The 114,798-nt window shown below is 63.8% G+C and carries 96 protein-coding genes, 2 tRNA genes and 1 pseudogene; 55 read left to right on the top strand and 44 right to left on the bottom strand.

Annotation, left to right across the window (positions count from 1 at the left end; translation table 11 throughout):
* Positions 1 to 87: 87 nt before the first annotated feature.
* Both galU and AC1RKI_RS04475 read right to left on the bottom strand, forming a co-directional pair.
* Entirely contained in the window at positions 88 to 963 is an 876-nt protein-coding gene (galU, locus tag AC1RKI_RS04480) for a UTP--glucose-1-phosphate uridylyltransferase GalU (RefSeq protein WP_061956855.1), read from the bottom strand.
* Positions 964 to 1,067: 104 nt separating this feature from the next.
* Positions 1,068 to 3,935 (bottom strand): valine--tRNA ligase, encoded by a 2,868-nt coding sequence (locus AC1RKI_RS04475; protein WP_492794739.1) that lies wholly within the window; start codon positions 3,933 to 3,935, stop codon positions 1,068 to 1,070.
* Between the two features lie 221 nt (positions 3,936 to 4,156).
* On the opposite strand from AC1RKI_RS04475, the gene AC1RKI_RS04470 reads away from it, so the two are divergent.
* Positions 4,157 to 6,514: a UvrD-helicase domain-containing protein gene (locus tag AC1RKI_RS04470; protein ID WP_492794827.1), complete on the top strand. Its 2,358-nt coding sequence runs from the start codon at positions 4,157 to 4,159 to the stop codon at positions 6,512 to 6,514.
* Between the two features lie 57 nt (positions 6,515 to 6,571).
* On the opposite strand, the gene AC1RKI_RS04465 is transcribed toward AC1RKI_RS04470, so the two are convergent.
* From AC1RKI_RS04465 to AC1RKI_RS04450, 4 genes are all read right to left on the bottom strand, one after another.
* Positions 6,572 to 7,381: a BPSS1780 family membrane protein gene (locus AC1RKI_RS04465; protein ID WP_061956858.1), complete on the bottom strand. Its 810-nt coding sequence runs from the start codon at positions 7,379 to 7,381 to the stop codon at positions 6,572 to 6,574.
* Between the two features lie 6 nt (positions 7,382 to 7,387).
* The gene (locus tag AC1RKI_RS04460; RefSeq protein WP_061956859.1) at positions 7,388 to 8,371 is read right to left on the bottom strand and encodes a homoserine kinase; all 984 of its coding nucleotides are present in this window, start codon (positions 8,369 to 8,371) and stop codon (positions 7,388 to 7,390) included.
* A gap of 156 nt (positions 8,372 to 8,527) precedes the next feature.
* The gene (locus AC1RKI_RS04455) at positions 8,528 to 8,947 is read right to left on the bottom strand and encodes a hypothetical protein (RefSeq protein ID WP_061956860.1); all 420 of its coding nucleotides are present in this window, start codon (positions 8,945 to 8,947) and stop codon (positions 8,528 to 8,530) included.
* 189 nt (positions 8,948 to 9,136) lie between these two features.
* Positions 9,137 to 10,084: an LOG family protein gene (locus tag AC1RKI_RS04450; protein ID WP_200899022.1), complete on the bottom strand. Its 948-nt coding sequence runs from the start codon at positions 10,082 to 10,084 to the stop codon at positions 9,137 to 9,139.
* 4 nt (positions 10,085 to 10,088) lie between these two features.
* On the opposite strand from AC1RKI_RS04450, the gene polA reads away from it, so the two are divergent.
* The 4 genes from polA to AC1RKI_RS04430 all read left to right on the top strand — a co-directional run bounded on the left by polA (position 10,089) and on the right by AC1RKI_RS04430 (position 16,640).
* Entirely contained in the window at positions 10,089 to 12,905 is a 2,817-nt protein-coding gene (gene polA / locus AC1RKI_RS04445) for a DNA polymerase I (RefSeq protein ID WP_492794742.1), read from the top strand.
* A gap of 292 nt (positions 12,906 to 13,197) precedes the next feature.
* On the top strand, positions 13,198 to 14,607 hold the full coding sequence (locus tag AC1RKI_RS04440; RefSeq protein WP_084004224.1) for an NAD(P)/FAD-dependent oxidoreductase: 1,410 nt from the start codon (positions 13,198 to 13,200) through the stop codon (positions 14,605 to 14,607).
* 157 nt (positions 14,608 to 14,764) lie between these two features.
* Positions 14,765 to 15,640 carry a dienelactone hydrolase family protein gene (locus AC1RKI_RS04435; protein ID WP_244785770.1) on the top strand — a complete coding sequence of 292 codons (876 nt, stop codon included), beginning with the start codon at positions 14,765 to 14,767 and terminating at the stop codon, positions 15,638 to 15,640.
* 187 nt (positions 15,641 to 15,827) lie between these two features.
* Complete coding sequence (locus AC1RKI_RS04430) at positions 15,828 to 16,640, top strand: ZIP family metal transporter (RefSeq protein ID WP_492794745.1); 813 nt, start codon at positions 15,828 to 15,830, stop codon at positions 16,638 to 16,640.
* A 19-nt stretch (positions 16,641 to 16,659) separates the two neighbouring features.
* On the opposite strand, the gene AC1RKI_RS04425 is transcribed toward AC1RKI_RS04430, so the two are convergent.
* The 3 genes from AC1RKI_RS04425 to AC1RKI_RS04415 form a co-directional block, all read right to left on the bottom strand.
* On the bottom strand, positions 16,660 to 17,517 hold the full coding sequence (locus tag AC1RKI_RS04425) for a sulfurtransferase (protein WP_492794747.1): 858 nt from the start codon (positions 17,515 to 17,517) through the stop codon (positions 16,660 to 16,662).
* Positions 17,518 to 17,571: 54 nt separating this feature from the next.
* Entirely contained in the window at positions 17,572 to 18,492 is a 921-nt protein-coding gene (locus AC1RKI_RS04420) for a DMT family transporter (RefSeq protein ID WP_061959468.1), read from the bottom strand.
* Positions 18,493 to 18,701: 209 nt separating this feature from the next.
* Positions 18,702 to 19,808 carry an aromatic ring-hydroxylating oxygenase subunit alpha gene (locus AC1RKI_RS04415; protein ID WP_061959469.1) on the bottom strand — a complete coding sequence of 369 codons (1,107 nt, stop codon included), beginning with the start codon at positions 19,806 to 19,808 and terminating at the stop codon, positions 18,702 to 18,704.
* Positions 19,809 to 20,236: 428 nt separating this feature from the next.
* Here AC1RKI_RS04415 and AC1RKI_RS04410 point away from each other — a divergent pair, with 428 nt between their 5' ends.
* From AC1RKI_RS04410 to dxs, 3 genes are read left to right on the top strand one after another with little or no spacing between them, the layout of a single operon-like run.
* Positions 20,237 to 20,545, top strand: coding sequence for an exodeoxyribonuclease VII small subunit (locus tag AC1RKI_RS04410; protein ID WP_061959470.1), 309 nt, complete (start codon positions 20,237 to 20,239; stop codon positions 20,543 to 20,545).
* Positions 20,542 to 21,426: a polyprenyl synthetase family protein gene (locus AC1RKI_RS04405; protein ID WP_061959471.1), complete on the top strand. Its 885-nt coding sequence runs from the start codon at positions 20,542 to 20,544 to the stop codon at positions 21,424 to 21,426. Before AC1RKI_RS04410 ends, AC1RKI_RS04405 begins: the two co-directional genes overlap by 4 nt.
* 44 nt (positions 21,427 to 21,470) lie before the next feature.
* Positions 21,471 to 23,387: a 1-deoxy-D-xylulose-5-phosphate synthase gene (gene dxs / locus AC1RKI_RS04400; RefSeq protein ID WP_492794751.1), complete on the top strand. Its 1,917-nt coding sequence runs from the start codon at positions 21,471 to 21,473 to the stop codon at positions 23,385 to 23,387.
* Between the two features lie 13 nt (positions 23,388 to 23,400).
* On the opposite strand, the gene AC1RKI_RS04395 is transcribed toward dxs, so the two are convergent.
* On the bottom strand, positions 23,401 to 23,529 hold the full coding sequence (locus AC1RKI_RS04395) for a hypothetical protein (RefSeq protein WP_280519592.1): 129 nt from the start codon (positions 23,527 to 23,529) through the stop codon (positions 23,401 to 23,403).
* A 186-nt stretch (positions 23,530 to 23,715) separates the two neighbouring features.
* Between AC1RKI_RS04395 and folE2 the strand changes: the two genes are divergently transcribed.
* Entirely contained in the window at positions 23,716 to 24,519 is an 804-nt protein-coding gene (folE2, locus tag AC1RKI_RS04390; RefSeq protein WP_061959473.1) for a GTP cyclohydrolase FolE2, read from the top strand.
* A gap of 58 nt (positions 24,520 to 24,577) precedes the next feature.
* On the opposite strand, the gene tsaD is transcribed toward folE2, so the two are convergent.
* Positions 24,578 to 25,606 (bottom strand): tRNA (adenosine(37)-N6)-threonylcarbamoyltransferase complex transferase subunit TsaD, encoded by a 1,029-nt coding sequence (tsaD, locus tag AC1RKI_RS04385; RefSeq protein WP_492794754.1) that lies wholly within the window; start codon positions 25,604 to 25,606, stop codon positions 24,578 to 24,580.
* A 148-nt stretch (positions 25,607 to 25,754) separates the two neighbouring features.
* Between tsaD and AC1RKI_RS04380 the strand changes: the two genes are divergently transcribed.
* The 4 genes from AC1RKI_RS04380 to dnaG all read left to right on the top strand — a co-directional run bounded on the left by AC1RKI_RS04380 (position 25,755) and on the right by dnaG (position 29,950).
* Positions 25,755 to 26,999: a BaiN/RdsA family NAD(P)/FAD-dependent oxidoreductase gene (locus AC1RKI_RS04380; RefSeq protein WP_492794756.1), complete on the top strand. Its 1,245-nt coding sequence runs from the start codon at positions 25,755 to 25,757 to the stop codon at positions 26,997 to 26,999.
* 131 nt (positions 27,000 to 27,130) lie between these two features.
* On the top strand, positions 27,131 to 27,343 hold the full coding sequence (gene rpsU, locus AC1RKI_RS04375; protein ID WP_061959476.1) for a 30S ribosomal protein S21: 213 nt from the start codon (positions 27,131 to 27,133) through the stop codon (positions 27,341 to 27,343).
* A gap of 97 nt (positions 27,344 to 27,440) precedes the next feature.
* Positions 27,441 to 27,890, top strand: coding sequence for a GatB/YqeY domain-containing protein (locus tag AC1RKI_RS04370; protein ID WP_061959477.1), 450 nt, complete (start codon positions 27,441 to 27,443; stop codon positions 27,888 to 27,890).
* A gap of 218 nt (positions 27,891 to 28,108) precedes the next feature.
* Positions 28,109 to 29,950, top strand: coding sequence for a DNA primase (gene dnaG / locus AC1RKI_RS04365; protein ID WP_341247960.1), 1,842 nt, complete (start codon positions 28,109 to 28,111; stop codon positions 29,948 to 29,950).
* A 147-nt stretch (positions 29,951 to 30,097) separates the two neighbouring features.
* Here the strand turns inward: dnaG and AC1RKI_RS04360 are convergent, their stop codons facing one another.
* A complete protein-coding gene (locus AC1RKI_RS04360) occupies positions 30,098 to 30,478 on the bottom strand; it encodes a hypothetical protein (RefSeq protein WP_061959479.1) in 381 nt (126 codons plus the stop codon).
* 16 nt (positions 30,479 to 30,494) lie between these two features.
* Here AC1RKI_RS04360 and rpoD point away from each other — a divergent pair, with 16 nt between their 5' ends.
* The gene (rpoD, locus tag AC1RKI_RS04355) at positions 30,495 to 32,771 is read left to right on the top strand and encodes an RNA polymerase sigma factor RpoD (protein ID WP_211922801.1); all 2,277 of its coding nucleotides are present in this window, start codon (positions 30,495 to 30,497) and stop codon (positions 32,769 to 32,771) included.
* A gap of 17 nt (positions 32,772 to 32,788) precedes the next feature.
* A tRNA-Ile gene (locus tag AC1RKI_RS04350) sits at positions 32,789 to 32,867 on the top strand.
* A 106-nt stretch (positions 32,868 to 32,973) separates the two neighbouring features.
* Here the strand turns inward: AC1RKI_RS04350 and tssE are convergent.
* The 8 genes from tssE to tssB form a co-directional block, all read right to left on the bottom strand.
* Complete coding sequence (gene tssE, locus AC1RKI_RS04345; protein ID WP_200899089.1) at positions 32,974 to 33,405, bottom strand: type VI secretion system baseplate subunit TssE; 432 nt, start codon at positions 33,403 to 33,405, stop codon at positions 32,974 to 32,976.
* The gene (gene tssH, locus AC1RKI_RS04340) at positions 33,405 to 36,122 is read right to left on the bottom strand and encodes a type VI secretion system ATPase TssH (protein ID WP_492794759.1); all 2,718 of its coding nucleotides are present in this window, start codon (positions 36,120 to 36,122) and stop codon (positions 33,405 to 33,407) included. The genes tssE and tssH overlap by 1 nt, the downstream gene beginning before the upstream one ends.
* A 93-nt stretch (positions 36,123 to 36,215) precedes the next feature.
* The gene (locus AC1RKI_RS04335; protein ID WP_150982885.1) at positions 36,216 to 36,701 is read right to left on the bottom strand and encodes an Hcp family type VI secretion system effector; all 486 of its coding nucleotides are present in this window, start codon (positions 36,699 to 36,701) and stop codon (positions 36,216 to 36,218) included.
* Positions 36,702 to 36,716: 15 nt separating this feature from the next.
* A complete protein-coding gene (locus AC1RKI_RS04330; RefSeq protein WP_492794762.1) occupies positions 36,717 to 38,441 on the bottom strand; it encodes an OmpA family protein in 1,725 nt (574 codons plus the stop codon).
* Position 38,442: 1 nt separating this feature from the next.
* Positions 38,443 to 39,072: a DotU family type IV/VI secretion system protein gene (locus AC1RKI_RS04325; protein WP_425306682.1), complete on the bottom strand. Its 630-nt coding sequence runs from the start codon at positions 39,070 to 39,072 to the stop codon at positions 38,443 to 38,445.
* Positions 39,073 to 39,092: 20 nt separating this feature from the next.
* Complete coding sequence (tssK, locus tag AC1RKI_RS04320; RefSeq protein ID WP_492794829.1) at positions 39,093 to 40,439, bottom strand: type VI secretion system baseplate subunit TssK; 1,347 nt, start codon at positions 40,437 to 40,439, stop codon at positions 39,093 to 39,095.
* A 107-nt stretch (positions 40,440 to 40,546) separates the two neighbouring features.
* Positions 40,547 to 42,100 carry a type VI secretion system contractile sheath large subunit gene (tssC, locus tag AC1RKI_RS04315; protein WP_222156988.1) on the bottom strand — a complete coding sequence of 518 codons (1,554 nt, stop codon included), beginning with the start codon at positions 42,098 to 42,100 and terminating at the stop codon, positions 40,547 to 40,549.
* Positions 42,101 to 42,124: 24 nt separating this feature from the next.
* A complete protein-coding gene (gene tssB / locus AC1RKI_RS04310) occupies positions 42,125 to 42,640 on the bottom strand; it encodes a type VI secretion system contractile sheath small subunit (RefSeq protein ID WP_150982881.1) in 516 nt (171 codons plus the stop codon).
* Positions 42,641 to 42,914: 274 nt separating this feature from the next.
* On the opposite strand from tssB, the gene AC1RKI_RS04305 reads away from it, so the two are divergent.
* The 7 genes from AC1RKI_RS04305 (at position 42,915) to tssJ (ending at position 50,576) form a co-directional block, all read left to right on the top strand.
* Positions 42,915 to 43,325 carry a hypothetical protein gene (locus tag AC1RKI_RS04305; protein ID WP_061958920.1) on the top strand — a complete coding sequence of 137 codons (411 nt, stop codon included), beginning with the start codon at positions 42,915 to 42,917 and terminating at the stop codon, positions 43,323 to 43,325.
* A 52-nt stretch (positions 43,326 to 43,377) separates the two neighbouring features.
* Positions 43,378 to 43,890: a DUF3304 domain-containing protein gene (locus tag AC1RKI_RS04300; protein WP_061958921.1), complete on the top strand. Its 513-nt coding sequence runs from the start codon at positions 43,378 to 43,380 to the stop codon at positions 43,888 to 43,890.
* A gap of 2 nt (positions 43,891 to 43,892) precedes the next feature.
* A complete protein-coding gene (locus tag AC1RKI_RS04295) occupies positions 43,893 to 45,446 on the top strand; it encodes a T6SS phospholipase effector Tle1-like catalytic domain-containing protein (protein ID WP_492794766.1) in 1,554 nt (517 codons plus the stop codon).
* A 12-nt stretch (positions 45,447 to 45,458) separates the two neighbouring features.
* On the top strand, positions 45,459 to 47,045 hold the full coding sequence (tssA, locus tag AC1RKI_RS04290) for a type VI secretion system protein TssA (RefSeq protein ID WP_492794768.1): 1,587 nt from the start codon (positions 45,459 to 45,461) through the stop codon (positions 47,043 to 47,045).
* Between the two features lie 10 nt (positions 47,046 to 47,055).
* Positions 47,056 to 48,939 carry a type VI secretion system baseplate subunit TssF gene (gene tssF, locus AC1RKI_RS04285; RefSeq protein ID WP_492794770.1) on the top strand — a complete coding sequence of 628 codons (1,884 nt, stop codon included), beginning with the start codon at positions 47,056 to 47,058 and terminating at the stop codon, positions 48,937 to 48,939.
* Between the two features lie 74 nt (positions 48,940 to 49,013).
* Positions 49,014 to 50,015: a type VI secretion system baseplate subunit TssG gene (tssG, locus tag AC1RKI_RS04280; protein ID WP_492794831.1), complete on the top strand. Its 1,002-nt coding sequence runs from the start codon at positions 49,014 to 49,016 to the stop codon at positions 50,013 to 50,015.
* A gap of 87 nt (positions 50,016 to 50,102) precedes the next feature.
* Complete coding sequence (gene tssJ / locus AC1RKI_RS04275) at positions 50,103 to 50,576, top strand: type VI secretion system lipoprotein TssJ (RefSeq protein WP_423782063.1); 474 nt, start codon at positions 50,103 to 50,105, stop codon at positions 50,574 to 50,576.
* 117 nt (positions 50,577 to 50,693) lie between these two features.
* Here tssJ and AC1RKI_RS04270 read toward each other — a convergent pair whose 3' ends face one another.
* The 4 genes from AC1RKI_RS04270 to AC1RKI_RS04255 form a co-directional block, all read right to left on the bottom strand.
* Positions 50,694 to 51,470, bottom strand: a complete 777-nt coding sequence (locus AC1RKI_RS04270) for a DeoR/GlpR family DNA-binding transcription regulator (protein WP_061958926.1) — start codon at positions 51,468 to 51,470, stop codon at positions 50,694 to 50,696.
* Between the two features lie 90 nt (positions 51,471 to 51,560).
* Positions 51,561 to 52,562, bottom strand: a complete 1,002-nt coding sequence (gene pdxA / locus AC1RKI_RS04265; protein ID WP_492794773.1) for a 4-hydroxythreonine-4-phosphate dehydrogenase PdxA — start codon at positions 52,560 to 52,562, stop codon at positions 51,561 to 51,563.
* A gap of 9 nt (positions 52,563 to 52,571) precedes the next feature.
* On the bottom strand, positions 52,572 to 53,792 hold the full coding sequence (locus AC1RKI_RS04260) for a four-carbon acid sugar kinase family protein (protein WP_492794775.1): 1,221 nt from the start codon (positions 53,790 to 53,792) through the stop codon (positions 52,572 to 52,574).
* Positions 53,789 to 54,772, bottom strand: a complete 984-nt coding sequence (locus tag AC1RKI_RS04255; protein WP_341249012.1) for a 2-keto-3-deoxygluconate permease — start codon at positions 54,770 to 54,772, stop codon at positions 53,789 to 53,791. Before AC1RKI_RS04255 ends, AC1RKI_RS04260 begins: the two co-directional genes overlap by 4 nt.
* 319 nt (positions 54,773 to 55,091) lie before the next feature.
* Between AC1RKI_RS04255 and AC1RKI_RS04250 the strand changes: the two genes are divergently transcribed.
* Positions 55,092 to 55,700 carry a glutathione S-transferase family protein gene (locus AC1RKI_RS04250; RefSeq protein ID WP_492794778.1) on the top strand — a complete coding sequence of 203 codons (609 nt, stop codon included), beginning with the start codon at positions 55,092 to 55,094 and terminating at the stop codon, positions 55,698 to 55,700.
* Positions 55,701 to 55,965: 265 nt separating this feature from the next.
* Here the strand turns inward: AC1RKI_RS04250 and AC1RKI_RS04245 are convergent, their stop codons facing one another.
* Complete coding sequence (locus AC1RKI_RS04245; RefSeq protein WP_490715040.1) at positions 55,966 to 56,772, bottom strand: IclR family transcriptional regulator domain-containing protein; 807 nt, start codon at positions 56,770 to 56,772, stop codon at positions 55,966 to 55,968.
* A gap of 143 nt (positions 56,773 to 56,915) precedes the next feature.
* Here AC1RKI_RS04245 and AC1RKI_RS04240 point away from each other — a divergent pair, with 143 nt between their 5' ends.
* Positions 56,916 to 58,559, top strand: coding sequence for an acyl CoA:acetate/3-ketoacid CoA transferase (locus AC1RKI_RS04240; protein WP_492794781.1), 1,644 nt, complete (start codon positions 56,916 to 56,918; stop codon positions 58,557 to 58,559).
* Positions 58,560 to 58,664: 105 nt separating this feature from the next.
* A complete protein-coding gene (locus tag AC1RKI_RS04235) occupies positions 58,665 to 59,663 on the top strand; it encodes a Bug family tripartite tricarboxylate transporter substrate binding protein (RefSeq protein WP_061958932.1) in 999 nt (332 codons plus the stop codon).
* A gap of 48 nt (positions 59,664 to 59,711) precedes the next feature.
* Here AC1RKI_RS04235 and AC1RKI_RS04230 read toward each other — a convergent pair whose 3' ends face one another.
* Positions 59,712 to 61,310, bottom strand: a complete 1,599-nt coding sequence (locus AC1RKI_RS04230) for an alkaline phosphatase D family protein (RefSeq protein WP_492794783.1) — start codon at positions 61,308 to 61,310, stop codon at positions 59,712 to 59,714.
* A 286-nt stretch (positions 61,311 to 61,596) separates the two neighbouring features.
* On the opposite strand from AC1RKI_RS04230, the gene AC1RKI_RS04225 reads away from it, so the two are divergent.
* Positions 61,597 to 63,093 carry a DEAD/DEAH box helicase gene (locus AC1RKI_RS04225; RefSeq protein WP_061958933.1) on the top strand — a complete coding sequence of 499 codons (1,497 nt, stop codon included), beginning with the start codon at positions 61,597 to 61,599 and terminating at the stop codon, positions 63,091 to 63,093.
* Positions 63,094 to 63,243: 150 nt separating this feature from the next.
* On the opposite strand, the gene gluQRS is transcribed toward AC1RKI_RS04225, so the two are convergent.
* Positions 63,244 to 64,134: a tRNA glutamyl-Q(34) synthetase GluQRS gene (gluQRS, locus tag AC1RKI_RS04220; RefSeq protein ID WP_150981166.1), complete on the bottom strand. Its 891-nt coding sequence runs from the start codon at positions 64,132 to 64,134 to the stop codon at positions 63,244 to 63,246.
* Positions 64,135 to 64,155: 21 nt separating this feature from the next.
* Entirely contained in the window at positions 64,156 to 65,091 is a 936-nt protein-coding gene (locus tag AC1RKI_RS04215; protein WP_061958935.1) for a LysR family transcriptional regulator, read from the bottom strand.
* A gap of 146 nt (positions 65,092 to 65,237) precedes the next feature.
* Here AC1RKI_RS04215 and AC1RKI_RS04210 point away from each other — a divergent pair, with 146 nt between their 5' ends.
* Positions 65,238 to 65,939 carry a pirin family protein gene (locus tag AC1RKI_RS04210; protein ID WP_061958936.1) on the top strand — a complete coding sequence of 234 codons (702 nt, stop codon included), beginning with the start codon at positions 65,238 to 65,240 and terminating at the stop codon, positions 65,937 to 65,939.
* Between the two features lie 187 nt (positions 65,940 to 66,126).
* The gene (locus AC1RKI_RS04205; RefSeq protein WP_061958937.1) at positions 66,127 to 67,113 is read left to right on the top strand and encodes a CobD/CbiB family protein; all 987 of its coding nucleotides are present in this window, start codon (positions 66,127 to 66,129) and stop codon (positions 67,111 to 67,113) included.
* 37 nt (positions 67,114 to 67,150) lie between these two features.
* On the opposite strand, the gene AC1RKI_RS04200 is transcribed toward AC1RKI_RS04205, so the two are convergent.
* From AC1RKI_RS04200 to AC1RKI_RS04190, 3 genes are all read right to left on the bottom strand, one after another.
* Positions 67,151 to 67,456, bottom strand: coding sequence for a putative signal transducing protein (locus AC1RKI_RS04200; protein ID WP_061958938.1), 306 nt, complete (start codon positions 67,454 to 67,456; stop codon positions 67,151 to 67,153).
* A 67-nt stretch (positions 67,457 to 67,523) separates the two neighbouring features.
* A complete protein-coding gene (gene rsgA / locus AC1RKI_RS04195) occupies positions 67,524 to 68,501 on the bottom strand; it encodes a ribosome small subunit-dependent GTPase A (protein WP_061958939.1) in 978 nt (325 codons plus the stop codon).
* Positions 68,498 to 69,748 carry a M48 family metallopeptidase gene (locus tag AC1RKI_RS04190; RefSeq protein WP_227459126.1) on the bottom strand — a complete coding sequence of 417 codons (1,251 nt, stop codon included), beginning with the start codon at positions 69,746 to 69,748 and terminating at the stop codon, positions 68,498 to 68,500. The genes rsgA and AC1RKI_RS04190 overlap by 4 nt, the downstream gene beginning before the upstream one ends.
* A 146-nt stretch (positions 69,749 to 69,894) precedes the next feature.
* Between AC1RKI_RS04190 and orn the strand changes: the two genes are divergently transcribed.
* On the top strand, positions 69,895 to 70,542 hold the full coding sequence (orn, locus tag AC1RKI_RS04185; RefSeq protein ID WP_244787699.1) for an oligoribonuclease: 648 nt from the start codon (positions 69,895 to 69,897) through the stop codon (positions 70,540 to 70,542).
* Positions 70,543 to 70,642: 100 nt separating this feature from the next.
* Entirely contained in the window at positions 70,643 to 71,524 is an 882-nt protein-coding gene (locus AC1RKI_RS04180) for an AEC family transporter (protein ID WP_150981163.1), read from the top strand.
* A 9-nt stretch (positions 71,525 to 71,533) separates the two neighbouring features.
* Here AC1RKI_RS04180 and mog read toward each other — a convergent pair whose 3' ends face one another.
* Positions 71,534 to 72,181, bottom strand: a complete 648-nt coding sequence (gene mog / locus AC1RKI_RS04175; RefSeq protein ID WP_150981162.1) for a molybdopterin adenylyltransferase — start codon at positions 72,179 to 72,181, stop codon at positions 71,534 to 71,536.
* Positions 72,178 to 72,777 carry a ribosome biogenesis factor YjgA gene (gene yjgA, locus AC1RKI_RS04170; RefSeq protein WP_150981161.1) on the bottom strand — a complete coding sequence of 200 codons (600 nt, stop codon included), beginning with the start codon at positions 72,775 to 72,777 and terminating at the stop codon, positions 72,178 to 72,180. Before yjgA ends, mog begins: the two co-directional genes overlap by 4 nt.
* 57 nt (positions 72,778 to 72,834) lie before the next feature.
* Here yjgA and pmbA point away from each other — a divergent pair, with 57 nt between their 5' ends.
* Positions 72,835 to 74,202 (top strand): metalloprotease PmbA, encoded by a 1,368-nt coding sequence (pmbA, locus tag AC1RKI_RS04165; protein WP_061958949.1) that lies wholly within the window; start codon positions 72,835 to 72,837, stop codon positions 74,200 to 74,202.
* 116 nt (positions 74,203 to 74,318) lie between these two features.
* Here pmbA and AC1RKI_RS04160 read toward each other — a convergent pair whose 3' ends face one another.
* The 3 genes from AC1RKI_RS04160 to AC1RKI_RS04150 form a co-directional block, all read right to left on the bottom strand.
* The gene (locus AC1RKI_RS04160; RefSeq protein WP_227459128.1) at positions 74,319 to 74,819 is read right to left on the bottom strand and encodes a dihydrofolate reductase; all 501 of its coding nucleotides are present in this window, start codon (positions 74,817 to 74,819) and stop codon (positions 74,319 to 74,321) included.
* Positions 74,816 to 75,610, bottom strand: coding sequence for a thymidylate synthase (gene thyA / locus AC1RKI_RS04155; protein ID WP_150981160.1), 795 nt, complete (start codon positions 75,608 to 75,610; stop codon positions 74,816 to 74,818). The genes AC1RKI_RS04160 and thyA overlap by 4 nt, the downstream gene beginning before the upstream one ends.
* Before the next feature lie 110 nt (positions 75,611 to 75,720).
* Positions 75,721 to 76,437: a TerC family protein gene (locus AC1RKI_RS04150; protein WP_061958952.1), complete on the bottom strand. Its 717-nt coding sequence runs from the start codon at positions 76,435 to 76,437 to the stop codon at positions 75,721 to 75,723.
* A 570-nt stretch (positions 76,438 to 77,007) separates the two neighbouring features.
* On the opposite strand from AC1RKI_RS04150, the gene egtD reads away from it, so the two are divergent.
* Together egtD and AC1RKI_RS04140 are read left to right on the top strand one after the other, a co-directional pair.
* Entirely contained in the window at positions 77,008 to 78,138 is a 1,131-nt protein-coding gene (gene egtD, locus AC1RKI_RS04145; RefSeq protein ID WP_492794789.1) for an L-histidine N(alpha)-methyltransferase, read from the top strand.
* 134 nt (positions 78,139 to 78,272) lie between these two features.
* Positions 78,273 to 79,529, top strand: coding sequence for an SUMF1/EgtB/PvdO family nonheme iron enzyme (locus AC1RKI_RS04140; RefSeq protein ID WP_061958954.1), 1,257 nt, complete (start codon positions 78,273 to 78,275; stop codon positions 79,527 to 79,529).
* Between the two features lie 198 nt (positions 79,530 to 79,727).
* Here the strand turns inward: AC1RKI_RS04140 and AC1RKI_RS04135 are convergent, their stop codons facing one another.
* The 5 genes from AC1RKI_RS04135 to AC1RKI_RS04115 form a co-directional block, all read right to left on the bottom strand.
* Entirely contained in the window at positions 79,728 to 81,623 is a 1,896-nt protein-coding gene (locus AC1RKI_RS04135) for a DEAD/DEAH box helicase (RefSeq protein ID WP_492794791.1), read from the bottom strand.
* A gap of 850 nt (positions 81,624 to 82,473) precedes the next feature.
* The gene (locus tag AC1RKI_RS04130; protein WP_061958959.1) at positions 82,474 to 82,689 is read right to left on the bottom strand and encodes a hypothetical protein; all 216 of its coding nucleotides are present in this window, start codon (positions 82,687 to 82,689) and stop codon (positions 82,474 to 82,476) included.
* A gap of 151 nt (positions 82,690 to 82,840) precedes the next feature.
* The gene (locus AC1RKI_RS04125) at positions 82,841 to 83,113 is read right to left on the bottom strand and encodes a hypothetical protein (protein WP_061958956.1); all 273 of its coding nucleotides are present in this window, start codon (positions 83,111 to 83,113) and stop codon (positions 82,841 to 82,843) included.
* 89 nt (positions 83,114 to 83,202) lie between these two features.
* A complete protein-coding gene (locus AC1RKI_RS04120) occupies positions 83,203 to 83,472 on the bottom strand; it encodes a hypothetical protein (RefSeq protein WP_061958957.1) in 270 nt (89 codons plus the stop codon).
* A gap of 67 nt (positions 83,473 to 83,539) precedes the next feature.
* A complete protein-coding gene (locus tag AC1RKI_RS04115; protein WP_061958958.1) occupies positions 83,540 to 83,815 on the bottom strand; it encodes a hypothetical protein in 276 nt (91 codons plus the stop codon).
* Between the two features lie 379 nt (positions 83,816 to 84,194).
* Here AC1RKI_RS04115 and AC1RKI_RS04110 point away from each other — a divergent pair, with 379 nt between their 5' ends.
* Positions 84,195 to 86,348: a serine/threonine protein kinase gene (locus AC1RKI_RS04110; protein WP_492794794.1), complete on the top strand. Its 2,154-nt coding sequence runs from the start codon at positions 84,195 to 84,197 to the stop codon at positions 86,346 to 86,348.
* A 9-nt stretch (positions 86,349 to 86,357) separates the two neighbouring features.
* Here AC1RKI_RS04110 and AC1RKI_RS04105 read toward each other — a convergent pair whose 3' ends face one another.
* Positions 86,358 to 87,602 carry a formylglycine-generating enzyme family protein gene (locus AC1RKI_RS04105; protein WP_227459135.1) on the bottom strand — a complete coding sequence of 415 codons (1,245 nt, stop codon included), beginning with the start codon at positions 87,600 to 87,602 and terminating at the stop codon, positions 86,358 to 86,360.
* 223 nt (positions 87,603 to 87,825) lie between these two features.
* Between AC1RKI_RS04105 and AC1RKI_RS04100 the strand changes: the two genes are divergently transcribed.
* The 9 genes from AC1RKI_RS04100 (at position 87,826) to AC1RKI_RS04060 (ending at position 100,491) form a co-directional block, all read left to right on the top strand.
* On the top strand, positions 87,826 to 88,254 hold the full coding sequence (locus AC1RKI_RS04100; RefSeq protein WP_490715029.1) for a DUF4399 domain-containing protein: 429 nt from the start codon (positions 87,826 to 87,828) through the stop codon (positions 88,252 to 88,254).
* A gap of 75 nt (positions 88,255 to 88,329) precedes the next feature.
* Positions 88,330 to 88,755 (top strand): DUF4399 domain-containing protein, encoded by a 426-nt coding sequence (locus tag AC1RKI_RS04095; RefSeq protein WP_061960219.1) that lies wholly within the window; start codon positions 88,330 to 88,332, stop codon positions 88,753 to 88,755.
* A 351-nt stretch (positions 88,756 to 89,106) separates the two neighbouring features.
* Positions 89,107 to 89,376: a hypothetical protein gene (locus AC1RKI_RS04090; RefSeq protein ID WP_061960215.1), complete on the top strand. Its 270-nt coding sequence runs from the start codon at positions 89,107 to 89,109 to the stop codon at positions 89,374 to 89,376.
* Between the two features lie 256 nt (positions 89,377 to 89,632).
* Positions 89,633 to 91,105 (top strand): efflux transporter outer membrane subunit, encoded by a 1,473-nt coding sequence (locus AC1RKI_RS04085; RefSeq protein ID WP_227460116.1) that lies wholly within the window; start codon positions 89,633 to 89,635, stop codon positions 91,103 to 91,105.
* 220 nt (positions 91,106 to 91,325) lie between these two features.
* A complete protein-coding gene (locus AC1RKI_RS04080; protein WP_492794796.1) occupies positions 91,326 to 93,917 on the top strand; it encodes an FHA domain-containing protein in 2,592 nt (863 codons plus the stop codon).
* The gene (locus AC1RKI_RS04075; RefSeq protein WP_061955976.1) at positions 93,914 to 95,305 is read left to right on the top strand and encodes an HlyD family secretion protein; all 1,392 of its coding nucleotides are present in this window, start codon (positions 93,914 to 93,916) and stop codon (positions 95,303 to 95,305) included. The genes AC1RKI_RS04080 and AC1RKI_RS04075 overlap by 4 nt, the downstream gene beginning before the upstream one ends.
* Before the next feature lie 32 nt (positions 95,306 to 95,337).
* Positions 95,338 to 96,090, top strand: coding sequence for a peptidylprolyl isomerase (locus AC1RKI_RS04070; protein WP_150981150.1), 753 nt, complete (start codon positions 95,338 to 95,340; stop codon positions 96,088 to 96,090).
* Positions 96,071 to 99,178: a peptidase domain-containing ABC transporter gene (locus AC1RKI_RS04065; protein WP_223505795.1), complete on the top strand. Its 3,108-nt coding sequence runs from the start codon at positions 96,071 to 96,073 to the stop codon at positions 99,176 to 99,178. Before AC1RKI_RS04070 ends, AC1RKI_RS04065 begins: the two co-directional genes overlap by 20 nt.
* On the top strand, positions 99,175 to 100,491 hold the full coding sequence (locus tag AC1RKI_RS04060; protein WP_492794799.1) for a sigma-54 interaction domain-containing protein: 1,317 nt from the start codon (positions 99,175 to 99,177) through the stop codon (positions 100,489 to 100,491). The genes AC1RKI_RS04065 and AC1RKI_RS04060 overlap by 4 nt, the downstream gene beginning before the upstream one ends.
* Positions 100,492 to 100,548: 57 nt before the next feature.
* Here the strand turns inward: AC1RKI_RS04060 and AC1RKI_RS04055 are convergent, their stop codons facing one another.
* Together AC1RKI_RS04055 and AC1RKI_RS04050 are read right to left on the bottom strand one after the other, a co-directional pair.
* Positions 100,549 to 101,325 (bottom strand): PP2C family protein-serine/threonine phosphatase, encoded by a 777-nt coding sequence (locus AC1RKI_RS04055; RefSeq protein ID WP_227459140.1) that lies wholly within the window; start codon positions 101,323 to 101,325, stop codon positions 100,549 to 100,551.
* A gap of 123 nt (positions 101,326 to 101,448) precedes the next feature.
* Positions 101,449 to 101,739: a hypothetical protein gene (locus AC1RKI_RS04050; RefSeq protein WP_061955978.1), complete on the bottom strand. Its 291-nt coding sequence runs from the start codon at positions 101,737 to 101,739 to the stop codon at positions 101,449 to 101,451.
* Between the two features lie 518 nt (positions 101,740 to 102,257).
* Between AC1RKI_RS04050 and AC1RKI_RS04045 the strand changes: the two genes are divergently transcribed.
* From AC1RKI_RS04045 to AC1RKI_RS03990, 12 genes and pseudogenes are all read left to right on the top strand, one after another.
* Positions 102,258 to 102,728 (top strand): lecithin retinol acyltransferase family protein, encoded by a 471-nt coding sequence (locus AC1RKI_RS04045; RefSeq protein ID WP_490715064.1) that lies wholly within the window; start codon positions 102,258 to 102,260, stop codon positions 102,726 to 102,728.
* 243 nt (positions 102,729 to 102,971) lie between these two features.
* A tRNA-Arg gene (locus AC1RKI_RS04040) sits at positions 102,972 to 103,046 on the top strand.
* Positions 103,047 to 103,605: 559 nt separating this feature from the next.
* Positions 103,606 to 105,957 (top strand): type VI secretion system Vgr family protein, encoded by a 2,352-nt coding sequence (locus AC1RKI_RS04035; protein WP_492919051.1) that lies wholly within the window; start codon positions 103,606 to 103,608, stop codon positions 105,955 to 105,957.
* A gap of 23 nt (positions 105,958 to 105,980) precedes the next feature.
* A complete protein-coding gene (locus AC1RKI_RS04030; RefSeq protein ID WP_492794802.1) occupies positions 105,981 to 106,880 on the top strand; it encodes a DUF4123 domain-containing protein in 900 nt (299 codons plus the stop codon).
* The gene (locus AC1RKI_RS04025; RefSeq protein WP_492794804.1) at positions 106,877 to 109,438 is read left to right on the top strand and encodes a T6SS effector BTH_I2691 family protein; all 2,562 of its coding nucleotides are present in this window, start codon (positions 106,877 to 106,879) and stop codon (positions 109,436 to 109,438) included. Before AC1RKI_RS04030 ends, AC1RKI_RS04025 begins: the two co-directional genes overlap by 4 nt.
* A 116-nt stretch (positions 109,439 to 109,554) precedes the next feature.
* Positions 109,555 to 110,517 (top strand): DUF6708 domain-containing protein, encoded by a 963-nt coding sequence (locus AC1RKI_RS04020; RefSeq protein ID WP_492794806.1) that lies wholly within the window; start codon positions 109,555 to 109,557, stop codon positions 110,515 to 110,517.
* A 26-nt stretch (positions 110,518 to 110,543) separates the two neighbouring features.
* Positions 110,544 to 111,506 carry a DUF6708 domain-containing protein gene (locus tag AC1RKI_RS04015; RefSeq protein WP_492794808.1) on the top strand — a complete coding sequence of 321 codons (963 nt, stop codon included), beginning with the start codon at positions 110,544 to 110,546 and terminating at the stop codon, positions 111,504 to 111,506.
* Between the two features lie 49 nt (positions 111,507 to 111,555).
* A complete protein-coding gene (locus AC1RKI_RS04010; protein ID WP_492794809.1) occupies positions 111,556 to 112,242 on the top strand; it encodes a hypothetical protein in 687 nt (228 codons plus the stop codon).
* Positions 112,169 to 112,615 (top strand): hypothetical protein, encoded by a 447-nt coding sequence (locus AC1RKI_RS04005; RefSeq protein ID WP_492880791.1) that lies wholly within the window; start codon positions 112,169 to 112,171, stop codon positions 112,613 to 112,615. The genes AC1RKI_RS04010 and AC1RKI_RS04005 overlap by 74 nt, the downstream gene beginning before the upstream one ends.
* 83 nt (positions 112,616 to 112,698) lie before the next feature.
* On the top strand, positions 112,699 to 112,956 hold the full coding sequence (locus AC1RKI_RS04000) for a PAAR domain-containing protein (protein WP_227459146.1): 258 nt from the start codon (positions 112,699 to 112,701) through the stop codon (positions 112,954 to 112,956).
* A 63-nt stretch (positions 112,957 to 113,019) separates the two neighbouring features.
* Positions 113,020 to 114,165 (top strand): hypothetical protein, encoded by a 1,146-nt coding sequence (locus AC1RKI_RS03995; protein WP_492794811.1) that lies wholly within the window; start codon positions 113,020 to 113,022, stop codon positions 114,163 to 114,165.
* 10 nt (positions 114,166 to 114,175) lie between these two features.
* A pseudogene (locus AC1RKI_RS03990) lies at positions 114,176 to 114,798 on the top strand (hypothetical protein); the annotation flags it as partial.

The raw sequence follows: 114,798 nt of genomic DNA, 5'->3' as shown, positions 1-114,798 counted from the left end.
AACGGAAAACCGCCTCAGTGAGGCGGTTTTTCATTGGGGCCATCCCGATTCGCACTGGCGCTGGGCCAGCCGCACCGGAGAGGCCGATCAGCCGCGCTGTGCCAGATAGGCGCTGAATTCGTCGCGCACCTCCGGGTGCTTCAGTGCGAATTCCACGGTGGCCTTCAGATAGCCGAGCTTGCTGCCGCAGTCATAGCGCACGCCCTTGTAGCGATAGGCCAGCACCTGTTCCTGGTCGAGCATCGACTGGATCGCGTCGGTCAGCTGGAATTCGCCGCCAGCGCCCGGTTTCAGTTCGCGGATATGGTCGAAAATGCGCGGCGTGAGAATGTAGCGGCCCACCACGCCCAGATTGGACGGGGCATTTTCCGGCGCCGGCTTTTCAACGATGCCGGACATCTTGATCACGCGCTCGTCCCATTCGCGGCCGTCCACCACACCGTAGGACCGGCTTTGCTCGGGCGCGATTTCCTCCACGCCCAGCACAGAACAGTTGTAGTGGTTGTAGATGTCCACCATCTGCTTCATCACGGGGTCGTTCTCCTCCCCGTCGAGCAGGTCGTCGGCCAGCATGACCGCGAACGGTGCATCGCCCACCAGGCGCGCCGCGCACAGCACGGCGTGGCCGAGCCCCAGCGCCTCCGGCTGGCGCACGTAGAAACACTCCACGTTCTTGGGCTTGATGGAACGCACCACATCGAGCAGCGCTTGCTTGTTCTTGGCCTCAAGCTCCATTTCCAGTTCGTAGGCCTTGTCGAAGTGATCCTCGATGGCGCGCTTGGAGCGGCCCGTGACGAAAATCATCTCGTTGATGCCTGCGGCCATGGCTTCTTCCACGGCGTACTGGATCAGCGGCTTGTCTACCACCGGCAGCATTTCCTTCGGGCTCGCCTTGGTGGCGGGCAAGAAACGTGTGCCTAGCCCGGCGACGGGAAAGACGGCCTTGGTGACGCGGTTTTCCATTTCAGCTTCCTTTTCAATCCGGTGTAGTACCGTGCCGCAGGATGGGGGGTGCCGTCTGTCGGGCGATGTCCGACGCCTGCGCCGGAGCGGCACCCAAGCATCACTTACGCAGGCAGACGCTGTAGTTGATCCTTCAGCTTCTGCAGGGTCTGTTCGAAATCCGACAGACGTTGTGTTTCCTGCGCAACCACGGCGGGCGGCGCCTTGGCGACAAAGCTCTCGTTGGACAGCTTGCCGCGGCACTTGCCGATTTCCCCCGAAATGCGGTCGATTTCCTTGGCGAGACGCACGCGTTCGGCCGCCACGTCGATCTCGATCTTCAGGAGCAGATGGTTGCCGCCGACGATGGCCACCGGCGCCCCGGCCCCTTCGCGCTGCAGCTCGGCCTCGTCTTCGAATACCCTGACTTCGGAAAGTTTCGCAAGCGCCTGGATTTGCGCCGCCGCTTCCTTCAGGAAGGCGCTGTCGCCGCACGCATAGAGCGGGATGCGCTGCGCCGGCGAAATGTTCATCTCGCCGCGCAGGTTGCGGCAGGCGTCCACCACGGCCTTGAGTTGGGCCACCCAGGCTTCGGCGGCTTCGTCGATCTTGGCCGCGGCGGGCAGCGGGTACGCTTGCGTGGCGATGGTCTCGCTGCCGTCGCCCTTGGCGCGCCCGGCCAGCGGGGCCACCTTCTGCCACAGTTCCTCGGTAATGAACGGGATGATCGGATGCGCCAGGCGCAGCACCGTTTCCAGCACGCGCAGCAGGGTGCGGCGCGTGGCGCGCTGCTGCGCCTCGGTGCCGGTCTGGATCTGTACCTTGGCCATTTCCAGGTACCAGTCGCAGTACTCGTCCCAGACGAACTTGTAGATCGCGTTGGCGATGTTGTCGAAGCGGTACTCGTCGAAGCCCTTTTCCACTTCCGCTTCCACGCGCTGCAACAGCGACACGATCCAGCGGTCAGCCTGCGAGAAGTGCAGGTAGCCGTCCGGGCCGCAGTCGTTCGTGCACGGGCCCATGCCGCAGTCGTGGCCTTCGGTGTTCATCAGCACGAAACGCGTGGCGTTCCAGAGCTTGTTGCAGAAGTTGCGATAACCTTCGCAGCGACCGGTATCGAAATTGATGTTGCGACCCAGCGTGGCCAGCGATGCGAACGTGAAGCGCAGCGCATCGGCGCCAAAAGCGGGAATGCCGTTCGGGAATTCCTTCTTCGTCTTGTTTTCGATCTTCGGCGCATCCTTCGGCCGGCGCAGGCCCGTGGTGCGCTTCTTGAGCAGCGAATCGAGCTCGATGCCGTCGATCAGGTCGACAGGATCCAGCGTGTTGCCCTCCGACTTGCTCATCTTCTTGCCTTCGGAGTCGCGCACCAGGCCGTGCACGTACACGGTGTGGAACGGCACCTTGCCGGTGAAGTGCTTGGTCATCATGACCATGCGCGCCACCCAGAAGAAGATGATGTCATAGCCGGTCACCAGCACCGACGACGGCAGGAAGTGCTCCAGTTCCGGCGTCTGCTCCGGCCAGCCCAAAGACGAGAACGGCACCAGCGCGGACGAGAACCACGTGTCGAGCACGTCTTCGTCGCGGTGCAGCGGCCCCGTGCTGCCGGCGGCCTGCGCCTTGGCGCGCGCTTCTTCCTCGGTTCGTGCGACGAACACGTTGCCGGCATCGTCGTACCAGGCCGGGATCTGGTGGCCCCACCACAGCTGGCGGCTGATACACCAGTCCTGGATGTTGGACAGCCACTGGTTGTAGGTGCTGATCCAGTTTTCGGGCACGAGCTTGATCTCGCCGCTCTGCACGGCGTCGAGCGCCACCTCGGCGATCGAGCGGCCCGGATTGAACGTGCCTTCCGGCGCCGGCTTGCTCATCGCAACGAACCACTGGTCGGTGAGCATCGGCTCGATCACGCTACCGGTGCGTTCGCTGCGCGGCACCATCAGCTTGTGCTTCTTGACCTCTCCCAGCAGGCCGAGAGCCTGCAGATCGGCGACCATCTTCTTGCGTGCCTCGAAGCGATCCATGCCGGCGTATGCGGCGGGTGCGTCGGCCACGATCCGGGCGTCCAGCGTCAGGATCGACATCTGCGGCAGGTTGTGGCGCTGGCCCACGGCGTAGTCGTTGAAATCGTGGCCGGGCGTGACCTTGACCACGCCGGTGCCGAATTCGCGATCGACGTATTCGTCGGCGATTACCGGAATCTGGCGGTCGGTCAGCGGCAGGTGGACGAACTTGCCGATCAGGTGCGCATAGCGCTTGTCTTCCGGATGCACCATCACGGCCGTGTCGCCCAGCATCGTCTCGGGGCGGGTGGTGGCCACGGTCAGGTGGGTCAGGCCGCGCACGGTATCGGGCTCGGCCAGCGGGTAGGAGATATGCCACAGCGAGCCGTCTTCCTCGACGCTGTCGACTTCCAGGTCGGACACGGCAGTGCCCAGCACCGGATCCCAGTTCACCAGGCGCTTGCCGCGGTAGATCAGGCCCTGCTCGTGCAGACGGACGAACACCTCCGTGACGGCCTTCGACATTTCGGGCGACATCGTGAAGTATTCGCGCGTCCAGTCGATCGAGGCGCCCATGCGGCGCACCTGGCGCGTGATGGTCGAGCCCGATTCTTCCTTCCAGGCCCAGACTTTCTCGGTGAACTTCTCGCGGCCCAGGTCATGGCGCGAAATGCCCTGCGCTTCGAGCTGGCGCTCCACCACGATCTGCGTGGCGATGCCGGCGTGGTCCGTGCCGGGCACCCACAGCGTGTTGGCGCCGCGCATGCGCGCGTGCCGGGCCAGGCCGTCCATGATGGTCTGGTTGAACGCGTGTCCCATGTGCAGCGTGCCGGTCACATTGGGCGGCGGCAACTGGATGGCGAAATCGGGACGGTTGGCGTCGAAGGTGGGCTGGGCGATACCGCGGCGCTCCCACTCAGGGCCCCATTTGGCCTCGATGGCGGCGGGTTCGAAGCTCTTGGCAAGGGACTGGTCTTCTGCGGTCATGCTGGGATGTCGTGGGGTGCGGGTCAGGGCTCTGGCCGGCAGGCGGATCGGCGCGCCGCCGCATTGGGCCGGGAAAACATCAAATTATAGGGGAGGTGGGGTATCGGTGTGCATTTTCGGGCCATGGCTGGCCATGGCGGCGCTGCCCAAGCCCCGCCTGCTGAGGGGTCCGGGACGTGGCCGCCGGTATAATTGCCGCCTACCTTCCCGGCCCCGATCCGATGTCCAGCCTGCTTGCCAATCTCAACGCCGAACAATTAGCCGCCGTCACCCTGCCGGACGAGCCCGCCCTGATCCTGGCCGGCGCGGGCAGTGGCAAGACGCGCGTGCTGACCACGCGGATCGCCTGGCTGATCCAGAACGGTCGGGTCTCGCCGGCCGGCATCCTGGCTGTGACCTTTACCAACAAGGCCGCCAAGGAAATGCAGACGCGCTTGTCGTCGATGCTGCCGATCAACACGCGCGGCATGTGGATCGGCACTTTCCACGGCCTGTGCAACCGGATGCTGCGCGCGCACTTTCGCGACGCCGGCTTGCCGCAGACATTCGCGATCCTGGACACGCAGGATCAGCTGTCGGCGCTCAAGCGGCTGCTCAAGCAACTGAACGTCGACGACGAGAAGTACCCGGCCAAGAGCCTGCAGTACTTCATCAACAACGCCAAGGAACAGGGGCTGCGGCCGGCCGACGTCGAGGCCAACGACGACTTCAACCGGCGTTTCGTCGATCTCTACGCGGCCTATGACGAGCAGTGCCAGCGCGAAGGCGTGGTCGATTTTGCCGAGCTGCTGCTGCGCTGTTACGAATTGCTGCGCTATAACGACGCGATCCGCCAGCACTACCAGCATCGTTTTCGTCATGTGCTGGTGGACGAGTTCCAGGACACCAACGTGCTGCAATACCAGTGGCTCAAGCTGCTGGCCGGCTACGGGTCTGGCCATGCTGCGGCGGTGTTCGCGGTGGGCGACGACGATCAGAGCATCTATGCGTTCCGCGGCGCCAACGTCGGCAACATGCGCGATTTCGAGCAGGAATTCCGCGTACGCCACATGATCAAGCTGGAGCAGAACTACCGCTCGCATGGCCACATTCTCGACTCCGCCAACCACTTGATCTCGCATAACGCGCGGCGCCTGGGCAAGAATCTTCGTACCGATGCCGGACACGGCGAGCCGGTGCGCGTGTTCCAGGCGGGCTCGGACGGGCAGGAAGCGTCGTGGATCGTTGAGGAAATCCGCGATCAGATCGCGCAGGGCATGTCGCGCGCCGAAATCGCCATCCTGTACCGCAGCAACGCGCAGTCGCGGGTGATCGAGCACGCGCTGTTTTCGTCAGGCATTCCCTATCGTGTCTACGGCGGCCTGCGCTTTTTCGAGCGCGCCGAAGTCAAGCACGCGCTGGCCTATCTGCAGTTGATCGAAAATCCGCGTAACGACGCCGCGTTCGGGCGCGTGGTGAATTTCCCGACGCGCGGCATCGGCGCGAAATCGCTCGAAACGCTGCAGGACGCCGCGCGTCAGTACAACTGCTCGCTGGCCGAGGCGGTTGCCTACGTGCCGGGCAAGGCCGGCAGTTCGCTCGGCGCGTTCCTGCGCCTGATCGAGCAGATGCGCGCCGAGACCAGCCGGATGACGCTGGCGCAGACCGTTGAATATGTCACCAACACGTCTGGACTGATCGCGCATTACCAGACCGAAAAGGAAGGCCAGGACCGCATTGAAAACTTGCAGGAACTGGTGACCGCGGCGCAGGCATTCGTGGTGGAAGAGGGCTATGGGCTGGATGCGCTGGCGCGCATGCTGCCCGTGCATCGTGATGCGCCGCCGGCGCTGGCGCAGGGCGACCAGGACCAGCAGGTGCTGGACCCCGAGCAGTTGCCGGTGGTGATGACGCCGCTGGTAGCGTTTCTCACGCACGCATCGCTGGAAGCGGGCGACAACCAGGCGCAGGCCGGGCAGGACGCCGTGCAGATGATGACGGTGCACGCGGCCAAGGGGCTCGAGTTCAACGTGGTGTTTATCACCGGGCTCGAGGAAGGGCTGTTTCCGCATGAAAACAGCGCGATGGAGGCGGACGGCCTTGAGGAAGAGCGCCGGCTGATGTACGTGGCCATCACGCGCGCGCGCGAGCGGTTGTACCTGTCCTTCGCGCAAAGCCGCGTGCTGCATGGCCAGATGCGATATCACGTGCGCTCGCGCTTCTTCGAGGAGCTACCCGAGGCGTCGCTGAAGTGGATCACGCCGCAGGGTCAGGCGTATGGCACTTATGGCGCCGGGCGCCAGTCGTCCGAGCGGGAATCGGGCTGGGGCCGCGATTGGTTCAAGCGTGCCGAAGACGTGCCGTACACGGGGCGCAAGCCCACCGGCGGCATGGACACCGGCAAGAACTATGCGGAAGAAAAACGCGCCGCCGCCACGGGATTCCGCGTGGGGCAGAACGTGTTCCACAACAAGTTTGGGGAAGGCCGGATCAAGGCGCTCGAGGGCGAGGGCGCCGATGCGCGCGCCAACATCGATTTCAAGCGCCACGGCGCCAAGTGGCTGGCGCTCGGCGTGGCCAAGCTCGATCCGATCGATTGAAGCGCGCCGCCGGGCGGGTGAGGCCGCCTCGCTCGTGCAAGCGAGACGGCAGGCGCCTCAGGGCTGCGGCGGCTGCGGCGCGACGTCCGCGGCCTCGCCGGGCGGCACGATATTGAAGCAGCCGCGATAGGTCGCGTAGAACGAGCAGTACAGGATCGCCAGGATCAGCAGCGAATACGGCGTCACCAGAAACGACAGCACCGCTTCGCCGCCGAACGCCGCAAATACCGTTTCCAGCACCAGCGGCACCGCCACCATCAGCACCGCAAACAGCACGGCGTAGGTGAAGAACGCGCCGCGGTTGCGCCAGCATGCGGTCCAGCTGAAAAACAGCGCCTTGACCGGCGGCACCTGGTGCCAGGCCGACAACAGCGGCGCGAACCAGAACATCATCGCCACGGGCGTGTAGAGCAGCGCGCCGATCAGCAGCGCGAGATACAGTTGGCGCACGGTTTCCGCGGATGGCTCCTCGCCCTTGAATACCATCGGGGCGACCGCGCCGATATCGACCACCGTGGTGGCGATCAGGCTGAGCGTGAATACCAGCGTCGCATAGATGCCGCCCAGCACCAGCAGGTTGCGCGTCGCCTGTTTGCCGTTGGTGCGAAACCCCGCCAGCAGGATGGTGGGCAACACGCGCTTGTTCTGGATGACTTCGCGGCATGCGGTCATCACGCCGACATACAGCCCGGGCGTGACCACCAGCAGTGCAATGATGCCGAACAGCGGCACGAAGATCGCCAACTGCGCGGCAATCAGATAGATGAACAGCAGCATCAGGAACGCGAGCGGGTTCTTGCGAAACAGCCAGACGCCCTGGCGAAACCAGACGTAGCCTTCCTTGGCGGAAACTTCCAGTAGTTGCATGGCGAATCAGATCCAGGGGAGCGCGGCCGCGTCGTCGATGCGGCGGCGCAGAATGCGTTCGAAGTGGGTCGGATCGTGCGGCTGCAGCATATCGGCCTCGCGCGGGAGATAAAAATCCCACAGGCGCGAGATCCAGAAACGCAGCGCGCCGGCACGCAGCATGTCCTGCCAGTGCGCGGCCTCGACGTCCGTCAAGGGCCTGGCCGCATGATATGCCTGCAGCATGGCGCGCGCGCGATCGATGTCGAGCACGCCGGTCGGCAAATCGATGCACCAGTCGTTCACGGTCACCGCAAGGTCAAACAGCCACTTGTCGTTGCCCGCGAAATAGAAATCGAAGAAACCGCCGAGCTTGTGCCTGCCGTCGACCTCGTCGAAGAGCACGTTGTCGCGGAACAGGTCGCAGTGGCACGGGCCGCCTTGCAGCGCGGCGTAGTCGGCGCTGGCGAAGAACGCGCTCTGGTGGGCGATCTCGTCGGACAGCAACTCGCGTTGCGATGCGTCCAGGAACGGCGTGATCTCGGGCTGCGTCTGCCGCCACCACGCCAGGCTGCGCAGGTTGGGCTGCTGACGCGGATAATCCTGGCCGGCCAGATGCATGCGCGCGAGCATCGAGCCCACTTCCGCGCAGTGCTCGGCTTGCGGCGCCAGCTGCGAGGCGCCGGGCAGGCGCGTGACGATGGTGGCGGGCTTGCCCTTCAGGCTGCGCAGGATCTCGCCGTCGCGCGCGCGCATCGGCGCCGGCACGCTGATGCCGTGGCGCGCCAGATGGTCCATCAGGTGCAGGTAGTAGGGCAATTGGTCGAAGTGCAGCCGCTCGAAAATCGTCAGCACATATTCGCGCGTGACGCCGTCCTGCTCCATCGTCAGAAAAAAGTTGCTGTTCTCGATGCCCGACGCAATGCCGCGCAGCGCGCGTACTTCGCCGAGGTCGTAGTCAAGCAGCCAGCGGGCGATCTCGTCCTGCGAGACCGTGGTGAATACGGCCATACTGTTTAATTGGTGCGAATCAGGGGACGGCGGGACCGGAAGGACAACACGTTCCGCCGCCGCGGCATTTCTGCCGGAGGGCCGGCGCGATCCGCGTCGGCAAGCTGGCCGCGCGGATCGTGGGTAAGAAGACTATCAGGGTATCGCGGGCGAACGTCAGAACTTCAGGTTCACCGACGGCACGCGGTTCACGTCGTGGTCACGAATCTTGGGCGAGCTGTCTTCGGGCTTGCTCATTTCGTATTTGGTGCCGAATCCGGAATGCACCTGGATATCGGTGGCGCGGCCCTTGTCACGATATTCGGTCACCTGCGTGCCATCGCGCTCGCGCAACTGGAAGCTCGGCTCGCGCGGCTGGTTCAGTTGGCTCTTCACTGCCGGCGCGATCGGCTGGTTGTTGATCTGGTTTAGTTCCTGCTGCGTCAGCGCATTGCTCGATTCCGAGCCCTGAGCCAGCGCCGGGGTTGTCACCGCCAGCGCCAGCACGGCGGCGCCGAGCGCGGGCAGATAGCCGTGGCGGCCAAGGGCGGCATACAGATCGGCCAGCCTGGCACCCGGTTGCGAAGGGGAAGTCATCTGAGGCTCCTGTGCGCGCAGGGCAGCCAGCCCCGCAACGCGGATTTGGCCTGCGCACCCGGCGGCGCCGGAATCTGGCAGGCGGACAGGCTTCCATTCTAGCAATTCCTGCCGATTCCGGGCCGCTCTCGTGGCCTTGCGTCCACCCGGCGGACCGCCATCGCGGGAGAGCCGGGCTCCACTTTTGCCCTACAGATAGAACATTTCTTCCTTGGGCGGAATGGGATGGTCGCCACCACGTTTTTCGTAGTACTCGTAGACGGCTTCCAGCACTTCCTGCGGCTCGTCGACGATCTTCATGAGGTCGAGGTCGTGTTCGGCGATCAGGCCCATCGGCAGCAGCGTGAAGCGGAACCAGTCGAGCAGGCCCTTCCAGAAGCGGCTGCCATACATGACCACCGGCACCGAACGCGATTTGCCGGTCTGAACCAGCGTCAGCACCTCGGCCAGTTCGTCGAGCGTGCCAAAACCGCCTGGCATCACGATGAACGCGTCGGAGTTCTTCACGAAGGTGACCTTGCGCGTGAAGAAGTGACGGAATCGCATGGCGATGTCCTGGTACGGATTGCCCTGCTGTTCATGCGGCAGTTCGATGTTCAGGCCGACGCTGGCGGATTTGCCCGCGTGCGCGCCCTTGTTGGCGGCTTCCATGATGCCGGGGCCGCCGCCGGAGATCACCGCGAAGCCGGCGTCCGAAAACAGGCGGGCGATCTCGATGGTCTTCTGGTAGTAAGGCGAGTCTTCGCGTAGGCGCGCGCTGCCGTAGATCGACACGGCGGGACGGATCTCGGAGAGGTACTCGGTCGCCTCGATGAACTCTGCCATAATCGTGAACATTTGCCACGAGGCGCGCGCCTTCTTGGCCGTGGCGCGATCTTCGTCGGCCAGCGCACGCAGGCTCGGGATCATCTTGCGCGGATTGGCGCGCGCCGCCGCAGCGCGTGCGGCAGCTTCCTGTTCTTCGGGACTTTTGCCGGCCGCCGCGGCATCGGCCTTGGCGGCAATGGCTGCAGCATGCGCCGACGCTTTCTCGGGCGGCGGATTCACAGCATTACCCGAAATGTCGGAAACGTCCGTATCGGCGAGGGGGGCGGCGTTAGCACCGCCTGCGGGGGCACCAGTCAATTTTGAGTCCATGGGAATGTCGGATAGTCCAAAAACACTCTTGCTCGTCGATGGATCGAGCTATCTATATCGCGCGTATCACGCTCTGCCGGACCTGAGGAATGGCGAAGGGCTGCCCACAGGGGCAATCTACGGCATGATCAACATGCTGCGCAAGCTGCGCAACGATTACCCGGCACAGTATATCGCCTGCGTGTTCGACGCCAAGGGCAAGACGTTCCGCGACGACATGTATCCCGCGTACAAGGAGCATCGCCCGTCGATGCCCGAGGACCTCGCCCGGCAGATCGAACCGATCCATGAAGCCGTGCGCGCACTGGGCTGGCCCATCGTCGTGGTCGAGGGCGTGGAGGCGGACGACGTGATCGGCACGCTCGCCTGCCAGGCCACCGCGCAGGGCGTGCACACGGTGGTCTCCACCGGCGACAAGGACCTCGCGCAGCTGGTCAATGACCACGTTACGCTGGTCAATACGATGAGCGGCGAGGTGCTGGATCCGCCCGGCGTGCTGAACAAGTTCGGCGTGCCGCCCGAGCGTATCGTCGATTATCTGTCGCTGATCGGCGATGCGGTCGACAATGTGCCCGGCGTGCCCAAGGTGGGCCCGAAAACCGCGGTGAAATGGCTGACCGAATACGGCTCGCTCGACGCCATCATGGCGGCTGCGGACGGCATCAAGGGCGTGGTGGGCGAGAACCTGCGCAACACGCTGGACTGGCTGCCGCGTGCGCGCGAACTGGTCACGGTAAAGACCGATTGCGATCTTTCCGATGCGGTCCCCGATTTCCATGCCCTGCACGATCTTGGCGAGGACAAGGAAAAGCTGATCGCATTCTTCCAGCGCTACGGCTTCAAGACGTGGCTGCGCGAGGCCACCGGCGAGGCGCTGCCGAATGCGCGCGCGGCCGCGGCCCGCAGCGCGCCGGCGCCCGCACCGGCGCAGGGCGGCCTGTTCGACGCGCCCGGCGCGCCGGCCGAGCAGGACGCGCCGGCAGAAGACCTGCCGCCGGCCGAAATCCACTACGAGACCGTGACGACCGAGGCCGCGCTCGATGCGTGGATCCAGAAGCTGGTCGATGCGCCGATCGTCGCCATCGACACGGAAACCACGTCGCTTGATCCGATGATGGCGGAACTGGTCGGCATTTCCGTATCGGTCGAACCGGGCGAGGCCGCGTACATCCCGGTGGCCCATCGCGGCCCCGATGTCGCAGGCATGGACGATCACGGTCAGCTGTCGCGCGAGTTCGTGCTCGAAAAACTGCGCGCGTGGATCGAGGACCCGTCGCGGCCCAAGCTTGGCCAGCATTTGAAGTACGACGCCCATGTATTCATGAACCACGGGCTGACGCTGCGCGGCATCACGCACGACACGATGCTCGAAAGCTACGTGCTGGCGTCCTATCGCAATCACGGCATGGACAGCCTGGCCGAGCGCCTGCTGAACCTGAAGACGATCACGTACGAAGAGGTTTGCGGCAAGGGCGCCAGCCAGATCGGCTTCGACCAGATCGACCTGCAGCGCGCCACCGAGTACGCCGCCGAAGATGCCGACGTGACGCTGCGCCTGCATCGCAAGATGATGCCGCAGCTCGAGGCGGTCGACGGCTTGAAATATGTCTACGAGAAGATCGAGATACCGGTGTCGGTCGTGCTGCAGAAGATCGAACGCAATGGCGTGCTGATCGACGCGGACCGCCTGGCGGCGCAGAGCGCGGATCTGGGGCTGCGCATGATGCAGGCCGAAAGCGCCGCACATGAAGCGGCCGGACAACCGTTCAACCTCGGCTCGCCGAAGCAGATCGGCGAGATCCTGTTCAACCAGATGAAGCTGCCGGTCGTGAAAAAGACCGCCAGCGGTGCGCCATCGACCGACGAAGAGGTGTTGCAGAAGCTGGCCGAGGATTATCCGCTGCCAAAGCTGCTGCTCGACTATCGCAGCCTGTCGAAGCTGAAGTCCACGTACACGGACAAGCTGCCGAAGATGGTCAACCCGAAGACCGGGCGCGTGCACACCAGCTACGGCCAGGCCACGGCGGTGACCGGACGCCTGGCGTCGACCGAGCCGAATCTGCAGAACATTCCGGTGCGCACCGAGGAAGGCCGGCGCATTCGCGAGGCCTTCATCGCCGCGCCTGGCAACGTCATCGTATCGGCCGACTACTCGCAGATCGAGCTGCGCATCATGGCCCATATTTCGGGCGACGAAAACCTGCTGCGCGCGTTTGCCAATGGCGAGGACATCCACCGCGCCACGGCGAGCGAGATCTTCAATGTCGAGCGCGAAGCGGTCACGAGCGAGCAGCGCCGTTATGCCAAGGTGATCAACTTTGGCCTCATCTATGGCATGAGCGCGTTCGGCCTGGCAAGCAACCTCGGCATCGAGCGCGAGGCGGCCAAGCACTATATCGACCGGTATTTCATGCGCTATCCGGGCGTGGCCAACTATATGGAAGAAACACGCCAGAAGGCGCGCGACCAGGGTTTCGTGGAGACCGTGTTCGGACGCCGCCTGTGGCTGCCCGATATCCGTGGCGGCAACGGTCCGCGTCGTCAGGCCGCCGAGCGTGCCGCCATCAACGCGCCCATGCAGGGCACCGCGGCGGACCTGATCAAGTTGTCGATGATTGCCGTGCAGGACTGGATCGAAGCCGAGAACCTGGGCGCGCGACAGATCATGCAGGTGCACGATGAACTGGTGCTCGAAGTGCCGCAGGCCGAGTTCGATCTGGTGAAGGTGCGTTTGCCCGAGTTGATGTGTTCGGTGGCGCAGCTGAATGTGCCGCTGGTTGCCGAAGTGGGCAGCGGCGCCAATTGGGAAGAGGCGCACTGAGCGCAACAACGCTTGCCGTGTCAGTTGGGAGCGCGCCAGACCGGTACAGTCTGGCGCGTTAGCGCTGTCTGCCGCGCGATGCCGATGTATGCACGAGAGTACCGATTGAATCGACTCGGCAAGGCTTGCCAGCTGTGTTGCTCTGCAGCACACTGGCGCTAACCGAGCCGTATTTTCCGTATTTTTCTGAGCAGCATATCGGCCTCGCGGTGCGAAACCACAACAAGAAGTCGAAAGACAAAAGTCGCCGCGGGCCTGCACCGGTTTTCAAATTGAAAACATCGGGTAGACCATGAGCAACGCACAAGGCAGAGAGGAAAGCGCCCCCATTCCGACCGACACCATTGCGCGCGATGCACGCATCGACAGCGCGCCGCGATCGGCCAACCAACCGCACCGCATCGTCGTCGTCGGTGGCGGGGCCGGCGGGCTTGAACTCGTAACCCGCCTCGGCGACAAGCTTGGCAAGTCGCGCCAGGCCCACGTGACGCTGGTCGATCGCATGCCGACGCATATCTGGAAGCCGCTGCTGCATGAAGTAGCGGCCGGCAGCATGGATCCGAACACCCACCAGCTGGAATATGTCGCCCAGGCGCGCTGGCACCATTTCGAGTTCCAGCAAGGCGAACTGACCGGCATCGACCGCGCGCGCAAGGTGATCCATGTTGCCGCGTGCGTCGACCAGGATGGCGAGGAACTGCTGCCCGCGCGCGACTTGCCTTATGACACGCTGGTGCTGGCGATCGGGTGCGTGACCCACTTCTTCAATGTGCCGGGCGCCGCCGAACACGCCATCGCACTCGACACCGTCGATCAGGCCGAGCGGTTTCGTCGCAAGCTGATTGCGGCGTGCGTGCGCGCGCAGAACGGACGAGGCCGCACGGGCGAGGACGGCCGCCCGCGCGTCGATGTGGCGATCATCGGCGCAGGGGCCACCGGGGTGGAGTTGTCGGCGGAACTGCGCAATACGGCGCATGTGCTGAACGCTTACGGGCTACATCAGCTCGATCCGCGCCGCGACGTGCGCATTCACATTGTCGAAGCGGGGCCGCGCATTCTGCCCGCCTTGTCCGAACGCGTGTCGGCCGAGACCACCAAGCTGCTGCGCAAGCTGGACGTCGATGTGTTCACCTCTGAGCGCGTGACCGAAGTCACCTCGGACGCGGTGCTGACGGCCAGCGGCAAGCGTGTCGATGCGGACCTGACCGTATGGGCGGCCGGCATTACCGCGCCGGGCGTCCTCCGCACGCTTGGGCTGCCGGTCAGCAAGATGGGCCAGATCGTGGTGGGCCCCACGCTGCAGAGCGAGATCGATCCGGACATCTTTGCCTTCGGCGATTGCGCCGCAGCGCCGTGGCCGGAGAAGCAGACCAGCGTGCCGCCGCGCGCGCAGGCGGCGCACCAGCAGGCCACGTTCCTGTACGACGCGATGCGCGCGCGCCTGGCGGGCAAGCCGTTGCCCAGGTTCGGCTTCAAGGATTTTGGCTCGCTGGTGTCGCTGGGCCACTTCAGTGCCGTGGGCAGCCTGATGGGTGGCCTGATCGGCGGTTCGATGTTTATCGAGGGCCTGATGGCGCGCTTCATGTACACGTCGCTGTACCGGATGCACGTGATGGCGCTGCATGGCGCGATCGGCATGGGTCTGGACACCGTCACGCACTGGCTGCGCAGCAAGACCAGCCCGCGCGTGAAGCTGCACTGAGGAATCCCGGCGGCAGGGCATGGCAAGGGCAGGCAGGAACGATGGCTGACGGCGCGTGCGTTGTCGGCCATCTTTGCTTAGAATCGACGCGCAACGCTTGCGTCACTTCCGACGCGCGATCACCGATCAAGACGTCCTCGATGCCAGGAGACCGTTCATGCTGAAACCCGAAGTGGAAAGCCTCGTCCCCGGTCAGTCGTTCGACCGCCGCAGTTTCGTCAAGACCGCGCTCGGCTCGGCGTTCGCCGCGGCCGTGTTGCCGGTGACGGCGCAAACCATCAAGACCGATTTCAACGGCCTGACCGCCGGCGAGGTCACCGTGGCGTCGGGCGGCTTCAGCATGCCGGTGTACCGCGCCCAGCCGGAGGGCAAGAAGAATTTGCCCGTGGTGCTGGTGATCAGCGAGATTTTTGGCGTGCACGAACACATCGCCGATATCTGCCGGCGCTTTGCCAAGCTCGGCTATCTGGCCATTGCGCCCGAACTGTTTGCGCGCCAGGGCGACCCGAGCAGCTACGGCACGATCCAGGAATTGCAGACGAACATCATCCAGAAAGTGCCCGACGCCCAGGTGATGGGCGATCTCGACGCCTGCGTCGCGTGGGCCGCGGCCAATGGCGGCGATGTCGAGCGGCTCGGCATCACCGGATTCTGCTGGGGCGGCCGCGTGACGTGGCTCTACGCGGCCCATAACAAACGCCTGAAAGCCGGCGTTGCGTGGTATGGCCAGCTCGTGGGAGAGCCCAGTGCGCTAAAACCGACGAATCCGGTCGATGTGGTCGGCAACCTGCACGCGCCTGTGCTCGGCCTCTACGGCGGCAAGGACACGGGAATCACACAGGAACACGTGGCGAAGATGAAGGCGGCGCTGGCGGCGTCGCCCAACCCAAATGCCAGGGCGTCGACGTTCGTGGTCTATCCCGAGGCCGGACACGCGTTCAATGCCGACTACCGGGCCAGCTATGTGGAGGCGGCGGCCAAGGACGGCTGGCAACGTTGTCTTGCCTGGTTCAAGGAGCACAAGGTCGCGTAGGCCGTTTCGCGCGATTGGCCCCGATGTCCGCGCGGATGATTTGCAAAGTCGGCACGGACCTACGTACAATGCGGTCTTCGCGTTTTTGCAACATTGTTGCGTTAGTGCGCGAAAGTAGTCAGTCGGCGATGACTGCCCGGTGGTCGGGCGGGGGCCGGGCCGGGAGTTCATCATCCATTCCACGCTTTTGTACATCCTGCTGGCGGCGACGATTTCGGGCGTCGGCAGCATTCTGGGTGCGGCGCTGCTTTCGTTGACGGTGGCCTCGCGCGTGGTGGAGCGCATGGTGAGTTTCTCGGTCGGCGTGCTGCTGGCCACTGCGCTGCTGCACTCGCTGCCCGAAGCGTTCGAATCCGGCGCCGATCCGCGTGCGCTGTTCGGCACGCTGCTGGCGGGCCTGCTCGGTTTCTTCCTGCTGGAAAAGATCTCGCTGCTGCGCCATTCGCACCATCACGAAGGCGATGGACATCACCATCATCACGGCCACGACCGCGAGGAAGCGGGCCGCAGCGGCCTGACCATCCTGGTGGGCGACACGTTCCACAATTTTGCCGACGGCATCGTGATTGCGGCGGCGTTCCTGGCCGATCCGCATATCGGCCTGGTCACGGCGCTGGCCATCGCAGCGCATGAGATCCCGCAGGAAGTGGGCGACTTCATCGTGCTGCTGAACGCGGGATTTTCGAAGTCGCGCGCGTTCGCGTTCAACCTGCTGTCGAGCCTGGCCGCGATTCTGGGCGGCCTCGTCGGCTATTTCCTGCTCGACCAGCTGACGGGCTGGATCCCTTATGTGCTGGTGATCGCGTCGAGCAGCTTCGTCTATATCGCGGTCAGCGACCTGATGCCGCAGATGCAGCGCAAGCCGCGCCTGAAGGAGTCGGCGGTGCAGGTGGTGCTGGTGGCGGCCGGGATTGCCGCGATCGTTTTCATTACCAATGGCGTGCACGAGCAACATACGCATCGCCATTCGCAAGTCAACACGGAAACGGCGTCACACTGAGCGGACGCCGGAGAACGGATCAGCCGCCGGTGGCAACCGGCCGGTCCGGGTTTGCGCACCATTCGCTCCACGATCCCGGGTAGAGCGCCGCGCCGGTCAGGCCGGCCACTTCCATCGCCACGAGATTGTGGCAGGCCGTCACGCCCGAACCACATTGCATGACCGTTTGCGCCGGCTCTTTGCCGCCAATGACCTGGCCGAATTCCGCGCGCAATTGCTCGGCGGGTTTGAAATAGCCGTCGGGCGTCAGATTGTCCTTGAAGAAGCGATTGACGGCACCGGGGATGTGGCCGCCCACCGGATCGAGCGTCTCGTTTTCTCCCCGGAAACGGTCCGCGGCGCGCGCATCGACGACCAGCATCGACGGCTGGCCGAGGTTGGCCAGCAGCGCGTCGGCGTCGACGGTGCGCACCAGCGACGCCTTGCGCGTCAACTGGCCGCCGACTTCCGGATCGGGCGTGGCGCCTTGTTCGACTGGCAGGCCGGCTGCGATCCACGCATTCTTGCCGCCATCGAGCACAGCCACGGTTGCGTGGCCAACCCAGCGCAGCAACCACCAAAGGCGCGCGGCATACATCCCGCCTTGCGCGTCGTAAGCCACCACCAGCGTGTCGTCATTGACGCCCAATGCACGCAATCGCGCGACAAACAACTCGGCGTCGGGCAGCGGATGCCGGCCGTTGACGCCGGTCTTGGGGCCGGACAGTTCGTTGTCCAGATGAAGATAGTAGGCGCCGGGGATGTGGGCCTGCTGATAACTGTCGCGGCCCGCCGCGGGGGCGGTCAGGTCGAACGAGCAATCGATGACGACGGTATGCGGCTGTCCGGCGGCGCGCAGCCGGTCCAGTTCTGAAGCGGTGATCAGCGGTGATGGCATGAACCTGTCTCGCGGTGAGTGAAAGTTTGCCGTAAATGCTACACCGACACGGGATCAGACCTCGGGATGGACTTCCGCTTCCGGCGATTTCACCGGCGTGGCCGGGGTGGGATGCTTGTCGTTGTCGCGCGCGCGGGTCAGCGTGGTGGCAATGCCGCTAGCCACGATCAGCGCCATGCCGAGCCACGAAATCCAGTTGAGCTTGTCGTCCCAGACCAGCGTGCCCCACAGGCTGGAAAACACGATGCCCGCGTATTGCAGGTTGGCCGTCAGCAACGTGTTGCCGCGCTTGTAAGCGCGCGTCATCGTCGTCTGGCCCAGCGTGGCCAGAATCCCGATGGCGAGCAGCAGCCCCACGCCATGCCAGGTCAGCGGGCTCATGCCCGAGTACAGCATCCACACCAGGCCGCAGACCAGCCCGACCGCCGAGAAATAGAACACGATGCGGCCTTCGGGCTCGCCCAACTGGCCCAGCTGGCGCACTTCCACATAGGCCAGGGCCGTGAACATGCCCGAGATCAGTCCGATCATGCCCCCAGTCAGTTGGTCTTTGCCGACCGATGGCTGCAGCAGGCAGATCACGCCGGCAAACGACAACAGGATCGCGCCGATCAGTTTCTTGTCGGCCGCCCCGGCCGTGCCCGCCAGCGCCGCACTCGCGCCCAGGATCAGCGCGATCCAGACCGGCGACATGTAGTTGAGCGTCATGGCCGTGGCCAGCGGCAGCAGCGTGATCGATGTGAACCACAGCAGCAGCGCCGTCACGCCGAACAGGCTGCGCTTGATGTGCGTGACCATGTGCGGCGTACGCACCGAAATGCCCTGCGACGCCAGCATGATCCACATGATGGTGACGCCGATCAGGCTACGGTAGAAGACGATCTCGCCCGTGGTGTAGAACTCGGACGCCAGTTTGACGCCAACCCCCATCAGCGAAAACGAGAAGGCGGCAAACAACATCCAGAGCGATTGCATGATGAGAGGGGCGGTTCAGGTGAGACAACGCGCAGGCGACTTTTGATGATCCTGAGGCGCTGCGGGAGAAAACCGTTGTATTGGCAACGATTGAGTGTGCGATTCTAGCAGTGCACCGAGCGGCGCTCCAATGCGAAACGGACCGTTTTCACGGTCCGTTTCGGTAGCCCCACAGATCGCGGGCGATCAGCGCACGGTCTTGCGGACGATCAGCGCTTGTTGTAGTTCATCGCGCTGCGATACCACTCATGGAAGTGCTGCATGCCGTCTTCCATCGGCGACTGATAGGGGCCGGTTTCGCTGACGCCGCGCTTCATCAGCGCCAGTCGGCCCGCGTCCATGCGTTCGGCAATTTCGTCGTCCTCGATGCACGTTTCCATGTAGGCGGCGCGCTCGGCCTCGACGAATTCGCGCTCGAACAGCACGATTTCCTCGGGGTAGTAGAACTCGACGACATTGCGCGTCTTGCGCGGACCCACAGGGTGCAGCGTCGAGATGCACAGCACGTTCGGATACCACTCGACCATGATGTTCGGGTAGTACGTGAGCCAGATCGCGCCGTGCTTGGGCAGCTTGCCGTTGTTGAAGCGCAACACGGCGTCATGCCACTTTTGGTACGTCTGGCTGCCCGGCCGTTGCAGGCCCGCATGCAGGCCCACCGTCTGCACGCTGTGCCATTCGCCGAACTCCCACTTGAGGTCGTCGCAGGACACAAAGCTGCCCAGGCCCGGATGGAACGGCACGACGTGGTAGTCCTCCAGATAGACCTCGATGAAGGTCTTCCAGTTGTAGTTGCACTCGTGGACTTCCACATGGTCGAGCATGTAGCCGTCGAAGTTGAGATCCTCGGCCACACCCATGCGGGCGAGGTCGGCGCGGACGTCGCGCTCGCCTTCGAACAGCATGCCGTTCCAGTTCTGCAGCGGCGACCGGTTCAGGTGCACGCACGGCTGCTCCGCAAAATGCGGCGCGCCAAGCAGTTCACCCTTGAGGTCGTAGGTCCAGCGGTGCAGCGGGCAGACGATGTTCCTGGCGTTGCCGCGGCCGTTCATCATGATGGCCTGGCGATGGCGGCAAACGTTGGACAGCAGTTCAATGCCGCCCGGGTTGCGCACCAGCACCCGACCTTCATCCTCGGCGGCCAGCGTTTGGAAATCGCCGGTTTCCGGCACCATCAGCTCGTGTCCGACGTACCCCGGGCCCTTCTTGAACAGCAGTTCCAGTTCTTGTTGATGCAGCGCCTCGTCAAAATAGACATCCACGGGCAACTGCGAATCAGCCGGCGCCAGCTTGAGCGCGGTGCTGAGATTGGACATTATCCCCACTCCCTATGACAGGCGAAAGCAGTGAACAACCCAACCATCGAAATATGAATCGATTTGGGAAACCGTGTCAGACGAGTTTGATCCAGACCGTTTCCTGATGTCATGACCAGGAAAAATGCGTGATGTACGCGATGAGCCGGAACTCGCTGACGAGCCGGGGATTGTACCCGAGCCCAAAAGTTAAGGGACTGATTATTTTGCCTTTTTGGCGAAAAAGTCGACCCGGGTCGTCATGGAGGTGCCCTTTGGTGCCCATTCCGAAAGACGACCCGGGCGCACACGTCACTTCTGTGCAGAGCCGGGGTGGTCGAGCGGGTCGGTCCACGCAACAGACCGCCTTCCCCGGTCCTAATAAGACTGTTCAGCGACCGAGCCCCGGATTGACGTAAAATCGCGAATTCCCCAGATCGAGGCCTGCCATGCCAAGAACCACGACCGCCCCGGTCGAGCCTGAAGATTGCCCGGACCCCAGCGTGGCGCCGGCGTCCTATGAAGCCGCAATGGCCGAGCTGGAAACACTGGTGGCGAGCATGGAAAGCGGCGAGTTGCCGCTGGAAGCGTCTTTGGCCGCGTACCGCCGCGGCGCGGAGCTGGTGCGCTATTGCCAGCAAAGCCTGGAGCGGGTGGCGCAGCAGGTCAAGGTGCTTGAAGGTGACGCACTCAAGGCATTAACGGGCGAACCTTCGTCCCGTACCGATAACAACAGCAACGGCGCAGATTTCGAATGAGCGATTTCGCTACCTGGATGCGGGCGCAAGGCGCCCGGACCGAGGCCGCCCTGGAAGCGGCACTACCTTCCACGGACACAATTCCATACACCTTGCACGAAGCCATGCGCTATGCTGTGCTCGGCGGTGGCAAGCGGGTTCGCCCATTGCTGGTTCATGCCGCCGGCGAGATGGCCGGCGCAGCCCCGCAGGCCTGCGACGCAGCGGCCTGCGCGGTGGAGATGATCCATGCGTATTCGCTGGTCCACGACGACATGCCCTGCATGGACGACGACGACCTGCGCCGCGGCCGGCCGACGGTCCACAAGGCTTACGACGAAGCCACGGCGCTGCTGGTCGGCGATGCGTTGCAGTCCCAGGCGTTCATCGTGCTCACCCAGGCGCCGGCGCTGGACGCCGAGGCGCGCCTGAAGCTGGTGGCCGAACTCGCGGTCGCATCGGGCTCGGTCGGCATGTGCGGCGGTCAGGCGATCGACCTGCAGAACGTGGGCCTGGCGATGACGCGCGACGCGCTCGAAGGCATGCATCGCATGAAGACCGGCGCCCTGCTGCGCGCCAGCGTGCGGATGGGAGCGTTGTGCGGAAACATCGATCGCGACGGTCTGGCTGCGCTGGACCAATATGCGGCCGCCGTGGGATTGGCGTTCCAGGTGGTTGACGATATTCTCGACGTCACTGCCGATACGGCGACGCTCGGCAAGACTGCCGGGAAAGACGCCGCCAATGACAAGCCGACCTACGTGTCGCTGCTTGGTCTGGATGCCGCACGCGCACTGGCTTCCCAGCTGCGCACGGACGCCCACGAGGCGCTGGCGGGATTCGGCGCGCGCGCTGGCCGGCTGGCCGAACTGGCCGACCTCATCGTGCTGCGCTCAAACTGAACTGAAAAGCCGGACGCACAGAATCCGGCAGCCGAACGGACACCATGACCTACACGCTGCTCAACAACATCGACGACCCCGCGGACCTGCGCAAGCTGGATCGCCGCCAGCTCGGCACGCTGGCCGATGAACTCCGCGCCTATGTGCTCGAATCGGTTTCGCAAACCGGCGGCCACCTGTCGTCCAATCTCGGCACGGTGGAGCTGACCATTGCGCTGCACTACGTTTTCGACACGCCCAACGACCGCGTCGTGTGGGACGTGGGTCACCAGAGCTACCCCCACAAGATCCTGACCGGCCGGCGCGACCGCATGTCGACGCTGCGTCAGTTTGGCGGTATCTCCGGCTTCCCGCGTCGCGCGGAAAGCGAATACGACACCTTCGGCACCGCGCATTCGTCGACCTCGATCTCCGCCGCGCTCGGCATGGCGCTCGGCGCGCGCACGCTGGGCCAGAAGCGCGTGGGCATCGCCGTGATCGGCGACGGTGCGATGACCGCGGGCATGGCCTTCGAGGCCATGAACAATGCTGGCGTCTATAAGGACCTGCCGCTGCTGGTGGTGCTGAACGACAACGACATGTCGATTTCCCCGCCGGTCGGCATGCTTAACAAGCATCTCGCGCGCCTGATGTCGGGCCAGTTCTACGCGGCCACGAAGAAGGGCATCGAAAAGGTGCTGTCGGTGGCGCCGCCGGTGCTGGAATTCGCCAAGCGCCTCGAGGAACACGCCAAGGGCATGGTCGTGCCGGCCACGCTGTTCGAGGAATTCGGTTTCGACTACATCGGCCCCATCGACGGTCACGACCTCGAATCGCTGGTGCCGACGCTGCAGAACATCCGACAGCGCGCCCTGGAAGGCCACGGTCCGCAATTCCTGCACGTCGTGACAAAGAAGGGTCAGGGCTACAAGCTGGCCGAGGCCGACCCGATCCTCTATCACGGCCCGGGCAAGTTCAACCCCGCCGAAGGCATCCGCCCGTCGGCCAAGCCGTCGCGCAAGACCTATACGCAGGTGTTTGGCGAATGGCTGTGCGACATGGCCGCCGCCGACAAGCGCCTGATCGGCGTGACGCCGGCCATGCGCGAGGGCTCCGGCATGGTGGAATTCGAGAAGCGTTTCCCGGATCGTTATTACGACGTCGGCATTGCCGAGCAGCATGCCGTGACGTTTGCCGGCGGGCTGGCCTGCGAAGGGCTCAAGCCCGTGGTCGCGATCTACTCGACCTTCCTGCAGCGCGGCTATGACCAACTGATCCACGACGTGGCGCTGCAGAACCTGCCGGTGGTGTTCGCGCTCGATCGCGCGGGCCTGGTGGGCGCCGATGGCGCGACGCACGCCGGTGCGTACGATATTCCCTACCTGCGCTGCATCCCCAACATGATGGTGATGACGCCGGCCGACGAGCAGGAATGCCGCCAACTGCTGACCACCGCATTCCAGCAGGATTGCCCCACCGCCGTGCGCTATCCGCGTGGCGCGGGCGTTGGCGTGGCGACGCAGCCCGAGCTGACCGCGCTGCCAGTGGGCAAGGGCGAAATTCGTCGCGAAGGCCATGCCCGCGCGGGTCAGCGCGTGGCGTTCCTGGCGTTTGGCTCGATGCTGCACCCGGCGCTGGCAGCTGGGGAGGCGCTTGACGCCACGGTCGCCAACATGCGATTCGTGAAGCCGCTCGATGTGGAGCTGGTGAAGCAACTGGCCGCCACCCACGATTACCTGGTGACGGTGGAAGAGGGTGCAACGATGGGCGGCGCGGGCAGTGCCGTGCTCGAAGCGCTGGCCGAAGCCGGCATCGAGATCCCGACGCTGGTGCTGGGTCTGCCGGACAAGTTCATTGACCACGGCGACCCGGCATATCTGCTGTCGCTGTGCGGGCTCGACGCAGCCGGCATCGAGCGTTCGGTGCGCGAGCGCTTTCAACTGGCGGAGCAATCGGTCAAGGTGGCAACGCGCGTAGCCTGACGCCGCTAGTCACCTAGAGCCAAAACCGGCGCGGAATTCCCGCGCCGGTTTTCTTTTGGGCGTCATCCACCGACGAGATGCCGCGGCCAATGCCGGCGGCATGCGGCAAATACGCGGAATCACGAGCGATGGCGGCGAGCATCGGCAATATTGCGTAGAATCCCCTTTCCCATTTTTGTGTTCGCAACTACGGGCCGGCGCCCCAAAGATGCATCGTGCCTGGACCCGTCGTTTCACACTCGTTGCGCGGCGTGGAGAAATCCTGCGAAAACGTCGCGACCGTAAGGATGGCCGTCACCCCCTGCCGGCCTCCTGGAGGAAACCGTAGATGAATGACATCAATCCAGCCTTTGTGATGCCCGACGTGCAATCGAGCGTCGATACCCGCCAGATCGTGATCCAGCGCGTGGGTGTGAAAGGCGTGCGATATCCGCTGACGCTCAAGACCGCGCGCGGCGAAGTAGCTACCGTCGGTACGTTCGACATGGACGTGCGCTTGCCGGCCGACCAGAAGGGCACACATATGTCGCGCTTCGTCGCGCTACTCGAAGACAACCGCGCTCCGCTGGATCTGGCCGCGTTCCGCGCGCTGCTCGACGACATGCTGGTGCGCCTCGAGGCGGACGCCGGCCGCATCGAAGTCACGTTCCCGTATTTCATCGCCAAGACCGCGCCGGTATCGGGCGTGCAATCGCTGCTGGACTACGAGGTGACGCTGATCGGTGAGAAGCGCGACGGGCAGACGCGCCTGTTCCTGCGCGCCCTGGTGCCGGTGACGAGCCTGTGTCCGTGCTCGAAGAAGATTTCGCAGTACGGCGCGCACAATCAGCGTTCGCATATCACGATGAAGGTCGAGCTTTCGGCCGATCTCGATGTGGAAACGCTGGTGCGGATGGCCGAGGAAGAGGCGTCGTGCGAGCTGTGGGGATTGCTCAAGCGACCGGATGAAAAATTTGTGACCGAGCGCGCCTACGAGAATCCCAAGTTCGTGGAAGACCTGGTGCGCGACATCGCGATGCGCCTCAATGCGGACAACCGTATCGTCGCCTACACGCTCGAAGCCGAGAACTTCGAATCGATCCACAATCACAGCGCCTATGCGCTGATCGAGCACGACAAGCGCCTGGGCTGATTGTGTGTCGCCGCTGCCTTTGCCTGCGCCTTGCAGGCAAAGGCCGGCAGCATCAGCGCTACGCTGGCAGGCGGATGTCGGAAAGATCCCAGCGCGGCGTCACGCCGTAATCGTAATCATGGCGCGCCAGCCCTGGCGCGGCCTGCAGGCGCATGGCGCCGGCAAAGGCGATCATCGCGCCGTTGTCGGTGCAGAACGCCAGGTCCGGGTAGTACACCTCCACCTTGCGGCGCTTGCCGAGGTCATTCAGGCGCTCGCGCAGTTGCGGATTGGCGCCGACGCCGCCGGCAACCACAAGGCGCTTGTGGCCAGTCTGCTTGAGCGCGTTGAAGGATTTTGCGGCCAGCACATCGACGATCGCATCGACAAACGAGCGGGCAAGATTGGCGCGATCCTGTTCGCAGGGGTTGCCGAGCTTGCGGGTTTGCGTCAGCACCGCGGTCTTGAGACCCGCGAACGAAAAGTCCAGATTGCCTGAATGCAGCATGGGCCGCGGCAGGTCGAACGCGCCGGGGTTGCCGAATTCGGCCAGGCGCGACACCTCCGGCCCGCCGGGATACCCCAGCCCCAGCAACTTGGCGGTCTTGTCGAACGCTTCGCCGGCGGCGTCGTCCAGCGTTTCGCCCAACAGCGCATAGTCGCCGATGCCCTTGACCTCCATCAGTTGCGTGTGGCCGCCCGATACGAGCAGCGCGACGAACGGAAACGGCGGCGGCGCGCTGGTCAGCAGTGGCGACAGCAGATGGCCTTCCAGATGATGCACGCCAATCATCGGCACATCGAGCGCAAATCCCAGCGCATTGGCAACCGAGGCGCCGACCAGCAGCGCGCCGGCCAGACCAGGCCCCTGGGTGTAGGCGATCGCATCGATATCCGCGCGCGCGCGTCCGGCTTCGTCGAGCACCTGCCGCAGCAGCGGCAGCACGCGGCGGATGTGGTCGCGCGACGCGAGTTCTGGCACCACGCCGCCATATTCGCGATGCATGGCGATCTGGGAGTGCAGCGCGTGCGCGAGCAGCCCGGCCTCGGTGTCATAGAGGGCGAGCCCGGTCTCGTCGCAGGAGGATTCGATACCGAGGACAAGCATGGCTTCTGGTGCGGCCGGCGCTGATTTCGGACTGCAACTGCAGCCATCATGCCGGCAAAAAACGGGAGGGCAGCAGGGTAGCACACCCGCATCGCGCGCGCTTGCCCGGCCCGTATTCGCTACAATCGCGGCTTCTTGAAAGGGCAACATGACACAAGGCAGGAACGACCGGTTCGATGTGGCGGTGCTGGGCGCAGGCGCCGCCGGCATGATGTGTGCCGCGGTCGCCGGTCAACGCGGCGCGCGGGTGGTGCTGGTCGACCATGCGACGCGACTGGCCGAGAAGATTCGCATCTCGGGCGGCGGCCGCTGCAATTTCACCAATCTGCAGGCCGGCCCGGCCAATTATTTGTCGTCGAATCCGCACTTCTGCCGGTCCGCGCTGGCCCGCTACACGCCGCAGGATTTCCTGGGCCTGCTGCGCCGCCATGACATCGGCTGGCACGAAAAGCATCGCGGCCAATTGTTCTGCAACGACAGCGCCGAAGACATCATCAACCTGCTGCGCGCGGAGTGCGATGCGGGCGGCGTGCGTTGGCAGACCGGCTGCACCATCGAGGAAATCCGCAAGGAAGGCGACGATTTCCTGCTCCTCACCACGCAGGGGACGGTGCGCGCCGGCGCCGTGGTGGTGGCGACCGGCGGGCTGTCCATTCCCAAGATCGGCGCGACCGATTTCGGTTACCGCATCGCCCGTCAGTTCGGGCTCAAGGTCGTGGAAACCCGCCCGGCGCTGGTGCCGCTGACGTTCGACGGCGGCGCCTGGCAGCCGTTTGTCCCGCTGGCCGGGGTGTCGATGGAAGTCGATATTGCGACTGGCAGCGGCAAGGCGGCGGGCGCGTTCAAGGAAGACCTGCTCTGGACGCACCGTGGCCTGTCGGGCCCGGCAGTGCTCCAGATTTCCAGCTATTGGCGGCCGGGCGAGCCGATCGAGATCGATCTGTTCGACGGCGAGGACGCCGCGGCCTGGCTGATCGACCACAAGAAGGGCAATCGGAAGCACCTGAACAACCTTCTGGCCGAACGCCTGCCCGCGCGGCTGGCGGCGGCATGGTGCGCGGCGGTGGGTCTGCCCGGCGAACAGCCGGTAGCCGATCTGCCGGACAAGGCGCTGCGCCAGCTAGGCGAGACGTTGAATCGCTGGCGCGTCGTGCCGTCGGGCACCGAGGGCTACAAGAAGGCGGAAGTGACGCTCGGTGGCGTAGACACGCGCGGACTGTCGTCGGCCACGATGATGGCGCGCGACGTGGCCGGGCTGTATTTCATCGGCGAAGTGGTCGATGTGACCGGCTGGCTCGGCGGCTACAACTTCCAGTGGGCGTGGGCTTCCGCCGTGGCGGCCGGCGAGGCGGCTGCCGAAGCGGCACGCGGGGCGGTGGGCGCTGTTGCGTAGGCGGCACGACATGTGTCCATGCGTGTCCATCGCGAGCAGCGCGACAGGCCTTGCGCTACAATCGGCCGCTCTCGCTTGCCGCCGGCCGGGTTCCGGCACTTGATCCTGTTTGTCTTTCCTTTTTTGGCCAGATGACCACGATTCGCCTGAAAGAAAACGAACCATTCGAAGTCGCGCTGCGTCGCTTCAAGCGCACCATAGAGAAAAATGGCCTGCTCCCGGAGTTACGGGCGAGAGAGTTTTACGAGAAGCCGACCGTGGAGCGCAAGCGAAAGCGCGATGCGGCTATCAAGCGCAATTACAAGCGCCTGCGTAGCCAGATGCTGCCGAAGAAGCTGTACTGACACCCGCTTCACGTTGGCTTAAAACCCGCTGAGAGCACGGCTCTGGCGGGTTTTTGCGTTACGGTCCGACCTGACCTCAATTTTTCGGAAGATTGCTATGTCCCTCAAAGCCCGCATCAACGATGACATGAAGGCCGCCATGCGCGCTCGCGAATCGGAGCGCCTCGGCACGATTCGCCTGCTGCTGGCTGCCGTCAAGCAACGCGAGGTTGATGACCGCATCGAGCTGGACGACGCGGCTGTCACCGCCGTGATCGACAAAATGATCAAGCAGCGCAAGGACTCGATTTCCCAGTTCGAACAGGCCGGTCGCGACGATCTGGTAGCCAAGGAAAAGGCCGAACTAGACGTTCTGGCCGCCTATATGCCGGCGCAGCTTTCCAGCGCCGAAGTGGCCGCCGAGGTGGAGAAGGCGGTCGTCGAGGCGGGCGCCACGGGTCCACAGGATATGGGCAAGGTGATGGGCCTGGTCAAGGCGCGCCTGGCCGGCCGTGCGGACATGACGGCGGTATCGGGCCTGGTCAAGGCGGCCCTGGCGCCAAAATGATTGACCGAGGGGTCAGTTATAAGCATGATTAGCAGTCGCGATACACGAAGATATCGTCGGGTTGACGGGGCTTGACGGTCAATGTCGGCTAAGTCCGGCAATGCGTTGCGGCTGCACTACAATGATTCGATAGCAGTCGTGCGTCGTTTCGTGCACGTATTTCAAAAAAGGGGTCGCCGGTACGCCCGGCAAGCCTCACCATCAGGACGGTCAGTCGGGTGATTCCGCAATCCTTCATTCAGGACCTGCTCAACCGCGTCGATATTGTCGACGTGGTGGGAAAGTACGTGCAGTTGAAGAAGGGTGGTGCGAACTTCATGGGCCTATGCCCGTTCCACAACGAGAAATCGCCGTCCTTTACCGTGTCGCCGACCAAGCAGTTCTATCACTGCTTTGGGTGCGGCGCGCATGGGTCGGCCATCGGCTTCCTGATGGAGTATTCCGGGCAATCCTATCCGGACGCCGTGCGCGAGCTGGCGCAGTCGGTGGGATTGTCCGTGCCCGAAGAGCGCAACAGCTTGCCGCCGGCCCAACGAGCGGAGCAGCAGGCCCGGTCCGTCGCGCTCAGCGACGCCATGTCGCGGGCCTGCGAGTTCTACAAGAAGCAGTTGCGCGGCGCGCCCCAGGCTATCCAATACCTGAAGGGCCGTGGCCTGACCGGCGAAATTGCCGCGCATTTTGGCCTCGGTTACGCGCCCGATGACTGGCAAGGCCTGGAATCGGTTTTCGGCAGCTATCGCGACGATGCCATCGCCGCGCCGTTGATCGAAAACGGCTTGCTGATCGAATCGCAGGAAAAACGCGATGCCGACGGCAAGCCGCGGCGCTATGACCGGTTCCGCGACCGCATCATGTTTCCGATCCGGAATACCAAGGGGAATGTGATCGGCTTTGGCGGCCGGGTGATGGGGCAGGGCGAGCCAAAGTATCTGAATTCCCCCGAAACGCCGCTGTTCAGTAAGGGAACCGAACTCTACGGCCTGTTCGAGGCGCGGCACGCCATCCGCGAAAACGGTTACGTGCTGGTGGTGGAAGGCTATATGGATGTGGTGGCGCTGGCGCAGCTTGGCTTTGCCAATGCGGTGGCGACGCTAGGCACCGCTTGCACGGCGGTGCATGTGCAAAAGCTGCTGCGGCAAACCGACGCAGTGATCTTTTCATTCGACGGCGATGCGGCGGGGCGCCGCGCGGCCCGACGGGCGTTGGAAGCGTGCCTGCCCCACGTGGCCGACAACAAGACCATCCGCTTTCTGTTTCTGCCGGCGGAACACGACCCCGACAGCTACGTGCGTGAAGAGGGCACGGACGCGTTTGCGCGCCAGGTGCAGAATGCGATGCCGTTGTCGCGTTTTTTGCTGCAGATCGTGACCGAAGAGCAGGATTTGCGGCAAGCGGAGGGGCGCGCGCGCGCCCAGTACGAAGCCAAGCCCCTGCTGCAGGCCATGCCCGCGGGTGGCTTGCGGCTACAGATTGTGCGCGAACTTGCCGATGCTACGGGTACGACGCCTGCCGAGATCGAAGCGGTTTGCGGGCTCGGCAGCGACTCGTCGCGTGTCGGCCGCTTTGCCCAGCCCCGTCCGCGTGCGCGCCGCCAGGCGCCGACGGGACTGGAGCAGCGCGTGATGCAACTGCTGATCACCTATCCGGCCCTCGCTGCTCGCCTGGATGACGATGCCCGCGCCTTGCTGCTCGATCCGCAGCGGCCCGAGGCCGAAGTGTTGACTCACCTCGTGGCGGCTTGCGACGGTATTCAGGGCGAGGTCAACTTCGCCGCGTTCAGCGAGCAACTGGCGCAGACGCCGTTTGCCGACGTCTATGCAAGTGCACGGGCCGCGGTGCTGAGAGAAGATATCGAAGAGGAGCCCGCGACACTTGAGTTCGACGGCGCGATTCACAAATTACTTGCCGATCCGCTTCAGCGCGAACTCGAAACCCTGCAGGCTGCCATCATCGCCGGAACCGCCGACGAGGAGGCCCGAGCCCGCTTCCGCTGGCTTGTCCCGGAGGTGCAGCGCAGGCGACAGATGGGCTGGCGCCCGGCGTCGGCAACGGATGACTAGCCCTCATCACTTCTTTGACTCGTCGCGCGTGGGCGGCGGGGCAAGTGCAGTAGGAAAGGTATAAGACAGGATTTTCGGCTTGAGTCGTTGCGCATGTGACCCAACTGTCGGCGAAAGGATGGGTCTAAACGCTTAAGCCTTGATTTTTCAGGTGAAAGCTATACCTGACAGGAAGCCGGGAAGTGGCGACGTGCTACAATGCCCGGTTTGGATTGCGAAATCTTTCTCTCCAGTACTGGCGAAAGTGAGCGTGCCAATGGCAAAGGCCAAAGCAACCGAAAGGGTAGCCGAGAAGGCTCCCTCCAAAGCTCCCCAATCAGGGAGCGGCAAGGCGTCCGTGAAAACAACGGCGGCGAAGACATCGACCGCGTCAGTCAGGACGACATCAGCCCGGTCTGTGCCAGCAAAAACCGTGCGTAGCGCCTCGGCGCCCGCCGGAACCGCTTCCGTCAGGAATCGCAAATCCGAAAATACCAAGCCCTCGACTTCGGCACGCGAGAGCGGCAAGAACGCCAATACAAGCGGCAAGAATGCCGCTGCACCAGTGAAAGGTAAGAGTATCACCGTGGCGAAACAGCAGAATACCGAAGTCGAGAGCAAGCGTGCGGCAACGACGGCCAGCACACGGAACAGCAGCGCCAAGGCGGGCGCAACTGCCGTGGCGCCCAAGGCCAGTGCCGCGACTCCCGCACCCGCAGCATCCGAGCGGCCCGCTGCTCCGGCCGTCAAGCCTGAGCCCAAGAAGCGTGGCCGCAAGCCCAAGGCTGAGATGCAGCAAGACGACAGCACCATCGAAGACGTGACTGAAGAGTTTTACGAAAACGACGCACCTGCAGCGCCTGCTGCGGCGCCCAAGACCGAGAAGCAGAAAGCCAAGGACCGCAAGGCCAAGGAAAAGGCCCTGCTCAAGGAATTTGCCTCGTCAAACCAGGCTGGCAGCGAGGAAGAGCTTGAAATCCGTCGCCAGAAGCTGAAGGCGCTGATCAAGCTGGGCAAGTCACGTGGTTACTTGACCTATGCCGAAATCAACGATCACCTGCCGGACGACATGGTCGATTCGGAGACGATCGACACGCTGGTCGCCACGCTGAACGACATCGGCATCGCCGTCTACGAACAGGCGCCGGACGCCGAGACGCTGCTGCTGAACGACAACGCGCCGTCGGCCACCAGCGAGGAAGAAGCCGAGGAAGAGGCCGAAGCCGCGCTGTCCACGGTCGACTCCGAATTCGGCCGCACCACCGACCCGGTTCGCATGTACATGCGCGAAATGGGCACCGTGGAATTGCTCACGCGCGAAGGCGAAATCGAAATCGCCAAGCGTATCGAGGCAGGCCTCAAGGACATGGTCATGGCCATCTCGGCATGCCCGGTCACGATTTCCGAAATCCTGGCGCACGCGGAGCGCGTGGCCAACGAAGAAATCAAGATCGACGAATTCGTCGATGGCCTGATCGATCCGAATGCGGAGGAAGTCCAGGACAACTCCGCCCAGCCGGCCGCGTCCGAGGACGAGGACATCGAGTCGGAAGACGATGCCGACGAGGAAGGCGAGGAAGATGACGACGACAGCGGCGCTGGCGGCGGCGCTTCGGCACGTCAACTGGAAGAACTGAAGGTCGCCGCGCTGGAAAAATTCCGCGTGATCGCCGAACAGTTCGACAAGATGCGCCGTGCTTTCGAAAAGGAAGGCTACAAGTCAAAGCCGTACGTGAAGGCGCAGGAAGCCATCCAGGCAGAACTGATGGGCATCCGCTTCACCGCGCGCAATGTCGAGCGTCTGTGCGACACGCTGCGTGGCCAGGTGGACGAAGTGCGCAAGCTCGAGCGCGCGATCCTCAATATCGTTGTCGACAAGTGCGGCATGCCGCGTGCCGATTTCGTGGCCCGTTTCCCGGGCAACGAAACGAATCTGGACTGGATCCAGTCCATCGTGGCGGACAACAAGCCGTACAGCACGATCGTCGAGCGTAATGTCCCGGCCGTGCACGAGCTGCAACAGAAGCTGATCGACCTGCAGGCGCGTGTCGTATTGCCGCTGAAGGAACTGAAGGACGTCAATCGCAAGATGTCCGAAGGCGAAAAGCGCGCCCGCGAAGCGAAGCGCGAAATGACCGAGGCCAATCTGCGTCTGGTGATTTCGATCGCCAAGAAGTACACGAACCGCGGTCTGCAGTTCCTGGATCTGATTCAGGAGGGCAACATCGGCCTGATGAAGGCGGTGGACAAGTTCGAGTACCGCCGCGGCTACAAATTCTCCACGTATGCAACGTGGTGGATTCGTCAGGCCATCACGCGCTCGATCGCCGACCAGGCTCGTACCATCCGTATCCCGGTTCACATGATCGAAACGATCAACAAGATGAACCGGATCTCGCGTCAGATCCTGCAGGAAACCGGCAACGAGCCGGATCCGGCAACGCTGGCCGAGAAGATGGAAATGCCGGAAGACAAGATCCGCAAGATCATGAAGATCGCGAAGGAACCGATCTCCATGGAAACGCCGATCGGCGACGATGACGACTCCCACCTGGGCGACTTCATCGAAGATACGAACACGCTGGCCCCGGCCGAAGCCGCATTGCATGGCTCCATGCGCGATGTTGTCAAGGACGTGCTGGACAGCCTGACGCCGCGCGAAGCGAAGGTTCTGCGCATGCGTTTCGGCATCGAAATGAGCACGGACCACACGCTGGAAGAAGTGGGCAAGCAGTTTGACGTCACGCGTGAGCGTATCCGTCAGATCGAGGCCAAGGCGCTGCGCAAGCTGCGTCACCCGAGCCGCTCGGACAAGCTGAAGAGCTTCCTGGAAGGCAACTAAGCCGTACGCCTTCCAAAGGGCCTCTAGCTCATGCCTGGTTAGAGCAGCGGACTCATAATCCGTTGGTGCCGTGTTCGACTCACGGGAGGCCCACCATTGAAATCAAAAGGGGTTACAGCGCAATTGCCTGTAACCCCTTTTTTATTTTTCGATCCGGTGCGGCGATTGCTCGCAGGTACGTCGCCGTGAGTGTCTTGTCCACCTAGTCGCGATCATTCGCGGCGCGTAGTAATTCGAGCCGCGTCTTTCCGTCTGGCGTGAAGTGCGTGCCGAAGCGAACCAGCCCGGACTGACGCAAATGGCAGCTCATGGTAAAGCTGACCAGCATGCCCGGCTCAGTGTCATCGATGACGAGGTCGATGGCCTTGATCCGGGGCTCATATCGGAGAAGCGTCGTTTCGATCTGATGCTTGAGCGCATGCACCGAAGCGGGTAAATGACAATAGATGCGGGACAAATCGCCGAGTCCATAGTCGGGTAAATGGACAAGTCCACCCCTTCGACTGTCGAGTATGCGCTGCACATTGTCTTGGACGGACAAGAACGTCTGCGTTGACGCATCGACATCCTCGATAGCCATCCCGTTGGCAAAATGTCCCGTCACGATTTCAAACAGCCCGGGCCCGCCGCGCATTATGTGCGCCTTCGTGTCGACGCGCCGGCGCCTTCGTCGAATTCGAGTTCTACGCCATCGGCCTCGGAGAAAGAAAGCCGAATCGCTTTTGGCACTTGCCTGCCAGACATTCGCACCAGCAACCCACGTGATAGTGCCGGCAGAATTTGCTGGTCGAGCAGGTTGTCGATATTGCGCGCGCCGGAATCGGGCAACAGGCACGCCCGGGCGAGCGCTTTTACCAAAGCTTCGTCGCATTGCATCGGGATGCCGAAACGCTGCACAACACGCTCGGCCACCTTCGCAAGTTTCATGCGTACGATGGCATTCATGGCCTCTCTCGATAATGGCCGATAAAGGATGGTCTGAAAACGCGCCAGCAACGCGGGCTGGAAATGATCGAGCAGGACCGGACGAACGATTTCCATCAGCGTGGAAGCATCGAGCGTGGTTCCTGCCTCGGCTGCACAATCTGTTGCCGAGAGAATTTCCTCGCTGCCCAGATTCGATGTCATTACGATCACTGTGTTGCGGAAATCAATCACGCGGCCCTCTCCGTCGCGCATGCATCCGCGGTCGAAAACCTGGTAGAACAGATTCAACACATCGCGATGCGCCTTTTCAACTTCATCGAGCAGGACGATGCTGTAGGGGCGTTGCCGCACCGCTTCGGTCAATATCCCGCCTTCGCCGTAACCGACGTAACCGGGTGGCGAGCCCTTCAATTGCGATACGGTGTGTGCTTCCTGATATTCCGAAAGATTAATGGCGATAAGAGAGCGATCGCCTCCAAACATCAAATCGGCCAGCGCACGCGCCGTTTCCGTCTTGCCGACACCTGAGGGTCCCGTCAGCAGGAACACGCCAAGCGGCGCATTTTCCGATGTCAGCCCAGTCTTGGCAGCACGCAGGCTTTTACCCAATGCCGCAAGCGCATCGTCCTGACCCACCACGGTCTGACCGAGTCGGTCTTCAAGTTCCAGCAAGGTTGTCAATTCACTCGACATAAGGCTGTCCATCGGTACGCCAGTCCAATCGGCGACCACTCGGGCGATTACGGTTTCGTCCACTTCCGTATGCAGCAAGGCGTCTTGCCCGTACTTCGCCAGTTCGCCATGCGTGTTCTGGATCGACGCGGTCAATTCTCGCCGCGCCGCCGCCTCGTCGGTGGCTTGCCATGCATCCCGCAGCCCGATCAGCGTTTCGGCCGTGCCGGTTTGTTCAGCGAATACGCGCCGATGGTGTTCCAGCTCGCTGTCTAGTGCGACGAGTTCCGTATCGATGGCTGCCAGCCGCTCATCGACTTCCACGCCAGTGGCGCCCTGATCCATCATCAGCGCGGTGCGTTCGATCTCGAGTGCGGCGCGTTGCGCCTGGCGGGTCGAAATGGCAAGCGGTGTAGCCTCCCGGCTCATGCGAACGCGCGCCGCGGCCGTATCGAGCAGATCGATGGCCTTGTCGGGTAACTGGCGCCCTGTCAAATACCGCCGCGACAGTCGTACGGCAGCGCCGATTGCACCGTCGGTGATGTGCACGCCGTGATGCCCTGCATAGCGTTGCTTCAGCCCGCGCAGCATCAGGCAGGCGTTGTCGTCGTCGGGCTCGTCAACCTTGACCATCTGGAAGCGGCGCTCCAACGCGGCATCGCGCTCGAAGTATTGCTTGTATTCCGACCACGTTGTGGCAGCGATGGTGCGCAACTCGCCGCGTGCCAGGGCGGGCTTGAGCAGGTTGGCGGCATCCGCGCCGCCCGCGTTATTACCCGCGCCAATCAGCGTGTGGGCCTCGTCGATAAACAGCAGGACCGGCGTGGGCGCGTGCTGCACCGCGTCGATGACGTTCTTCAGCCGTTGCTCGAACTCGCCCTTGACGCCGGCGCCGGCCTGCAACAAGCCTAGGTCAAGCGTCAGCACGCTGACGGCGCGAAGTGCGCTGGGTACATCGCCTTCCGCGATCTTCAGCGCAAGGCCTTCGACGAGCGCGGTCTTTCCCACACCGGGCTCGCCGACCAGAATCGGATTGTTCTTGCGCCGGCGCGCCAGAATATCGACCATCTGGCGGATCTCGGCATCACGACCGAATACGGGGTCGATCTTCCCATCGCGGGCCTTCTGGGTGATGTCGGTAGTGAAACGCGCCAGCGCGGACATATCAGCCTGACCATGCGCAACCGGCGCGAGATCGGGCCTGAAGGCCCCTTCCTGCGTCGCAGGGTCCTCGCCAGGCGCCGTCAGGCGCGGCGATGGGGCAAGCGATTCGACCGAAATCTTGTCCAGCCGGGTCGTCAATCGTTCGATCTGTGCGGCGGACACCGACAGTAGCTGCCACGCATCGGGCGCGCGCAACAGATGGGGCGAATCGGCCAGCGCAGCGAGCAGGTGCGCCGAGCGGATCGAGGCCGGCGCGGCGTCGGGATTCGGCTCGAGCGAAGCGCGCATCCATGCGGCTTGCAACCATTGGGCGACACGCGGCGACAACCCCGGCTTGCCACGCAAATCGCGCGGAAGCCGGTCGATCGCCGCGAGCAATGCGTTCCAGATGCCATCGACGTCCAGCTCGTACATGCGCAATATCGCCAACAGATCGCCATCTCCGAGCTCGAGCAATTTGATGAGCCAATGTTCTATCTCGATGTCGCGATGCGCGCGGGTCTCGCAGAGGCTGGCGGCTTCGGTGAGCGCTCGGGCGCAGTGGCCATTCAGACGACGCAGGAGCGCGGTGGGGTCGTAGGCAGTCATGGGCGATGATGCACAAATATTGAAGACGTGCGCGGGCCACGATTGTGGATCGCGTAGGCGGGGTGACCGGCCGCACGGGCCGGTCGCTGCGTACTACGATCGCTCGTTCCAGCTATCGTCGTGGATGATGTTGCCGTCCTTGTATGCCCACGTGATTTTCTCGTAGCGCAGTTCGATGTCTTCCAGATGGTTGTGCTTCTCGAACGCCGGGTTCTTGATGTCCAGCATCCTGGGTGTGACGCCTACCACCTTCACGTTTTCCATCCGCGTGTTGAAGTACTCCTGCTCCTTGCCGGAGTCATCGATCTTGTACCACTTGATCTCGACCGCCTGCAGCGTCTGACCCTTGGTCACGGCCTTGTAGAGGTAGGGGGTCGACGCGTCGGTTTCCTTGGTCAGAACGACCGGCTTGTGCACGCGCGTGCCGGTGAGTTTGCCGGTATTGGAATCGGTCGGTAGATGAACGCCGTGGTCGAACGCCACCACTTCGACGCTGCCTTCGCGGCCGGACACGGTGACCGAGCCTTTGATGTCGGCGCCGCCATCGTCCTTGATCCACATGTATGCGGGAATTGCCATTTCTTCTTTCTCCTTCTACTGGAATGAACAGGCCTGATGGCCCGCGGTTATCCGACCGTCACGACGATCGTCGCGGCAATCGGGGACGAGCGTGATCTCGACGCGGCGGTTTGCGGCGCGTCCGGTCTCCGTAGTGTTCGACGCGCGCGGGCGTGTGTCGCCGTAGCCTTGAATCGCGAAGCGGGTCGGCGGCAGCTCCGCGGCGTAGGCCAGCCAGTCGCGGACCGCGGCGGCGCGCGCCAGCGATAGCCGGATGTTGCTGCGGGCGTTGCCGAGCGAGTCGGTGTGTCCGGCGACGACGACGCGCATATCGGGATGGGCCGCGATCATTCTTAGCGCGTCGATCAGCACGCGATTCGATCCGGGATTGAGCGTCGCGCTGCCGCTGTTGAACAGTGACAGGCTGTCGAGTTCGATGGTGGTGGGTGGCGGCGCGGGCGGCTGGTAGGACGCGATCAACGCGTTGAGACGATTCAGCAAGGGATCGCCGCGATAGAAACCCAGCCCGAGTCGCAGCGGCGTGCCGGTGCGAGCATAGCGATCCAGTTCGTCACGATCGGCCTTGATCGCATCCAATGCATCGAGCCGCGCCGCATCCTGATCGGGAGTCAAGGCGCTATAGCGATCGATATGGCCGATGACGCGCGTGGCCAGCGCGCGGTTTTGCCATGCCGACGCGGCACACGCGGCACAGAACGCAATCAAGAGCACGATCAGCGCGTGGGCGAGCGCCTGCGGAAGAATGCGCCGCACGGGTTGAGCGCCAATGCCCTGGATAAGCGGCGCAGGAAGATAGGGCGATGAGCGGGGTCCATCCGTTTCGATCTGGCGCAATGCCGTCACCTGTTGACGGAATCTCGCTAATAACGAGCCGACATTGGGCGTGCCGGAAATCAACGTAACGCCGAACGCCACAACTTTCAGCCGATGGCAGCGCTCGGCTTCGCGAGTTCGCGCGTTGACAAACGCGGGGAGCACGGCCTCGACACTCCATCGCGCCAACGCGTCGACACGGGCGGCGCGTCGCATGCGTGCTGCGCGGCATTCAGGCGTGGCGCCATGCGCGTATTGCATCGCCCGCGCGGCGATCAGCGCCGCGTGCGATTTCCCCTGAATTGCGTCAGATCCAGACATGCCGAACCATGGGCAGGCGTCGTCGGTGTCGCCCGTTTCCTCGCCATATACGGCAAGGCAGACTGGCAATGCATAGCCGAGCGCGCGGCTGGCCCCGCCAATTGCGGATTGCCAACGCCGGAGCGCGGCGTTCAGCATGGCCGAATCGGTCCAATGATCGGCGCCGACCATGCATGCGATGCCGTCGGGGCCTTGTCCAGCACGCCATTGGCTCAGCGCGTGGGCGATATGAGCGAGTTCGCTGGCGTTGTCGACACGGATCCAGATCGCCGCGTCGGTGACCGTCGTGGGGGATTCGTGGAACATCGAATCGGCGGCGCCGGGCTCGGTCAATACAAGTATCAGCGGCGTATTGCGCCGGATATCGCCCGGCAGCGCATCGAGCGACGCCGACAGCGATTCCAGTACCGGCAACGCTGCGTGGCGTTGCGTCCGTTGCTGGCGACTCAGCAGGATGACTGTCGCAACCGTCAGTGCGACGACAATGGCGCCGATGACAGCGTTCGACGCACTCGGCAGTGGTGAGCTGAACGCCAACCACGCGAGCGCGAGTCCCGTGCCCCAGACAACGAGAGTGCGGTGCGGATAGCCGGTCGCGAGCGTCATTTCAGTTCGCGAGCCGGGCAATCGAAACGGTCAGCCAACGATTCAGCGCAACGTAGATCGATGCCGCCGCCACGCAGGCGATTGCCACCCAGGCAAGGGGAGGCAACGCGTGCTGTCGACGGGGCACGTCGTGGGTGACGAGAATCGGACCGTCGCCGATCCGCCATCCGGCTTGAACCAGATGTTCATCAATTGCGGACACCAGCGCGGCACGGGCGGCTGCGTCTCCAAGCGCGTAGCGTCCCTGAAATCCCAGTCCCAGCACGACGTCGAAGACAGCAAGAAGGGCGGTCACCGGCTGTGGCGCGGCGAGGCGTCGTTCGATGCGCGAGAACAGGGCCTCGCCCGCATCGTGGGTCTGGAATTGCAACACCTGTAGCGGCTCGCGTTCCCACGCGTCGCGATCGAGGCCGTCCAGCCTGCCCAGAGCAACTTCGTCGAGCAGCGCACATTGCGCGTAGGCGGCATCGTCGATGACATCGGCCGGATGACCTTGCGCCACCAGTTCTTCTCGCAGCCGCGCTACTTGGTCGAGACATTTGCTACGGAACCCCTCGAAACCAAGTGCGGGCTGCGCGGCGTCGCGCAGTTCTGTGACGGTGAGCGCGGTATCGCGCAGCGCCAGCGGCATGAGAATCGGAGTAGGTGTAGTCATTCTGGCAGCACCGCAAAAAGTTCGAGCGAAACTTCCGGCAGTGAAGCCGGAATGTAGAACTGGCACGCGCGCGCCGCCAGCATGCGTTTGAAGGCCGGGTGTTGACCATCGAGGGCGAAATACTGGTTCTCGATGCGTACCGGAATCGCCGCCGGCAGGCGCGACATGGCGCGGAGCGGGATACCCGTTAGCGCGGAGTTCACGACCTGCGCAACTTCGTCCGGTGCTCCGGCCTTGCATAGACGCGGCAGTTGATCGAGGAGCGCGTGCGCGGGGAGTTCCGCCTGGACCGACAGATAGAAATCGGCGCCCTCAACTAGTCGCTCGTCATGAAGCGCACCGGTCCAGATGGTAGGCCGCGTGTGTTCCAGCGCGACGGGTATCACACGCGACGGAATCACAGTGTCGAGCAGCGCGCGGATCAGCGCTTCCAGTTGCGAAAATATCGGCTCGATCCGCGAGTGGTCATAAGCCGGGATGGCGCGCAGCGACTCCGCGGTCGAGAACGTGAGCAACGCGCCAGCCAGCCGCGCGAGCAGCGCATACAGCCGCTCAGGGTGCTGCTGCGGAGCTGCGCACAGGCGCGCGAGTTCCGGCCAACTGCTATTGATGCTATGCAGCAGCCAGAACAGCGCTACATCGGCCACGGCATAGTCGGCGATCTGATCGGATCGTTCCCGACGCCGGACCGCGAGGCTCGCACTTTTGGCCAGCAGGATTTCCGATAGTCGGCTCATCCGCTCGGTGAGGCGCGTGTGCGCGGACAGGAACAAGCAGGGCGGGACAAATGTCGGATCCAGTTCGAAACGACCCTGCGAGGTGCGGACCAGCCGCGCTATCGGACACGTGACGTAGTCACTATGCGTTTCGTAGTCGAACAGCAGTGCCAATGCATGCCGCTCGACACTGATTTCATCCTTTCCTTCGCCGTGCAGATCAACGACCTCGAGGTACTCCCGCAAATAGCGGCGTGGGCGCGGTGGTCGGTCGCCGATGTCGATGCAATTCCCACCTTGCGCATCAAGCAGTGCAAGGCCTGCCAACACCGTCACGGATTCCTGCCCTGACGGGATGTCCCCAATATCTCGCGCGGGCGGCACCCAGTCGGAAGTCTGCGTATCGACGATGGCGCCATCGGGCAGGCGCAGCGCCAGATCGTTGACGACGAGCCGATGAATCGACAATGCCTGCTGATCGATGGCGACGCGAACGATTCCCCATGGCTCGGGAGTCGTCATGCGCGCGATCTGTTCGTCGGCATAACGGTCCCACAACGCCTGTTGCTGGAAATGCTGCGGCGTCATGAAAATGCCCTGCGCCCACAGCGGTCTGGTTATCTTCATCATGCACAACTGAATTGCGGAAAGCGCCATGGCGCAGGATCAGCGCCGCACGGTGGAACAACACCGTGCGGCGGACGGCGTGACATCGGAGTGACGCTGCGCCGACGCTAGTTCTTCGCCTTCGGCATTTGCGATACGAGCGACAGGTTGATGTCCATCCCTTCAATCTGAAAATGCGGCACGATAAAGAGCTTGATGCGGAAGAAGCCAGGGTTATCGTCGATATCCTCGACGATTACCTTCGCTTCGCGCAGCGGATGCGACGCCTGCAATTCGTCGCCAGGGTCGGTCATCTCGGTCACAAGCGTCTTGACCCATGTGTTGAGTTCCAGCTCAAGCAGTCGTCGGTCCTTGGTAGTGCCGATGTTCTCGCGCTGGATGAGCTTCAGATAATGGGCGATGCGGGACAGCAGGAAGATATAGGGCAGGCGAGCATTGACCCGGCTGTTGGCAGTGGCTTCCTTGGTGTCATAGAGCGCCGGTTTTTGCGCCGAATGGGCCGAGAAAAAGCAGGCGAAGTCGTGATTCTTGTAATACGAGAGCGGGACAAAGCCCAAATTGGCAAATTCGAACTCGCGGGTTTCGGGTATCAGCACCTCGGTGGGAATCTTGGCCTGATTGCCGGTCCCAAGGTCGTACAGGTGGATCGGCAGGTCTTCGACCAGCCCACCGGCTTGCGGGCCGCGAATCTGCACGCACCATCCATTCTTGATGAAACTGCGCACCATGTTGGCCGCAAATGCAAACGACGCATTGGCCCATAGGTAACGGCTGTGGTCGGGGCCCTTTACCGCCTCGGTATAGTTGAAGGCACGCACTGGTACGGTTTCCGGTCCATAGGGAAGACGCGCCAGGAAATTCGGAAGCGTGAGCCCGATATAGCGTGCATCATCCGAATCGCGGAAGCTCTTCCACTTCAGATACTCGGCGCGATCGAAATAATTGCCGATATCCCGGATGCTGGCGACTTCCTCCATGGATTCCTTGCCGAAGAACGCTGGCGATACGGCACCAACGAATGGCATATGCGCGGCAGCCGATACCTTGGCGATGTTGCGCAGCAGCGCGATATCCTGCGCGCTGCGGTCGAATGAATAATTCGAGATGATCGAGGCGATTGGCTCGCCGCCCGGCGTGTCGTATTCCTGGATATAGGTATGAAGGTAAAGACCGCTCTGGATGACTTCCGGCGTATCTTCAAAATCCTGACGTAGCGCGTCTTTTGATACATCAAGAACTTCAATTTTTACGTTCTTCCGAAAATCGGTTCGGTCGACCAGAAACTTGAGACCCCGCCACGCTGATTCGATCTGCTGGAATGTCTCGTTGTGCATGATCGCATCGAGCTGCCGGCTGATTTGGCGATCGAGATGCTCGATGTGGAAATCGAGCAGACTCTTGTCCAGTCGGTCTACCTGTTGCGACGAATCCTGAATCAGTTTCAGGAATACGTTCATAGCCTGCGCGATGCGCTCGTCCAGCGAAGACTCGGAAAGCGAGTCGGCGCTCTGGAACGATTCCACCGGGCGCGTGCTCTGGACCGGCGTGAGATTGATTCGCTCGCACAGTGCCTCGTAGACACTCTTGCCCGGGGCGTCCAGAACGATGGTTGCAGCGTCTTCGGTGGTGTTCCCGCGCGCGCTGATTTCGTGTTTTTCCATGACTTTGCTCCGCAAGTGGGACGATCAATGGGATGAGGCCGAGGCGTGGGACGCGTTGCCGATCTTCTGCAGATCGTCGCGGAGTCGCTGCGACAGCGCCGGATCCTTAAGAATTTTCTCGAGCTCGCGGCGGAACATGGCGTTATCGAGCAGGTTCGATTTGAGATCGCGTAACAGATTGCGGGCCGCCATCAGCGCCCGCAATTCCGGGACCTTGCCCGCCACGACCTCGGGCTTGAAATCGTTCATCGACTTGAAGTCCAGGTCGATCGGCAACTCGGTGGCATCGCCGGAGAGCGTATTTTCTACCGCAATTTTTGCTTTGGGATTGAGGTCAGCTAGTACCGAATCGAAATTATTTTTATCGATGGAAATCTTTGCTCGCTCGGTGAGTGCGCGAGTGTCGCGGCCGTTGCTGTAATCGCCCATAACAAGCAGCTTGAGCGGCAATTCCAGCTTCTTCTGGGCGCCTCCGGTGTGGAGATCGAGCTTGATGTTGACGCGTGCCTTGGGTACTTCGTTCTGAAAGCTTTCGGCCATCTTTAATCCTTTTCTATCAGATGTTAGTAATACATTTCAGCGACGAGCATTCCATCGGGATGCGAATCTATACCACGTGATCGTCCGAGAAATTAATAGTCAATTTCAGATTTCGAATGAATTCGAGCCAAATTTTTGATGATCGACAAGAGATGGCTCTGAAGGGATTCCATTTGCCAAACGAAACCTCTAAGGTGCGGCGCGCGGAGCATTGAACTTTGGGGAGACCTTTGCAGAGCGACCTCAACGACCACATCCACAACGGAGCCAGCGCATGACGGGTCTAGGGAAGGAGCTCAGCGATTTCGGCGATGCCATGCGCGCGGGACTGGCGGTGCGCCAGGCCTATTTCCTGGAAGGTCCCAGCACAGCAAGCGCCAAGGCGCTGCCGGTGTTGTCATTCGAAGCAGTGCAGCGGCTGCGCGAGCCCTATGACGTGACGGTGCAGCCGACGCATCCGCTGATGCTCGATCGCGCCGACCAGCTGGATCGGGATGACATGTTCCTGATCGATCGGTCCGATGGATCCGAAGCCTGCCGCCTTGCCGGCCGCATTACGCGCTTCTTGCAGACCCGCCAGACCCAGCACCTCCACGGCTGTGAAATCGTCATCGAGCTGCCGCTCGCGCGGCTGCGATTGACGCAGGCCAGCCGCATCTATCGGCGAGGCACGGACAAGCCGTGATGAAGGGGGCAGGACGGAACGACGATCTCAATCACGCAGGAAGAGGAAGGGCATGAGGCGAATCATCAATGCGATTGCGGTGGCGATATTGCTGGCGATGCTGGGCGGCTGTGCCATCGGGCAACCTAGCGGGTGGGTGGAGGCGTCGGCGTGGGGGGCCAACTATACAGAGGACTTCATCTATGACTTCTGGATCTACGCCGAAGACGGCAGGGATACGGGAGTCGGAAGTGTCCTCCTTAACGAATTTTCGAAAGGCGGCACGACGGGGAACATCTGCTGCGGCTTGATGCCGGGCGTGGGTCAGACCGTCAAGGTGGTCTGGCGTGTGGGTGGGCGTCGAGAAGAAGAGGCGCTGTGGAGGACATACCGCCGCGATGTCGTCGTCATGGGTGCAATGCCAAAAAAGAAAGATGCTTACAACATCCTATTGGTCCGATTCTTTTCCGAGCATGAGGTGGAGGCGGAGCTTATTCCTGATCGCGGCGAAGCTGGCGGGTTGCCGAGCCCACGCGTCGACAAGTTATTTTCAGGTCAACGTGTTATGCGTCAAAAAGGAGAATAGGGATGCAGGACTGGTTCACAGACTCCCACGAGTCGTTTGCGAGGACGGTTGAAACCATGCTCGGACTGTACGGCGGAGACTTCGAGGCATGCGCGACATGTGAGGAGCAGCCTTGGTTCAGCTTCTTTTTCGACGGGACTGGAAATAATCTCAAGGTTGATGAGCCAAAGCTAAAGCTTTCCAATGTCGCTCGCCTATACCTGGGGCATGTGAAGAAGAGGGAAGACCCGCTTATCAACGACTTCTACTATCCCGGCGTCGGCACTCCGCTCAATGCGAGCGATCCGAGCTGGTGGGAAAAGCTGCGCGACAGCGAGGTGCTCGGCGGCGGCGCGGGGTTGGGGTGGGACGTGCGCTTGACAACGGCGGAGAAGGAATTTAACGAGTATCTGAAATACAACCACCGAATCACGCGCATCGACATCGCCGTATTCGGTTTCTCGCGCGGCGCGACGTTGGCGCGCGCGTTCGTCAACCGGCTGCTTGCCAAATGCACGATGAAGGATGGTGTGCCGCACTGGCCGTGTGGGACCGCACTGGACGGAGAGTCCGCGCCGCTCCATATCCGCTTTCTCGGACTATTCGACACGGTGGAATCGGTGGGCCTGCCCGCGCACAACCTGAGCGACATGCTTGTGCATATTCCCGAACAGGTCGAGCGCTGCTGCCATATTGTCTCGGGCCACGAACTGCGTGCCTGTTTCCCGCTGACGCCGGTGGGCGACACGGCCGCAAGCTGCGAGGAGCTGGTTTTTCCAGGCGTGCACTCGGATATTGGCGGCGGTTATCGTCCCAATGAGCAGGGCCGGTCTGATCTGCTCGGCCGCCTTGCGCTGAACCGCATGCGGCTGGAGGCGGTCATGTGCGGGGTGCCATTCACACCGCCCACGGAGTTAGCGAAAACAACCGCCGAGCTCTTCGAATACGACGAAGAGCTCAAATCGTTGTTCGATGAATACATGGCCACGATTGGCCGGTGCAGCGGGATCGAAGATCAGGTCTTTCGGCACATGCGTCTCTTCTATGGCTGGCTAAAGGTGCGTTTTGGCGACGCGCCGTGCGATCTGTACGAGAACATGTGTTCGACGGATCCCGAAATTCAACAAGCGCTGCAAAGAATCCAGCAGTACCACGGACGCCTGAAGGTCGAGGCCGATACGATGAACTGGCGTTCCTATCTGACCCAGCTCTGGAATACCGACCGCAGCGAATACCTGCGCACGATCGAGACGGCGGGCGGGCGACGCGAGACAAACGAACCGCTCTCCGCAGATGAACTGGCGTACTGGAAGGCGTGGTTGAATCCGCCCGAACTGTCCGCGAATCTGATCCGATTCTTCGATCGGTACGTGCATGATTCACGCGCCGGTTTTATCCGCATCGATGGTGGCGGATATTTGCTGCCACGCCAATTGGTCGCGGTCGCGCCGCCTGCGAACGCGATGACGACACCAAGCGAAGGCGAACCAGCCACCCACGCCGCCCCGATCACCCCGCACTATTCCGCAGCGTATCCGCAAGCTGTCTCGCGCTATAGCGGTGTCATGGGTCACTAAGGACGCAAGCGCATGTTCAACAAGCTCCTCAAGGCATTGTTCGGTCCGCGCGCGCCAACGGACTTGGCCAGATCTTCGCAGGCGCGATGGGAAGCGTGGTTGCTGCCGGTGCGCGACGGTGCGCCCACCGGCGACGATCCCTCCTACGACGATGCATTCCTGGCAATCAAGGATGAAGTCGCCAAGCTGTCCGATATCGACGACACGCTGATCGTGGACGCATCCGAGCGGCTGTTGAAGACGGTGGCAAAGGATGTACGGCTCGCGGTGTATTACCTGTATGGCCGCATGCGCCGCGACGGAGCGGAAGGCGTCGGCGACGGCTTCGAGCTGTTGTCGGCGCTGATCGACCGCTACGACGCGCAGCTGTTGCCGGCGCGTGTCGAAAGCCGCAAGGCTGCGTTGGAGTGGCTGGCCGGCTCGACATTCACAGACCGGCTCGAGCGCGTACACGGTCTTGCCGGCGCACCACTTGAACGCACGATGTCCTCGCTCGCGTTGATCCTGGCGCGTACCGCGCAATGGCCGGAAGGTGCGCGCCCGTCGCTGGAAGGCCTCACTCGCCGGCTCGCCGACCGTGTCGAATCCCCGGGCAGCGGGACTAACGCGATGATTGACCGATCGCGCCTGCCGCAGACCGCGCCGGTGTCGGCAGTGCCAACCGCTGACAGAGTGACGTCGACACGCGACTTGCTCGATCAGGCGCGCCAAATGTCGCAGTACCTCAGGGACCAGCCGCACGGCTATCTCGCCGCTTACCGGCTGATGCGCTGCATTCGCTGGGATACGCTCACCGAATTGCCGCCGCACGATGCAGCGCGCAAGACGCGGCTGATCGCGCCGCGCGCCGAATTGCAGACCCAGCTCAAGCGGCTGATGCTGCAAAAGCAGTGGCCAGAACTGCTCGACCGGATCGAACAGGCCTTTGCCGAAGGCGCCAACCACTTCTGGCTCGATTTGCAGTACTACGCGTTCGTCGGGCAGGAACACGCGGGGGCCGCGTTCGCGTGCTTGCGCGATTTCCTGGCGACCGATTGCGCATTGATGCTGGACCGCCTGTCCGGCCTCGAGCACCTGGCGTTTTCCGATGGCACGCCGTTCGCGGACGACACGACGCTGGAATGGATCGCGCGCCACGCCACCGTGCGCGACATCGAGCGCGGCGACCCGGTTTCGCCGGTGTCGGTGTCGTCCGCCAGCACGGACTGGGCGGAGACCGAAACGCAGGCGCTCGAAATCGCCGCACGGCAGGGACTGGACGCGGCGTTTGCATGGCTGCAGACCCTACCGGTGAAGGATGGCGAGCGCGATCGATTCGTGCGTCAGGTGGTCATGGCGCGCGTCGCCGAGCGGGCCGATCGCATCGACACTGCTCTTCATCTGCTATCCGCAATCGACGGCGCCGCCCAGCGTTTTCATCTGGCGCGATGGGAGCCATCGCTGGCGTTTGAAGCCAAGCATCATCTGGTGAAGCTGCTGAAGATCCGCGTGATGCGCAAGGACGCGGACAAGGTGGCGCTGGCGCAGCGCATCGACGCGCTTGTCGGCGAGATGACCGCAATCGATCCCGCCCGCGCTGTAGCGCTCGTCCAACCGTAGCGGACACCCAATGAACCATTCGACCCAAGACAACGAAATTCTGCGCTATTACGAGGCGGAAATGCGCTACCTCCGCGAGGCCGGCAAGGAATTCGCGCAGGCTTTTCCCGACCGCGCGCGCATGCTCAATATCGACCGGATCGGAGAGCGCGACCCGCATGTCGAGCGGCTGTTCGAGGGTTTTGCATTCCTGATGGGCCGCCTCCGACACAAACTCGACGATGAACTGCCGGAACTGACCGAAGGACTGGTCAGCATGCTCTGGCCGCATTACCTGCGCATGATTCCGTCGCTGTCGATCCTCGAGATGACGCCGGATCTGGGCGCGCTGCAGCGCCACGAGGTGTTGCCTGCCGGGCTGGAGGTCACCTCCGATCCGATCGCACTGGATTCGCAGGTCGACGGTTCGGGCGAGCGCGTGGAGTGCATCTATCGCACAACCCAGCCCGTTGACCTCTATCCATTGCGCCTGACTGAAGCTGGCGCCTATACGCGCGAGGACGGCCGCTCGGTGATTCGCTTGCGGCTGGCGCTGCAGACGCAGGGCCGGCGCGAGCAGCTGTCCGTGCCTCGTCTGCGGCTCTATCTTCATGGCGATCGCCCCCTCGCGCTGGCGCTCTATGCGGCGTTGACCGCGAAGCCGCTGGCGCTGCAGGTTCGGATTCCGGACAGCCCGGCCAACTCAGCGAATTCGGCCAATCCGGAAGATCCGGCGAATCCCGCGAATCCGGCCGGGGGGACGGGGTGGCCGGGCGCACCGCGTGCGATGCCAGGCCTGCATCTGGAACCAGCGGGATTCGACGCAAACGAACGGCTTTGGCCAAAGCCGGACAATGCCTTCGGCGGCTATCAACTGTTGCTCGAGTACTTTGCCTTCCCCGAGAAATTCATGTTCGTGGATCTTGTGGGACTCGATCTTGACGCAATTCCCCACGATGCGCCCCATGTCGATGTGGAAGTGGTGCTGGCCAAGCCGTTTCCGGACGACATGCGCTTCTCGGCGGAGAACGTGCGGCTGTTCTGTACGCCGATCATCAATCTGTTCGAGCTGGAAGCCGATCCGGTTTCCGTCAATCATTTCGAATGCGAGTACCGCGTGCGCACGCAGCAGCACGGCAAGCATGTCGACGCATACGCGGTCGATGCGGTGCGCGGCTTCGAGGCCGGCAGCGGCCGGCGCTTCGAATACACCCCGTTCGCGGCATTTCGCCATCGTGGCGGCATGCTGCGCCACGAGATGCCCGAGCGGTACTTCCACACTCGCGTGCGGCGCGGCGCATCGGGCCGATTCGACACGTGGCTGGTGCTCGGCGGTCATGCGTGGGACCAGCAGCAATCGTTGCCGGACGAAACGTTGTCGCTATCGGTGACCGGCACCAATGGCATGTTGCCGCGCAAGGGCCTGCGCGAGGCCGGCATCAGCGGCATGCGCGGCGGCTTCACGAGCATCGTCGCAGTGCGCAATCTCATCGCACCTACCGCACCGCTGTATCCGCCTACGGCCGATCGCTTTCACTGGCGCGTGTTGTCCCATCTGGCGCCGAATTACCTTTCGCTGCTCGATGCGGAAATCTTGCGCGGCAGCCTGGCGTTATACGACTGGACAGACGGCGAACTGAACCGCAGACGGATCGAAGCGATCAAGGACGTAGGCCATCGGCCATTGCAGAAGCTGGTCAAGGGCGGCCTGCTGCGTGGCGTGGAAATCGAGGTAACGCTGGACAGTACGCGCTTCGCCGGCGCAGGCGATGTTGCGCTGTTCGGCGAGATGCTTAACCGGTTTCTGTCGTTGTACGCCGGCGTGAATCTCTATACGCGCCTCGTCATCGTGTCGCAGCCAAGCGGCGCCCGGCTCGCCTGGGCCGACAGCAAGGCGGAAGGAGCGCCGTTTTGATCGATTCCGATGCCTTGAATGCCAACGCTGCGGCAAGCCGCCTATTGCCGACGTTGCTTGCCAATGCGCCGCTGATGAATTTTCTGCGCTTCTGCGAGCTGATCGAGTTGGCGGCGCCGCAGTGCGCACCGCTCGGAACGACTGATTCGCCGGCGGGCGATCCAGTGCGGTTCCGATCGCACGGCAAGCTGGGCTTTCCGTCGCGCGAGATCCATATGGTCGAGCGGGATGGCGATGTTCCCGACGCGCCGCCCGTGGTCAGAACCACGTTCCTTGGGCTGTACGGCGTCGATGCACGCATGCCGTCATATTTCGTCGACGAGATCGCGCAGCGTCGCGACGGGGCCGAGCCGCTCGCAGCGTTTCTAGACTTGTTCCACCACCGCATCGTGACGCAGTTCTACCGCGTCGCGCGGAAGTATCGCTATCCGATGGGCTTCCGGCCGGGCGGCCGGGACGAGGTATCGCGCTGTCTGCTAAGCCTGCTTGGGCTGGGCTTCGGCACGGAGCCTACGAGCCAGCGCGGCGATGCTGCCGAGCCGCTGGAACCGCGCAGGCTGCTGTCGATGCTCGGGCTTGGCACGCAACGCACGCGCACCACGGAGGGCCTGGCCAGCGTGCTGAAGGATGCGGTGCCGGATGCGCACGTGAAGGTGGAAGAGTTTTATCCAGTCTGGGTGCGCCTCGATCAGGGCGATCGCATGCCGCTCGGCGAGAACTGTGTTTTGGGCGGCGGCTTCTACGATCGTGCAAATGCCGTGCGGGTTGTGATTACGCCGCAGTCGCGTGAAACCGTGCTGGGGCTGATGCCGGGTAAGCCCTTGAACCAGGCACTAATCGGCCTGCTGCGCTTCTACCTTGGCTATGTCGCGCATGCCCATCTTGAAATGCATGTGCGTCCGACGCTGATGCCCGCGCCAGGTTTGCGTTGCGATCAAGTGCGGCTCGGCTTCACGACGCAACTCCCGGCCGCAGCCTGTGCGGATGGCGACGCATCCCGGCTGTCGACATCGCGCATCACGCGCGTTCGGCTGGGGATCTGGAGCGGCAGTCATGCGTGCGTGCGTCGCCGCTGAATGGGGCGCACTGCCGGCACAACATCGAGCTTGATTACGTTGAGGATAAAAACGATGAGGCGACAGTTTGGGAGCACGATCGGATTGTTGGCCGCCATGCTGGTCGCGGGCTGCGGCGTCGGGCAGAAGGTAGCGGACGGTACGGTCGATTTGGCACGATGGGCGTTCACGACAGAGGTCAAGACGATGAACCTCGATCTCGTCAGCCGCGCCGCGCTGAACCCGAGTGGCGCGGGACAACCGTTGTCGACGGTGGTGCGCGTCTATCAGCTGAAAACGCCGCAGACGTTCGAGCAGCTGAGTTACGCGCAACTCGAATCGAATGACCTGGAACTGCTGAAGGCCGATGTGCTGGCCACCAGCGACGTCGTGTTGCGTCCCGACGCCAGCGTGAGTCTGGCAGAGCCGATGCATGCCGACACCGCATATGTGGGCGTCGTTGCCCTGTTCCGTGGCGGCGACAAGGACACCGTCTGGCGGCTGGTGGTGCCGAAGAAACAGTGGAAAAAGACCGATCCGGTGAAGATCGAGCTGCGCGGCAGCAAACTGGATTTGGCCTGACCAGTCGCGCCGGCGGCGACGGAGGCGCAGCGTTGCTGTTGCCGCCGTGTGCGCCGACGCATCCTGGCCGAGCAGCGCGTCGATCGATGACCGCGCCGTGCAGGCTGTCCTCGTGGTTCAGCCAGCTACCGCGACACGCACCTGTTTCAACGCATGGAACGGATCGAGCTGGATGGCGGTGGCGGCGGCGTCCGTCACCAGCGTCCACGCGCGTTCCAGCGGCGTCCAGTGTTGTTGGCGCGCGCGGCCAAGCTTGGTCGAATCGGCCAGCACGAAGATATCGGCGGCCTGGCGGATGATGCATTCCTTCAGATAGGCTTGCTCGGCGGTGGCCTCGCACAACCCGACGCCGGCCACCACGCCATCGGCGCCGAGGAACGCCTTGTCCACGCTGATGCGCGACAGCGCCACCTGCGCCAGCGGTCCGAACGTGCCCATGCTTGAAGGGCGAACGTCGCCGCCGATCAGTGTTACGCGGATCTTCGGCAGTCCCGCCAGGGCGGTGACCGCCAGCAGGTTGGTGGTGTAGACGTGCAGGTCCTCGCGCGCTGCGAGCAGCCGCGCCAGGGCCGCGGCGGTGGTCCCGCTGTCAAGCAGCACGGCGTCACCGTCCTGCACGAACGAGGCGGCCAGCCGCGCAATCGCTTCCTTCTGTTCGCGCTGCAGCGCCTTGCGCTCTTCCAGCGAGGCTTCGGGTTCGTGGCCGCCCAGTTGCATCAGCGCCGCGGCGCCGCCATAAGTGCGCACGATGCGGCCCTCGCGCGCCAGCGCGGTGAGGTCGCGGCGCACCGTTGCCTCGGATACGCCCAGGCTTGCCGTCAACCGGTCGACATTGGCGTCCTCTCCCGCGAGTACGAGTTCGAGGATGGCGCGGCGGCGGTCGGCGGCTTTCATGATGTGGCGGCAACAAAAAGGGGATCGCAAAGGACCCCCGATCTTACAGCAGCGGGGCCACAGGCCGAGCGGCCTGTCGGGCCCGCCCGCTCAGACGCGGCGCGTGGCCAGTTCCGCGCCCTGGCGCAGGGCTTCCAGCAGGCTGCGCTCGTCCGCGATGCCCTTGCCGGCGATGTCGAACGCGGTGCCGTGATCGACCGACGTGCGGATCACGGGCAGGCCCACGGTAATGTTGACGCCGGCTTCAAGCCCCAGCACCTTGACCGGGCCGTGTCCCTGGTCGTGATACATCGCCACCACCAGATCGAAATCGCCACGGCCGGCGCGATAGAACAGCGTATCGGCCGGCAGCGGGCCTTCCACGTCCACGCCCTGCGCGCGCAGCGCTTCCACTGCCGGGATGATCTTCTGTTCTTCCTCGCCCTGGCCGAACAGGCCATTTTCGCCCGCGTGCGGATTGATGCCGCACACGCCGATGCGCGGTGCGGCGATGCCGGCGCGCTGGAGTGTGGTGTTACCGCGTTCAATCGTGCGCTGCACCAGGCCGGGCTCGATCTTGCGGATGGCATCGATCAGGCCGATGTGCGTGGTGACGTGAATCACACGTAGCTTGGGCGCCACCAGCATCATCGAAACTTCCGGCGTGCCGGTCAGATGCGCGAGCATTTCGGTATGGCCGGGGAACTTGTGGCCGCCCGCGTGCAGCGCTTCCTTGTTGAGCGGCGCGGTGCAGATCGCGTCCAGCTTGTCCTGCTGCGTCAACTGGACGGCACGCTCGATATAGCGGAACGCGGCGTCGCCGGCCACGGCCGAGATCTTGCCGAAAGGCAGGTCTTCGGGAATCAGACCCAGGTCGATGCAGTCGATCGTGCCAGGTTCGAAGCGCGCTTCATCGGGCGAGCCGATGGCGCGCACCTTGAGCGTGGAGTTCACCAGCCTGGCGGCCAGTTCGAGACGGCGCGCGTCGCCGATGACCAGCGGGCGGCATTGGGCGTAAACGCTGTCGTGCGCCAGGCTCTTGACGATGACTTCGGGGCCGATGCCGGTGGCGTCGCCCATCGTGATGCCGATAATCGGAATGTAGTCGCTCATTTGTCCATCTCAGTCTTGGCGCATGGCCTGCCAGGCCAGCCATAGCGCGGCTTCGGTGCCGAACGCGCCAGCCTTGGTGGCAACGCGCCGGGCGGGGGATTCCAGGGTGGCCGACAACGGCACACCGGGTTCGACTTCGCGCAGCAGCGCCAGAGCGTCGATGCCTGCGGCGGACAGCATCGCGCGTGCGGTTTCGCCGCCGGTCGCGATCAGGCCGCCGACGTGGGCGAAGTGCGGCAGCACCAGCGCCGCCAGCGCGGTGGAAAGGCGCGGACCTTCCGCCGGGTCGAAGGCGTCGTCGCGGCCGATGCTGACCAGCATATCGCGGCCGGCGCGCAGCGTGGCGCCGATCGATTGCTGTGTGGCGTGCCAGTCCGCATGGGCGACGCCATTGCGCAGCACCTGCGGCGCGACGCTCAGGCAGTCGATTGCCGTGCGCTCGCACAGGTATGCCGTCTGCCTGCCAGAAATGCCGGACATGCTGCCGACCAGTGCCAGTACCGGTCCGGTGCGATGGGTAACGCCGCCGGCGGGCGCTTGCGCAGGCTGCGGCGCCGCCATGGACAGCGCGCGCGCCAGGCCGCCGGAACCGACACAGAAGTGCGCGGCATCCAGTGCGAGCGACGCTGCGGCCAACGTGAGCAGATCCTGCTCGATCTCCGCATCGCACACCACAGCGTGAAATCCGGCGTCGATCCACGCGGCCAGTTGCGATCGCGTGGCAGCGGCGCCGGCGCGCAGCGTCTGGAGTGGCATGCGCACCGTGCGCAGACCTTGCGCGGCCAGCAGGTCGACCATGTCGGCGGGACCGCGCAGCTTTTCCACGCGCCAGATGTCGGTGTCTTCGAGCGGCTGCCCGTGGACGAACATGCGCCCGTCCTGCGTGGTGCGGCCCGTGGCGGGAAATGCAGGTGCAACGATTGCCAGCCCGGCCGCCGGCTGTAACGCCGCAGTCTCCGCGGCCCAGTTGCCACGCAGCGTGGAATCGATCTTCTTGTACAGGCGTCGTTCCTGGCCATCGGCGCGGCGCCACACGTCGAGGTTGCACGCGGCGGCGTCTTGCGGGGCCATGCGGCGGCTGTCCGCGTCGGCGGTAATGACGTCGGCATGCGCGATGTCGGCCACTGTGTCCGCGTTCAACGTGACGACCGTGCGCGCGCCGTGCGCGGCAAAGCCGATCGCGCAGTCGGCCGCGCCGGACAGGTCGTCGGCGATGATCAGCCAGTTCATGCCGGCGACCGCCCGACTGCCGCTCCGGCGTTGCCGGCCACGCGACGCGCTACCCATGCAGTGACCAACGGCGTCATCACGGCGGTCACGACCACGCAGGCGGCGACGAGGATCGTCGCGTGCTTCGCGGCTTCCGTGTAGGCCGGATTGGCGGCGGCGACGAGTGTCGGCACCGCGGCCGCATTGCCGGCCGTGCTGGCGGCCGCCACACCGGCCACGCCGGTGCCGCCGCTGAGCCGATCGGCGATATAGAGCGTGGTACCAGTCACCACCACGACCGCCACGCCAAGCCCGAGGCCCAGCATGCCGGCCTGCCAGACCTTGTGCAGATCGAGTCCCGCGCCCAGCGCCAGCGCGAAGAACGGAATCATCACTGGCACGGCCTTGCTCAGGAAATCGCGCATTTCACGATCCAGATTGCCGAGCAGCATGCCCAGCATCAGCGGCAGGATGCTGCCGACCAGCGTGGGCCACGGAAATGCGGAAAGCCCGGCCACGCCAAGCGTCACCATCGTGAGGAACGGCCCGGATTCCAGCGACATGATGGTGTACGCGCCAACGTCCTCGGGCTTGCCGTACTGTCCCATCAGCGCCATGTACAAGCCGCCGTTGGTGTCGTTCATCGCGGCGACCACCGCCAGCGTCGACAACCCCGCGAACATGCCCGCGCTGACCGGCGCTTCGCCAAGGAAGTGGCCGAGGATCACGCCAAGGACAATGGCAGTGCCAACCTTGGTGGCAAACAGCACGCCGCCTTTCTTGACGATATAGGGCGTGGCCTTGATGTTGATGCTCGCGCCCATGCAGACATAGAACACGGCCAGAATCGGCAGCGCGCCCGTGAACAGCGCATTGGTGAACGACCCAAAGAACTTTGGACCATCCGGGATAAACGTGGCCACCAGCGAACCGATCAGCAGCGGCACGATCATCATGCCGCCCGGCACGCGCTCGATGGCGCGCTTGATATGAATCTGCATCGTCGTCTCCTGCCGCGTGGGGTGCGGCAACCTGTGTGTTGTGATCAGGTGATTGATCGAAACGATCAATCTTGGGCGGCAGTGTAGGCGAAATGGTCGATATTGACTAGTTTGATCATAAAAATGATTGAAGTGATCAAAAATTGCCTTGGTGTAATGCGGCTGCCAATGCACCCGCGATGCTCCGGCCGTTTTTGCACAGGACGCGAGCGATCTGGTTAGACTTCAGCGCTGTGGCGGCCGCCGCGACGCGCTTGGCGCCCGGCGGCTTTCGATCCGGCGTGCCGCCTTCCGAATTTGATGACCTGGAGCCCGCAAGATGAGACTGATTGGCATGCTCGATTCTCCCTATGTGCGCCGCGCCGCCATCGCGATGCGATTGCTTGGCGTGCCGTATGCGCACGAATCGGTATCGGTGTTCAGCACGTTCGAGCAGTTTCGCGCGATCAATCCCGTGGTCAAGGCGCCCACGCTGGTCTGCGATAACGACGTCGTGCTGATGGATTCCACGCTGATCATCGACTATGCCGAGGCGCTGGCAGGACGCAGCCTGATGCCGTCGGACCTGCCGGCGCGTCAGCGTGCGCTGCGCATCGTCGGGCTGGCGCTGGCGGCATGCGAGAAGGCGGTACAGAACGTCTACGAACACAACCTCCGCCCGTCGGAAAAAATGCACGCGCCGTGGGTGGCGCGCGTCGATGGCCAGCGTGACAGCGCCTTCGCGTTGCTGGAGCGGGAAATGACCACGCTGCCGCTGCCGTCGTCCGAGCAGGCGCTCGACCAGGCCGGGCTGACCGCTGCCGTGGTGTGGACCTTCACCCAGGCGTTGCTGCCGGGTAAGGTCGATCCGGCCGAGCATCCTGCGTTGGCGGCGTTCACGGAATCGGTCGAGCGATTTCCTTCATTTGTAGCGCTGCCGCACGCCTAACCGCGCCGCGTCACCCGCATGGGTCACATCGCGCCGCGCTCGGGCGGCGTTTGGACCACCTCACGTCTCGGCTCGGTACGCTACCCCACCAAGCTCCCCACAATCGGGTGATGTGCGGCGCGTCGTGATCTTGCAAGATATTCAGCGGGGCAACAGGATCCTTGCCCCGCTACCACTTCTGCCCCGCGACCTCCCCGGCCTGCGGGGCTTTTTATTGGCGGCGCGGCCGGTGCGGCTGCGGATGACGAGATGGCGTGCGCCGAGGTCAGCGCGCTTTCAGAATCGACTCGATCTTCGCGGCCGCGCGCTGCAGAGGCGGCAGCAGATGCGACTCGAGCCGCGCGGCGTCGCGGCTGCCCAGCACCATGCTGATGCCGAGCCCCGCCACGACCTTGCCGCTCTGATCGCGCAACGGCACCGAGATCCCGGCGAAACCGTCGGCCAGTTCGCTGATCAGCGTGCAGTAGCCGTCCTGTCGCACCTGCGCCAGCTTGCGCGCCAGCGCGGGACGCGAATCGACCGTGAACGGCGTCAGCTTGCGCAACTCGGCCCCTTTGAGATAGGCGGCCAGTGCGTCGTCGTCCAGCCCGGCCAGCAGCACGCGCCCCAGCGAATGCGCGTAGGCGGGCATGCGCCGGCCAATCGCCATGTCCACCCGCAACAACTGGCTCGGTTCCTCGCGCGCCACCAGCACCACCGATTCGCGGTCGAGCATGCCGATCGAGCAACTCTCGCCCACTTCGGCGCAGAGCGCCTGCAGATAGGGACGTGCCAGTTGCGGCAGGTTCATCGACGCAAAGTACGCGTAGCCCAGATCCATCACCTTCGGCGTCAGAACGAATTGGCGGCCTTGCTGGGCGACGTAGCCGTTGTGCGCCAGCGTCAGCAGCAGGCGGCGCGCCGCGGCGCGCGTCACGTCGAGCTGTTCGGCCACGTCCTGCATGGTCAGCCGCTCCACGCCGCTGGCGTACAGGCGCAGCAAGGCGAGCCCCTTGGTCAGGGAATCGAGCAGCTCTTCTTTCTTTGGCGCCTCGGGAGCGTCGTCGGCGTGCTGGGCGTTGCTTCGCGGCATGAGTAATGGGAAATGAACGGCATCTGCGGGTCTTACCGGACTTGCGTCCGGCTGTCCGATCCGTATGATAGCGTTTCGCGAACTTTTGTTCGCAAAACGTGGATCGGTAGAAACCACGACGGCACAAGACTCAGGAGACAGCGATGAAGGTGATCACCACCGCGCAGGCGGCGGAACTCGTCCAGAGCGGCTGGACCGTGGCCAGCGCGGGGTTTGTGGGCGCGGGCCATGCAGAAGGCGTGACCGAGGCGCTCGAGCAGCGCTTTCTGCGTGACGCCATGCCGCGCGATCTGACGCTGGTCTATTCCGCGGGGCAGGGCGACCGTGGCGCACGCGGGGCGAATCACTTCGGCAACGCCGGCATGACGCGCGCCATCGTGGGTGGTCACTGGCGCTCGGCCACGCGGCTGGCCACGCTGGCGATGAACGAGCAATGCGAGGGATTCAATCTGCCGCAAGGCGTGCTGACGCATTTGTATCGCGCCATCGCCGGCGGCAAGCCCGGCGTGCTGACCAAGATCGGCCTGCACACGTTTGTCGATCCACGCAGCGGGCTCGATCCGCGTTACCACGGCGGCGCAGTGAACGAGCGCGCGCGCAACGCGATCGCCGCCGGCACCGCCAACTGGGTCGAGGCGGTGGAATTTCGCGGCGACGAATATCTGTTCTATCCGAGTTTCCGCATCGATTGCGCGCTGATTCGCTGCACGGCGTCCGATCCGCGCGGCAACCTGAGCACGCATCGCGAGGCGTTTCACCACGAACTGCTGGCGATGGCGCAGGCCGCGCACAACTCGGGCGGCATCGTGATCGCGCAGGTCGAATCGCTCGTCGACTATCACCAGAACCTGCAGGCCATTCATGTGCCCGGCATTCTGGTCGATTACGTGGTGGTCAGCGAGCAACCCGCCCATCACCAGATGACATTTGCGGAGGCCTATAACGAGGCGTATGTCCGGCCGTGGCGCGGCGAGGCGGCCGATGCCGCCGAGAAGGCGAGCGAAGCCGAGGCGCTGCCGCCGGCGTCCGCGCCGCTCGATGCGCGCACCATCGTCCAGCGTCGCGCTGTGATGGAACTTGCCGCGCGCAAGCCGCGCGTGGTCAATCTGGGCGTGGGCATGCCCGCGGCGGTCGGCGCGCTTGCGCATCAGGCCGGGCTCGGCAATTTCACGCTGACCGTGGAGGCGGGGCCGATCGGCGGCACGCCGGCCGACGGCCTCAGCTTTGGCGCATCGGCCTATCCGGAGGCCGTGGTGGACCAGCCCGCGCAGTTCGATTTCTACGAAGGCGGCGGCATCGACCTGGCAATTCTCGGTCTGGCCGAACTCGATGGTCACGGCAACGTCAACGTCAGCAAGTTTGGCGAAGGTGAGGGCGCGCTGATCGCTGGTGTCGGCGGCTTTATCAACATCACGCAGAGCGCGCGCGCCGTGGTCTTCATGGGCACGCTGACCGCTGGCGGGCTTGAGATCCGCGCCCAAGACGGCCGGCTGGAAATCGCCAAGGAAGGCCGCGTGAAGAAGATCGTGCCGGAAGTTTCGCACCTCAGCTTCAACGGCCCGTACGTGGCGTCGCTGGGCATTCCGGTGCTGTACGTGACCGAGCGCGCGGTATTCGAGATGCGCGCCGATGCCGATGGCGAGCCGCGTCTCACGCTGGTGGAAATCGCGCCCGGCATCGATTTGCGGCGCGACGTGCTCGACCAGTGCGCCACGCCGGTGGCCGTGGCCGATGACCTGCGCCTGATGGATGCGCGCCTGTTCCGCCCGGACGTAATGAAACTCTGAGCGCGCCGCAGCGCGTTCCGAAGGATCGCCCCTGCAATCGTTCTCCCAACACTAGAAACGCATCGGCCGCCCCCGGTTTGGCCGATCGATATTGGAGGAAACACTGTGCAACACCATCGTCAATCCCGTCGTCTCGCGCTGGGCGCGCTTGCCCTGGCAGCATCGCTGCCGTTCGTATCCGTGAGCGCGTTCGCGCAACAGAACTATCCGGACAAGCCGATCCGCCTGGTGGTGCCGTTCCCTGCCGGCGGCCCGACCGACACCGCGGCGCGCATCATCGGCCAGAAGATGGGCGAAACGCTCAAGCAGACCATCGTGATCGACAACCGCCCCGGCGCGTCGGGCACCATCGGCACCGATACCGTGGCCAAGGCCGCGCCCGATGGCTATACGCTGGTGATGCTGGCCACGCCCGCGCTGCTGGCGGCGCACCTGTTGCCGCGCCGGACCTACGACGTCTTCAAGGACTTCACGCCGATCGGCAATGCCTATGAGCTGCCGATCGTGATGGTCGTGAATCCCACCGCGCTCCCGGACGTGACCGACCTGCAGCAGTACATCGCCAAGGCCAAGGCCAGCCCGGGCAAGATGAACTACACCAGCGCCGGCAATGGCAGCTTCGGGCATCTGTCGACGGAGCTGCTGAAGAATTTGGGTCATTTCGATGTGCAGCACGTGCCGTACAAGGGCAGCGCACCGGCGATTTCCGACCTGCTGGCCGGACAGGTGCCGATGATGTTCTCCGACATGATCGCCGCGCTGCCGCATATCAAGGCCGGCAAGCTGCGCCCGATCGCGGTCGGGTCGATCAAGCGCGTGTCGTTTGCGCCCGATGTCAAGACCGTGGCCGAGCAGGGTTTCCCGGGATTCGACGCGACGTCGTGGGGCGCGCTGCTGGCGCCTGCCGGCACGCCGAAGGACGTGGTCGCCAAGTTGTCGGCTGCGCTCAAGGGTGCGTTGGCCGATCCGACCGTGCAGCAGAAGATGCTCGGCGCCGGCACCGTGGCTTCGTATCTGCCGGCCGATCAGCTGGCCGCGCGCATGCAGGGCGACTATGTGAAGTGGGGCAAGGTCATCAAGGACAACAACATCAAGAGCGACTGATGCCTTGCCGCCGCGCAGTGCCGGTCCGCGTCGCCCCGGCGGCGCGCTTCAGGCCTGCGCCGGCAGTGTCTGCTGGAATTGCGACACGCCGTTCATGTCGCGCAGGTCGACCGTCATCGCCCGCGACGCCGGATCGATATTGACTTCGCCGAAGAACTGGAAACCGGCAAACGGCGACATGTTCTGCGCCGTCGGCGCCTTCTGGTAGACGATGCGCGGGCCGAACGTGTTGTCGAGCGGATTCGGTCCGAAGCTGCCGGCGTTGAGCGGGCCCGCGACGAATTCCCAGAACGGGTCGAAATCCTGATACACCGCGCGCTCGGGCGCATAGTGATGGGCCGCGCAGTAGTGCACGTCGGCGGTCAGCCACACCACGTTGCGCAGTCCCGCTGCCTTGATGCGCGACAACAGCCGGGCGGTTTCCAGTTCGCGGCCCAGCGCGGGGCCGTTGCCGTTGGCGATCGCTTCCCATCGTTCACGGCCTTGCGCGTCCTTGCCGTCGGGCACGCCAAGACCGATCGGCATGTCGGCGGCGATGACCTTCCATGTGGCCTGCGACGCTTCCAGCTCTGCCATCAGCCAATCGATCTGCGCATTGCCCAGGAATGCGGTGGCGGCGCTTTCGGTCGCCTCGCGGTTGTAGCCGTTCGGGCCGCGAAAGCTGCGCATGTCGAGCACGAACACGTCCAGCAGCGGACCGTAGGCGATCTTGCGATGCACGCGCTCGGCCAGACCCTGGCGGTGCCAGCGCATTGGCGCGTTTTCCAGAAACGCGCGGCTGCCGCGCGCCACCAGCAGGCGCACGTCTTTTTCGGTGTAGCGCGCGTCGGCCGACAGGTCTTTCGAGTCGGACCAGTTGTTGGTCACCTCGTGGTCGTCCCACTGCCAGATCTGCGGGACCTGGCTCGCGAAGCGGCGCACATTGACGTCCATCATGTTGTAGCGATGCCGTCCGCGGAATTCCTTCAGCGTTTCGGCCACCTTGCTGACTTCCTCGGTCACCACATTGCGCCAGATCCGTCCGTCCTCGGCCTTCTGCTCGGCGCTGATCGGACTGTCGGCGTAGATCGTGTCGCCACTGTGGATGAAGAAATCGGGATTGCGCTGGCGCATGGCTTCGTAGATGCGCATGCCGCCAAGGTCCGGATTGATGCCCCAGCCCTGGCCGACCGTATCGCCGGACCACACGAAGCGGATCGGGCGGTCGGCCGTCAGTGCGCGGGTGCGGAAGCCGCCTTCCATCCATGCGCCCAGGCCGCGGCGCTCGCCCGGGTTTTCGAACGCCACGCGCACGTGGTACTGCTGGCCCGGCAGCAGGCCGGTAAGCTGGGTGCGCGCCGTGAAATCGGTCTCGCTGCTGGCCAGCGGGCCCGAAATCCGCATCGCATTGCGAAAGTCCGGCGCGGTGGAGTATTCGACCACCATGCGCGACTGGCGCTCGGCACGAGCCCACACTACAAGGCCGTCGTCCGACGGATCGCCCAACTGGATGCCGTCGGGCGCGCCGGGGCGGCTCGCCGATATCACGGCCGGGGCGGCCAGCGCCGATGGCCCCAGCACGGCCACGCCGGCGCCAAGGCCGAGAAAGCGGCTGGAGGTGCGCAAAAAGCTGCGGCGGGTGCTGTCGCTGGGCTGGGTGGCGGTCATGGGTGATCGTAGGGTGTGGTCTGGTGTCATGGTCGTAGCGGCGCTCGGCCGGCGCGCTATGCTCGCGAGCTTGTGTGACACGCTGTTGACATGCGCTTGACATGGCGGACCGCAATACTGCCTGGCGCACCGATGTCCGTCCCCGGGACTCTGGTGGTAGAATCCAAGTCTTTGATTTTCCGGGCAATTCATCTGTTCGCCAGTTTTTGGCTGCGAGCGGCCCGTTGACCAGTTCCAGACGCGTGTCCGTTGCCTCGGCTCCGCGCCCTGCACCGACACTCCATTGATGACGATGACAACCACCCCAGACCAGACCCCAGCCGCAGAGCAGACGTTCGAAAGCTTCGGGCTGGACGCGCGAATCCTGCGCGCCTTGTCCGACCAGGGCTACACCAAGCCCACGCCGATCCAGGCGCAGGCCATCCCCGTGGTGCTGCTGGGCAAGGATGTCATGGGCGCGGCGCAGACCGGCACCGGCAAGACCGCCGGCTTTGCGCTGCCGATCATCCAGCGCCTGCTGCCGATGGCCAACGCCAGCGCGTCGCCGGCCCGCCACCCGGTACGCGCGCTGATGCTGACGCCCACGCGCGAACTGGCCGATCAGGTCTACGACAACGTTGCGCGCTACGCTCAGCACACCGACCTGCGCAGCACGGTGGTTTTCGGCGGCGTCGACATGAATCCGCAAACCGACGCGCTGCGCCGCGGCGTGGAAATCCTGGTGGCAACGCCGGGCCGTCTGCTCGATCACGTGCAGCAGAAATCGGTGAATTTGTCGCAGGTGCAGATGCTGGTGCTCGACGAAGCCGACCGCATGCTCGACATGGGCTTCCTGCCCGACCTGCAGCGCATCATCAACCTGCTGCCGGCACAGCGCCAGACGCTGTTGTTCTCGGCCACGTTCTCGCCCGAAATCAAGAAACTGGCGTCGAGCTACCTGAAGCAGCCGGTGACGATCGAAGTGGCGCGCAGCAATTCGACCAACGAAAACGTGCGCCAGATGGTGTACCAGGTTGCCGACGGCCACAAGCAGGCGGCCGTGGTGCATCTGCTCAAGCAGCGCGCCACCGGGCAGCAGTCCAAGCAGTGCATCGTCTTTGTCAATAGCAAGATCGGCTGCTCGCGCCTGGCGCGGCATCTTGAGCGCGAAGGCATCAACGCCGCGGCGATCCACGGCGACAAGACGCAGACCGAGCGCATGCAGACGCTCGAAGGCTTCAAGAACGGCACGATCGACGCCCTGGTGGCCACCGACGTCGCCGCGCGCGGGCTCGATATTCCGGCCATGCCGTGCGTGATCAATTTCGACCTGCCGTTCAGCGCCGAAGACTATGTGCACCGTATCGGCCGCACGGGCCGCGCCGGGGCCAGCGGCGATGCGCTGTCGATCTACACGCCGGGCAACGATGACCGCCTGCTTGCCGATATCGAGAAGCTGATCAAGCGCAGCGTGCCGCGCGGCACGCTCGAAGGCTTCGACCCGACCGGCGAGCGCGCGCGTCAGGAAGATGCCGAGCGCCGCCGCCAGCGTACGGACACGCGCCGCCCGCGCGAGAACGGCGAAGGCGAGGAATCCACGCGCCGCCGCCGTACCGAACCCGCCGGCCGCCAGGCTTTCCGCCCGTCGGACGATCCGTTCTTCTCCCGTCCGTACGAGCCTTCGGGCAACTACACGCCGGCGCCCCAGGCCGAGGACCAACTGGCCGCGGCGCTGACGCGCGGCCGCCAGACCACCAAGCGCCCCGTTGCCGCACTGCTGGGCGGCGTGCCGCGCAAGTCGTAAGTTCCCAAGCGCTCGCGGGCGGGCGCCATTCGCGCGTCAGCCCGGCACCTTGCCGTACTGGTGGCCTCGGGCCGTCCTGGCCTGGTTCGATTTGGCGAGCATCTGCCGTCCCTTATCGTCGGCTGCCCGCTATCCAATGCGCCCGCCGCGTTACGCCTGCGCGCGCTGCCCGACCCACCGGGACGCCCATTGAGCGGTAGCCGCCGCCAGCCACGCCTCGATCGTTGCCTCCCCATTCACGATACCCAGATGCGCACCGGCCTGCCGCAGCGTTGCGAGTGGCGTCGTCGTATCCAGCGCCTGCGCGCCGCTTTGCTTGCTCAGTTTTTCCCCGGCCGCATTGACCACGACCGGCACGTGCAGATACGCAGGCGTCGGCATGCCAAGCAGATGCTGCAGATGAATCTGGCGCGGCGTGGAATCGAGCAGGTCGGCGCCACGCACGATATGCGTGATCGCCTGCGCCGCGTCGTCCACCACCACGGCGAGCTGATAGGCCCATAGCCCATCGGCGCGCCGCAGCACGAAATCGCCCAGTTCGGTTTCCAGGTTCTGGCACTGCCGGCCCTGCCAGCGATCGTCAAAGCAGATGATTGCGGCGGTGCCATCGGGCACGCGCACGCGCCACGCGCGCGGCAGCTTGCCGTGCAGGCCATGGCGGCAGGTGCCCGGATACCCGAGCGTCTGATGCCGCTCGCGCACGTGCACGAGGGAATCGGCAATCTCCTTGCGCGAGCATCCGCATGGATAGAGATGACCGGTTGCATCGAGCCGGCGCAGGGCGTCGGCATATAGCGTTTCGCGGCGGCTCTGCCAGACCGGCGGCTCATCCGGATGCAGGCCCAGCAAGGCCAGCGTGCGCAGGATGTCGGTATCGGCGCCGTTCACGCAGCGCGGATAGTCGATGTCCTCGATGCGCACCAGCCAGTCGCCGCCATGCGCGCGGGCGTCCAGCCAGCTGGCCAGCGCGGTGACGAGGGAGCCAAGATGCAGCGGGCCGGTCGGGGAGGGGGCAAAGCGCCCCCGATAGCGTTGCGGCATGGTTTTCTCGAGCGCCACAGGCTATTCGATCGACTCCGTCTGCCCCTGCGGCGACTGCTGCATCAGTGCCTGTGCCAGACGCGGGTCCTCAAGCTTGCTGGCCCACCACTGCAGCGCCTTGCCGCGCGTGTTGGTGCGCCATGCCACCTTGAAGTTGCCGGGCGCGCGCACCTCGACGGTCTCGCGCACCTGCAGCACGCCGTTCTCGATATGCGGCTGGGCCATCGGCGCCGGCAGCCAGCCGCAACCGAGCCCGCGGATCTGCGCTTCGAGCTTGTCGCGCATGGTGGGCACCACCAGCACGTCCTGCCCGGCCAGCACGCCATGCGTGCGGGCCGGCAGATTGCGCGATGTGTCGCCCACCGCCACGATGCGATGCTTGGCGATCTGGATCGTCGTCAGCGGGCCCGGCTCGGACGCCAGCGGATGATGCGCCGCGACCGCGAATACAAACGGGATGCTCCCCAGCGGACGCACCTGGAAGCCCTGCGTGCTCGGGGTTTCGTAGGCGCCGCCGATGATCATGTCGGCACGGTTGCTGATCAACGCGTCCCATGTGCCGCCGAGCACTTCCTTCGAAAATCGCAGGCGCGTGGCGGTGTTCTCGGCGTAGAAATCCTGGATCACCGGCAACAGCGCGCGGAAATTGACCAGATCGTCGACGGCGATGTTCAGGTTGGCTTCCCAGCCCGTGGCCAGCCGCTTGACGCGGCGCGCGAGGTCGTCGGCGGCGTGCAGCAGATGGCGTCCTTCGTCCAGCAGTGCGCGGCCGGCCGGCGTCAGCTCGGCGCGGTGGCGCCGGCGGTCGAACAGCAGCACATCGAGGTCTTCCTCGAGTTTGCGGACCACATAGGTCAGCGCCGATGGCACCTTGCCCATTTCGTGGGCGGCGGCGGCGAAACTGCCCTTGCGCTCGATGGCGTCAAGGACTTCAAGGGATTCGAGGGAGAGGGGCATATTCAGATTTTCTGAACGACTGCTTCTAAGACGGTGCCCGTAAATATACTCCCGCGGTTCTACACTGCCTAGCATCGAAACGCCGCTGACCTAGAAGCAACACCGAAAACCGGGCGGCGGCCCCGGCCACAAGGAGGGCCATCAAAATGATTGAAATCCGTAAGTCTGAAGAGCGCGGGTATGCGGACCATGGCTGGCTCAAGTCGTATCACAGCTTTTCGTTCGCCGATTATTACGATCCCCGCCACATCCAGTTTGGCCCGCTGCGCGTCATCAACGAAGACCGCGTCGCGCCCGGCATGGGGTTTGGCACCCATGGTCATCGCGACATGGAAATCATCAGCTATGTGCTGGAAGGTGAACTTGCGCACAAGGACAGCATCGGTAACGGCAGCGTGATCCGTCCCGGCGATGTGCAGCGCATGAGCGCCGGCACGGGCGTGCGCCATTCCGAATACAACCATGCGGCCGACCAGACCACGCATTTCCTGCAGATCTGGATCATGCCCGACCAGCAGGGCATTGCGCCTGGCTATGAGGAAAAGCACTTCGATGCCGCCGACAAGCGGGGCCGGCTGCGTCTGGTCGGCAGCCCTGACGGTGCGGACGGCTCGGTCGTGATCCATCAGGATGTGCGGCTGTTCGCGGGCCTGTTTGACGGCGACGAGGCGGCCACGCTGGCGTTGCAGCCGCAGCGCAAGGCATACGTATTTGTGGCGCGCGGCCGCGTGAGCGTCAACGGGCAGGTGCTGGAAGCCGGCGACGCTGCCACGCTGGAAGGCGAGGACGCCGTCCGCCTGACCGACGGCAATGGCGCCGAAGTGCTGGTGTTCGACCTGCCGTCTTGAGGCCCCGCGCGCACTGGCTGGCTGCAACGTCCGTCGGGCCCGGCGGACGTGCTGCCGGCCGGACGCACGGCGCGGTAACCGATGCTTACAGGTCTGATTTTTTGATACTGTGCCGCTATGCTATCGTCTGGCAATCCGCCATGCGACCGTCGCGGCACATCGCCGCGCGCCGACCAATCGTCACGCGATGACCTTCGTATCCATTCTTTTGGCGTTGATTGCCGAACAATTCCGAGCATTGGGTCGGAATAATCCTATTTATGACGTCGTCCGGGCGCTCGGCGATCGGGCCGAGCACGCGTTCGATACAGGACGCCCGCGCGACGCCGCGCTGGCGTGGCTGACCGTCGTGGTGCCGCTGGTGCTGGCTGCGGTGGTGGTGCACTACCTGCTGGCGTCGATCAGCGTGGCGCTGACGCTGGTCTGGAACGTCCTGCTGCTGTACCTGACGCTCGGCTTCCGCCAGTTCAGCCACTATTTCACCGACATCCACGAGGCGCTCAATCGCGACGACCTGCATGCCGCGCGCACGCTGCTGCATGAATGGACGGGGCAGGATACGGTCGACATGCCGGTCACGGAAATCGTCCGCCACACCCTGGAAGCGGCCATCGTGGCAGTGCATCGGCATGTCTTCGGCGTGTTTTTCTGGTTCCTGGTGCCGATTGGCCCGGGCGGGGTCGTGCTGTACCGCACCGCCGAATACCTGAGCCGGCTCTGGAACGCGCCGTCCAACGAGCGCAGCCCTGCGCTGGGCCGGTTTGCCGCGAAGGCGTTCTATGTGCTGGACTGGGTGCCGTCGCGCCTGACCGCGATCGGCTTTGCCATCGTCGGGAATTTTGAGGACGCGATCTACGCGTGGCGCAACCACGCGCGCAAGTGGAACGACGCGGTCAATGGCATTCTGCTGGCCAGCGGCGGCGGCGCGCTGGGCGTCCGACTGGGCCAGCCGCTGGCCGAGGACGACTCGCGGGTGATGCTGCGCACCAGCCTGGCGGGAGTCGATTACGCGCCCGGCATGAGCGATTTGAGCGATGCGGACCCGGTGCCGCCCGAATATGGCGCCGAGCCCGGCGTGCGCACGCTACAGTCGGCGGTGGGCCTGGTGTGGCGCGCCGTGATCCTGTGGATGCTGCTGCTGGCGATGATTTCGCTGGCGCTCTGGGTGGGCTGAATTTCCGCCACCCGGGCCGGCCCGCAATGGGCCGTGCCTATGCCCTGGCGCGGCCGCATTGCCAGCAGGCGGCAAACTGCGCCTCGTGCCACTCGCCGCAATGACGGCACTCCCAGCGCGGACCGGGCGACGGATTGGCTGCCGCGTTGAGCGCCGCCCAGGCGTCGGCCTCGGCCGCATCGTCGACGATCCATACCTGCGGCGCACTTTCGTTCAGCGGAATATCGCCCGCCGCGCCCGCCAGCCATGTGTTGCGGACCTGCGCGGCGATGCCGGCCGCGCGCAAGACGTTTTCGCAGTGCGCGGCATGGACCAGCGAGGGTGTCCTGAGCAGCAGTTTCATGATGGCGCGCTTCTAGCGGGCAACGTGCCTTTACCTTATCACGCGCGCTGCGGATTGCCAGCCGCGCTTACCACGGCTTCTGTTGGCGCGACTCGTGCAGCAACTGCGTATAGAGCTGGTGGCGGCGCGCCGAAATCGCGCCGTCGTCGATGGCCGCCAGCACCCCGCAGCCGGGCTCGTTGATGTGATGGCAGTTGTAGAACCGGCATTCGGTCAGGCGCGGGCGGAATTCCGGGAACGCGCGCTCCAGCATGCCTTCGCTCAGGTGATGGAGGCCGAATTCCTGGAAGCCCGGAGAATCGATCAGATAACCGGGCCGTCCGTCCACCACCGCCCATTCGCGGGGCAGGTGATACAGCCGTGTGAACGTGGTGGTGTGCTTGCCCGAATCGAGCTTCGACGAGATCTCGCGGGTCTGCGCCTCGACACCCGGTATCAGCAAATTCAGCAGCGACGACTTGCCCATGCCCGACTGGCCGATCAGGATGCTCGACAGCCCAGCCGTGCGCGGCTGCAGCGCCGCCAGCGTTTCCTCGGGGCGGGCATGTACCGACAACTCGACGGTGTCGTAGCCAAGGTCGCGATATAGCGCCAGGCGGCGCCGCGCGTCGTCGAGCCGGTCGGTCAGGTCGGTCTTGTTCAGGATGACCAGCGGGCGGATCTCCAGCGCTTCGGCCGACACCAGCGCGCGGCCGAGCAGATCCTCCGAAAAGCCCGGCTCGGTGGCCAGCACGATGATCACCTGGTCGATATTGGCGGCCAGCAGCTTGGACTTGAACTGGTCGGAGCGATACAGCAGGTTCTTGCGGGGATCGATGCCGGTGATCACGCCCTGGTCTGCCGCGGCCAGTTCGATGCGCACGTGGTCGCCCACCGCCGCATCGCTTTTCTTGCCGCGCGGAAAGGCGTGCAGGTGCGTTCCGTCCGCGCGTTCCACCACATAGTGGCGGCCGTGCGCGGCGACGATCAGTGCGGATTCGCCATGGGCGGCGTTGCCCTTGCCGGCGCCTTTCCCGGCGTTATGGTGGCGCACGCTGCGGTTCATGCGTACGACAGCAGGCGGTCGATCCGCTGTGCCGCTGGCGGATGCGAGTAGTAGAACGCGCTATAGATCGGGTCGGGCGTCAGCGTCGACGCGTTGTCCTTGTACAGCTTCACCAGCGCCGAGACCAGGTGGCCGGCGTTGGTCTGGTGTGCGGCGAATTCGTCGGCTTCGAACTCATGCTTGCGCGACGACTGGCTGGCCAGCGGGCCAAGCACGAAGGTGAACACCGGCAGCGCGAGGAAGAACAGCACCAGCGCCAGTGCATGGTTGCTGGCGCCGAAATTCGGCAGCACGCCCAGCCCCGTGAAGAACCATTCGCGCGTGGCCAGCCAGCCCAGCAGGGCCAGGAACACCAGCGACAGCGCGAAAGTGACCGCCATCATCTTGGCCACGTGGCGGCGCTTGAAATGGCCCAGTTCATGCGCCAGCACCGCTTCCACTTCCTCGCCGTCGAGCCGTGCCAGCAGCGTGTCGAAAAACACGATCCGCTTGGCCGCGCCGAAGCCGGTGAAATAGGCGTTGCCGTGCGCGCTGCGGCGGCTGCCGTCCATCACGAACAGCCCCTTGCTGGCGAAGCCGCACTTGCGCAGCAGCGCTTCGATGCGCTCGCGCAGGCTGTCGTCGGTCAGCGGCTCGAACTTGTTGAACAGCGGGGCGATGAAGGTCGGCACGATCACCTGCAGCAGCAGGCTGAAGGCGACCCACACCAGCCACGTATAAAGCCACCAGTAGCTGCCGGCGCGGTCCATCAGCCACAGCACCGCCAGCAGCAGCGGCAGGCCCAGCACGCAGGCCACCAGCGCCATCTTGATGAGATCGGCGAGCCACAGCCCGAACGTCATCTTGTTGAAGCCGAAACGCTGCTCGATCACGAATTGGCCGTAGAGCGAGAAGGGCAGGTCGACCAGCCCGCCGATCAGTGCCACGCTGGCGATCAGCGCCACGCCGTAGAAATAGCCGCCGCCGTCGAACACATGGAGCCAGAACTGGTTCAGCGCATGGAGCCCGCCCAGCATCGTGAAGCCGATCAGCAGCGCGGCACCGGCCAGCACTTCGAGCATCGACAGCCGCGTGCGTGCCATCGTGTAGTCCGCCGCCTTCTGGTGGGCGGCCAGCGCGATGGTGTCGGCAAAGCGTGCCGGCACCGCGCCGCGGTGGCGCGCCACATGGCGGATCTGGCGCGACGCCAGCCAGAGTTTGGTCACCACCATAATGACCAGCGCGGCAAGAAAGATAAGGGTGAACATCAGCAAGCCTGGTTGCGACGACACGCCGGCGAGAGTGCCGGCCGCGCCGTCTGGGGCGAATATGCGAGAATTATAAGTTGTTCGCCGCCGGCGGCTCCGCGCCCGGCGATTTCCCTTTCGAATTCCATATCGAGCCGTACCGCCAGATGACAAGCCCCGCCGCAACTTCCGTGAAAAGTGAAAACAACCTTGTCTGGCTGGACATGGAAATGACCGGTCTGCAGCCCGATACCGACCGGATCATCGAGGTGGCGGTGGTCGTGACCGATTCCGAGCTCAATATCCTTGCCGAAGGCCCGGTGCTGGTGATTCACCAGTCCGATGCAGTGCTCGATGGCATGGACAACTGGAACAAGGGCACGCACGGCCGCTCGGGCCTGATCGACAAGGTCAAGGCGTCGACGCTGACCGAGGCCCAGGCGGAAGCCGAACTGCTGGCGTTCCTGAAGCGCTGGGTGCCGGCCAGCAAGTCGCCGATGTGCGGCAATTCGATTTGCCAGGATCGCCGTTTCATGGCGCGCTACATGCCCAAGCTCGAGGCGTTCTTCCACTATCGCAATCTCGATGTTTCCACGCTCAAGGAACTGTGCAAGCGCTGGGAACCGGCCATCCACAAGGGCTTCCAGAAGCGCCAGATGCACACCGCGCTGGCCGATATCCTCGAATCGGTGGAAGAGCTGCGCTATTACCGCCAGCATTTCATCAAGACCCCGGCCGAGGCGGCTGCCTCGTTCCCGGCTGCCGATGCGCCCGCCGCACCCGCTGCCCCTGCCGACCCTTCGCCCGCTGCATAAGGCCATTCGCCCGATAACAACAACCCGGCGGGCGGGTCCGTAACGGACCGGCCACGCCGCCCGCTCCGTCCTTGCCCGGCGCCCGCCCGGCCACTCCGACATGTTCACGCGCATTGTCTCCATCATCACCCCGGTCATCCTGATCATCGTGATCGGCTGGATCTACGGGCGGCGCGCCCACCCCGACATGACCGGCATCAACCGCGCCATGCTGGAGGTGATCGCGCCGCTATTGGTGGTGTCGGCCTTTATCAGCAAGGACTTCGTGCTGGCCGATCAGTTGGTGCTGCTGGCCTGCGCGGTGGCCGTGGTGATTGGATCGGGTGTGCTGGCGTGGATCGTGGCGCGGGCGACGGGAGCCAATCCTCGCACGTTCGTGCCGCCGATGATGTTCAACAACAGCGGCAACATGGGCCTGCCGCTGTCGGTCTTCGCATTCGGGCAGGCGGGACTCGCGCCGGCCGTGGCGCTGTTTGCGGCGTCCAACCTGATGCATTTCACGATCGGCATGAAGATCGTCAACCGGCAGGCGTCGATGGCGCAGATCGCGCGCAATCCGATGGTGCTGGCGACGGTGGCCGGTGTAGCACTGTCGCTGGCGCGACCGGTGTTCTCATTGCCCGAGCCGGTCTACGAATCGATCAAGCTGCTCGGTGATTCCACGGTGCCGCTGATGCTGTTTGCGCTGGGCGTGCGCATGAAGGACGTCAGCCTGCGCAACTGGGGGATGGGGGTGCTGGGCGCCGTGGTCTGCCCGCTGGCGGGCATCGCGGTGGCACTGCTGCTGGCATGGTGGGTGCCGATGACCGATCTGCAGCGCGGCCTGCTGTTCGTGTTCGCGTCGCTGCCGCCGGCCGTACTCAACTTCCTGGTGGCCGATCACTATCGCCAGGAGCCCGATCAAGTGGCCTCGATCGTGCTGCTGGGCAATATCGCCGCCGTCGTGTTCGTGCCGGTCGGCCTCTATCTCGGGCTCCGGTAACGGCCGGAATCAGACCGTCGGCGCAGGTTTCGGCCGGATGGCGTTTTTCGGGCGGAATGCGCGCACGATGGCGTCGTCGGTCTCGATATACGGACCGCCGATCAGGTCGATGCAATACGGAATGGCGGCGAATACGCCTTGCACCACGGTGCGGCCTTCCACATCGCGCAATCCTTCCAGCGTTTCCCGGATCGCCCGTGGCTGGCCCGGCAGGTTGACGATCAGCGCGGCGCGGCTTGGCGTTTCGCGGATCACGGCAACCTGCCGCGACAGGATGGCGGTCGGCACGAAATGCAGGCTCACCTGCCGCATCTGCTCGCCGAATCCCGGCATTTCCTTGGTGCCTACGGCCAGCGTGGCTTCCGGCGTGACATCGCGCCGCGCCGGCCCGGTGCCGCCGGTGGTCAGCACCAGGTCGCAGCCGGCCACGTCGACCAGCTCGATCAGCGTGCGCGAAATCAGCGCCTGCTCGTCGGGAATCAGCCGTTCGACCGACTGCCACGGCGACGTCAGCGTCTTGCCGAACCAGTCGCGCAGCGCCGGAATCCCTTCGTCCTGGTAGGTGCCCGACGAGGCGCGGTCGGAAATCGAGACAAAGCCGACCACCAGTTCGTCGGGGTGGCTGCGCGGTACGGGGGCGGTCAGCGGTGGATTCATGATTCGGTGTCCTCGGCCGGTGTGTCGGCGGCTTCGTCCTTGCCGCCGCCCAGTGTGTCCTTGATGGCCTGGAACAGCTCGCGGTAATACTTCGGCGGCTTGCCCAGTTCCTTTTCGCGACGGGCGTTGCGGATGATGTTGCGCACCGCCTGCACGTCCACGCCCGGGTGCTCGCCGAGGAACTTGGTCAGGTTGGCGTCGTCGGCCAGCAGCAGGTCGCGCCAGCGCTCGATCAGGTGCAGCCGGGCAGTTTCGGCCTTGCTGGTGCCCTTGAAGCCTTCCAGCGCGCCTCGGATGGCCGCCACTTCGTCGTCGTCGAGCGTGCGCATCACCTTGCCGACAAACTGCATCTGGCGGCGCTTGCCTTCGTGGCTGGTGATCTTGCGCGCCTGGAGAATGGCGTCGGACAAGGCTTCCGGCATCGGCACGCGGGCCAGGCGGTCTTTGGGCAGGGCTTCGAGTTCGACGCCCAGGTCCTGCAGCGCGGTCATGTCGCGCTTGCGCTGGGACTTGCTCTTGGGCAGGTCGTCGTCCTCTTCCGGGGCAAATCCGCCCGGGAAGCGTCCGTTGGAGGTGTTACGGGTATTTCGCGTCATGGGCGGCATTTTATCTTGCTATGATTCCCGTTTGGACTTTTGATCACGCCCGCCCATATGAGCCAGACTGCCGAACAGACCGCGCATTTCACGTACACCCAGGACCAGCTCAAGACCATGGCGGCCGATGTGCTGCGTGTGGCACGCGAACTTGGCGCGACGGACGCCGCCACCGAGATTTCAGAGGGCAGCGGCCTGTCGGTGACCGTGCGCAAGGGGCAGGTCGAAACCATCGAGCAAAACCGCGACAAGGTGGTCGGCGTGACGGTGATGATCGGCAAGCGCCGCGGCAACGCCAGCACCTCGGATTTCTCCCCGGCCGCGCTGCGTGCGACCGCTGAAGCGGCGTACAACATCGCGCGCTTTACCGCCGAGGACGACTGCGCGGGCCTTGCCGAGGAAGAATTGCTGGAGCGCAATCCCCAGGATCTGGATTTGTTCCATCCGTGGACGATCGATGCCGAAGAGGCCATCGATATCGCGCGTCGCGCGGAAGCGGCATCGTTTGCCGTGTCGCCGAAGATCAAGAATAGCGATGGCGCCAGCGTGTCGGCCCAGCATTCGCAATTCGTGCTGGCCACCTCGCGCGGGTTTGTCGGCGGCTACCCGTACTCGCGTCACTTCGTCTCGTGCGCGCCGATCGCCGGCTCGGGCAACGCGATGCAGCGCGACGACTGGTACTCGTCCAAGCGCTCGCCGCAGGCGCTGGCCGAGCCCGAGGCAATCGGCCGCTATGCCGCCGAACGGGCGCTGGCCCGCCTGAATGCGCGCAAGCTGTCCACCCGCAAGTGCCCGGTGCTGTTCGAGGCGCCGCTGGCGGCCGGCCTGCTCGGCGCGTTCGTGCAGGCGGTGTCGGGCGGCGCGCTGTATCGCAAGTCGACGTTCCTTTACGACACGCTGGGCAAGGCGGTTTTTGCGCCCGATATCCAGATCTACGAACGCCCGCACGTTCCCGGTGCGATGGGCAGCGCGCCGTTCGACGAAGAGGGCGTGCGCACGCGTGAGCGCGAAGTGGTGCGTGACGGCGTGGTCGAGGGCTATTTCCTGTCGACCTATTCGGCACGCAAGCTTGGCATGCAGACCACCGGCAACGCCGGGGGATCGCACAACCTGACGCTGAGCAGTTCGCTGACGCAGCCGGGTGACGATTTCGTCGGCATGCTCAAGAAAATGGGCACAGGCCTGCTGGTGACCGAACTGATGGGGCAGGGCGTCAACTACGTGACCGGCGATTATTCGCGCGGCGCCTCGGGCTACTGGGTCGAGAATGGCGTAATCCAGTATCCGGTCGAAGAAATCACGATTGCCGGCAACATGGTCGAAATGTTCAAGCAGATCGTCGGCATTGGCGCCGATGCGCTGGTGCGCGGCACCAAGGAAACCGGCTCGATCCTGATCGAGCAGATGACTATCGCGGGCAACTGATCGCCCGACCGTATCGCGGAAATACTGCCGGGCTTATGTCTGGAGTGTTTCTAGCGCGGATCCCAAAAAAAAACGTGGCGCCTCGATCGGGCGCCACGTTTTTTTGTGTTCGGCGATTATTGCTCGTCCGACGGCGGCCGTTCGTAGGTCACGAATGCGTAGTCGAAACCGTTGGCTTCGGAATGATGCGTTTCGCGCGCCACTTCGATCCACTTCGACCGATCCACTGCGGGAAAGAATGCATCGCCTGGCACGTCGGCATCGATCTCCGTCACGATCAGCCGGTCGGCGCTCGGCAGCGCTTGCGCATACAGCTGCGCGCCGCCGATCAGGAACACTTGTTCCGCGCCGATGCACAGCCGCTGCGCATCTTCGAGCGAAGCCACCACCTCCGCGCCATCGAGCGTCAGGCCGTGATTGCGGCTGACTACGATGTTGCGCCGTCCCGGCAGCGGCCGGCCGATCGAATCCCACGTCTTGCGGCCCATGATGATGGGCGCGCCCAGTGTGGTGCGCTTGAAATGCTGAAGGTCTTCGGGCAGGCGCCATGGCAGCGCGTTGTCCCGGCCGATCACGCCGTTGCGGGCGCGCGCGACGATCAGTGTCAGCAGCGTCATACGGCCACCGGCGCCTTGATGGCCGGCCACGATTCATAGCCGATCAGTTCAAAATCGTCGTACTTGTAATCGAAGAGGCTCTCGGGCTTGCGCTTGATATGGAGCGTCGGCAACTTCATCGGCGTGCGCGCCAACTGGGTCCGCACCTGCTCCATGTGATTGCTGTAGAGATGGCAGTCGCCGCCGGTCCAGACGAAATCGCCCACGTCGAGGTCGCATTGCTGCGCGATCATGTGCGTCAGCAGCGCGTAGCTGGCGATATTGAACGGCACGCCGAGAAAAATGTCCGCGCTGCGTTGGTACAACTGGCAGCTCAGCTTGCCGTCGGCCACATAGAACTGGAAAAACGCGTGGCAGGGCGGCAGCTTCATTTGCGGGATGTCGCCGACATTCCACGCAGACACGATCAGCCGGCGCGAATCGGGGTTGTTGCGGATTTGCTGCACTACGTCGCTGATCTGGTCGATATGGCGGCCGTCCGGGGTGGGCCAGGCGCGCCACTGGTAACCGTAGATCGGGCCGAGTTCGCCGTTCGCATCGGCCCATTCGTCCCAGATCGTGACGCCGTTTTCCTTCAGGTACGCGATGTTGGTGGAACCCTGCAGGAACCACAACAGTTCATGAATGATCGACTTCAGGTGCAGTTTTTTGGTGGTGACCACCGGAAAGCCTTCGCCCAGGTCAAAGCGCATCTGGTAGCCAAACACCGAGCGCGTGCCGGTGCCGGTGCGGTCGGACTTTTCGGTGCCATGTTCATAAACATGGCGCATGAAGTCGAGGTACTGTTTCATCGGCGCGGAGGGGAAAAGTGATCTCGGCCAACGGGCCGCAAGCCGGGATTTTAGCCTGATTGCGAAACTGGCCGCCCAAGGGCGGCCAGTTTCATTTCAGCGGAGCCGGATCAGTGGCTCTGCACGGGCTTTTCGCCGGTTCCGCGATTATCGCGACGCTTCTGCGTCAGGTAACCAGCGCCCAGCACGCCGCCGACGATCACCAGGTACAGGCCCCACTTGATGGCCGGCTGCGCCTCGAAGAACGCCTTCGTGATCGGCTCGCCCAGGATCATCTTCACGGCCGTGAACGCCAGCACGCCGGCGCCCACATAGATGATGGCCGGGAAGCGCGTCATCAGCTTGAGCACCAGGCTGGAGCCCCACACCACGATCGGGATGCTGATCAGCAGGCCCAGCACCACCAGCAGGAAGCTGCCATGCGCGGCACCGGCCACGGCCAGCACGTTGTCCACGCCCATCACCGCGTCGGCGATGATGATCGTCTTCATCGCGCCCATCAGCGTGGCCGCACCCGCACCGTGCTCGCCGCCATCGTCATCGGCAGCCAGCAGCTTGTACGCGATCCACACCAGTGCCAGACCGCCCACCAGCAGCAGCCCCGGAATCTTGAGCAGCCACACCACGCCAATGGTCATGGCCGAGCGGACCACCACGGCGCCGACGGTACCCCAGACGATGGCTTTTTTCTGCAGATGGGGCGGCAGGTTGCGCGCCGCCAGGGCGATCACGATGGCGTTATCGCCAGCCAGCACCAGGTCGATAACCACGATCGACAGCAATGCCGTCAGGAATTGCATCGTGAACAGATCGGTAAACCACTCCATGTAGGCTCCTCAAATGTGCAATAGCTGCGGGCCGCTCTGGCCAGCAAGTTGTTTTGACACCTGGGATTTACGGAGCGCCGGAAGTGCGGGGCCGCCTTTGCAAACCGTAAATGCCAGGTTGCAAAGGTCTTGCTCGACGGACTGGTGCGGAATGCGCGCCAGGGTCAGCACAACCGGAAGCGGGTCGCGCTTCGGAATGACGATTGTGCTAAGGGCATTGGCCCCCAAGCTACTCCCCTTTTACTTCCCTCTCTGGAAGGGAACGGGCCGCGGGAATTGTCATTACCCGCGAGCACGTAGGACGCGATTATAAGGGAATTACGAGAAAAATGTCGCGCCGCCGGTGCCGTTTTCGCATGTATGCAACATGAGTCATGAGAGGGTCAGTGTTTGTAAAGTGATGCAACGCATCAGACGCGCATAAGCATATGCACCTATGCTATGTGGATTGGTTCGGCAGATGTGCGTCAGACTGAACAGGCGTATGTCCCGGCCCAGCCGCCCGCTCCGTCGGCCGCGGATTTTGAGAGGGATTCACCGTAGTGCCCATCGACAAAACAAGGAAACGTCATGTCGGCCCTTACGACGCCCAATAAGACACCGCTGAATCAGTCCCGCCCCCAGGCCTCCGCCAACCACCACAACCACAATCACAACAATCACCATCCGGCCGACGACCGCACCGCCGAAGCGGCTGAAGCGGCCGCGCGCATCGTCGTCGGCAACGGCCACGCGCGCCACGGCGCCGTGCCGCAGCCGGAATTCGTCCAGCAATACCGGGAAGACAGCGGCGCCATGCGCGCCGAAATCGTTGCTGGCCTGAGTCGCCAACAGGCCAGCATCAGTCCGAAATTCTTCTACGACGTGCTCGGCTCGCGCCTGTTCGAGGCGATCACCGACCTGCCCGAGTACTACCCGACCCGCACCGAAGCGTCGATCTTCGCCGCCGCTGCGCCCGCCATCGCCGCGCGCGCGGGCAGCGGCTGCGTGCTGATCGACCTCGGCGCCGGCAATTGCGAAAAAGCCGCGCGCCTGTTCCCGACCCTGCAGCCGGCGCAATACGTGGCGGTCGATATCTCCGTCGAATTCCTGCGCGGCACGCTTTCCAGCCTGCAGCAGCAGAATCCGCAGATCCCCATGCTGGGGCTTGGCGCAGATCTGTGCGGCACGCTCGATTTGCCGACCAGCGTCCGGCGCGGGCGGCGGCTGTTCTTCTATCCCGGATCGAGCATCGGCAATTTCGCGCCGATCGACGCGCTGGCGCTGCTGCAGCGGCTGCGCGCAGCGGCCGGGCGTGGCGACGGCGTGCTGATCGGTGTCGATCTGTTCAAGGACGCCGACACTCTGGTGGCTGCCTATGACGATGCGCTGGGCGTGACGGCGGCGTTCAACCGCAACGTGCTGCGCAACGTGAACCGCATCGTCGGCAGCGATTTCGCGCTCGAAGACTGGCGTCATGCGGCGTCGTTCGACGCGCAGGCGTCGCGCATCCAGATGCATCTGCAGGCCGCGCGCGACGTGCAGGTGCGCTGGCCCGGCGGCGAACGCCGCTTCGCCGCGGGCGACACGATCCACACCGAGGATTCGCACAAATATCGCCCCGACGATTTCGCCATGCTGCTCGAGGCGGCCGGCTTCAGCGATCCGGTCAGCTGGACCGATCCGAACGGCTGGTTCGCGGTGTTCCACGCGCGCGCCTAGCGGCAAAGCCGCGGTGCCATCAGGGGATAAGGGGACGTGCCGGAGCCTTCGGCGTGCGAGTGTCATAATGCGCGCAGCCGGTGGACGCCTTCTGCGCGTCCCCTGTCTTTCCATTCCTCTGTCAGGACCCTTCGATGAGCGGCTTCTCGATGCTTCCCGATCTTCACTTTACCGGCGGCAAGGCGGCCTGGCCCGACGCACGCCGGTTGCCGCGCGAGGGACTGGCGCAGGCGTTGGTGGAGTCGCGCAATCGCACCCTGGCATGGCTGGGCGCCTTCGGCCAGACCCGCAAGGGCTGGACCGTGCCGCGCCAGTACGATTGCAACCCGCCGCTGTGGACGCTCGGGCATGTCGCCTGGCACGCCGAATGGTGGTGCTTGCGCGGCGTGCGCCACCTGGAGCAGGGCGGCGTCCGCCTACCGGTGGCCAGCGAGCCGTCGCTGCTCGACGGCGCCGACGAATGGTTCGATCCCGATCGCATCGGTCCCGACGAGCGTTGGGAAATCGCATTGCCCGATGTGGCACGCGTGAAGCAGTACGCCACGCAAGTGCTCGACGGCTTGCTGCGCCGCATCGCGCTGCTGCCCGACGACGAAGATGCCACGCTGTATCCGTTCCGGCGCGCATTGCTGCACGAGGATGCGCAAGGCGAAACCATCGCCGCGCTTTTGCAGGCGCTGGATCTGGCGCCCGTCGAGCCCGCATCGATCGCCCCGTCGGTCTCGGCCGTGTCGGCGGGCACGCTGCATTTTCCGGGTGGCAATTTCACGCAGGGATGGAGCGAACCGGACGGTTTTGCATGGCCCGATGAATTGCCCGCGCAGAAGGTCTATGTCCCGGCGTTCGAAATGGACGCATCGCTGGTGACCAATGCGCAGTTTCTGGAATTCGTCGAGGACCGGGGCTATGAGCATCCCTCGTACTGGTCCACGGCAGGCCGCCAATGGCTGATGACGCAGGAACGGTCGGCGCCGCGCTACTGGTCGCGCCACGCCGTCACGCGCAGTTGGGTGGTGTCGCGCTTTGGCGCGCAGCGCACGCTCAATCCCGACGAACCAGTGCGTCACGTTACGCTGTTCGAGGCGCAGGCGTGGTGCGTCTGGGCCGGTCGCCGCCTGCCGCAGGAAGTGGAATGGGAGTTGGCCGCGACGCAGAATCGCGGACTGCAATGGGGTGCGCTGCGCGAGTGGACCGCCACGCCGTACGAGCCGTATCTCGGTTTCGCCGCCGAGCCGACCGACGTCGATATCGTCGGCCGCTTCGGCACGCACCAGGCGGTGCGCGCGGTGTCATTCGCCAGCCCCGCGCGCCTGCGCCATGTGCGCGCACGCGCCGCGCTGCTGCCCGAGGACGACGTGTCGTTCGTCGGCTTCCGCAGCTGCGCCGTGTGAGGTTGGGGCGAGGCTTCCAAGCGGGCGATCAGTGATGCGCGGGCCGATTGGGCGCGCGTGAGACGATGCTCGGGCGACGGCCAGCGCCGCGCCAAGTCATCGGCGACGATGCTCGCAGGCGTGACCGGCGAAACAAACAGAAATGGCACCCGAAGGTGCCATTTTTTTACGTCCGCGCCAAAGTTTCAGCGCATTCGCTTAACGGTCGTAGCGCGAACGGCTGTTGCGCTGGCCGCCGAAGCCGCCGCGGTCGCCAAAGCTGCGTTCGCCGCCAAAGCCGCCACGATTGCCGTCGCGCGGTGCGCCGTCGCGATTGCCGAAGCCGCGCGGTGCGGCTGCGTCGCGCTGGGCGAAGTCACGGTTGCCATACGAACGCTGTTCGGCGCCGACGTTACGGTCGCCGAAGCTGCGCTGCTGGCCTTGACCCTGGCCCTGGCCGCGATAGCCGCCGTTGCCGCGATCGCCGAAGCCGCGTTGCTCGCCACGGTCGCCGAAGCCACGATTGGCATCGCCAAACGGGCGCGGGGCGCTGCGATCGCCAAAGCCGCCGCGATTGCCGTCGCCGAATTTGCGTTCGCCGCCGCCGGCGCTACGGTCGCCAAAGCTGCGCTCGCCGCCTTCGCGATTGCCGCGGTATCCGCCGCCGCCGCCGTTGCTGCCGCGATAGCCGCCGCCATTGCCGTTGCCACGGAACCCGTCACGGCCGCCGCCCGGCTTGCCGCCGAAATTCGAACGCGGCTTGGGCGAACGACGCGGCTCCAGGCCTTCGATCACCGATGCGTCGATGCGATGGTTGGTAAAGCGCTCGATACGGCGCCACTGGAACATGTCGCCATGGTTCACCAGGTTGATGGCGATGCCCGAGCGGCCGGCACGACCGGTACGGCCGATACGGTGCACGTAGTCTTCCGCCTGCTTGGGCAGGTCGAAGTTCACCACGTGCGTGATATCGGGCACATCGATGCCGCGCGCGGCGACGTCGGTGGCCACCAGCACGCGCAGGTTGCCCCGGCGCAGCGCCGTCAGCGTGCGATTGCGCGCGCCCTGGGTCATGTCGCCGTGCAGTGCGCCGGCAGCGAAGCCGGTGTCCGACAGGCGTTCGGCCAGCGAATCGGCATCGCGCTTGGTGGCCGTGAACACGATGGCCTGCTTGAGCGACGAATCGCGCAGCAGGTGGTCGAGCAGGCGCTCCTTGTGCGACATGTCGTCGGTGAAGTGCAGGCGCTGTTCGATGTTGCTGTGGTCGGCGTGGGCCGCGGCGATCTCGATGCGTTGCGGATCGCGCAGCTGACGCGAGGCCAGTTGGCCGATGCGCGCGTCGAGCGTGGCCGAGAACATCAGCGTCTGGCGCGATGCCGGCGTAGCGGCGACGATGGCGTCGATGTCATCGGCAAAGCCCATGTCGAGCATGCGGTCGGCTTCGTCGAACACCAGCATGTCCAGCGCCGACAAATCGATGCGGCCGGCTTCGATGTGATCGAGCAGGCGGCCCGGCGTGGCGACCAGGATGTCCGGCATGCGCGACAGCATGGCGAGCTGCTTCGGATAGGGCATGCCGCCCAGGATGCTGGCGCACACGATGCGGCGCAGATGGCGGCCGTACTTGGCGGCCGCTTCGGTCACCTGCAGAGCCAGTTCGCGCGTCGGCGTCAGCACCAGCAGCGCCGGCTGCGCGGCGGCCGGACGGGGGCGCTTGCCCTTCATGCGCTTGGCCGGTTCGGTCGGGCGCTGGGTAGGCGGCTTTTCGCTGATGCGCTGGATCGCGGGCAGCATGAAAGCGGCGGTCTTGCCCGAGCCGGTCTGGCTCGACACCAGCAGGTCGCGGCGGGCCAGGAAGGCCGGGATGGCTTGCGCCTGAACCGGCGTCGGGGTGTTGTAGTTGGCTTCGGCCAGGGCGCGCAGGATGGCGGCGTCCAGGCCAAGTTTGGCGAAGCCGTTTTCCGGCGCCGGGGCCGCGGCGGTTGCCGGCGCTTCATCGGCGTGGAGCAGCGCGTCGAGCTTGTCGAGCGGGCTCACGGCAGCGGCAGTCGTGGCGGTGGCGTCAGTGGCGGAAGCAAAAGGCTGCTCCGCACGGAATTCTTCGTGCTGGGTCATGTCGTCGTGCGAAATAAAAATGCATGGCACCCCAGGGCAGATATGCGCGAAGGGGTGGGCGCAGTGCAAAGTCTTTAAAAAGGCTTCGGCGCCAATCGGTAGGCCGTACGACAGACTCAGCTGGCAATACGGCGGCAGGCAGGGGGGCGGCTGGTTATTGGTGCGACCAACCGAAAATCCCTGGCAGGCAAACAGCGCAAATGACTACAGGCTGTTCATCAGGATCGGAGACGAGGCTACGTCAGGTGAGCGGTGCGTTCTGGCCAGGCACCTGTCGGAAACATCGTGTGATGACAGAGGCAGGGAGCAGAGCTTGGGAGGTATGCGGATGCGCCATGGCGTGGATGCCGGGCGCGGTGCGGAACTCACAGTGCGAAACTCACGGCGCGCAGTATAGCAGAACCCTTAGGAATTTGCTGCACCGCGAAATGGGCGCAAACGTAATCGGATGTAAGGGGAAGGCAAGCGGAAAGCGCCGGGGCCGTCGCTTGATTGTCGGAGGTCCCTGCCTATACTCCAGACCACGGGCTTCGCGCCCGTACGGGGCGGACGATCAACGTCCCGCCGATCCTTCCTTCGGCAAGGATGGCTTGCCGCTCTTTTCCGGCATTGCGGTCATTGGACGCCACTGCCAGATTTCCTCCGACTGTCCGGGTGGTCCGGATGGGCGTCCGCGTCATGGGCGGAATCCAAGGGAAACCTGCTTGGCAAAGCAATGACCGGAATTTGCCGGCGATGCAGACCCAGGAAGTCCGGGCCCGTCCGCAACCAAAGCCCGCCAATGATCTGGCGGGCTTTTTCTTTGCGGCCTTGCTGTAATGACCGGCCGTTGTCACGCGAGCGATGCGGATCACTCGCGGGTTGGCCGGCTCGCCCGTTCCTGCCCTGCAGCCTGTGATGTACCCGGAAAGCCCTGCGGATACTGGATCAATCGTGTCAGCGACGAACCGCGGTGCGCTTGCCAGCGATAGCTGCCGGCCAGCCTTGCGCCGCCCACGATGGCGAGCATGGCCTCGCGGTCGAGGTCGACGTTCTCGGACAAATCCTTGATGACGATGGATGCCATGGCGTTCTCCGGCGTGCGGGCCTTGCCTCGGCCGGCCGGTACGGCGCCGGTCGGGCTGCGCCGGGGCAGGCGCGGGCCCGCTTCAGTATAGGCAGCAATGCCCTTCCCGCGTGGCGTGCGAGAGGCGGCATCGCATCCCGGCGTGCGTCGCTCAGACCACCGCCAGGTTGCCGCCCCATTGCGACGGATTCACGCCCAGCTGGACGTGGCCCAGACTGGCGCCAATGATCCGGTTGTTGTTGAACGCGGCCACGTTCACCTGCTGCAACTGCTGCACGCTCTGGTTGACCGTGATGTTCACGTTGGCCAGCGGGCCGGTGTTGCCGACCTTGCTGAGCCAGTCGGTGCCGCCACGGATGGCGCACAGCGATTTGCGGTCGAGGTCCTTGCTGGCGGCAAGGTCGCGGACGATGATCGATGACATGGTGAGTCTCCTGGGTGCGGATGCCATGCGCGGCGCGCGGTGCGGCGCGCGACGCGCATCGGGTTCGGCGAGCGGAATCGGGTGCGCGATCACGCGTTGTTCTGCGCGTGCTGATTCGTGTACGCGTTGTTGGTCATATGGTCCTGGAAAGCCGACCCATTGGCGAAGTAGTTGCCCACCTGCTGCATTTGCTGGTTTTGCTGATCGATCTTGGTGTGCGAATCGAACGACAGCTTCACCGGTGCATATACGCTGGTCCACGGTGCGGCGATGAGGCCGAGTCCGCCGCGCACGGCTTGCATGCCGGCGCGATCGAGGGTGGCGGTGGTGGTCAGGTCGAGGATGGTCAGGGTGCTCATGGCAGTCTCCTAGCGGCAAATCGGGTGTGATGCGGTTGGGGCGATGCGGGATATCGGCGAGCGCGGCTTACTTCGCGCCGTACACGTTGTTCTCGGCGTGCTGGTTCGTGTAGACGTTGTTGGTCATGTGGTCCTGGAACGCCGAGCCGTTGCCAAAGTAGTTTTCCACTTGCTGCATTTGCTGGTTCGACTGGTTGATCGTCGTGACCTTGTCCACCGACAGCTTGAACGGGCTGTACACGGTGGTGATCGGCAGAAAGGCGATGCCGCCGCGCACGGACTTCAGCGTCGTGGCGTCGAGGGTTTCGGTCGAGGACAGGTCCTTGATGGTCAGCGTGGTCATGTCAGTCTCCTTGGGAGGAAGGGTGAAGCGGGTTGGGTGATGAGCATCGGGTTGGTGTCGCGCTCGGTATCCCTATCGCAGCAAGCGTGCCAGCGCCGGTCCGCGCGCCGACGAAAAACGCGGACGCCTTGTGCCGTGCGGGTTTGCGGTGCGTGGGGTGGTTTAGCGCAATGCGCACCGAGCGCGATGCGCGGTGCGAAGTGGTGGTGTGGGGCCAACAGAATGCGGTGGGATGTCTGCGCGGAGGCGACGCTCGCGCGCGTGGCGCGCATCGATGCGGCATTGCGGATGACCGGAGTGCGCACTAGTATCCATCGAAGGCAATATGCCGTGACGCGGCGGTTCCGCCCGTTGTGCCATCACTCGTCGGATGCACCGGATGCCCAGCCTGACCGAACTCATTCGGAATTTCCAGCGCGGCAATTTGAGTCGCGACGAATTCCTCGCCTCGGTGGATCTGGCCCTCAAGGACGATCGCACCGACTCCACCCAGTTTGCGCGCGTGCTCACTGAAGAACACACGCGCTTTCCATTGCCTGCCGCCGTGTACGCGGAAGTCATGGACCGCATCGATTCGCACATGGCCACGCAGTTCGATCCGGGCGGCGATGTCGCCACCGAGGCGATCGGCCATGCGGGGCGCGACGCGCTGAGCGAAGAAACCCGTATCGAACCCGATCCCTCGGATCGCCCGGCACCGGGCGCGTCGGATCCGTCGTCGGGCCCGGGCGGCAACACGGCCGGCACCGGCAGCCAGAGCGGGCTTTTCACCGGCGGGTATGTGCCATCGGGTCCCACCAAGGGCGTGGGCGATACGTTGAACGGCCGCTTTGTGCTCGAAGAATGTCTTGGCGTGGGCGGCATGGGCACGGTGTACAAGGCGCTCGATCTGCGCAAGCTCGAAGCGTCGGACCGCAAGCCGTATATCGCCATCAAGGTGCTCAATCTGCAATTCAGCGGTCATCCGAAATCGCTGATCGCCCTCCAGCGCGAGGCGCGCAAGGCGCAGCAGCTGGCGCACCGGAATATCGTCACGGTCTACGACTTCGACCGCGACGGCCCGACGGTCTTCCTGACCATGGAATACCTGTCCGGCAAGTCGCTCAATCGCGTGCTGCGTGCGCCCGATTTTGCCGGGCTGCCGTATGCCAAGGCGATGCCGATCGTGATCGGCATGGGCAATGCACTGGCCTACGCGCACGAGCGCGGCTTCGTTCATTGCGATTTCAAGCCGGCCAATGTGTTCCTGACCGATCGCGGTGAAGTGAAGGTGATCGATTTCGGCATCGCGCGCGGGTTCCAGCAGCCCACCGACGACGCGGACCAGACCGTGTTCGATCCCGGGTCGCTCGGCGGCATGACGCCGGCCTACGCCAGTCCGGAAATGTTCGAACACCGCGAGCCCGATCCGCGCGACGACATCTACGCGCTGGCGTGCGTCACCTACGAACTCCTGACCGGCAAGCATCCGTACGACCGGATGGCGTCGACCGAGGCGCGCGCCAGGAATATGAAGCCCGTGCCGCCGCCGTCTCTGTCGCGCGGACAGTGGAAGGTCTTGCGTCAGGCGCTTTCGCTCGATCGCGCCACGCGCACGCCCACCGTCACGCGCTTCCTGGCAGGGCTCGGCGCGGAGCCGCAGCGCGGCGGCGCGCATGTGCCGGTAATCGTCGGCGGCGCCGTGGCGTTGCTGGCCATTGCCACCGGCGTCGGCTTCTATCTGTGGCGCAGCACCGCCGCCGGCGATGCATCGAACGCATCGACCACGTCGACCGCATCGAGCGCATCGAGCGCATCGAACGGGCCGTCCGCACCGAATCCGGCCGCGCCCGCCGCCGCGCCGTCGCCGCCCTCCAACGTGCCGCTCAAGCCGGAAGCGGTGGCGCAGGTGCTGGCCGCCACGCCCTGCGCGCTGCTGACCGCCAGTGTCGACGGCAATACGCTGCAGGTCGATGGCTACGCGGCCGAAGCGGCGCTGGCGGGGCTGCGCGACAAGCTTCTCAAGGTGCCCGGCGTCAAGGCGCTGAAGCTCGATGCGCAGCCGCTGTCGCAGGACAAGTGCGATGTGGTGCGGACCGTGGCGCCGTACTGGTCGGGCAATCACAAGGCGGGCGAACAATCCGGCGCGAGACTGCGCACGCGCGGCGGCACGCAGTTGACCGAAGGTACGCCGCTGGTGCTGGACATCACCACGCCTGCGCATGAGTCGTATGTCTATGTCGATTACTTCGTGGCCGATGGCAAGGTGGCGCATCTGGTGCCCAGCCCGCGCGTGCAGGGCAATCAGGCGCCCGCCAGCTACACCGCGACGATTGGCGATGGCGGCGACTGGGTTGTCTCAAAGCCATTCGGCACGGAACTGGTCGTGCTGCTGACTACGCCGGCGCCACTGTTCGGCACGCGCCGGCCAGAGTTCGAATCGCGCCAGGACTATCTGCACGCGCTGGAAAAGCCGCTCGCGCAAATGGCCAGCAAGTATGGCCGCGGACAGATCAGCGCGGACCTCGTGCAGATTGCGACGCGCGCGAAATGACTATCTGGACTATTTGGCTTCGCGCACCACGCGGAAGCCGTTCTGCGATTGCCGCACGCTGGTGCTGTACTTGAAGCGCGTGGACGACACCATGTAGCTCGCGCCTTCGCGCCACGATCCGCCGCGTATGACGCGCGCGGTACAAGTGGGTTCGTCCCACGCGCGGCCATCGGTGGGCGCGTTCTTGTACGAGCTGTGCCAGCAATCGGCCACCCATTCCCACACGCCGCCGTTCATGTCGTGCAGCCCGTACGGATTGGCGGCGAACGAGCCGACGTTGGCCGGCGCCGCGTCGCTCCACGGATCGCCGCAGTCCTTGCAGTTGGCGTTGCCGCGCGCCATCCGGTCGCCCCACCAGTACGCCGTGCCGGTGCCGCCGCGCGCCGCGTATTCCCACTCGGCTTCGGTCGGCAGGCGATAGGTCTTGCCGGTGGTCTTGGACAGCCATGCCACGTACAGTTGCGCGTCGTCCCAGCTGATGTCGCGCGCGGGTGCGGTCTTGGCGTCCGGCGAATTGGTGGCGATGCGCGGGCAGGCGTTGGCATCGACGCAGGCGTTCCATTGTTCCGATGTGACCTCGTACTTGCCGATGGCGAACGGGCGCGCAATCGTGACGTGATGCGGCGGCCGTTCGGCCGGATCGCTGGTGTTGCTGCCCATCGTGAAGCTGCCGGGATTCAGGCTGATCATCGCCGGGCATTGCGGACAATCGCGCGCTTCCACGCCCTTCGCTTCGGCGCCCCCGGCCTTGGCCGATGGCGGCGCGTCCTTGCCTTCGGTCGCATAGGTGACCGTGCCCTGCGAGATCGCACCCCCGGCGCGCGAACGCGGTTGCGGGGTGTTGCCCGCCGATGGGGACGCTGGCGCGGCAGCGGTGGCCGACGGTGTCGATGCGGCACGTGGCGCGGATGCATCTGGCGCCTTCGATGCCGTGCGCGTGTCGGTCTTTGTCTCGGGGCGCGCAACCGGAGCGGACGCCGGCGCGGCGGCGCGCAGGCGTTCCACGCGCGCCTTGGCCAGCGCGGCGAAGCGTCCATTCGGATATTGCTTCAGGTACGCCTCGTAGTCGCCCGCGTCGCTGCTGTTCTTGATCGAATCCCAGAACGAGAGTTCGTATTGCTCGTCGCTATTCTTGGGCAGGATGCCGGCGCGCGCAGCCGACACGAGCCACTGCCCCGGCCGCGGCACGCCGCTGCCGCCGATGTGCAGCGCGCCGATCCCCAGCAGCGACACGACTATGATCTTCCGCCACATATTCAGCCCCCTTCGGATCGGCGCAGCGCGGTGTGGAGTTGCCGTGACGTGGTACCGGCCGTTTCACAATAGCACAGCGATTGTGGCGCGAAAGTTCGCTTTTTAAGCGCTGGCGACCTACGCTGTAGGACACATCGCCGGGCGCATCAAAAAACGTCGACCAAGAATCCGCTCATCGCGCGGGGAACCGTGTGCAGCGGACAGTTCTCCGGGAGGAGCCGCCATGTCCAGACGATCCCTGCTCCGCGCGCTGGCGGGCGCAATGCTCGCCGCGTGGTCCAGCTTCGCCATTCCGCTGACGCCCGCGCCCAAGGGCGCCGAGGTCTACATCATCTGGCCCGGCGACGGCGCCGTGATCGATGGCGGCAAGCTCTGGGTGCGCATGGGCCTCAAAGGCATGGGCGTGTGTCCCAAGGGCGTCGAGCGATCCAATTGCGGGCACCACCATCTACTGATCGACGCCGACCTGCCGCCGCCGGACAAGGAAATCCCGAACGATCGCAATCACCTGCACTTTGGTGCCGGTGAAACCGATGCGCGCATCGAACTTCCGCCCGGCAAGCACACGCTGCAACTGCTGCTGGGCGACAGCAAGCACGTGCCGTTCGATCCGCCGATTTACTCGAAGAAGATCACCATCACCGTGCGCTAGCGCATCAGCGTGAGCGGGAGAGAAGCCATGTCCAAGCCAGTCTCCGTGGTGACGCTGCTGCTGTTTGCGGCGGCCATGCTCCACTTCGGCGTTGCGCGCGGCGCGGATGCGTCGGCGCCCGCTGCCAGCGCGGCCAGCGGTCCCACGCCCGCGCCGAAGAACGCCTATCTGTACATCGGCTATCCGAACAACAATCAGACGCTGCCGGCCGGCAAGCCGATCAAGGTGTGGTTCGGCCTGCGCAACATGGGAGTGGCGCCCAAGGACGTCAAATTTCCGAATACGGGCCACCACCATCTGCTGATCGATACGGACTTGCCGCCGCTGGACAAGGAAATTCCGAACGACCGCAACCACCTGCACTTCGGCGCGGGCGAAACGGAAACCACGATCGAACTGCCGCCCGGCAAGCACACGCTGCAACTGCTGATGGGCGACGAGAAGCACATGCCAACCAATCCTCCGATTTATTCGAAAAAAATCACCATTTACGTAAAGTGAAAGGCGGTGGCCAGGTGATACGTCACGATGCGGACTCGGAGCAAAAATGGCGGGGCGGTCCGCCAGTCTCCGGCACGGCGCGCAGCGATGCGCGCCGTTTTTTTTTGAGTGTTGCCGTGGGACCGACAGAACAACGCGCCAGCTGTACGCCAGCATCCAACACTTCGCCGCGCCGTGCCGACGCGCGGTCCGCTGGGATTTCGCTGCAATGCCTTGCGCCGCAACGGATTGCGCGTTCTGGCAGCGGTTGGTTACGACGCTGGCACGCTTGCTGCGATAGGGATATCGAGCGCGACACCAACCCGATGCTCATCACCTAACCGCTTCACCCTTCCTCCCAAGGAGACTGACATGACCACGCTGACCATCAAGGACCTGTCCTCGACCGAAACCCTCGACGCCACGACGCTGAAGTCCGTACGCGGCGGCCTGGCGGTGTTTGCGCCGCGCACCTCGATCTTCACGCCGGTGAGCCTGTCGTTCGACTCGCACAAGACGATCACGCAATCGAACCAGCAAATGCAGCAAGTGGAAAACTACTTCGCCAACGGCTCGGCGTTCCAGGATCACATGACCAACAACGTGTACACCAACCAGAGCGCGCGGAACAACGCCTACTGAACACAGAGCGCGGCAACGGCGTCCGTCGCTATCGCATCACGCGCGACGCCGTATGCCGCTCGGGGAGCTTGTCGCCGGGGACACCTCCGCCCCGGCATTTTTTTGTCCGCGATTCCGGTTGCGCGCGCGTGCCGGGCTTGGCGTCCACGCGGCGCCGCACCACAATACAGATCGAATGCCAGGACGTGCTGCCACGGTCCGCTGGCGTTTCGCGCAGGAAGCCATCGTGACTGATTCCGCCCTCACTTCGCGCCGTATGCCGCCGTGGCTTGGCGCTGTCATCTGCGTGTCGATGCTGGCCGGTTGCGCCGATTTTCGACCACCCGAATACAAGCGTCCCGATACCCCGGCAAAGGCGGCGTGGACGCGCAACGAGTCGGTGAGCGTGTCGCCCGGCGAAACCATCGTGCCCAACTGGTGGCAAGGCTTTGGCGATCCGTATCTGGACCAACTGGTCGCCAAGGCGATGAGTGGCAATTACGACATCAAGGTGCTTGCCGCACGCATTCGCGTGGCCAACGCGCAGATCGCCGAGGTGCGCGCGGGCGCGCTGCCGGTGTTCGATGTCGGCGCGGGGCTCGATGTGTCCAAGACCACGGGGCAGGCGGTTTCTCGCACCTATAACCTCGGCGCCACGGTCAACTGGGACATCGACATCTGGGGCAAGGTCGAAAAGGGCGTGCAGGCGCAGACCGCCGAATTCCGCGCCACCGAAGCCGACTGGCGCGCCGGCTACCTGTCGCTGGCGTCCGACGTATCGATCACGTACTTCACGATCCTGCTGCTCGACGAACAGATCGACCAGCAGCGCCATACGCTGGCGCGCAACAACGACATCCTGACCACCTACAAGGCGATGCTGGCCAACGGCCTGCTGCCGCAGATCCGCGTGATGCAGCAGCAGGCGGAAATCAATCGCCTGACCAAGGACCTGATCGAACTGCGCAGATCGCGCGATGTGGCGGAAAACGCGCTGGCTACGCTGGTCGGCGTGCCGGCTGGCGAACTCAAGGTGCCGCCGGGACGCCTTCAGCAGCGCGTGAAGTTGCCGGTGGTGCCGGCAGGCCTGCCGTCGCAACTGTTGGCGCGCCGGCCCGATATCGTCGCGGCCGAATACCGCGTGCTGGCGGCCTATGACCTCGTCGGCCAGGCGCGTCTGGCGCAACTGCCCAGCATCAGCCTCACCGCGCGCGGCGGCACCGCCAGTTTCGCGTTGTCGGACCTGATGAAATCGTTCACGTTCGGCTTCATGCCGAGCATCAACCTGCCGATGCTCGATCCCAGCGTACGGGCGCGTGTGAAGACCACGGAAGCCAACGTCGGCGTGGTCGAGAACGAATACGGGCGCACCGTGATGACCGCCTTCGAGGAAGTGGAGAGCGCGTTGGTCAATGTCGATGCGCACAAGAAGCAGCGCATCGAGTTGCAGCAGCAGGTCGATCAGTTGCGCGTGGTGGGCGCGCAGATCGAGGCGCAGGCGCGCGAAGGCATTGCGTCGCAACTGGAAGTGTTCGAATCCGAACGCTCGCTGCTGACCGCGCAACAGGCGTTGTTGGCCGTGCACCAACAAATCCTGACCGATACCGTCACGCTCTACAAGGCGCTGGGCGGTGGATGGTCCGAGGTCGATGTCCGTCACGGCGCGCCAGACGCGAGGGCCGACACCGCCATGCCCGCTGCCGATGCAACGCGCTCGGGCAATCCGGAGCCGCGCAAGGCGGCGCGTTAGCCGCAACGGCGCGCAAAACGTTTCAACGTTGAAACCCGCCTGCGCCGTACGCACGCAGCAACGCTGCGGCGCAGCGCATTGACTCCCCTTACGCGTGGCCTACTATGTTTCTACCCGTGACCTGCCGCCCCTTGCCCGTCTTCGCGCCGCGCCCTCGCGCACGCAACACTGGCGATGCGCGGTTGCGCGCCACAGGCCCCACTGTTGGTTCTGGTGAAACATGACGCGCGACGATGCCCCCTTCATGGATATGCCGGTCATGGCGCAGCCAGCGGGCCAGTTGTTCGATGTCCTGCTGATGCCAGTGTCGCGCCCAGAGCTTGGCGAAATCCGCATCGGCGACGACCTGTTCGCGATCGGACGCGGCGAGGCGCCGTTCGCTGCCTATCCATCGGAAGCCGTGTCGGTGCTATCGCGTCGTCACGCGCGGATCTTTTCCGAAGACGGTTCGGTCTATGTCGCCGATCTGGGCAGTAAGAACGGCACGCGCGTGAATGGCGGCACCGTGGCGCAGCAGCCGGCGCTGTTGCGCGATGGCGACGAGCTAAACTTTGGCGCGGGGCTGTCGTACCGCGTCAGGCTCTATCCGCGCCCGCCCGCGCCGGAGCCGCCGCGCGTCGCGGTCACTCTGACGCCGGTGCGCGACGATCTCGGCCTGCAGCCGGTCGTCATCGCGCGTTTTCCGTTTATGGTCAACAAGACCGACGAGACGTTCGCGCGCTATCGCAGCGACTATCCGCACCAGGTGAACTACCTGTCGCGCCGCCACGCGCATGTCTACCTGAAGCATGGCGTGCCGTGGGTCGAGGATCTGGGCAGTACCAATGGCACGTTCGTCAATGGCGTACGGCTGCGCGACCAATCGATCCGGCTGGAATCGGGCGACGTGGTGGCGTTTGGTGGCAGCCACTTCGTCTATCGCGTGACCGTGGAGCGCGAGGCGGATGCCGACGCCACGGCCACGCGCACGTCGTTCCTGGCGCCTGCCGAGCCGGCGCGGGGCGACGGCGCGGCCGGGGTGCCGCCCGATGTCGATCCGGACAAGACCACGTTCGTTGGCGCGCCCGATTCGTTTCTCGATATTTTCTGTGTGGACTATCGCGCTGCGCAGGAAGACGAAGTCAATCCCGAGGCGCTGCCCGATGTCGGCGATCACGCGGCGCATGCGCAGCCGAAGCGCGGGCGGGTAGCCATGATGATCGTCGAGGCGTTGCGCCGCTTCGGCGTCCGTGACCGCCATCAGCTGGAACGCGCCGCGCGCATTGCGGTCCTGGCCATCTCGGTGATCGTGGTCGGTGGCACGTACATCTGGTGGCGTGGCGCGCCGGACCGCACGCTCCACGCCTTGGTCGAAAGCGGCGAATACGCGCGGGCCGCCGAGGCGACGGACAAGGTGCTGGCCGTGCATCCCGACAACGCGCAATACCAGGCGCTGGGCGCCGAGGCGCTGATGCGCGGCTTCGTACCGGCGTGGTCCGCCCGGTTGCAGGCCAACGACTTCGCTGGCGCCGACGCCGTGCTCGGCCAGATGCGTGCGCGCAGCCAGCATAACCGCGAGGGGCAGGCATTGATCCGGCAACTGGCCTGGGTGGGCGACCTCGAGCGTTTCGTGGTGGGCCGCGGCGGGATCGATGCGCCGATCCGGCTGTACACGGACGAGGCGAAGATTCGCGACCTGCTACGGCAGTGGGGCGACGATACCGCCGCGCATCAGCGCCTGCTCGGACGCATCGCCACCGATGTGCCGCCGTTCCGCGACACGTACGCGCGTGCATTGAGCGACCTGCGCCGCCTGCAGAACGACGATTCGGTCTATCTGGCCGCGATCGACCGGCTCAACACCGCCATCGCAACAGAACTGGCGCGCGATCAGCCCGAAGCACTGCAGGCGATGCTGGCCGAATACCAGGACAAATATCCGCGTCTGGCCGGGCTCGATCGGGTTTCGGCCGACCTGAAGCAGTACACGGCGATCATGCAGGCGCTGCGCGAGCGCGCGCCCGCCGCACTGGTGGCGCGGATGCGCTCGGCGAACATGTCGACGCCGCCGTTCCAAGCCGCGTATCAGGCGCTGCGGCCGCGCCTGCCCGGCGACGATGTGCTGGCGCAATACGCAAAGGCCGAAAAGGCGTGGGAGCAGGGTGACAGCACGACGGCCGTCGCTGCGCTCAGGTCGATCAAAACCGGCCCGTGGGCCGCCGATATCGCCAGGGACGCGGCGCGTCGCGAACAGGTGGCCCGGCAGTTCGCCGCCGTGTCGAACGCGCGCGGCAGCGCGGGCTACGACGAGCAGTTGCTTGCGCTCTACGCATCGCTCGATCCTCACGCCGACGCGTTCTTCACCCGAGCGGTCGAGGCCAATGTCGAGACCATTCGCGAAGGCGCCCTGCGGCACGCCAACACGCTGCTCAACCGCGCCGCGACGAACTGGCGGCAGTATCGCAACAACGGTCTGATCTCAAGCGAGCAGCGGCTGGAAGCGGCGATTTCGCCGAAGTTCCGCGCCCAGGCAAAGCTGCTGGCCGATGCGCAGGACGATGCGCGGCAGGGGCTGCGCATCTACACGCAACTAAAGATTGACGACACGGAGCAGTGGACGCGGATTCGCGACGATATCCAGGCCGAAATCGACGCACAGCGCCGCGCGGTCAACGAGCTGCGCATGGTGCTGGATCCGGCGGTATTGAAAGCGAAGCTCGTGCTGCTGGGCGAGGGCAGCAACCAGGCGACGGCTGCCACAACCGGCGCAGCGGGCGCGGGCGGTCCGGCGAGTGGCGCCACGGCGAACGTCCCCGCGGGGAGCGGGCCATGAAGGACGACCTGCGCGAACCGGGCGGGTCGCGGCTGCGTCCGCTGACCGAGGCGCTCGAGGATCACAGCGCCGAAGGCATTGCGCTGCTGAGCGCCGAGCCGCGCAAGCTGACCCTGCTGACCGTGGTGGTGACGGCGGCGCTGATGCTCTGCGGTCTGGTCTGGTCCTTCTTTGGGCACGCCGACGTGATCGTCGCCGCGCAGGGCACGCTGGTGCCGGAATCGGAGGTGCGGCGCTTCTATGCGCCCGTCGATGGCGAACTGGTCGACCTCTACGTGGCTGAAGGGCAGCCGGTTTCCAAAGACGACGTGGTGGCGCGGCTCAATGCACGCGGCGCGATCGAGGCGGCAGCCAATGCACTGCAGGCGCAGCTCAAGCTCGAGGACGCGGAACGCGAATGGAAGCAGTTTCCGGAGCGCAAGGCACTGCTGGAACGCAAGGCGCTGGCACTCAGGCAGCAGATCGAACTGGGCACGCGCCTGCACGAGAACCGCATGGCCGAGGGCACCACGCGGCTGGCCGAACAACAGCGCGCGCAGTTGACCGAGGCGCGCAGCAATCTCGAAAACGCTCGCCGTGCGCGTGAGTTCGCGCGCCAGGAACAGGATCGCTATGCACGCCTGTTTGCGCTGCCGGCTGGCGGTGGCGTGTCGCAATCGCAGGTCGAAGCCAAGCGCGCCGCCACGCAGGAGGCCGAAAACAATCTGCGCGTGGCGCAATCGCGGCTGGCTGAACTCGACGCGCGGCTGGCGCAGGAATACACGCAGGCCAGCGCGCAACTGGAAGGCAGCGGCCAGGAACTGGCGAATCTGCGCATCCAGTACGACGCCGCGATGCGCGAGATCACCAGCACCGAGGACAAGCTGCGTCTGCAGGTGCAGACCGCGCGGCTGGTGGCGGACGCCGCCGCGCGCATCAAGTTCGAAAACATCGACAAGGACAATTTCCTGCTGATCCTCGCGCCGGTGTCGGGCGTGGTCACCGATGTCACGTCGACGCAGCGCGGCGACAAAGTGCAGGCGAACACACCGCTGGGCGGCATCGCGCCGAAGGATGCACGGCCGATGCTGCGCATCGAGATCGCCGAGCGCGACCGTGCGTTTCTGCGCGAGGGCCTGCCGGTCAAGCTCAAGTTCAGCGCGTTTCCGTTCCAGCGCTACGGGCTGATCGCCGGCACGCTCGAATACATCTCCCCGGCCACCAAGCCGTCGGGGCCGGATAAGCAACCAGTCTACGAAGGCCGGGTGCGGCTGGCGCAGGACTACTACAGCGTGGCCAGCAACAAATATCCGCTGCGTTACGGCATGACGGCCACGGCCGAGATCGTGGTGCGCGAAAGACGTCTGATCGACCTGGGGCTCGACCCTTTCAGGCAGGTCGCCGGTTGAACGGGCAAGCGGTCAAACTAGAGGAGAGGGCGATGACAGCCATCGTGCGTATCGACGACGAGACGATCGACGTCGACGATTTCGTAAGGGTGCTCAAGCTGACCGGGCAGTTCGAAGGGCTGGTGGAGCAACTGGTGCGCGACAAGCTGACCGTGCATGCAGCGCGGCGGCACGGCATTGCGCTCTCGCCAGCGGACGTGCAAGAGCGCGCCGACCAGTTCCGGCGCGCGCATGGCCTGCATCGCGCGGCCGACATGAACCACTATCTCGATGCGCTGCACATCACGCTCGACGAATTCGAGACGTTTATCACCGACAGCCTCTATCAGGAACGGATGATGGAACGCGTCTGCACCGAGGCGGCGGTCGAGGAGTATTTCCAGCTCAATTCGCCGCGCTTCGACAGCATCGAGGTCAGCCACATCGTGGTGGATACCGAGGGCAAGGCGCGGGAGCTGGTGTCGTATTTGCAGGACGATCCCGATGCGTTCGCCGAAATGGCGCGCGAACACTCGATCGCCGATACGCGGGAACAGGGCGGCGACATCGGCAAGGTATTGCGCGGATCGCTCAAGAGCGATATCGAGGCCAAGGTGTTCAACGCGGAACCCGGTGACCTGCTTGGGCCATTTCCAGCGCCGGACCGCGCGTTCTTCGAAGTATTTCTGGTGCGGGCAAAACACCCGGCCAGGCTCGACGCCGATGTCGCCGTGGAGATCCGGCGGCTGCTGCGCGAAGATTGGCTGATGGCGCGGGCGCAGGAACATGTCATCGAAGCCCGCTAGCGATGCCGCGGTGACGGCTGCCGCCGCGGACCCGGCCACGCCGGGGCCGCAGTCGCTGGCCGATTTCCTCGCAGGCGTGGAGATCCTCTCGCCGCTGTCGCGCGCGGAGATCGAGCGGCTGGCGGAAAGCGCGCGCACGCTCAACTTTGGCTTCGGCGACACCGTCTGCAACGCCGGCGAAGCCGCCGACGGCATTTTTATTGTGCGCAGTGGATCCGTGCGCGTGTTCAACGAGGAACACGGCAAGGAAATCAGCATGGGCGTCCGCAAGGCCGGAGAAGTGTTTGCCGATATCGCGTTGCTGCGCGAGTATCGCCACGAGTCGTCGGTACGCGCGTCGGGCAAGACCGAACTGATCACGATTGCGCGTGCGGTGTCGGAGCCCGTGGTGAGCGGCAATCCTGCCGCGCTCGCGTTTATCACCAGCTATGTGGCGATCAGCTCCGCCGGGGGCTTCGTGGCGCGGCTGTTCGATCTGCGCGGCAAGCTGGACAAGGCCGAGCTCGAGGACGCCGTGCGCAGCGTGGGCGTCAAGCGCGTGGCGGCGGGCAAGACGATTCTCCAGCAGGATGGCCGCGACGACCGGCGGCTGTATGTGGTGCGGCAAGGCACGGTGCGGATCGAGCGCGAGGAAGACGGCGACATCTTCCCGTTGGCCACGCTGCGGCAGGGTGACATTTTCGGCGAGCGCGCGTGCGTGATGCGGCAGGAGCAGATGGCCTCGGCCATCGCCGAAACCGACACGCGCTTGCTGGTGATCCCCGAGAAAACCGTGCAGTTGATCCTTGAGCGAAACGGGCGGCTGCGCGAGGTGCTCGAAGAAAGGATCCGCGCGGTCGACCGCGAACTGCATCGGCAAAAGAAGCTGGCCGAGCGGCGCAAGCGGCCGGTACTGCTCGATCTGCAGTCGAAGCCCGAGCTGGGCGAGCGTGTGATCCGCCGCTTTGCGCTGGTGGAACAGGCCGAGGAGATGGATTGCGGCGCGGCGTGCCTGGCGATGATCTGCCGCCATCACGGCATTCCGATGACGCTGGGCAAGCTGCGCGAACTGGCCAACGTGACTACCGCCGGCGCGACGCTGGACAGTCTGGCGCGCGCCGGCGAATCGCTCGGGTTCACCACGCGCGGCGTGCAATGCACGCGCGATGCGCTGCTCGGCTTCGAGCTGCCGTTCATCATTCACTGGGAGGGCTACCACTATGTAGTGGTCTACGGCGTGTCGTCGCGACACGTCTGGGTGGCAGACCCGGCGATCGGTTTCCGCAAGATGAACACCGAGGAATTCGAGCGCGGCTGGAGCGGCACGTGCCTGCTGTTCTCGCCGGGCGAGCAGATGACCGAGCTGGCGGTGTCGCGTTCGCCGTGGCTGCGCTTTATCGGCTATCTCGCGCCGTACAAGACCATCCTTGCGCATCTGTTCCTGGCGACATTCGTGATCCAGCTGCTGGGCGTGGTGCCGCCGCTCATCATCCAGAACATCCTCGATGGCGTGGTCGTGCACCAGAACATCGGTCTGCTGCATCTGCTGATCGTGGGTCTGGTGATCTCGAACGTCTTCACGCAACTGATGGTGACGATCCGTGCGTACCTGGCCAACTTCATGGTGCGCAACATGGATTTCGCGATGATGTCGCACTTCTTCAAGCACACGCTGTCGTTGCCGCTGTCGTTCTTTGCCAAGCGCAAGACGGGCGACATCTTTGCGCGCTTCCAGGAGAACCAGACCATCCGCGCCTTCCTGACCGAATCGACCGTCACCACCGCGCTGAACCTGCTGATGGTATTCATCTACTTCAGCATCATGTTTCTCTACAACGTCAAGCTGACACTGCTGCTGATTGCGTTCGTGATCCCGATCGCCGCGTTGACGGTGATCGTCACGCCGAAGGTCAAGACTTATGCGCGCGAAGTGTTCGCGGCATCGACCGATGCCAAGGCATACCTGATGGAGACGCTCGGCGGCGCCGAGACGGTCAAGGGCATGGGTATCGAGCGTCCGGTGCGGCTGCGTTGGGAGCGCAAGTACGCCAAGGCGCTGGACAGGCAGTATCACGCGCAGGCGTTCCATATTCTTGTGGGCCTGGCGAGCCAGGTGCTGAACGCGGCCACGACCATCACGATCCTGTGGGTGGGGGCCACGCTGGTGCTGGAACGTGAACTGACGATCGGCCAACTGATCGCCTTCAACGCGTTCATGGGCAGCGTGCTGGCGCCACTGATGGGGCTGGTGGCGCTATGGGGCCAGTTGAACGACGCCGGCGTGGCAATGGAGCGGCTGGGCGACGTGCTCGATCTGGAGCCCGAGCAGAGGCCGCAGGACGTGCTGTCGCGCGTGATGCTGCCCGACCTGCAGGGCGAGATCGATTTCGACGGCGTCTATTTCCGCTACGGCGGCGAGGACACGCCCTATGTGCTCGAGAACATCAGCTTTCATATGCGCCCCGGTGAAATGGTTGCCATCGTCGGCCGCAGCGGATCGGGCAAGACTACGCTGGCCAAGCTGCTGGTCGGCTTCTACAAGCCCAGCGAAGGCTCGATGAAGGTCGACGGCTACGACATGAACGTGATCGATACGGAATTCTTCCGTGCGCAGGTGGGCTACGTGATGCAGACCAATCTGCTGTTCTCGGGCACGGTGGCCGAGAACATCGCATGCGGCGACGAAAGTCCCGACCGGCGTCGCATCGAGGAAGTGGCGCGGATGGCTGACGCGCATCCGTTCATTTCCAAGCTGCCGCTCGGCTACGAGCAGGTGGTGGGCGAACGCGGCATCGGGCTGTCCGGCGGTCAGATCCAGCGGCTGTGCATCGCCCGCGCGCTCTATCACGACCCGCGTCTGCTGGTGTTCGATGAAGCGACATCGGCGCTCGACACGCAATCGGAGAGCAACATCCTGGCCAACATGCAGGACATCCTGCGCGGGCGCACCGCGGTGATCATCGCGCACCGGCTCAGCACGATCATGCAGGCCGACAAGATCCTGGTGCTGTACGAGGGCGGCATCGTCGAGCAGGGCAGACACGAGGAACTGCTGGAGCGGCGCGGCATGTACTACCAACTGGTCCAGAAGCAACTGAGCGCGGCATGAAGCTATACAACCCCACGCCCGCCACGTCCGCGGTGTCGTTCGCGGGCCTGATCGAGAAGATCGAGATCCTGCGCTCGACGCTGCGCTGGTCGTCGCGGCTGGAGCGCGCGGAAATCGAGAAGCTGCTCAAGCAGGCTACCGCGTTGCGCGACGAAGTGATGGGCCTGTCGCACAAGGAACGCTTTGTCGCCGCGGCGGCTGCCGCCGGCGAGCCGGATGCGCCGGCCGTCGAGCCTGTGGAGATGTCGTCGCGTGAACGCCGGCAGGCGCTGATGGAGCGCAGCTTCATTTTCGAAGGCACGTTCGGCGACAACCCGAAACTGCTAGAGGCGCTGGAAATTGCCGAAAAAGCCGCGCCGACCGACCTGCCGGTGCTGATCGATGGCGAAAGCGGCACAGGCAAGGAACTGATGGCCAAGGTGATCCACGCCAACGGGGCGCGCACTGACAAGCCGTTTATTTCCGTCAACTGCGGCGCGATTCCTGACAGCCTGCTGGAGTCCGAACTGTTCGGGCACAAGAAGGGCGCGTTCACTGGCGCGGCCACTGATCGGCGCGGCAAGTTCGAGAGCGCGCATACCGGCACGATCTTTCTCGACGAGATCGGCGAGCTGCCGCTGACCGGACAGGTTAAGCTGCTGCGCGTGCTCGAGGCGCACGAGATCCAGCGCGTCGGGTCCGATGAAGTCATTTCCGTCGACACCCGCATCGTCGCGGCCACCAACAAGGATCTGCGCAGCATGAGCGCGGCCGGCACGTTTCGCGAGGATCTGTTCTACCGCCTGAGCGTGATCCACGTCACGCTGCCCGCCTTGCGCGAGCGCCGCGACGAGATCCCGCTGCTGGTTTCCTATTTCGGCGACGAAGCCGCAGGCCAGTTAAAACGCCGCCCGATCCGGCTCACGCCGCGGCTGCGGGATTTTCTGCTGCACTACGACTACCCCGGCAATATCCGCGAGCTGCGCAACCTGATGTATCGGCTGTCGTGCCTGGCCGGCGATACGGCTGACTTTGCGCATCTGCCGCAAGACATCCGCCCCAAGCCGTCCGCGCTGGCGGTGGTGCCGATCGATGGCACCACATCGCGCGTGACCGATCCCGGCATCGCCACGTCGCTCTCCGAAGCCAAACGCGCGGCCAGCGATGAGGCCGAGCGCGCGTTCCTGGAACGCGGACTGCAGGAAGTGGGCGGCACCGTGGCCGAACTGGCGCGCCGCTGCGACATGAACCGCTCGCATCTGCAGATGCTGCTCAAGAAGCACGGCATCCATTCCAAGGATTTCCGCACCCAGCGCCCGGCCGGCGCCAAGTAGGCGCGCCGGTTTGGTCGGATACGGCGGCGCGCGTTCTATGGCGCACGCAATGGCGCGTCAGACTTCCGGATTAAGCAGCGTCATGTCCGATCCACCGGCAATGTCCTCGGCGCGGATCACGACCACCGACACGTTGTCGCGGCCGCCGTTGCCCAGGGCCAGTGCGAGCAGCGCCTGGGCGGCCTGGGCCGGATCGGTCACGGCCGCGAGCGTGTCGGCGATCTGCACGTCCTCGACTTCGTTGCTGAGTCCGTCGCTGCACAGCAGGAAAACATCGCCATCGCCGATCTCAAGCGTGAGCTGTTCCAGGTCGAGCGTTGCCGCCGCGCCGACCGCGCGCGTGATCGTGTTGTGTGCCGGATGGTGCCTGGCTTCCTCTGCGGTGATCAGCCCGCGCGCCTTGAGGCGTTCCACCTGGCTGTGATCGCGCGACAACTGTTTCAGGTGCCCGCCGCGGAACAGGTACAGCCGGCTGTCGCCGGCCCACAGACAGGCGCAGCGACGTTCGCACGCCAGCAGCATGACGACCGTGCTGCCGATCACCCGCACCTTCATGCGCAGCGCCTGCTCGATCAGCAAATGGTTGACGGACTGGATGGCCTGGCGCGCATTCGCCACCGCATCGTCGAAGCTGGCCGGTGCGGGCAGCGTGGCCAGCGCATCGACGATGGCGCGGCTGGCAAAGTCGCCCACCGCGTGGCCGCCCATGCCATCGGCCACCGCCCAGATGCCTCGCTCGGGCAAGTCCAGGCAGGCGTCCTCATTGCGCTCGCGCACGCGGCCAACGTCGGTGCCCGCGGCGGAGGTCCAGCGGAATTGCGATACGCAGGTCACGACATGCTCCCGCGCGAGCCCGTGACCGATGTCACGCCGCGCGAACTGGCGCCCCCAGCGCCGACTGGATCGGGGTTGCCGCATTGGCTGCCCGGACTGCGGGCAGCATCGGATCAACCGCCGCTACACCAACCGTCCCTTGTTGCGGGCGTCCATATTCGCATCGACCGCAATGGTCGAGTTCGGCGCGTTGTTGTGGACGTCGATGCTCTGGAACTGGTTGTTCATCTGATCAGCATAGAAGCTGTAATTGATCTCGTAAAAGTTCACGACCGGCGACGCGCTGGGCCGCGCTGCCACATACGGCTGGATCCAGCCAAAAACCCACGGCGCGCCGCCGCCCCGGATGGCGGACATAGCGCGGACATCGAGTTCGTGGCGCGTATCGAGATCGCGGATGGTGAGCTTGGCCATGATCGTCTCCTGAAGGCGGGCATCGGTGGTTGCGACGCCGTTGTATCCGCAAGGCCCATGCCATGCGCGCCACAGGGCGACCAAGGCGCTCGCCGGGCTCGTCTGCGGCCGTTTATGGTGGATTCCGGCTGTTTGTGGCGCTTTCGCGGCAGCGCACGGCGCCGCGAGCGGGGCATGTGTAACGAAGGGCGCTTTCAGAGGTTGGGGCCGCGCCAACATGCGCCGCAAACAGTGGGGCGGAAACCGTCACCGGGCAAGCATGCGGCTGCGCCTTGCACGGCTCGGACGGCGACGCCGCCCCGGGACCGCGCGGTGCGAATGGCGCTCGCCGCCCAACACAACGCGCGGATTCGTGTCGGCATCGCACCAACCATCGCCCCGCGCCGCAGGGGCATGGTCGCCCGCAAACCGTTATGCAATGGTCCTTGCCCCGGATTGGCACGCTTGATGCGGTTGGGTTGGCAACGACGCAGCACTGGCTGCCAGACACCGACACCGACACCGCACCGAGACCTGCCATGAAACACGAAGACCAACAACAAGCCGACCTGCCGGACGACGTCTATGTGCCGGGCGCCCACCTCGTGACGCAACGCCATGGCTACGCGCACCACGGCATCTACGCCGGCAACGGCCGCGTGATCCACTATGCCGGCTTCTGTCACGCGCTCCATTCGGGACCGGTGGAAGAGACCTCGCTCGAACAATTCGCACAAGGCCATCGCGTCACCATCAAGGCCGAGCCGTGCGCGTGCTACGTCGGCGCCGAAGCAGTGCGTCGCGCCCGCAGCCGCCTGGGCGAAAACGACTACCACCTGCTGACCAACAACTGCGAGCACTTCTGCACCTGGTGCCTGCTAGGCCAGGCGCGCAGCGAACAGGTGGAGACATGCCTGCGTCATCCGCAAGCCGCCATCGTCACCGTGCTGCAACTGGTACGCGCACTGCTGTCTCCGACCAACGGCCACACCGGCCTCAACGCCGCCTGAACCAACCAACACCTTCGCAATGGGAGCCCGCCATGTCCGCACTGATCGATTGGGAACGCTGCAGCAGCCATCTCGGCCGCGCCAGCCATCGGCGCCGCGACCCTGGCCGCGCGCCCAAGCGCCCCCGCACCACCACCGCCCGCGCAACACGTCGCGGCGATCCACATGCGCCCGAGTTTGCTATACTCCGCTCCGTCTTTCGGCCCGCCCGTCCTACTGCGGCGGCGCCATGCAGACGGTCCGCTCGCCGTAGTTCAATGGATAGAACGAGCGCCTCCTAAGCGCTAGATACAGGTTCGATTCCTGTCGGCGGGACCAACATCAAGTCTGCGGCAGTTTTCCTGAAGTTTTCCCCTTTGCGATAAATCCAGGCTTTTCGGCCCGGCGGCCTGCCAGAGGTTGCCACGATCCGCGCGCATCTGTCGTCGTCAACGCCGCAATGTCGGTGCCTGCAACGGGCTCCCGCGTGCGGTGGCACCTCTCACCGCTCCAAATTCCACCCCGCCAAGCTCCACAAGCGCGCTCGCAAGCGAAATGCCGCTTTCTGCCTCTCACTTGGCCGATCAGCGTGGCTTGAGTCAAACATTCGACGTAAAGCTTCCGCAATTTATTTTGTGTAAACACTAGATATTTCTTATATCGGAATGTCTCGTATTTCCGTGTTCGTTATTTCGGTAATCAAAAGATAAATATCTGTAAATCATAAAAATATTATTTCAGATTTTGTTCTATTTCTGTTGTTTGCGCGACGCATTGGCTGTTCTCGCCTGTTGGATAGCGGCGTAAGGTTTTGACGCACGAGAATGTCGGCCGGGCGTCGCAAGCGACGGCCTGTTCGGAGAACGCGATCACGGCTGGTAAGGAGCAAGCAACAGTGATGGATGTGACGGATGAACTGAAATCATGGGGCGACGGGCTGCCAAGGTCCGTGACCAGGCTGCAGCCCTATCACCTGAAGGTGCTCGGAGCGAATAGTGCTGCTGGCCTCTCCGTGGTGTCATTCGAGGCTGTAGAGCGCCTGGGCGAACCCTACAGCGTCAAGATCCGATTGACCCATCCGATGGACCTGGACCGGATGGAGTACGTGCGCCGTGACGCCACTTTCTCGATCAACCCGGGCGACGGCTCGGAGCCTCGGCAATTCTCTGGCTGCATCTTCCGCTTTTCAAAAACCCGTCAGACCCGCGACTTCTGCGCCTATGAGATGGAGTTGCGCCCGAAGGTCGCCTTGCTGACGCTGACCAAGGCAAGCCGTGTCTATCAGAGAAAGACCGCGCCACAGATTATCGAAGCCATTCTTCGCCGCCACGGCCTGGAAGGCCACCAGTTCGCGTTCAAGATTCGTCGCCAGTATCCGGAGCACCCATTCCGGCTCCAGTACCAGATGTCCGACTGGGACTACATCCGGCTGCTTATGGAACAGGAGGGGCTGTACAGCTATTTCCTGCCGAGTCCGCATGGCGCTGTCTTTGGCGATGTGTTTCAGGTCTGCGACGACATCGATCACTATATTTACCAGCCGGAATTGCGGGTTCCCTATCGGGAAACAGCCGGTCTGGAATCGGGTATTGAGACGGTATTCGATATTCAGACGCACGTCCGTACGGTGCCTGAATCGTTTCGCACGGCCGACTACAACCCGGCGGATTCCTACGAACGCAAGGTAGGCGAGGCCAATGTCGCCCGCAAGGAAACAGGCAACTACGGCCAGTCCTATGTCTACGGCACGCATCACCTCGATATGGCGGGCGCCAAGTGGGAAGCCCAACTGCGCCACGAGGCAGCGCTGGCTGGACAAATCGTCTACGAAGGCCAGAGCAATGTCCTGGGCCTGCGGCCTGCGCGCATCCTGCGCATGGACATCAACCTACCCGATGCGCCGCACGGTCAGGTAATCACGGAAGTCGTCCATATCGGGGCGCGAGACCAGGCTTACCGCAATACCTATAAGGCCATTCCTTCGGATCGACGCTTCCGACTGCCGATCGATGAGAGCAAGTGGCCGCGCATCGCGGGCACCCTGAGCGGGCGCGTGACGTCTCCTGGCAAATATAAGTACGCCTATCTGACGCAGCATGGCCTGTATGTCGTGCGCCTGGATCTGGATTTCGAGGATTGGCCCAACGGCGGCGAGAGTGTGCCGATGCGTCTGGCGAAACCGTTTGCCGGAGCGCGGCAGACCGGTTTCCACTTTCCGCTGATCGATGGCACCGAGGTCGCCATCGCCTTCCGCGACGGCAATCCCAACAAGCCCTACATCGCGCACGCCCACCATCACAGCCGGCACGAGGACCTGATCACCAATCGGGATCGCTGGCTGTCGCGCAACGTGATCCGAACGCAAGCAAACAACAAGCTGCGATTCGAGGACTGGGAGGGGCAGGAGGGCGTCAAGCTGTCCACCGACTACGGTGGCAAGACGCAGCTCAACATGGGCTATCTGGTCGATCACAAGCGCCAGAAGCGTGGGGAAGGTTTTGAGTTGCGGACGTCCGCCAAGGGGGTATTGCGAGCCGGCCAAAGCATGGCGCTCCTGGTGCATGACCAGCCGATGGCCGATGGCAAGCAAGACGACATTGCGCCGGTCATGAAGCTGCTCGGGAATGCCATGGAGAAGATGCAAGCATTGTCGAACGCCGTCCAGCGTGCACAGGCCGATCTTTCGGATCTGCGCAGGCAATCAGAACTCAAGGACGAAAAGATCAAAGACCTTCATCAGGCCGTTCTTGTGTTGTCTGCACCAGACGGTATCGCTGCTGTCACTGGCGGCTCGATCCAGCAAAGCGCAGGAGAGACTTTGATACTGACCGCTGGAAAGAACATTGATCTTGGTGCTTCGGAAAATCTGACCGCCGCGGTAGGTGAAGCCATCTCGTTGTTTGCGCACCATAACGGGATGAAGCTCTTCGCGGGTGAAGGGGCGCTGCAAGCCCAGGCTCAAACCGGTCAAATGGAGTTGAGCGCAAAGCAGGACGTCGCCATCACCAGCACAGACGGACAAGTGCAGGTTGCCGCCGCGAAGTCGCTTCTGCTGACCTGTCAAGGCGCCTACATCAAGTTGGAAGGGGGAGAAATCGAAATTGGGTGTCCGGGCAACCTCAGGGTGCGCGCGGCGGATTTCGACTTTCAGCAGCCAGCCTCCAGATCGTTGGCGAGCAAATTGCCCCCGGCGTGTGCCGCACGCGTGAACTCAGCAGCGGCAGCTGGCGCGGGCGTGGTGGCACGGTGATTGTCAGGAATCTGATCACCGACATGCTTGAGACACTGCGTGCCCTGCGTGACATCAAGGGTTTTAAGCACGTTTTCCTTCTGATTGATCCCTTGGCGGGCAGCGCGCCGCTTGCAAAGTGGGAAGGCCTCGTTCCTTCGGACAAGCAGTGGGCATTACGCGACCTAAATTTCCGAGATACGACGTTCCCGAGTCCTCGCCTGTTTTTGCTTGACCAAGCATCCGATGAGTTGCTGGAGGCGTCTCTGAGGTGCGCGGGTGCTGCCGAGGATCTGCACGATGTCGTTACCCCCAACCCTGCGATCTGCGGCTGGCTGCTTGCTCGGGGCGTGCCATCCGATGTGCCACGCCACCTCGTCGCGGCCATGCAGCAACGCAACGCGAAGTTCGAACCCGTACTTCTGCGGTACTACGATCCGCGCGCGCTGGCGCGCCTGAACCGGATTCTTGATGACGAGCAACGGCAGCAACTGCTGGGACCGATCGAACACTGGTTCGCACTGGACCGTTTCGGAAAGCTAGGCGACTTGCAGACACAACCGCCTGCTCCCTACATCTCGTCGACGCTGAAAGCGACAGCGGAGCAATGGGCGTCTATCGAGCGTATCGAAGCATTCAACCGATCGGCGGCTTTGCTTGAACAAGTCAATGGCAATCCGCTACCCGTGGAAAAAGAGGCTGAACTGGATGCGGCGCTAAGTCGTTCGGCCGCGACCGGCCTGTCTGCCATCGATGACGCCATCACATTTGCCTTGTACAGCCTTACTGTTGGCCCCCGATTCGACCAGCATCCGAGCGTTGCAGCGGCGTTGACAAGCACCCGAAGCGGGCAAGGCAGGCTGGCGGATGCGCTGGAGTCCTTGCCGGAACACGTGTGGAAAGAAATATCCGATCCATCCTCACAGCAAACGGAGCAAGTATGACCACTCCCCAGGCCATCAGCCAAGCTGTTCGGCAGTCTGTCCTATCCAGGCCTGTAGGCGGCAAGAAGGACTGCATGTTCTGCAAGCCGAAGGGGTTTACGTTCCTGCCTTTGCGTTACGCAGTGGTTTGTAATGCCCCAGCCAGTCAATGGCCGGAGCTTACGTCGCCGCTGGGCGCAAACGTCGTCAACAAAACGCTGAGCGCATCGCGCTACACAGTGCGCCTGCTGCGCGAGGGCTATTTGTACGTCTTGGTCGAACGCAAGAGCGGCAAGCAGTGGCAAGGCTATGCCGTCACCCCCGGCGGCATGCTCGCCCAGTTTCCCGTGGGCAATCCACCTAGCGTGCTAGTTCCTTTCACTTGCGACCTGGCGACCGACGGCGTCGGGGCTTCCTTGGTCTCGATCGAGAAGATTGAGGAAGTCTCGGCAATCTACATGCTGTTCTCGCCGGATGTCGTGCCGGTAGCGGTGCTGAACCAACGCGCCAAGGACAAGCTTGGCATGCAAGTCCTCTCGCCCAAGGGGTTGCAGGGCCAGGCCCACACGCTGGAGGCGAACGAGCTGATCAAATGGGTGGCTGAATTCAAGCTGAACAAAGACGGTGCTGGCACGATCTCCACGACCGACGCGCGCTTGACAGATCGCGCACCGTTTGCGCGTCAGCTCTACCCGCTCGTGAGCGGTCCGGGCGTAACCAGGCCAGATTTCGATGCTCACGGTCAGCGCCTCACCAATCTGGTTAAGAAGCTGGCGGAAACCAAGTCTCCGGCCATCGTCTTGTGGGATCCGATTGGCATCGCACAAGAACTCAACCGATGGCACCGTGCGCTGGATGAGCAGATTCAGGCGTTGATCAGGCCGCATGAATGGGCGTTGCAGACCTCGTTTCAGATTGTTGGGTTCAAGAATTACATTCTGACGCAAGCGGCGGTGCCGCCGCGCCGCGACCCCTCCAGCGCGTATCTTGCCGCCAAGCACGGTATCAATCCGGAATACAGGCTGTGGGAGCGAGACCCCGCAGGCTGGGTCAAGCGCAATCAGCGGGCAACCTGGTCGCGTTACGAGTCCAGCTACGACGAGGCCGCACGTGCCAAGCTGGTCCAGCAGGTGGACGGTCAACTCAAGTCCCAGTTCGATGATGCGGAGAAGCGCTTTGCCGAACTCAAGGCATGGCTGACCAGCCGGGCGCTACTCGATGCCCTAGCGTGGTACGCCACAGACGATATCCTCTGCGGCGCGCTATTCGAGTATCAGGTGTCCTTGTGCACCTATGCGCTGGGTACCTCCAGGGGCGGGCTGGCAATGCTGACGGAGTGGGCCAAGGATATTGGGGTCCGACAGGACAATCTGATGATCCGTCAGTTGCTGTTCAACCAGCAAGCCGCCATGACTGAGTTCAAGGCGGTTGCGAACAAGCTGAAGGACCAGCCGGACGTCACTACCGCCAACCTGCAAGCGATGGTGTCGAACATCGCTGGCACCTTCGACAAGGCTGGGGCGATTGCCGCGCTGGCGGAAGGTGGCGTCGCGCCGGTCGGTATGGGCGGCGTTGCCGCCAAGTTCGTGCTCGGCGCGCAGCTCTATTCGACCATTGGGCAGACGCCGCTGCAACCGGCAAATGGCGCGATCAGCAAGCTCTATGCATTCCTGCTGTACCTGCGCGGTGGCGCCAAGGCCTATATGCAAGGGGCGGCCGATACCGTGATTGGCGTGTTCGACGCCGCCTATGCGTCCAAGGCCGCAGTCCCCCTGGAACAAGCGAGCCAACTGCGGAGCAAGCTGGCGCAGGCGGCGGCGGAGAAGAGAAACGGTAACTTCGCGGCGCTGCGCCTTGGGACGGCGCTGGCGTTGATTGAGAGCTGGAACCTGGCGCTCAAGCTGGCCGCGGCCAAGGGCAAGGGCGACCATACGCGCGAGCGCTGGGAGATGTATGCCGCCCTGACCGCAACCTCAAGCGCGATTGCAATCTCGGTAGCCAATCTGGGGAAGGTGGTGGGTAGCACATCGCACTGGATTGAACATCTATCGCTGAGCAGCGGGATGTTGGGTGCATTTGCGGCGGGTGTGGTGGCTGTAGAGGCGTTTGGGGAGGCACAGGCGGCGTATGGAGATGGCCGTACGTTTGCCGCATTCGCATTCGGTGTCAAAGGCGTGCTAAACGCAGCGGTGGCGGTGGGGTCGTTCTATGTGGGCGCGTTATATGGGGGCCCATTGTTGGTGCGGATCGGGCAGATCATTGGCGAGAAGAGGATGGGCAGCTTGATAGAAGCGGCGGGGGTCGGGTTGGCGGAGTTTGCCGAGAGGAAGATTGCATCCAGAGTGTTCGTGCGCCTTACGGAACGCATCGCAGCCGAGGCTTTGCTAGGCGTCATTGGGTGGTTGCTGATCCTGGAACAAGTGGGGGAACTCACATTACTGGCGTTGGAGGACGACCCGATGCAGGTGTGGCTCACACGTTGCCGCTTTCGTAAGCAGGTTGATGCCTATCGCGGTCTCTGGGGGGCGATGATCCATGACAAGACTGCAGGCACGCCATACACCAGCCAGGATGCGTAAGCGCAGGAGTTCCAGAAGGCGCTGCAGGCGCTGATTGGCAATGCCAACGATGCCCAAGATAGTCTGCTGAACCCTTCCCGTTCAGCGCCCCAACCAGCCATGCAAGGAGGTCGGTAATGCTGATGGAAGAAGCCATTGCCTGGAGCTTGAAGGAATCACCGGGTATTGACCCGAGTCTGCCCATGACAGACGGTATGGCGCACGACCAGCGAGCCGCACAGCGGCCGATTGCCAATGCATCGGTATTCAAGAAGAACGACACCTATCTGGAGGTATGCGGGCAGTTCGAAGCACAGCGTGGGATGTTGGGCTTTGCGGTGTGCTTGATTCCGGTGGGGGTGATCGGCTTTTTGTCCTATATGGTGGGCCGAGCGATTTTCGATCTCATAAGAGGATTCTTGGGCGCAGATCTGCCGGCCAGTTTTGGGGGGTTTTTTTTTTATATTCTGGCTACATCATTGACGCTCATTCTTCCCGTGGGCTGGCTCTTCAAAAAGCTCCTTCTGCCACAAGTCCGCAAAGACTACTTCACCACCCGCCGCACATTAATTCGCTTCAACCGAGTAACGCGCAAGGTCTATGTGCACCACCCGCCTCAAGCAGGTGGGATCAATACATATGACTGGGATGAAGCGATTGCCACGCTAGACGACGGTGAGCCAGATAAAAGTAGTGGCCGCTTAGTGATGGGTTGGATCGATGTGGAAGCAGCACAGATGCGCGGCCTGATCTTTGTTGGCCGCGCCGCAGGCAATGCGGCACGAGGCCGCGCCTGGTGGGAGTACATCCGCCGCTACATGGAAGAAGGGCCGGACAGCGTGCCGCAGCCATTCGTGCGCCTATGGAAAGGAGCCTGGCCGCACATGTCGATATGGAACGTGTTCTATCTCTATCCGGAACGGCTGCTGCACGGCGGACCGCTCTGGTGGATCTTGCTGCCGTGCCTGGCTCCTGTCGATCTGATGCGCGCGGCATTGCATTGGCTGGCCATGCTGCTGAGCGTGGAGCCCAGGTTTCCCCCGGAGATCGAACATGCGGGACAGGACGGTTTGGCTGGCGTGAGCCAGCACGACGTGTAACCACCCATGAAAGGAGTTTTTTGGTAATGCTGATGGAAGAAGCCATTGCCTGGAGCTTGAAGGAATCCCCGGGTATTGATCCGAGTCTGCCCATGACAGACGGTATGGCGCACGACCAGCGAGCCGCACAGCGGCCGATTGCGAATGCATCGGTATTCAAAAAGAACGACACCTATCTGGAGGTATGCGGGCAGTTCGAGGCACAACGTGGGATGTTGGGCTTTGCGGTGTGCTTGATTCCGGTGGGGGTGATCGGCTTTTTTTGCGAAGCCGTCTATATCGTGACGCTAAGCCTCGTTAGAGGTGTTAGCGAATCAGGAATCCCTATCGGGAATCGTGGAGAAGCAATCTTTGCTCTTGTAGTCCTGCTACTGATGCTATGGGGTGTTGCGTGGCTCTTCAGGAAACTCGCATTGCCGCTAGTCCGCAAAGACTACTTCACCACCCGCCGCACATTGATTCGCTTCAATCGAGTAACGCGCAAGGTCTATGTGCACCACCCGCCTCAAGCAGGTGGGATCAATACATATGACTGGGATGAAGCGATTGCCACGCTAGACGACGGTGAGCCAGATAAAAGTAGTGGCCGCTTAGTGATGGGTTGGATCGATGTGGAAGCAGCGCAAATGCGCGGCCTGATCTTTGTTGGCCGCGCCGCAGGCAATGCGGCACGAGGCCGCGCCTGGTGGGAATACATCCGCCGCTACATGGAAGAAGGGCCGGACAGCGTGCCGCAGCCATTCGTGCGCCTATGGAAAGGAGCCTGGCCGCACATGTCGATATGGAACGTGTTCTATCTCTATCCGGAACGGCTGCTGCACGGCGGACCGCTCTGGTGGCTGTTGCTGACGTGCCTGGCTCCTGTCGATCTGATGCGCGCGGCATTGCATTGGCTGGCCATGCTGCTGAGCGTGGAGCCCAGGTTTCCCCCGGAGATCGAACATGCGGGACAGGACGTGCTCGCTGGTGTGAGCACGCAAGACATGTAAACCATTAAGCACGAGTTTTCAGAAGGCGCAACAAACACGGGACAATGCCATGCATAAATCAGGATTGCCAGAGGTGATGAGAGATGTCGAGCACGGGGTGCTAACAGCAGTGCAGGTTAATGCGCTCGACGACGCAATACGGCTAAATTGCTTGTACCCGTTTCCAATCGAGCAATGCTCTCCGCCAAAAACAACACACGGGCTCTTGTACCGCATCCAGATCGATAATAACTACGTATTTTGTCGCTGCAACGACTTCGATGGGGGGGCGCAGGCCGCGTTGATGTCCCTGTTGAAACTGGAAACCACACATCCCGTCACTTACCAGTCCATGCCCAACGAAACGGGACCGGATATTCCGACTACGCCTCGTTTCGGACTTCAACTTCTCTGGCTGGCGCAAGGTAATCGGGTGCTGCCCTGCAGGAATCATCAGTGGAACAGAGAGGATGCCATACAAAGCGTTATTGGAGGAATCGTATTCATGGTTCTTGGCGCGTTGATAGGCGCGGGCATCTACATTTTCAACAAGTCGAGTGTGTCGGAAGAATGGCCGGCACTACTCGTTGCTTTCCTCATCATTGTGCCAGGATGCATTGCGTTGTTCATGTTCGCGGTGGGTTCGATACTAGCTTTGTCGGCACCATTTGGGAGGAAGAGCGATGAAGTCAATGCAGCGCTGCAGCGAGCCAAAAACAATTATTTTAAATATGTATCGCACCATGCAGCGGATTGACGGAAATCTGGATAGGGTCGAGGTAAATACACGGCCATTTTTCATTCCACTTGGCGTGGTACCCGCAATACGCTCCAGCGACTACTTCCTTCTTTATCTGCAAGGGGATGACGATCCGGTGGTGATGGGTCCATTTGATTCACGCTGCGGAATTCACGTTTTTATTGCCATCGGAGACGCTCTGGAACTTGTTGTCGAATCCGAATACAGAGTTGTGATAGGGCTGCGAAACCGGACAGACGGAATCGTTTACTTATCAAAAAGACATCGACCCGATAAGGTGGCAGAAATCGCGGCGTGCCTTGGTCTGACAAAAGACGAGATAGATAATTCCAGTGGGTTAGGTAATGGTTTGGGTCGATACCATCGATGATGTGAAAGATCGGCAAGCCGTCTTTTGATAATGACTATTATTATGAAAAGATTGTTTATGAAAAATCAGGAGAATAAAAGCCCATGCCAAATTTTGTTCGAATCAGCGATGCCAACGACCACGGTGGCAAAGTCCTGACGGGTTCGACCACGATGAAGCTTGAGGGCCGCGGTGTCGCCCGTGTTGGCGACCGTGTGTCATGCCCCAAGCATGGCGAGAATGTCATCGTTGAAGGCTCGGGGATTTTCCGCGATGGTGGCATTCCTGTCGCTCTGGATGGGCACCGATGCGCCTGCGGCTGTCGGCTGATCGCATCGTTCGCCAACGGGCGCGTTGGGTAACGCATGCCAGTACGCTTGGAGGCCGTACCGGCCGGTGTGTCGATGCCAACCCCACCTCGCTGGATGGTGTGGCTACTGCTGTTCTTCATGCTGACGACGTTCGGTGTCGTACTGACGCTAATGCTGTGGCCCAAAGGCATGCCGACTTATGGCGCACGCTTCTGGCTCATCCTTGGGATCTCGCCGTTGGTATGGGCGCTCTTGTTTGGCTTTCGCTTGCATGCTTACGACGAGCAAATCAACTACGCGAACCTGCGCAATCAGCTTCGGGAAGAACGGCTTGCGTCCGAGACCCGGCGGGGTCAGCGTGCCATTCGCGTGATCGCCAGCGCCTACGAAACAGCGTTGGGCAACGCCGACATGGATGTGCTACTCCTCAACGGTGGCGATGGATTTCGGCAGATGGTTCCATTGGGCGGGACAGATATGGTGCGGTGTTCGACGTTGCCTGAAGGTTTGCGCGGTCCGGACTCCACATCTCCACCTGCGGCTGCACTAATCGAACACCTGTTGCGACGACTGGGTGACGATCTACAAGCCGTCCCGCAGAATGTTCCTGTGCATGTGTGGCTACAGGTCGATGCGGGAATCGATGACGCAGCACTGGTGGCCGCGTGGCACGAGGCGTCGAAAGACTGGCTACCCAAGGTGGCTAGCCTTCGATTGATAGAGCCTACCGTGGGTTTGTTGGTACTCGATCAATGGCTGGATGCTGCCGCTTCGGAGTTAGAGCGGGCCGTTCTGCTCGCAGTCGCACTCCAACTACGGCCAACACCAGCAGATCAGGAAGGGGAGGCGGCGGCCGCTGTCCTGTGCCATCTGGGGCTGGAACGTGCCGCGTGCCTTGTTGACATCCATCGCCCGGCCGAATTTGATCCGGGCAACCTCAAACAGCAATACGCTGAAGCGCTTCTTTGGGGCACACGGGACGCGCAATCGTTCGATGCCTGGTGGACGTCGGGATTCGAGCCTGAATTTTTGAACAGCATGAAATCCGTAATTGACGCTAGCCAGTTTGGCGAAGCCCGATCCGAAGGGCATCGGCAATTCACCCTCGATGTCGCCCTAGGTCAAACCGGTGCGGCTTCAGGTTGGCTTGGTGTGGCGACGGCCATCGAGCGATGCCGCAAAGAGATTGCCCCCCAACTGGTTATTACCAACGAGCAGGGTCATCACCGCATGCTGGTGATTTCTCCGTTGCAAGCTTGAGGCGCATGTCATGTTCAATAAGCTAGGCCTGCAGCCGAAGCGCCGTGGATCCGCTCTGATGATCCTTGCTCTACTGATCGCCGCGAGCATGTTTATCTGGGTTGAAGGTCAAAGCCTGGAACTGGCCCAGCCTGCGCAACGATGGAAAGCGCAGTCTCTTGTGCTGAGTCTGGTCTTACTACTGATCCTGGTCCGGGGGGTGGTCGATGCGGCCACATCGCGACTCGTCAAGCGTCAATTTGACCGGGAGCACCAACTGGCGGCACCGGAGTCGAGTGCGTCTGCCGATGCGGTTGCTGAGCGCGATGAGTTTGCTGATTTGCGCGATGAACTCCGCGCTACATACGGCTATCGCTGGCGCTACCGCCAGCCATGGCTGCTGCTCACCGGTGATAGCGCGGCCATCCAACGCCTGCTTCCCGCCATCGCTGGGCGCGGATGGCTGCGAACCGACAATGCCATCCTTTTGTGGAGGGGTTCCAGCGAGAACGGCCAACCCGACGCCGCGTGGCTCAAGCACGTATGCAAACTACGTCGCCGTCGACCCATTGACGCGGTCGTGCTCGTGACGGATGGCGACAAGGACCTGCCGACACAGCGGCGGGGCACCGACGCACCTGGCATTCGCCTGGC

It is taken from the genome of Cupriavidus sp. GW822-FHT06G04, from assembly GCF_058799075.1.
Note: the sequence above shows the minus strand (reverse complement) of the source record. Positions and strands in the feature narration are given on the sequence as shown.

Bases quoted from the DNA above. Each gene is read 5' to 3' on its own strand.
- AC1RKI_RS04210 (WP_061958936.1), top strand. From the start codon at position 65,238: ATGATTGAAATCCGTAAGTCTGAAGAGCGCGGGTATGCGGACCATGGC.
- tssB (WP_150982881.1), bottom strand. From the start codon at position 42,640: ATGGCCGAAAGCTTTCAGAACGAAGTACCCAAGGCACGCGTCAACATC.
- AC1RKI_RS04085 (WP_227460116.1), top strand. From the start codon at position 89,633: ATGCCGCCGTGGCTTGGCGCTGTCATCTGCGTGTCGATGCTGGCCGGT.
- AC1RKI_RS04030 (WP_492794802.1), top strand. From the start codon at position 105,981: ATGCTTGAGACACTGCGTGCCCTGCGTGACATCAAGGGTTTTAAGCAC.
- AC1RKI_RS04015 (WP_492794808.1), top strand. From the start codon at position 110,544: ATGCTGATGGAAGAAGCCATTGCCTGGAGCTTGAAGGAATCCCCGGGT.
- AC1RKI_RS04020 (WP_492794806.1), top strand. From the start codon at position 109,555: ATGCTGATGGAAGAAGCCATTGCCTGGAGCTTGAAGGAATCACCGGGT.
- AC1RKI_RS04110 (WP_492794794.1), top strand. From the start codon at position 84,195: ATGCCCAGCCTGACCGAACTCATTCGGAATTTCCAGCGCGGCAATTTG.
- AC1RKI_RS04045 (WP_490715064.1), top strand. From the start codon at position 102,258: ATGAAACACGAAGACCAACAACAAGCCGACCTGCCGGACGACGTCTAT.
- AC1RKI_RS04245 (WP_490715040.1), bottom strand. From the start codon at position 56,772: ATGCCGCGAAGCAACGCCCAGCACGCCGACGACGCTCCCGAGGCGCCA.
- gluQRS (WP_150981166.1), bottom strand. From the start codon at position 64,134: ATGCCGCAACGCTATCGGGGGCGCTTTGCCCCCTCCCCGACCGGCCCG.
- AC1RKI_RS04410 (WP_061959470.1), top strand. From the start codon at position 20,237: ATGCCAAGAACCACGACCGCCCCGGTCGAGCCTGAAGATTGCCCGGAC.
- AC1RKI_RS04475 (WP_492794739.1), bottom strand. From the start codon at position 3,935: ATGACCGCAGAAGACCAGTCCCTTGCCAAGAGCTTCGAACCCGCCGCC.
- orn (WP_244787699.1), top strand. From the start codon at position 69,895: ATGACAAGCCCCGCCGCAACTTCCGTGAAAAGTGAAAACAACCTTGTC.
- AC1RKI_RS04060 (WP_492794799.1), top strand. From the start codon at position 99,175: ATGAAGCTATACAACCCCACGCCCGCCACGTCCGCGGTGTCGTTCGCG.
- AC1RKI_RS03995 (WP_492794811.1), top strand. From the start codon at position 113,020: ATGGTGTGGCTACTGCTGTTCTTCATGCTGACGACGTTCGGTGTCGTA.
- tssK (WP_492794829.1), bottom strand. From the start codon at position 40,439: ATGAAGATAACCAGACCGCTGTGGGCGCAGGGCATTTTCATGACGCCG.
- AC1RKI_RS04180 (WP_150981163.1), top strand. From the start codon at position 70,643: ATGTTCACGCGCATTGTCTCCATCATCACCCCGGTCATCCTGATCATC.
- AC1RKI_RS04295 (WP_492794766.1), top strand. From the start codon at position 43,893: ATGCAGGACTGGTTCACAGACTCCCACGAGTCGTTTGCGAGGACGGTT.
- folE2 (WP_061959473.1), top strand. From the start codon at position 23,716: ATGAATGACATCAATCCAGCCTTTGTGATGCCCGACGTGCAATCGAGC.
- egtD (WP_492794789.1), top strand. From the start codon at position 77,008: ATGTCGGCCCTTACGACGCCCAATAAGACACCGCTGAATCAGTCCCGC.
- AC1RKI_RS04425 (WP_492794747.1), bottom strand. From the start codon at position 17,517: ATGCCATCACCGCTGATCACCGCTTCAGAACTGGACCGGCTGCGCGCC.
- AC1RKI_RS04255 (WP_341249012.1), bottom strand. From the start codon at position 54,772: ATGCAGATTCATATCAAGCGCGCCATCGAGCGCGTGCCGGGCGGCATG.
- AC1RKI_RS04370 (WP_061959477.1), top strand. From the start codon at position 27,441: ATGTCCCTCAAAGCCCGCATCAACGATGACATGAAGGCCGCCATGCGC.
- AC1RKI_RS04225 (WP_061958933.1), top strand. From the start codon at position 61,597: ATGACGATGACAACCACCCCAGACCAGACCCCAGCCGCAGAGCAGACG.
- thyA (WP_150981160.1), bottom strand. From the start codon at position 75,610: ATGAAACAGTACCTCGACTTCATGCGCCATGTTTATGAACATGGCACC.
- tsaD (WP_492794754.1), bottom strand. From the start codon at position 25,606: ATGCTTGTCCTCGGTATCGAATCCTCCTGCGACGAGACCGGGCTCGCC.
- dxs (WP_492794751.1), top strand. From the start codon at position 21,471: ATGACCTACACGCTGCTCAACAACATCGACGACCCCGCGGACCTGCGC.
- AC1RKI_RS04190 (WP_227459126.1), bottom strand. From the start codon at position 69,748: ATGTTCACCCTTATCTTTCTTGCCGCGCTGGTCATTATGGTGGTGACC.
- AC1RKI_RS04455 (WP_061956860.1), bottom strand. From the start codon at position 8,947: ATGACTTCCCCTTCGCAACCGGGTGCCAGGCTGGCCGATCTGTATGCC.
- tssA (WP_492794768.1), top strand. From the start codon at position 45,459: ATGTTCAACAAGCTCCTCAAGGCATTGTTCGGTCCGCGCGCGCCAACG.
- mog (WP_150981162.1), bottom strand. From the start codon at position 72,181: ATGAATCCACCGCTGACCGCCCCCGTACCGCGCAGCCACCCCGACGAA.
- tssE (WP_200899089.1), bottom strand. From the start codon at position 33,405: ATGCGCGGCGGGCCCGGGCTGTTTGAAATCGTGACGGGACATTTTGCC.
- tssF (WP_492794770.1), top strand. From the start codon at position 47,056: ATGAACCATTCGACCCAAGACAACGAAATTCTGCGCTATTACGAGGCG.
- tssG (WP_492794831.1), top strand. From the start codon at position 49,014: ATGAATTTTCTGCGCTTCTGCGAGCTGATCGAGTTGGCGGCGCCGCAG.
- AC1RKI_RS04000 (WP_227459146.1), top strand. From the start codon at position 112,699: ATGCCAAATTTTGTTCGAATCAGCGATGCCAACGACCACGGTGGCAAA.
- AC1RKI_RS04050 (WP_061955978.1), bottom strand. From the start codon at position 101,739: ATGGCCAAGCTCACCATCCGCGATCTCGATACGCGCCACGAACTCGAT.
- AC1RKI_RS04260 (WP_492794775.1), bottom strand. From the start codon at position 53,792: ATGAACTGGCTGATCATCGCCGACGACCTGTCCGGCGCGGCCGACTGC.
- tssC (WP_222156988.1), bottom strand. From the start codon at position 42,100: ATGGAAAAACACGAAATCAGCGCGCGCGGGAACACCACCGAAGACGCT.
- AC1RKI_RS04240 (WP_492794781.1), top strand. From the start codon at position 56,916: ATGAAGGTGATCACCACCGCGCAGGCGGCGGAACTCGTCCAGAGCGGC.
- galU (WP_061956855.1), bottom strand. From the start codon at position 963: ATGGAAAACCGCGTCACCAAGGCCGTCTTTCCCGTCGCCGGGCTAGGC.
- AC1RKI_RS04470 (WP_492794827.1), top strand. From the start codon at position 4,157: ATGTCCAGCCTGCTTGCCAATCTCAACGCCGAACAATTAGCCGCCGTC.
- AC1RKI_RS04200 (WP_061958938.1), bottom strand. From the start codon at position 67,456: ATGAAACTGCTGCTCAGGACACCCTCGCTGGTCCATGCCGCGCACTGC.
- AC1RKI_RS04025 (WP_492794804.1), top strand. From the start codon at position 106,877: ATGACCACTCCCCAGGCCATCAGCCAAGCTGTTCGGCAGTCTGTCCTA.
- AC1RKI_RS04035 (WP_492919051.1), top strand. From the start codon at position 103,606: ATGGATGTGACGGATGAACTGAAATCATGGGGCGACGGGCTGCCAAGG.
- AC1RKI_RS04435 (WP_244785770.1), top strand. From the start codon at position 14,765: ATGCTGAAACCCGAAGTGGAAAGCCTCGTCCCCGGTCAGTCGTTCGAC.
- AC1RKI_RS04230 (WP_492794783.1), bottom strand. From the start codon at position 61,310: ATGACCGCCACCCAGCCCAGCGACAGCACCCGCCGCAGCTTTTTGCGC.
- pmbA (WP_061958949.1), top strand. From the start codon at position 72,835: ATGAGCCAGACTGCCGAACAGACCGCGCATTTCACGTACACCCAGGAC.
- AC1RKI_RS04105 (WP_227459135.1), bottom strand. From the start codon at position 87,602: ATGTGGCGGAAGATCATAGTCGTGTCGCTGCTGGGGATCGGCGCGCTG.
- AC1RKI_RS04100 (WP_490715029.1), top strand. From the start codon at position 87,826: ATGTCCAGACGATCCCTGCTCCGCGCGCTGGCGGGCGCAATGCTCGCC.
- AC1RKI_RS04090 (WP_061960215.1), top strand. From the start codon at position 89,107: ATGACCACGCTGACCATCAAGGACCTGTCCTCGACCGAAACCCTCGAC.
- AC1RKI_RS04440 (WP_084004224.1), top strand. From the start codon at position 13,198: ATGAGCAACGCACAAGGCAGAGAGGAAAGCGCCCCCATTCCGACCGAC.
- AC1RKI_RS04005 (WP_492880791.1), top strand. From the start codon at position 112,169: ATGAAGTCAATGCAGCGCTGCAGCGAGCCAAAAACAATTATTTTAAAT.
- AC1RKI_RS04010 (WP_492794809.1), top strand. From the start codon at position 111,556: ATGCATAAATCAGGATTGCCAGAGGTGATGAGAGATGTCGAGCACGGG.
- AC1RKI_RS04065 (WP_223505795.1), top strand. From the start codon at position 96,071: ATGTCATCGAAGCCCGCTAGCGATGCCGCGGTGACGGCTGCCGCCGCG.
- rpsU (WP_061959476.1), top strand. From the start codon at position 27,131: ATGACCACGATTCGCCTGAAAGAAAACGAACCATTCGAAGTCGCGCTG.
- AC1RKI_RS04450 (WP_200899022.1), bottom strand. From the start codon at position 10,084: ATGGACTCAAAATTGACTGGTGCCCCCGCAGGCGGTGCTAACGCCGCC.
- AC1RKI_RS04130 (WP_061958959.1), bottom strand. From the start codon at position 82,689: ATGGCATCCATCGTCATCAAGGATTTGTCCGAGAACGTCGACCTCGAC.
- AC1RKI_RS04075 (WP_061955976.1), top strand. From the start codon at position 93,914: ATGAAGGACGACCTGCGCGAACCGGGCGGGTCGCGGCTGCGTCCGCTG.
- AC1RKI_RS04095 (WP_061960219.1), top strand. From the start codon at position 88,330: ATGCTCCACTTCGGCGTTGCGCGCGGCGCGGATGCGTCGGCGCCCGCT.
- AC1RKI_RS04330 (WP_492794762.1), bottom strand. From the start codon at position 38,441: ATGACGCTCGCGACCGGCTATCCGCACCGCACTCTCGTTGTCTGGGGC.
- AC1RKI_RS04395 (WP_280519592.1), bottom strand. From the start codon at position 23,529: ATGCTCGCCGCCATCGCTCGTGATTCCGCGTATTTGCCGCATGCCGCC.
- AC1RKI_RS04465 (WP_061956858.1), bottom strand. From the start codon at position 7,381: ATGCAACTACTGGAAGTTTCCGCCAAGGAAGGCTACGTCTGGTTTCGC.
- AC1RKI_RS04140 (WP_061958954.1), top strand. From the start codon at position 78,273: ATGAGCGGCTTCTCGATGCTTCCCGATCTTCACTTTACCGGCGGCAAG.
- AC1RKI_RS04135 (WP_492794791.1), bottom strand. From the start codon at position 81,623: ATGACCCAGCACGAAGAATTCCGTGCGGAGCAGCCTTTTGCTTCCGCC.
- yjgA (WP_150981161.1), bottom strand. From the start codon at position 72,777: ATGACGCGAAATACCCGTAACACCTCCAACGGACGCTTCCCGGGCGGA.
- AC1RKI_RS04325 (WP_425306682.1), bottom strand. From the start codon at position 39,072: ATGCCGCTGGCGCTGCGCGATACCGCGCTCACCGTCACAGAACTGCGC.
- AC1RKI_RS04160 (WP_227459128.1), bottom strand. From the start codon at position 74,819: ATGACGCTGCTGACACTGATCGTCGCGCGCGCCCGCAACGGCGTGATC.
- AC1RKI_RS04215 (WP_061958935.1), bottom strand. From the start codon at position 65,091: ATGCCCCTCTCCCTCGAATCCCTTGAAGTCCTTGACGCCATCGAGCGC.
- AC1RKI_RS04270 (WP_061958926.1), bottom strand. From the start codon at position 51,470: ATGAAAGCCGCCGACCGCCGCCGCGCCATCCTCGAACTCGTACTCGCG.
- AC1RKI_RS04080 (WP_492794796.1), top strand. From the start codon at position 91,326: ATGACGCGCGACGATGCCCCCTTCATGGATATGCCGGTCATGGCGCAG.
- AC1RKI_RS04415 (WP_061959469.1), bottom strand. From the start codon at position 19,808: ATGTCCAATCTCAGCACCGCGCTCAAGCTGGCGCCGGCTGATTCGCAG.
- polA (WP_492794742.1), top strand. From the start codon at position 10,089: ATGTCGGATAGTCCAAAAACACTCTTGCTCGTCGATGGATCGAGCTAT.
- rsgA (WP_061958939.1), bottom strand. From the start codon at position 68,501: ATGAACCGCAGCGTGCGCCACCATAACGCCGGGAAAGGCGCCGGCAAG.
- AC1RKI_RS04205 (WP_061958937.1), top strand. From the start codon at position 66,127: ATGACCTTCGTATCCATTCTTTTGGCGTTGATTGCCGAACAATTCCGA.
- AC1RKI_RS04335 (WP_150982885.1), bottom strand. From the start codon at position 36,701: ATGGCAATTCCCGCATACATGTGGATCAAGGACGATGGCGGCGCCGAC.
- AC1RKI_RS04380 (WP_492794756.1), top strand. From the start codon at position 25,755: ATGACACAAGGCAGGAACGACCGGTTCGATGTGGCGGTGCTGGGCGCA.
- AC1RKI_RS04405 (WP_061959471.1), top strand. From the start codon at position 20,542: ATGAGCGATTTCGCTACCTGGATGCGGGCGCAAGGCGCCCGGACCGAG.
- pdxA (WP_492794773.1), bottom strand. From the start codon at position 52,562: ATGAGCGACTACATTCCGATTATCGGCATCACGATGGGCGACGCCACC.
- AC1RKI_RS04070 (WP_150981150.1), top strand. From the start codon at position 95,338: ATGACAGCCATCGTGCGTATCGACGACGAGACGATCGACGTCGACGAT.
- tssH (WP_492794759.1), bottom strand. From the start codon at position 36,122: ATGACTGCCTACGACCCCACCGCGCTCCTGCGTCGTCTGAATGGCCAC.
- AC1RKI_RS04420 (WP_061959468.1), bottom strand. From the start codon at position 18,492: ATGCAATCGCTCTGGATGTTGTTTGCCGCCTTCTCGTTTTCGCTGATG.
- AC1RKI_RS04125 (WP_061958956.1), bottom strand. From the start codon at position 83,113: ATGTCATCGATCATCGTCCGCGACCTTGCCGCCAGCAAGGACCTCGAC.
- AC1RKI_RS04460 (WP_061956859.1), bottom strand. From the start codon at position 8,371: ATGGCCGTATTCACCACGGTCTCGCAGGACGAGATCGCCCGCTGGCTG.
- AC1RKI_RS04150 (WP_061958952.1), bottom strand. From the start codon at position 76,437: ATGGAGTGGTTTACCGATCTGTTCACGATGCAATTCCTGACGGCATTG.
- AC1RKI_RS04120 (WP_061958957.1), bottom strand. From the start codon at position 83,472: ATGAGCACCCTGACCATCCTCGACCTGACCACCACCGCCACCCTCGAT.
- AC1RKI_RS04115 (WP_061958958.1), bottom strand. From the start codon at position 83,815: ATGACCACGCTGACCATCAAGGACCTGTCCTCGACCGAAACCCTCGAC.
- AC1RKI_RS04305 (WP_061958920.1), top strand. From the start codon at position 42,915: ATGACGGGTCTAGGGAAGGAGCTCAGCGATTTCGGCGATGCCATGCGC.
- AC1RKI_RS04300 (WP_061958921.1), top strand. From the start codon at position 43,378: ATGAGGCGAATCATCAATGCGATTGCGGTGGCGATATTGCTGGCGATG.
- AC1RKI_RS04250 (WP_492794778.1), top strand. From the start codon at position 55,092: ATGAGACTGATTGGCATGCTCGATTCTCCCTATGTGCGCCGCGCCGCC.